The organism is Roseicella aerolata (genome assembly GCF_020523605.1).
Lineage (GTDB): Bacteria > Pseudomonadota > Alphaproteobacteria > Acetobacterales > Acetobacteraceae > Paracraurococcus > Paracraurococcus aerolatus.
Genome location: NZ_JAJAQI010000024.1, coordinates 1 through 89536, shown reverse-complemented (window position 1 = coordinate 89536; position 89536 = coordinate 1). Strand labels below are relative to the sequence as shown.

At 71.9% G+C, this 89536-nt stretch carries 76 protein-coding genes and 2 pseudogenes; 40 read left to right on the top strand and 38 right to left on the bottom strand.

Going from position 1 to position 89536, the window contains the following annotated elements:
• The first annotated feature begins 550 nt into the window (after window positions 1-550).
• From LHA35_RS16315 to LHA35_RS16295, 5 genes are all read left to right on the top strand, one after another.
• Window positions 551-1117, top strand: coding sequence for a CarD family transcriptional regulator (locus LHA35_RS16315; protein WP_226609825.1), 567 nt, complete (start codon window positions 551-553; stop codon window positions 1115-1117).
• Window positions 1118-1405: 288 nt separating this feature from the next.
• Window positions 1406-3130: a 30S ribosomal protein S1 gene (gene rpsA / locus LHA35_RS16310; RefSeq protein WP_226609824.1), complete on the top strand. Its 1725-nt coding sequence runs from the start codon at window positions 1406-1408 to the stop codon at window positions 3128-3130.
• Window positions 3131-3516: 386 nt separating this feature from the next.
• On the top strand, window positions 3517-4164 hold the full coding sequence (locus LHA35_RS16305; RefSeq protein ID WP_226609821.1) for a CarD family transcriptional regulator: 648 nt from the start codon (window positions 3517-3519) through the stop codon (window positions 4162-4164).
• 63 nt (window positions 4165-4227) lie between these two features.
• Complete coding sequence (locus LHA35_RS16300; RefSeq protein WP_226609819.1) at window positions 4228-4731, top strand: hypothetical protein; 504 nt, start codon at window positions 4228-4230, stop codon at window positions 4729-4731.
• Between the two features lie 711 nt (window positions 4732-5442).
• A complete protein-coding gene (locus tag LHA35_RS16295; protein WP_226609818.1) occupies window positions 5443-7731 on the top strand; it encodes a response regulator in 2289 nt (762 codons plus the stop codon).
• A gap of 4 nt (window positions 7732-7735) precedes the next feature.
• On the opposite strand, the gene mscL is transcribed toward LHA35_RS16295, so the two are convergent.
• On the bottom strand, window positions 7736-8218 hold the full coding sequence (mscL, locus tag LHA35_RS16290) for a large conductance mechanosensitive channel protein MscL (protein WP_226609816.1): 483 nt from the start codon (window positions 8216-8218) through the stop codon (window positions 7736-7738).
• A gap of 219 nt (window positions 8219-8437) precedes the next feature.
• Between mscL and LHA35_RS16285 the strand changes: the two genes are divergently transcribed.
• The gene (locus LHA35_RS16285; RefSeq protein WP_226609814.1) at window positions 8438-10693 is read left to right on the top strand and encodes a DNA topoisomerase; all 2256 of its coding nucleotides are present in this window, start codon (window positions 8438-8440) and stop codon (window positions 10691-10693) included.
• 109 nt (window positions 10694-10802) lie between these two features.
• On the opposite strand, the gene ade is transcribed toward LHA35_RS16285, so the two are convergent.
• Together ade and pdxR are read right to left on the bottom strand one after the other, a co-directional pair.
• A complete protein-coding gene (gene ade / locus LHA35_RS16280) occupies window positions 10803-12509 on the bottom strand; it encodes an adenine deaminase (protein ID WP_226609812.1) in 1707 nt (568 codons plus the stop codon).
• Between the two features lie 656 nt (window positions 12510-13165).
• Window positions 13166-14632 carry a MocR-like pyridoxine biosynthesis transcription factor PdxR gene (gene pdxR / locus LHA35_RS16270; protein ID WP_226609809.1) on the bottom strand — a complete coding sequence of 489 codons (1467 nt, stop codon included), beginning with the start codon at window positions 14630-14632 and terminating at the stop codon, window positions 13166-13168.
• Window positions 14633-14730: 98 nt separating this feature from the next.
• Between pdxR and LHA35_RS16265 the strand changes: the two genes are divergently transcribed.
• The 6 genes from LHA35_RS16265 (at window position 14731) to LHA35_RS16240 (ending at window position 20214) form a co-directional block, all read left to right on the top strand.
• Window positions 14731-15459, top strand: coding sequence for a pyridoxamine 5'-phosphate oxidase family protein (locus LHA35_RS16265; RefSeq protein ID WP_226609806.1), 729 nt, complete (start codon window positions 14731-14733; stop codon window positions 15457-15459).
• Window positions 15460-15510: 51 nt separating this feature from the next.
• Window positions 15511-16917, top strand: coding sequence for an amidase family protein (locus LHA35_RS16260; protein ID WP_226609804.1), 1407 nt, complete (start codon window positions 15511-15513; stop codon window positions 16915-16917).
• 47 nt (window positions 16918-16964) lie between these two features.
• Window positions 16965-18089, top strand: coding sequence for an MBL fold metallo-hydrolase (locus LHA35_RS16255; protein WP_226609802.1), 1125 nt, complete (start codon window positions 16965-16967; stop codon window positions 18087-18089).
• 134 nt (window positions 18090-18223) lie between these two features.
• Complete coding sequence (locus LHA35_RS16250) at window positions 18224-18376, top strand: hypothetical protein (protein ID WP_226609801.1); 153 nt, start codon at window positions 18224-18226, stop codon at window positions 18374-18376.
• A gap of 157 nt (window positions 18377-18533) precedes the next feature.
• A complete protein-coding gene (locus LHA35_RS16245; RefSeq protein ID WP_226609799.1) occupies window positions 18534-18755 on the top strand; it encodes a hypothetical protein in 222 nt (73 codons plus the stop codon).
• A 226-nt stretch (window positions 18756-18981) separates the two neighbouring features.
• Complete coding sequence (locus LHA35_RS16240) at window positions 18982-20214, top strand: FG-GAP repeat domain-containing protein (protein WP_226609797.1); 1233 nt, start codon at window positions 18982-18984, stop codon at window positions 20212-20214.
• Window positions 20215-20669: 455 nt separating this feature from the next.
• Here LHA35_RS16240 and LHA35_RS16235 read toward each other — a convergent pair whose 3' ends face one another.
• Together LHA35_RS16235 and LHA35_RS16230 are read right to left on the bottom strand one after the other, a co-directional pair.
• Entirely contained in the window at window positions 20670-21530 is an 861-nt protein-coding gene (locus LHA35_RS16235; protein WP_226609795.1) for a TIGR01459 family HAD-type hydrolase, read from the bottom strand.
• Between the two features lie 41 nt (window positions 21531-21571).
• A complete protein-coding gene (locus LHA35_RS16230; RefSeq protein ID WP_226609792.1) occupies window positions 21572-22651 on the bottom strand; it encodes a quinone-dependent dihydroorotate dehydrogenase in 1080 nt (359 codons plus the stop codon).
• A 103-nt stretch (window positions 22652-22754) separates the two neighbouring features.
• Between LHA35_RS16230 and LHA35_RS16225 the strand changes: the two genes are divergently transcribed.
• Window positions 22755-23642, top strand: coding sequence for a DMT family transporter (locus LHA35_RS16225; protein WP_226609789.1), 888 nt, complete (start codon window positions 22755-22757; stop codon window positions 23640-23642).
• Window positions 23643-23829: 187 nt separating this feature from the next.
• Window positions 23830-25941, top strand: a complete 2112-nt coding sequence (locus LHA35_RS16220) for a putative bifunctional diguanylate cyclase/phosphodiesterase (RefSeq protein ID WP_226609787.1) — start codon at window positions 23830-23832, stop codon at window positions 25939-25941.
• A gap of 177 nt (window positions 25942-26118) precedes the next feature.
• On the opposite strand, the gene LHA35_RS16215 is transcribed toward LHA35_RS16220, so the two are convergent.
• From LHA35_RS16215 to LHA35_RS16205, 3 genes are all read right to left on the bottom strand, one after another.
• Window positions 26119-26496, bottom strand: coding sequence for a DUF952 domain-containing protein (locus LHA35_RS16215; protein ID WP_456316084.1), 378 nt, complete (start codon window positions 26494-26496; stop codon window positions 26119-26121).
• Between the two features lie 161 nt (window positions 26497-26657).
• Window positions 26658-27194, bottom strand: coding sequence for a cell wall hydrolase (locus LHA35_RS16210; RefSeq protein WP_226609784.1), 537 nt, complete (start codon window positions 27192-27194; stop codon window positions 26658-26660).
• Window positions 27191-27523, bottom strand: a complete 333-nt coding sequence (locus tag LHA35_RS16205) for a hypothetical protein (protein ID WP_226609782.1) — start codon at window positions 27521-27523, stop codon at window positions 27191-27193. Before LHA35_RS16205 ends, LHA35_RS16210 begins: the two co-directional genes overlap by 4 nt.
• A 76-nt stretch (window positions 27524-27599) precedes the next feature.
• Between LHA35_RS16205 and LHA35_RS16200 the strand changes: the two genes are divergently transcribed.
• Window positions 27600-27818 (top strand): hypothetical protein, encoded by a 219-nt coding sequence (locus LHA35_RS16200; protein ID WP_226609833.1) that lies wholly within the window; start codon window positions 27600-27602, stop codon window positions 27816-27818.
• A 162-nt stretch (window positions 27819-27980) separates the two neighbouring features.
• Here the strand turns inward: LHA35_RS16200 and terL are convergent, their stop codons facing one another.
• The 12 genes from terL to LHA35_RS16140 form a co-directional block, all read right to left on the bottom strand.
• Window positions 27981-29423 carry a phage terminase large subunit gene (gene terL, locus LHA35_RS16195; protein ID WP_226609780.1) on the bottom strand — a complete coding sequence of 481 codons (1443 nt, stop codon included), beginning with the start codon at window positions 29421-29423 and terminating at the stop codon, window positions 27981-27983.
• Entirely contained in the window at window positions 29398-29718 is a 321-nt protein-coding gene (locus LHA35_RS16190) for a hypothetical protein (protein WP_226609778.1), read from the bottom strand. Before LHA35_RS16190 ends, terL begins: the two co-directional genes overlap by 26 nt.
• Before the next feature lie 5 nt (window positions 29719-29723).
• Window positions 29724-32042, bottom strand: coding sequence for a glycosyl hydrolase family 28-related protein (locus LHA35_RS16185; protein ID WP_226609776.1), 2319 nt, complete (start codon window positions 32040-32042; stop codon window positions 29724-29726).
• 92 nt (window positions 32043-32134) lie between these two features.
• Complete coding sequence (locus tag LHA35_RS16180) at window positions 32135-32575, bottom strand: hypothetical protein (RefSeq protein ID WP_226609775.1); 441 nt, start codon at window positions 32573-32575, stop codon at window positions 32135-32137.
• Window positions 32575-34461 (bottom strand): hypothetical protein, encoded by a 1887-nt coding sequence (locus LHA35_RS16175; protein WP_226609773.1) that lies wholly within the window; start codon window positions 34459-34461, stop codon window positions 32575-32577. The genes LHA35_RS16180 and LHA35_RS16175 overlap by 1 nt, the downstream gene beginning before the upstream one ends.
• Window positions 34462-34463: 2 nt before the next feature.
• Window positions 34464-35033 carry a hypothetical protein gene (locus tag LHA35_RS16170; RefSeq protein WP_226609770.1) on the bottom strand — a complete coding sequence of 190 codons (570 nt, stop codon included), beginning with the start codon at window positions 35031-35033 and terminating at the stop codon, window positions 34464-34466.
• A 94-nt stretch (window positions 35034-35127) separates the two neighbouring features.
• Window positions 35128-35961: a phage capsid protein gene (locus tag LHA35_RS16165; protein ID WP_226609768.1), complete on the bottom strand. Its 834-nt coding sequence runs from the start codon at window positions 35959-35961 to the stop codon at window positions 35128-35130.
• Between the two features lie 284 nt (window positions 35962-36245).
• On the bottom strand, window positions 36246-36989 hold the full coding sequence (locus LHA35_RS16160) for a capsid assembly protein (RefSeq protein WP_226609766.1): 744 nt from the start codon (window positions 36987-36989) through the stop codon (window positions 36246-36248).
• Window positions 36990-36994: 5 nt separating this feature from the next.
• The gene (locus LHA35_RS16155; protein WP_226609763.1) at window positions 36995-38401 is read right to left on the bottom strand and encodes a portal protein; all 1407 of its coding nucleotides are present in this window, start codon (window positions 38399-38401) and stop codon (window positions 36995-36997) included.
• A gap of 5 nt (window positions 38402-38406) precedes the next feature.
• Entirely contained in the window at window positions 38407-38688 is a 282-nt protein-coding gene (locus LHA35_RS16150; protein ID WP_226609761.1) for a hypothetical protein, read from the bottom strand.
• A 117-nt stretch (window positions 38689-38805) separates the two neighbouring features.
• Window positions 38806-39309: a hypothetical protein gene (locus LHA35_RS16145; RefSeq protein WP_226609758.1), complete on the bottom strand. Its 504-nt coding sequence runs from the start codon at window positions 39307-39309 to the stop codon at window positions 38806-38808.
• Window positions 39306-39740 (bottom strand): hypothetical protein, encoded by a 435-nt coding sequence (locus LHA35_RS16140; RefSeq protein ID WP_226609756.1) that lies wholly within the window; start codon window positions 39738-39740, stop codon window positions 39306-39308. The genes LHA35_RS16145 and LHA35_RS16140 overlap by 4 nt, the downstream gene beginning before the upstream one ends.
• Window positions 39741-39918: 178 nt before the next feature.
• On the opposite strand from LHA35_RS16140, the gene LHA35_RS16135 reads away from it, so the two are divergent.
• Window positions 39919-40566, top strand: a complete 648-nt coding sequence (locus LHA35_RS16135) for a S24 family peptidase (RefSeq protein WP_226609831.1) — start codon at window positions 39919-39921, stop codon at window positions 40564-40566.
• Window positions 40567-40715: 149 nt separating this feature from the next.
• On the opposite strand, the gene LHA35_RS16130 is transcribed toward LHA35_RS16135, so the two are convergent.
• Together LHA35_RS16130 and LHA35_RS16125 are read right to left on the bottom strand one after the other, a co-directional pair.
• Entirely contained in the window at window positions 40716-42689 is a 1974-nt protein-coding gene (locus tag LHA35_RS16130; protein ID WP_226609753.1) for a phosphatidylglycerol lysyltransferase domain-containing protein, read from the bottom strand.
• Complete coding sequence (locus LHA35_RS16125; protein WP_226609751.1) at window positions 42686-44257, bottom strand: lysine--tRNA ligase; 1572 nt, start codon at window positions 44255-44257, stop codon at window positions 42686-42688. Before LHA35_RS16125 ends, LHA35_RS16130 begins: the two co-directional genes overlap by 4 nt.
• 128 nt (window positions 44258-44385) lie before the next feature.
• Between LHA35_RS16125 and LHA35_RS16120 the strand changes: the two genes are divergently transcribed.
• Complete coding sequence (locus LHA35_RS16120; RefSeq protein WP_226609748.1) at window positions 44386-45384, top strand: aspartate-semialdehyde dehydrogenase; 999 nt, start codon at window positions 44386-44388, stop codon at window positions 45382-45384.
• 204 nt (window positions 45385-45588) lie between these two features.
• Window positions 45589-46605: a D-cysteate sulfo-lyase gene (cuyA, locus tag LHA35_RS16115; RefSeq protein ID WP_226609746.1), complete on the top strand. Its 1017-nt coding sequence runs from the start codon at window positions 45589-45591 to the stop codon at window positions 46603-46605.
• A gap of 16 nt (window positions 46606-46621) precedes the next feature.
• Here cuyA and LHA35_RS29060 read toward each other — a convergent pair.
• A pseudogene (locus LHA35_RS29060) lies at window positions 46622-47275 on the bottom strand (YbaY family lipoprotein); the annotation flags it as partial.
• A gap of 423 nt (window positions 47276-47698) precedes the next feature.
• On the opposite strand from LHA35_RS29060, the gene LHA35_RS16105 reads away from it, so the two are divergent.
• Window positions 47699-49201, top strand: coding sequence for a flavin-containing monooxygenase (locus LHA35_RS16105; protein ID WP_226609743.1), 1503 nt, complete (start codon window positions 47699-47701; stop codon window positions 49199-49201).
• 130 nt (window positions 49202-49331) lie between these two features.
• Here the strand turns inward: LHA35_RS16105 and LHA35_RS16100 are convergent, their stop codons facing one another.
• Window positions 49332-49850, bottom strand: a complete 519-nt coding sequence (locus LHA35_RS16100) for a hypothetical protein (RefSeq protein ID WP_226609741.1) — start codon at window positions 49848-49850, stop codon at window positions 49332-49334.
• Window positions 49851-50023: 173 nt separating this feature from the next.
• On the opposite strand from LHA35_RS16100, the gene LHA35_RS16095 reads away from it, so the two are divergent.
• The 3 genes from LHA35_RS16095 (at window position 50024) to LHA35_RS16085 (ending at window position 55168) form a co-directional block, all read left to right on the top strand.
• Complete coding sequence (locus LHA35_RS16095) at window positions 50024-52879, top strand: ATP-dependent DNA helicase (protein ID WP_226609739.1); 2856 nt, start codon at window positions 50024-50026, stop codon at window positions 52877-52879.
• A 120-nt stretch (window positions 52880-52999) separates the two neighbouring features.
• The gene (locus LHA35_RS16090) at window positions 53000-53416 is read left to right on the top strand and encodes a tellurite resistance TerB family protein (RefSeq protein ID WP_226609736.1); all 417 of its coding nucleotides are present in this window, start codon (window positions 53000-53002) and stop codon (window positions 53414-53416) included.
• Between the two features lie 222 nt (window positions 53417-53638).
• On the top strand, window positions 53639-55168 hold the full coding sequence (locus LHA35_RS16085; RefSeq protein ID WP_226609734.1) for an oligosaccharide flippase family protein: 1530 nt from the start codon (window positions 53639-53641) through the stop codon (window positions 55166-55168).
• A gap of 230 nt (window positions 55169-55398) precedes the next feature.
• On the opposite strand, the gene LHA35_RS16080 is transcribed toward LHA35_RS16085, so the two are convergent.
• From LHA35_RS16080 to LHA35_RS16055, 6 genes are all read right to left on the bottom strand, one after another.
• Window positions 55399-55947, bottom strand: coding sequence for a cyclase dehydrase (locus LHA35_RS16080; RefSeq protein ID WP_226609732.1), 549 nt, complete (start codon window positions 55945-55947; stop codon window positions 55399-55401).
• Entirely contained in the window at window positions 55944-57113 is a 1170-nt protein-coding gene (locus tag LHA35_RS16075) for a zinc-dependent alcohol dehydrogenase (protein ID WP_226609729.1), read from the bottom strand. Before LHA35_RS16075 ends, LHA35_RS16080 begins: the two co-directional genes overlap by 4 nt.
• A 90-nt stretch (window positions 57114-57203) precedes the next feature.
• The gene (locus tag LHA35_RS16070; RefSeq protein WP_226609727.1) at window positions 57204-58175 is read right to left on the bottom strand and encodes a cation diffusion facilitator family transporter; all 972 of its coding nucleotides are present in this window, start codon (window positions 58173-58175) and stop codon (window positions 57204-57206) included.
• Between the two features lie 316 nt (window positions 58176-58491).
• A complete protein-coding gene (locus LHA35_RS16065; RefSeq protein WP_408902334.1) occupies window positions 58492-59283 on the bottom strand; it encodes a Bax inhibitor-1/YccA family protein in 792 nt (263 codons plus the stop codon).
• 210 nt (window positions 59284-59493) lie between these two features.
• Window positions 59494-62022 carry an ABC transporter permease gene (locus tag LHA35_RS16060; protein ID WP_226609722.1) on the bottom strand — a complete coding sequence of 843 codons (2529 nt, stop codon included), beginning with the start codon at window positions 62020-62022 and terminating at the stop codon, window positions 59494-59496.
• Between the two features lie 214 nt (window positions 62023-62236).
• Complete coding sequence (locus LHA35_RS16055) at window positions 62237-63001, bottom strand: SDR family NAD(P)-dependent oxidoreductase (protein ID WP_338050897.1); 765 nt, start codon at window positions 62999-63001, stop codon at window positions 62237-62239.
• A 141-nt stretch (window positions 63002-63142) separates the two neighbouring features.
• Between LHA35_RS16055 and LHA35_RS16050 the strand changes: the two genes are divergently transcribed.
• The 3 genes from LHA35_RS16050 to LHA35_RS28975 are packed head-to-tail and all read left to right on the top strand — an operon-like array spanning window position 63143 to window position 65592.
• Entirely contained in the window at window positions 63143-64042 is a 900-nt protein-coding gene (locus LHA35_RS16050; protein WP_226609719.1) for a YicC/YloC family endoribonuclease, read from the top strand.
• Window positions 64032-64667, top strand: a complete 636-nt coding sequence (gene gmk / locus LHA35_RS16045; protein WP_226609717.1) for a guanylate kinase — start codon at window positions 64032-64034, stop codon at window positions 64665-64667. The genes LHA35_RS16050 and gmk overlap by 11 nt, the downstream gene beginning before the upstream one ends.
• Window positions 64668-64671: 4 nt before the next feature.
• Window positions 64672-65592, top strand: coding sequence for an AEC family transporter (locus LHA35_RS28975; protein WP_226609715.1), 921 nt, complete (start codon window positions 64672-64674; stop codon window positions 65590-65592).
• A 126-nt stretch (window positions 65593-65718) separates the two neighbouring features.
• On the opposite strand, the gene LHA35_RS16035 is transcribed toward LHA35_RS28975, so the two are convergent.
• A complete protein-coding gene (locus tag LHA35_RS16035) occupies window positions 65719-66240 on the bottom strand; it encodes a DUF4142 domain-containing protein (RefSeq protein WP_226609712.1) in 522 nt (173 codons plus the stop codon).
• Window positions 66241-66364: 124 nt separating this feature from the next.
• Between LHA35_RS16035 and LHA35_RS16030 the strand changes: the two genes are divergently transcribed.
• The 4 genes from LHA35_RS16030 (at window position 66365) to LHA35_RS16015 (ending at window position 70180) form a co-directional block, all read left to right on the top strand.
• Complete coding sequence (locus LHA35_RS16030) at window positions 66365-66754, top strand: DUF4267 domain-containing protein (protein WP_226609710.1); 390 nt, start codon at window positions 66365-66367, stop codon at window positions 66752-66754.
• Between the two features lie 74 nt (window positions 66755-66828).
• A complete protein-coding gene (locus tag LHA35_RS16025) occupies window positions 66829-67779 on the top strand; it encodes an NAD(P)/FAD-dependent oxidoreductase (RefSeq protein ID WP_226609707.1) in 951 nt (316 codons plus the stop codon).
• A gap of 173 nt (window positions 67780-67952) precedes the next feature.
• On the top strand, window positions 67953-68609 hold the full coding sequence (locus LHA35_RS16020) for an HAD family hydrolase (protein ID WP_226609704.1): 657 nt from the start codon (window positions 67953-67955) through the stop codon (window positions 68607-68609).
• A 5-nt stretch (window positions 68610-68614) separates the two neighbouring features.
• Entirely contained in the window at window positions 68615-70180 is a 1566-nt protein-coding gene (locus tag LHA35_RS16015) for an alpha-amylase family glycosyl hydrolase (protein ID WP_226609702.1), read from the top strand.
• An 87-nt stretch (window positions 70181-70267) separates the two neighbouring features.
• On the opposite strand, the gene LHA35_RS16010 is transcribed toward LHA35_RS16015, so the two are convergent.
• Window positions 70268-70858, bottom strand: a complete 591-nt coding sequence (locus LHA35_RS16010; RefSeq protein WP_226609698.1) for an NUDIX domain-containing protein — start codon at window positions 70856-70858, stop codon at window positions 70268-70270.
• A gap of 80 nt (window positions 70859-70938) precedes the next feature.
• On the opposite strand from LHA35_RS16010, the gene LHA35_RS16005 reads away from it, so the two are divergent.
• The 3 genes from LHA35_RS16005 (at window position 70939) to LHA35_RS28890 (ending at window position 75523) form a co-directional block, all read left to right on the top strand.
• Entirely contained in the window at window positions 70939-71301 is a 363-nt protein-coding gene (locus tag LHA35_RS16005) for an HPF/RaiA family ribosome-associated protein (protein WP_226609696.1), read from the top strand.
• Window positions 71302-71516: 215 nt separating this feature from the next.
• Window positions 71517-73409 (top strand): PHA/PHB synthase family protein, encoded by a 1893-nt coding sequence (locus LHA35_RS16000; RefSeq protein ID WP_226609694.1) that lies wholly within the window; start codon window positions 71517-71519, stop codon window positions 73407-73409.
• Window positions 73410-73555: 146 nt separating this feature from the next.
• Window positions 73556-75523, top strand: a complete 1968-nt coding sequence (locus tag LHA35_RS28890) for a hypothetical protein (protein WP_274707809.1) — start codon at window positions 73556-73558, stop codon at window positions 75521-75523.
• Between the two features lie 114 nt (window positions 75524-75637).
• Here LHA35_RS28890 and LHA35_RS15990 read toward each other — a convergent pair whose 3' ends face one another.
• Entirely contained in the window at window positions 75638-75877 is a 240-nt protein-coding gene (locus LHA35_RS15990; protein WP_226609692.1) for a hypothetical protein, read from the bottom strand.
• Between LHA35_RS15990 and wecB the strand changes: the two genes are divergently transcribed.
• The 3 genes from wecB to LHA35_RS15975 are packed head-to-tail and all read left to right on the top strand — an operon-like array spanning window position 75864 to window position 78954.
• Window positions 75864-77060 carry a non-hydrolyzing UDP-N-acetylglucosamine 2-epimerase gene (wecB, locus tag LHA35_RS15985; protein WP_226609689.1) on the top strand — a complete coding sequence of 399 codons (1197 nt, stop codon included), beginning with the start codon at window positions 75864-75866 and terminating at the stop codon, window positions 77058-77060. The two genes, LHA35_RS15990 and wecB, sit on opposite strands and share 14 nt — an antisense overlap.
• Entirely contained in the window at window positions 77057-78163 is a 1107-nt protein-coding gene (locus tag LHA35_RS15980; RefSeq protein WP_226609687.1) for a hypothetical protein, read from the top strand. The genes wecB and LHA35_RS15980 overlap by 4 nt, the downstream gene beginning before the upstream one ends.
• A gap of 11 nt (window positions 78164-78174) precedes the next feature.
• Entirely contained in the window at window positions 78175-78954 is a 780-nt protein-coding gene (locus tag LHA35_RS15975) for a WecB/TagA/CpsF family glycosyltransferase (RefSeq protein ID WP_226609685.1), read from the top strand.
• A gap of 232 nt (window positions 78955-79186) precedes the next feature.
• Here the strand turns inward: LHA35_RS15975 and LHA35_RS15970 are convergent, their stop codons facing one another.
• From LHA35_RS15970 to LHA35_RS15960, 3 genes are all read right to left on the bottom strand, one after another.
• Window positions 79187-79627 carry a hypothetical protein gene (locus tag LHA35_RS15970; RefSeq protein ID WP_226609683.1) on the bottom strand — a complete coding sequence of 147 codons (441 nt, stop codon included), beginning with the start codon at window positions 79625-79627 and terminating at the stop codon, window positions 79187-79189.
• Window positions 79628-79892: 265 nt separating this feature from the next.
• Window positions 79893-80873, bottom strand: coding sequence for a tripartite tricarboxylate transporter substrate-binding protein (locus LHA35_RS15965; protein ID WP_226609681.1), 981 nt, complete (start codon window positions 80871-80873; stop codon window positions 79893-79895).
• 144 nt (window positions 80874-81017) lie between these two features.
• A complete protein-coding gene (locus LHA35_RS15960) occupies window positions 81018-82082 on the bottom strand; it encodes a ketopantoate reductase family protein (protein WP_226609679.1) in 1065 nt (354 codons plus the stop codon).
• 118 nt (window positions 82083-82200) lie between these two features.
• Between LHA35_RS15960 and LHA35_RS15955 the strand changes: the two genes are divergently transcribed.
• Window positions 82201-83457: a putative DNA modification/repair radical SAM protein gene (locus LHA35_RS15955; protein WP_226609676.1), complete on the top strand. Its 1257-nt coding sequence runs from the start codon at window positions 82201-82203 to the stop codon at window positions 83455-83457.
• Window positions 83458-83486: 29 nt separating this feature from the next.
• Entirely contained in the window at window positions 83487-84980 is a 1494-nt protein-coding gene (locus tag LHA35_RS15950; protein WP_226609674.1) for a UdgX family uracil-DNA binding protein, read from the top strand.
• Window positions 84981-85085: 105 nt separating this feature from the next.
• Here the strand turns inward: LHA35_RS15950 and LHA35_RS15945 are convergent, their stop codons facing one another.
• A complete protein-coding gene (locus LHA35_RS15945; RefSeq protein WP_226609672.1) occupies window positions 85086-86024 on the bottom strand; it encodes a dihydrodipicolinate synthase family protein in 939 nt (312 codons plus the stop codon).
• A 412-nt stretch (window positions 86025-86436) separates the two neighbouring features.
• Here LHA35_RS15945 and LHA35_RS15940 point away from each other — a divergent pair, with 412 nt between their 5' ends.
• Genes LHA35_RS15940 through LHA35_RS15930 form a run of 3 tightly spaced genes read left to right on the top strand, consistent with a single transcriptional unit; the run spans window position 86437 to window position 89343 of the window.
• Window positions 86437-86820, top strand: a complete 384-nt coding sequence (locus tag LHA35_RS15940) for a hypothetical protein (protein WP_226609670.1) — start codon at window positions 86437-86439, stop codon at window positions 86818-86820.
• Window positions 86821-86849: 29 nt separating this feature from the next.
• Window positions 86850-87887 (top strand): patatin-like phospholipase family protein, encoded by a 1038-nt coding sequence (locus tag LHA35_RS15935; protein ID WP_226609669.1) that lies wholly within the window; start codon window positions 86850-86852, stop codon window positions 87885-87887.
• Complete coding sequence (locus tag LHA35_RS15930; protein WP_338050896.1) at window positions 87880-89343, top strand: GntP family permease; 1464 nt, start codon at window positions 87880-87882, stop codon at window positions 89341-89343. Before LHA35_RS15935 ends, LHA35_RS15930 begins: the two co-directional genes overlap by 8 nt.
• A gap of 16 nt (window positions 89344-89359) precedes the next feature.
• Here the strand turns inward: LHA35_RS15930 and LHA35_RS15925 are convergent.
• Window positions 89360-89536: pseudogene (locus LHA35_RS15925) on the bottom strand (IS110 family transposase); the annotation flags it as partial.

Sequence of the window (89536 nt, the reverse complement as noted above, 5' to 3'; positions counted from 1 at the left end):
TAGAAATAGGTACCGCCCCGCGACATTGCCGGGCGGATCGAACATCGAGGGGAGACGGACACCGGGCTCGGCGCTCGATCACGAGCTATGGAGAGCAGGCCGAACCAAACGAGGCTGACGGATGTAACATGGGGTATCGCCGCACATGCTGCAACCCAATTCGGGAAGTTACGGCATCGGGCGGGCCGGGGCTAACCTGCCGGACCTGTTTCTCACCTGCCGGGATGGGCAGGGCATGAGTGCCGGAGGACAGCGGGCGGGATGACCTCAGCGCTGCGGCAGGCGAACCGCCAGCGGCCGGGATCTCCGGCGATCCATCGGATATCCCCATGGAGTCCGAGGCTGGGCCGGCGGCATCGAGCGCCTATGGCCCGCTTCGCACAAGGCGGCAATCCGCAATGGACCATTGAACCAAAGGCAAGGATGCAATCTGCCCTTCCCTATACCATATTCCCGGCAGGGAGTCCGGCGGCGTCCTGGTCGCGCCGGGCAAGGACCCACGCGCGGCGAGCCCGCTGCTGGCGGGACCTCATGGTGGGAGTTGCTCGGCATGAAGACGACGGCGATGGCCAACAGGCACGTTCCTGGCGGGACACCACGCGAGTGGACGGCGGAGGTGGCTGGCGAGGTACTGGACACCGGTGACCGGGTGATGCATCCCGCGCATGGTGTCGGGTACGTCGCGCGCATCGCGGTCGAGGAGGTCTCCGGATTCAGCCTGGAATTCGTCCATGTCGCCTTCGATGAGGTGCAGCTGACGCTCCGCGTGCCGTCCAACAAGGTCCGCAGCATCGGTCTTCGGCGCATCGCCTCCCGGGCGCTCATCGACGAGGCGCTGGCCGTCCTGCAGGGTCGCGCGAGGTCGGCGAAGGTCGTCTGGGCAAGGCGGGCCCAGGAGTACCAGGCGAAGATCAACAGCGGCGACCCGCGCGTCGTCGCCGAGGTCGTCCGCGATCTCGGGCGCAACGCGATCGCGGGCCTGCAGAGCTATTCCGAGCGTGCCATCTACGAGACGGCGCTTGATCGCCTCGCCTGTGAGATCGCGGCCGTCGAGGGGACGGACAAGGTGGCCGCGATTGCCAGGATCAACGAGCAGCTGGCACTGGCGACAGCCTGAGCCGCATCGGCGCGCCACGCCCTCACGCGCCTTCCGTTTGACCCGGGACCGACATGCGCGTACGGGCATGCGTGGCCATCCGCCGGCACTGACCTGGGCTCCACCCCCCGTGGACCTTGGCTCGAAGGCAGGCTGGCCTGGGGTGGATCGGACCTCCACGTCACACTGCAACAGGACGCCGCGGCTGAATCGTCCACGCTGCGTCCAAGCCGTACCCGCGGGACCTGCCCGCCGATGCGCATGCCGGGGCCAGCGGACGTTCCGCCTGGCCCTCCGGGAAACACACCGATGACTGCCCCCAGCGCCAATCCTGCATCTCCGACGGGAGGCGAGGATTTCGCCGCCCTGCTCGATACCTATCTGGGGGCGGACACCGCCTTCGCCGGATCGATCATCAGCGGCCTTGTCCTGCGCGTCGAAGGCGATGTCGCCGTCGTCGATGTCGGCCTGAAGAGCGAAGGCCGCATCCCCCTCAAGGAATTCGCGCCGGCGGGCGAGGCCACCGAACTGCAGGCCGGCGATCGGGTCGATATCTTCGTCGAGCGCTACGAGGACCGCGATGGCTCGATCAGGCTGAGCCGGGAGAAGGCGCGCCGGGAGGAGGCCTGGGTTGTCCTGGAGAAGTCCTATGCGGCCAACCAGCGGGTCACCGGCGCGATCTTCGGCCGGGTGAAGGGCGGCTTCACCGTGGATCTCGGCGGCGCCGTGGCTTTCCTTCCCGGCTCCCAGGTGGATACGCGGCCGATGCGCGACGTCACACCGTTGATGGGCAGTCCGCAGCCCTTCCAGATCCTCAAGATGGACCGCGGCCGCGGTAACATCGTCGTCTCCCGCCGCGCGGTGCTCGAGGAGTCCCGCGCCGAGCAGCGCGGAGAGCTGATCCGCCAGCTCAAGGAGGGCGCGGTCCTCGACGGCGTCGTGAAGAACCTTACGGACTACGGCGCCTTCGTGGATCTCGGCGGCGTCGATGGCCTGCTGCATGTCACCGACATCGCCTGGCGCCGGGTCAACCATCCCTCCGAGGTGCTGACCGTCGGGCAGCAGCTCAAGGTGCAGGTCATCCGCTTCAACACGGAGACCCAGCGCATCAGCCTCGGCCTCAAGCAGCTCGAGACCAACCCCTGGGAAGGCGCGGCGCTGAAGTACCCCGTCGGCGCACGCTTCCGCGGCCGGGTCGCCAACCTCACGGATTATGGCGCCTTCGTGGAGCTGGAGCCGGGGGTCGAGGGCCTGGTCCATGTCTCCGAGATGAGCTGGACCAAGACCAATGTGCACCCGGGCAAGATCGTCGCCACCACCGAGGAGGTGGATGTCATGGTGCTCGATGTGGACGAGGCGAAGCGCCGCATCTCGCTCGGCATGAAGCAGGCCCAGGGCAACCCCTGGGAGCTGTTCCTCGAGGCGCACCCGCCCGGCACCGAGATCGAGGGCGAGATCCGCAACATTACCGAATTCGGCCTTTTCATCGCGCTTCCGGCCGGTGGACTCGACGGCCTCGTGCATCTCTCCGATCTGTCCTGGGACCAGGCGGGGGAGGAGGCGGTCGCCGCCTTCCACAAGGGCGAGGTGGTCAGGGCGAAGGTGCTGGATGTGGATGTTGCGAAGCAGCGCGTCTCGCTCGGCATCAAGCAGCTTCAGACCGACCCCGCCGCCGATGTCCTCGACCGCGTGCGCAAGGGCGACATCGTCATCTGCGTCGTCACCCAGGTGCAGGCCAATGGCATCGAAGTGAAGGTCGAGGATGTGCTGACCGGCTTCATCCGCCGGGCCGAGCTGGCGCGCGACCGCGAGGAGCAGCGCCCGGATCGGTTCTCCGTGGGGCAGAAGGTCGATGCCAGGGTTGTGGCAATCGACCGTGCCGGTCGCCGCCTCTCCCTGACCATCAAGGGCAAGGAGGTCGAGGAGGACCGTCACGCGATTGCCGAGTATGGCAGTTCGGACAGCGGCGCCTCGCTCGGTGATATCCTCGGCGCAGCGATCCGCCGCCGGAACCAGGCCGCTTCGGAAGGCTGAGGACAAGGATGGCCGCAGGAGTGCCTCCCCTGCGGCCATCCTGACATTCCGGATGCGCCCGGAAGCGGGTGCTTGTTGCCGGTGCGCGTGCGACCGGGATCAGGCCGGGGCAGTGTGCTGCTGCCTGTGTCGCGCGGTTGCAGCGCCTCCGCCGGCGTCATGCCGGGCTCCGTCGCGTAGGCTGGCCTAGAGCGGATCGCGGAGGGGCGTGAACGCCCCACAGCGTGAATCTGCCCTGCAAACAGCGGTCTACAGCGGATTGGCGTTCAGTCTTGAACGCAATCCGCTGTAGGGCCGAGCCCTCGGCCCGGGCGGGACATGCCCGAAGGCAACAGGGATTTTTAAACCAGCAACAGGTTGCGCTTATCGGGGGCGGAGCCCCGGGCGTGCACGGTTCGACCCGTCCCGCGGGCCGGTTGGGGAAGCGGGTGGCAGACATGAAGGTCGAACACCTCGGAAGGGAAGGTCGGGACGCCAACCTCGCCATGGCTTTCGCACCAGGTGAACCGGTGGTGCATCCGGTGCATGGGGTCGGCCGGGTCGAGGGGTTGCATGAGGAGGCGATCGGGAGCGAGCGGCTGGTCCTGATCTGCCTCTCCTTCGAGGCGGCACGGTTGCGGCTCAAGGTGCCGCGGGACAAGGCGGCCCGTGTGGGGCTGCGGCCGCTCTCGACGCCGCAGGTCATGGAGCAGGTCATGGCCGTGCTCCGGGGACGTCCCAGGGCGTCCCGGGGGGCCTGGATCAGGCGGGGCCCGGAATACGAAGCCAAGGTCACCAGCGGGGACCCGCGCCTCGTCGCCGAGGTGTTGCGCGACCTGGGTGCCGCCCTGATGGGACCGGAGTCGAGCTTCAGCGAGCAGAAGATAGCGAAGGCCGCGCTCGACCAGCTTGCCGGTGAGTTGGCCGCGCTGACCGGGTCGGACCGCGCCGCTGCGGTTGCCAGCATCCTTGCTGTGCTGGCCGAAGCAAAGGCGGGCCCTGACAGAAGCGGCGGTGGCAGCACCGGGGCTCGTGGCGCGGCGATCGTCGCCTGATCTCATCCATGACAGCGCAGCGCTCCTCGCCGTCGGGGCATGCCGTGCCCGGCGGGCGCGACCGTGGCTGATCCGCTCTGGGCCTTGGCAGGTCTTGGTGCGGCCTCGGCGCCGCTCGCCGCCTGCCTTGTCGCCGCCCTGGCCCGGCGCCGGCGGCGCGCAGCGCGTGCCGCGCTCATGATCGGCAGCGGAACCCCGCCCCAGGCATACCACCTCCCGCCCACGATCGAGGCGGCAGAACGCGAGATGGCGGTGCTGCTCCGCCGCCTGCGGGCCCATCTGCGTGACCCCTACGACTTCCCCGCCTCGCGGATCACCAGCGAGACCGCCTTCGAGGAGTGCCTTGAGCGCGCCACGGCCCTCGGAGCCCGGATTGCCGAGCTGGGTGGCGCCGCGCCGGTCGGCCCGGCCGAGCGCGAGCGCATGCGCGGGCTGATCCTGGAGGGCCTGATGGCCAGCCAGCGGATGGCTGCCGAGAAGGCAACGCCGTCGCCGCAGATCGGAAGGCGCGGCGGCGCTGCGGCGCACGCAGCAGGGCCGACGCGCCGGCCTGGACGCGCTTCATAGCCGGCGGCTCCCGGAACCCGGGGAAAAGGGCGAGCCCTTGTGTCAGGCCCGCCCCTCCCACGCACATCCCTTCGCTGCAGGCTGCTGACGAGACGGGATCCCCGCAGCGCCGCCATCAGGACACGCTTCCAGCAACACGGTCCAGCAACCATGCCATGAACAGCAACTCCATGAACGCAATCAGGACAGTTCATCGCGGGTTTGAGTCAGGCGATGCTGACAGCGCCGGGGGCAGGCTCCGCCGCCCCATGGTGGCGCCGGGAAGGATGCCGCCTGAACGCGGTTGCATGGTCTGAAGCGGATTGCGTTCATAGCTGAACGCCCATCCGCTGGTGCTCCTTGTTTTTCGAGCAGTTCCACGCTCCCGGGCGTTCACGCCCCTCCGCGATCTGCTCCAGCCGCTCCTCCGGACTCCCAGATCCGCAGCGCGCCGCTGCCGGCGCGCGGCGCCTTCGCCACGGCCGCGTCCTTGGTCGGAGCGCCCAGGACTTCCCCACCGGCGGGGAGGCCCAGGAGCCCCGCTGCGGTTGGCGCGCACAGGGGCGTCGGTATGGGCCTTCCCAGTCAGGGGCGGCACAACCACCGCGCGCATCTGCCCGGTGCGAACAGCGCAAGTATCCACCGCTCCGGAAATATTACCGAAACGTGAAGCTCGCAGGTTTGAAGCTGCAGCATGTTTTGCGTATTGAAAGGCGAAGAGGTGCTGTCGCCATGAACCATTTGGTTTTGCCGCGAAGCGGCAGAGAGGCCAGAAGCTCACAAATAACAGAGCCGACAGGCAGGCCCCATATCCTCCAGTATTGGCCGCTCGCGCTCGGTGTCTGGTTCCTGGTTTCTGCCATGGGCCTCTGGCTGGTGACGGCGCGCGCCGATCGTCTGCAACGCCAGGCCGAGGACAGCGTGCTCAGGCGCGCGGAGGCCGCGGCCGAGGCGATCGAGCAGAACCTCGCGCATATGCTGCAGGGCGTCGGCAGCCTGCACGACCTGGCGCAGACCCGCCAAGGACGCCTGGATGCAGGCGATCAGGGTGGTGCTCAGGCCATCGAGGCACACCTCGCCGATATCGCCCGGCACGGCCGGTTCGGCGTGCTCCAGGTTGATATCGTCGGACAGGACGGCTGGCTGGCGTGGTCGTCGAAGCCCGGCTGGCAGCCGGCCTATCTGTGGGACCCGGACCATCTTCAGGACCACCGCGACGGCGGCCATGGCCTGCTCGTGAACGAGCCCCTGCCTGATCACTCTTCGGGCCAGCGAGGCGTGGAGTTCACGCGCCGGATCCAGGACCTCTCGGGCGCCGTCAGCGGGATGGCGGTCGTCTCGATTGATCCCGCCGCACTGTCACGCGGCCTGACCCGTTTGCAGCCTGGTGAGGACAGCACCGCGATCGTCCTGCGCCGGGACGGTGTCATCCTCGCCCGCAGCCGCCCGGAGGAGGATGGGCTGCAGCCAGCCCTCCCGGCGGCCGATCCCCTGACTGCTGCGCTCCCGGCCTCAATCTCTGGACAGCTGCGGGTGCCGCAAGACCAGGGCGGCCGGGATCCGACGCTGGTCGGCTACCGCGTGGTGTCTGAGACGCCACTTGCTGTCGCCGTCACCGTTCGTGCCGCGCAGGAGCTGGGCTGGGCAGCCTTCCTGCGCCATGCGTTTCAGGCCACGATCGTCTCGATCTCGCTGCTTGCCCTGGCCATCATGGCTCTGGCGCTGCTGTGGCTGGAGCGCCGGCGGACCCAGTCGGACCTCGACCTGGCCCGGCGAGAGCGCGAGGCGGCGCTGGAGGGGCTGGCGCACACCCAGCGGATGGAGGCGCTGGGGCGGCTCGCGGGCGGCGTGGCGCACGACTTCAACAACGTCCTGCAGGCTGTCCTCGGCGGCGCGAAGCTGATCGCGCGTCGGCCCGAGGATGCCGCAGCGGTGCGCCGCTTCGCCAGCATGATCTCCGAGGCGGCGGACAGAGGGGCTTCCGTCACGCGCCGGCTGCTCGCCTTCGCCCGCCGAGGCGAACTCCGCGCCGAGATCGTCGATGTCGTCGCGCTGCTCGCCGGGGTCCGGGAGGTGCTCGCCCATACCCTCGGCGCCGAGATCCAGGTCCGCCTCGAGGCTGATGGCCTGCTGCCTCCTGTGCTCGCAGACCGTGGGCAGCTTGAGACGGTGCTGGTGAATCTCGCGGTCAACGGCCGCGACGCGATGGCGTCACGGGGTGGCGGGACGCTCACCCTCTCCGCGGATCCGGAGGAAATCCCTGTCGGCAAGGAGCACGCGGCGAATCTCAAGCCCGGTCGCTACCTCCGCCTTTCGGTCCGGGATACGGGGGCGGGCATGGATCCCGCAACACTCGCGCGGGCGGCGGAGCCGTTTTTCACAACCAAGCCCAAGAGCAAGGGAACGGGGCTCGGTCTCGCCATGGCCAAGGGCTTTGCCGAGCAGTCCGGCGGGGCTTTCCGGATCGAGAGCGCACTGGGCCGCGGCACCATCGTGACACTCTGGCTGCCGCGCGCTGTCTCCGGTGCGAAACCGGCCGTTCCCAAGGAGACGGAAGCTGCCCCGCCCGCGGATACCGCTCTGCCCGCCACGGGTGGCATCCGGGTCCTGCTGGTGGACGATGAGGCCTTGGTCCGGACCACCCTGGCGGAAAATCTGGCGACCCATGGCTGGATCATCAGTGAAGCGGAAAGCGGTGCGGCGGCGCTGGCCTGGCTGGACGGCGGCGAGGCCTTTGACCTGCTGGTGACCGACCTGGCCATGCCCGGCATGGACGGGCTGGCGGTGATCCGGGAGGCGCGCCGTCGCCGGCCGGGCATGCCGGCCCTCCTGGTGACCGGACATGCCGGGGATGCGCAGGTCGGGCTGCTTGCGGCCGCGGCAGCGGGTGGCCCCTTCGCGCTCCTGCGCAAGCCCGTTGCCGCGGATGAACTCCGCAGCCGTGCCGAGGTGCTGCTGCAGAGCGGCCAGGTCTCGGCCCCCGTCGAGGACGAGCAGGAACCGACCCTAATGACGGCATAGCCGATCAGCCTGGAGCCTTGAGCTCAGGCGGCGATGCGCTCGACCGCTGGGCGCGCAGCTCATCGCGGATCTCGGCCAGCAGCTTTTCCGTGGGAGTGGTGGTCGGCGGCGCCTTGCCGATCTCATGCAGCCGGAGCCGCGCCAATGCCTTCACAACCCAGAAGATGGCGAAGGAGACGATGACGAATTTGAGGATGGTGTTGAAGAACTTGCCGATGGCGAGCACCACTGCGCCAGCTTCACGCGTGGCTTCCAGCGAAGCGCGACGCTCCCCGCTCAGCACCAGGAAGATGTTGGAGAAATCGACCCCGCCCACCATCAAACCGATGAGCGGGTTGATCAGGTCCTCCACCAGGGATGTAACGATGGTGGTGAAGGCGGCGCCGACGACCAGGCCCACCGCCAGTTCGACCACGCTGCCGCGCATGAGAAAGGCTTTGAATTCGCGCAACCATGCAGGTTCGCGGATCTGGATGGTGGCGGACATGCGGCAACTCTCCTCCACGACGTTGCGGGGCCAGCAGGACCAGGCACCATCCGGCCCCTGCCGACCTTCGCCGGTTGCGGGGCGCTGTTCCAGATGGCCAAGGCGTAGGACGGGCCATCCCAGCCGCGGCGCCGTGACGGTGCCGGGCGGCCGGCATCGTCATGTTTGCAATTTGTTCTCAAGGGCTCTTTGCTGGGGTAGCATGGCTGGCAAATCTCCATGGCCATCCCCCACATGCCCTCCGACCTCGTCATCACGGAGAAGACCAGCCAGGCGAAGGACGTCCGCGCCGCCGTGGGCGGGCGCTACGGCGCCGTCCTGCCGGCCGAGGGGCACCTGCTGACCCTGCGCGAGCCGGAGGAGGTCGATCCCGCCTGGAAGCGCTGGTCGCCCGTCCTGCTGCGCCCGGACGGGCTCTACGGCACCAAGCCGGCCTCGGGCGGCAACAAGCCGGTCAAGCTCCAGGCGATCCGGGCGGCGCTGAAGACCGCCCGGCGGGTCTGGATCGCCACCGACTGCGACCGCGAGGGCCAGCTGATCGGCCAGGAGATCCTGGAGCACTGCCGCTACCGCGGCGAGGTCATGCGGGTGATGTTCACCGCGCAGGACCCGCAGACCATCCGGGACGCCTTCGCCCGGGCCAGGCCGAACAGCGAGTATGGCAGGCTCTACGGCGCCGCGGTCGCCCGGCAGCAGGCCGACCAGATCTACAACCTCACCCTGACCCGTACCGCGACGGTCACCCTCGGCCGCGGCGAGCGGGCGGTGATCGGTGTCGGCCGGGTGAAGACCCCGACGCTGGCCATCGTCTGCCGGCGCGAGCTCGAGATCCGCGCCTTCGTGCCGCAAACCTATTACGAGGTGGTGGCGACCGCCCAGGTCGAGGCCGGCTGCTTCGAGATGCGGCACGCGCCGAAGGAGCGGATCCTGCAGCGCGAGGAGGCCGAGGCGATCGCCGCGAAGGCCGATGGCTTCGCAGGGCCGCTCGCGGTCAGGGTGGAGGAGAAGCGGCAGGCCCCGCCCCGGCTGCACGACCTGCCCTCGCTGCAGAAGCTCTGCGGCTCGCGCTTCGGCTGGTCGGCGGAGAAGACGCTCGCCGTTGCGCAGGAGCTGTATGACGGCGAGGGCAAGAAGGTCATCACCTATCCCCGCGCGGAAACCCGCTACCTGCCGGAGAGCCTGATCCCGGACGTGCCCCGCATCGTGGCCGGGTTGATGGCGGGGCAGACCTTCCGCGCCATCCCGGTGCCGGACCAGCCCATCATCCGCCGCGGCAAGGCGGGCCACTTCTGGGACAAGGGGCTGGAGGGCGCCTCGCACCACGCCGTCATCCCCAACGTCAACACCATCCGCGACCTGCCCGGCATCTGGCCCCGCCTCTCGCCCGACGAACGCCGGCTCTTCCTGGTGATCGCCCGTTCCACCCTCGCCGCGCTGATGCCGGACTTCCGCTACCGCCAGACCACGGCCCTGCTCGATGTCGCGGGCCATCCCTTCCGCGCCGTCGGGCGGCAGCCGATCGAGCTCGGCTGGCGGGCGGCCTTCGGCGAGGAGGACGAGGACAAGCCGGAGGAGGGCAGCCAGCTGCTGCCGCCGCTCCGGGACGGCGACCCGGCGCGGCTGACCGGGCCGAAGGTGGAGGCGAAGGAGCCCAAGCCGCCGCCGCGCTACAACGAGGGCACGCTGGTCGAGGCCATGCAGAATGCCTGGCGCTTCGTCGAGGACCCGGCGCTGCAGGAGCGGCTGAAGGAGGCGAAGGGCATCGGCACGCCGGCGACCCGGGCGGAGATCATCAAGGGCCTCAAGCACCAGGATTTCCTCACGACCCAGGGCAAGCACATCGTCCCGACCGAGCGCGGCCTGGCGCTGTTCGGCATCCTGGAGCGGGCCGACCCGGCGCTGGTGGATCCCGGCGTGACGGCGCAGTTCGAGGTCCTGCTCGACGAGATCCTGGTCGGCAGGCAGCAGGTCGAGGGCGCAATCGACGCGATCTGCCGGCAGGCCGCGCGCATCCTCGATCGGCTTGTGGGAAGCGCCGGATCGATCGCCGGGGCGGGTCCCGGGGCGACGGCGCCTGCGGATGCGCCATCCCTGCCTCGCCCTGCCCGGCCGCCCAGTCCGGCCATGCGGAAATTCGTCGAGGGCCTGGCCGCGCGCCTGAAGCTGAAGCCGCCGCGCGGCTACACGAAGTCGGCCGAGCTCTGCCGCCAGTTCCTCGACCGGCACGCGCCGAAGCGCCCCGAAGGATCCGACACCGGCGGCTCGGCAGCCCCGGGCCCCAGCGCGGCGCAGCAGGCCTTCGCCGAAAGGATCGCGCGGGACAGGGGCATTACCGTCCCGGAGGAGGCCAGGGCCAGCGCGCGCAGCCTCTCCGCCTGGATCGACGCGAACAAGGCAAGGGTGGGCCGGCAGCCCGCAACGCGCAAAGGTCGGTTCAGCAGGCCCGAGAGGCAGAGCAAGGCACCCGTCCCATGATCGGCAAGGATCGCGCCCTGAACTGAAGATCCCCTTCGGCAACAAGGAGGCCGCGTTGGGCGGGCAGCGGTCCTGCAGCCATGAGCCGGCCTGACCAGGAGGGTGCGGGTCAGGCGATCACGACGAAGCGGTCCACATCCACCATGCCGCGATCGGTGATCTTCAGGTGCGGGATCACGGGCAGGGCCAGGAAGGCCAGCTGCAGGAAGGGCTCTTCCAGCGTCACCCCGAGCGAATACGCGGCGGCGCGCAGGGCGGAGAGCTCCTCCCTGACGGCCTCGAAGGGCTTGAGGCTCATCAGCCCGGCGATGGGCAGGGCAACCTCCGCCAGCACCCGGCCGCCGGCGGCGACCACGAAGCCGCCCTCGATCGCACCCAGGCGGTTGCAGGCCAGCGCCATGTCGGAATCGCTGGTGCCGACCACCGCGATGTTGTGGTGATCGTGGCAGACGGTGGAGGCGATGGCGCCGCGCTGCAGGCCGAAGCCCTTCACGAAGCCGACCGCACGGTTGCCGTTCACCCCGTGCCGCTCGACGATGGCGATCTTCACGAGATCGGCGGCGAGGTCGGGAACCGAGACACCATCCTCCACGGGCAATGTCGCCTCCAGCCGCTCGGTGATGATGCGGCCGGGGAGGATGCCGATCACCGGGCTCGGCCCGCCGGGCGCGGGGCGGCGGAAATCGGCGGCGGAAACCTGTGGCGCGCGCACGCTGTGGCGGGCGATGGGCGGGATCATTTGGCGCCGGGCAAAGGCATCCTCGTCCGCCACCACGCCGCCACAGAGCACCAGCCGGGCCCGGCAGCTCTCCAGCGCGTCGAGGGCGACAATGTCGGCGCGCCAGCCCGGGGCGATCAGGCCGCGGTCGGCCAGCCCGAAGATCCGTGCGGCGGAGTGGCTGGCGGCCCGGTACACGGCCAGCGGATCCGCGCCCAAGGCGATGGCCGTGCGGATCATGTGGTCCAGATGCCCGTGTTCGGCGATGTCGAGCGGGTTGCGGTCGTCGGTGCAGAAGGCGAGGAAGGGCGAGTGCCGCTCCGTGATGATCGCCGCCAGCGCCTGCAGATCCCTGGAGACCGATCCCTCCCGCACCAGGACCGCCATGCCTTTGGACAGCTTCTCCAGCGCCTCCGCGGCACTCGTCGTCTCGTGGTCGGTCCGGATGCCTGCGGCGAGATAGCCGTTGAGGTCCATGCCCCGCAGCAGCGGCGCATGGCCGTCGATGTGCCGCCCCTGGAAGGCACGCAGCTTGGCCAGGCAGCCAGGGTCGCGGCGCAGCACCCCGGGATAGTCCATGAACTCGGCCAGGCCGATCACCTTCGGATGCTGCGCCAGCGGCAACAGGTCCGCCGCATCCAGCCGCGCGCCGGACGTCTCCATCCCGGTCGCCGGCACGCAGCTGGAAAGCTGGACGCGCAGGTCCATCACGGTGCGCTCGGCCGCTTGCAGGAAATAGCGGATGCCCTCGATACCGGCGACATTGGCGATCTCGTGCGGGTCGCAAATGGCCGTCGTGACGCCGCGCGGAGCAACGCAGCGGTCGAACTCGAAAGGCGTGACCAGCGAGGATTCGATGTGCAGATGCGTGTCGATGAAGCCGGGCACCAGCACCAGTCCGGAGACGTCGATCTCATGCCGGCCGCGATAGTCCCCATGCGTGCCGACAATCCGGTCGGCACAGACCGCGACATCGGTCTCCACCAGCGCACCGGTGACCAGGTTGAAAACGCGCCCGCCTTTCAGCACCAGATCGGCGGGCGTGGCGCCCCGCCCCTGGTCAATGGCTGCGGCGAGATCGGCTGCTGGCCTTTCCATGGCGGCTTCCTTCCCAAGGCCAGCCGGCGCGGCATTGGCCGGATGGCGCCAGTGCCTCCTTATGCGGACGGGCACCGGGATGGGGCAACGGGTATCTGCGCGCGCCCCGCCGGTCCGCCACAGCCTCGCCGATGGCAGCAACCGCGATCGAGACCTCGGTCGCGATCGAGCGGCAGCGCCAGGGCCATCGAGGTCGCCTTCGGAACCGCCAGGAGCGAACTCGGCCCCGACCACGAGGAGACTAGGGCGCCGGCACGGCCGGCACCGCCACGTCGCGCTGGCCGTGCTGGCCTTCGCCATGCTGGCGACGATCCGCCACAAGGCCCACGCGCCGCGGCCCGAGGAAACACCGGGCAGGGCAGCCGCGCGACGCCGCGCCTCATCCGCTGCCACTCCGGGAGATCCGGCGCGTTGCCAGCCGCCTCGCGCAGCGGCGCATCCGGGCAGCCCATGTCATCGCCTGGTCACGCTGGCCATGCGCACGTCAGGCAGCCGCACGACGCGCCCACCTGAAACGGACAGCGTCGCTGCGGCGCTGCAGCGGATTGCGTTCGCACCTGAACGCCCGCCCGCGATCCGCTCCGGCCGGGCTTTGCGGAGCAGATCGCCCGGCGCTGCAGGGGCGGTTGATGCGGCACCCTCAACGCCGCCGGGCATTAGCCGCCGATCGCCGCCACCAGCCCCCGTGCCGCGCGGCGCAGCGCCGCCGGCTCATGCCCCGAGAAGCCGAGCATCAGCGCCTGCACCGGCGGCGCCGCCAGGAACATCGGGCTGACCGGCCGCGCCACCACGCCGCGCCGCGCCGCGGCCTCCGCCACCGCGACATCGCTGCGCCCGCCCCTGAGCCGGGCCAGCAGCTTCAGCCCCTGGTCGGGCGGCTCCACCGCCACGGCCTCCGGCCCATGCTCCCGCAGCGCCGCCACCAGCGCGTCCCGCGCCGCGCGGTACTGCAGCCGCATCCGCCGCAGGTGCTGGGCGAAATGCCCCTCCGCCAGGAAATCCGTCACCACCCCCTCGGCCAGCGTGGCGGGGTGCCAGTCCGTCAGCAGCCGCACCGCCCGCACGGGTTCCAGCAGGGCCGGCGGCAGCACGCAGTAGCCCAGGCGCAGCCCGGGGAAGATCACCTTGCTGAAGGTGCCGACATAGATGACGCGCCCCGCGTCATCGATCCCCTGCAGGGAGGCCAGCGGGCGCCCGGCATAGCGGAACTCGCTGTCATAGTCGTCCTCCAGCAGCCAGGCGCCGGCGCGCCGCGCCCAGGCCAGCAGTTCCAGCCTTCTCGCCATGGAGAGCACGACGCCCATCGGGTATTGCGAGGACGGCGTGACATAGGCGAGCCGCGCCTCGGGCGCCGCGGCGATGCCGGCCGCGACCTCCATCCCCTGCGCGTCCACCGGCACGGGGACGATGCGCGCCCCCGCGGCGGCCAGCGCCGCGCGGAGCGCGGGGTAGCACGGGTCCTCCACCCAGACCGGGTCGCCCGGCCGCAGCAGCACGCGCAGCACCAGGTCGATCGCCTGCTGCGCGCCAGCCGTCACCACCACCTGGTCCGGATCGCAGCGCACGGCGCGGGCGGCGCGGAGGTAGCGCGCGATCGCCTCCCTGAGCGCGCGGCTGCCCTGCGGGTCGCCATAGCCGAACATGGAGGGGTCCGGCGCCGAGAGCCGCCGCAGGGTCAGGCTGCGCCAGATGCGCCGGGACCGGTCGTCCCAGCCGGTGCGGCCGGTGTTGAAGGGCCGGGCCGAAAGCTCATCGACCGCGGGGCCCTCCGGGGCGGAGCGCCGCGCGACGGGCGGCGGGGCCGGCGCCACTTCGGCCGGCGGCGGGGCGGAAGGCGCCTCCAGCCCCTCCGGCAATTCGCGGGAGACGAAGCTGCCGGCGCCGACCCGGCCCTCGATGAAGCCCTCGGCGAGCAATTGCTCATAGGCCGCGACCACGGTGTTGCGGGCGAGGCTCATCTGCGCCGCCAGCGCGCGGGTGGGCGGCAGCCGCGCGCCCGGCGGCAGGACGCCGGCGAGAATCGCCCCGCGCAGCGCCAGGTAGAGCTGCCGCAGCACCGGCACGGGGCTGGCGCGGTCGGGGGCGGGCAGCATCAGCTCGATGGGACCGGCGTCCCGGGGCATGGCGGATTGGACCAGTGCGACCGGCCTGGATTGGCCCTCGCGCCGGTCCAATCTTGCGGCTTTCATGGCCGCCTGTCCAACCCGCACCGAGTGCCCCGATGCCCGATTCCGTGACCCCGCCCGATGCCTATCCCGTCTCCGAGCGGAACAAGGTCCGCCGCCTGCATGAGCGGGGGCGCTACGACAAGGAATCGGTGCACGCCATCCTGGATGCGGCGATGGTCTGCCACATCGCCTATGTCATCGACGGCCAGCCCTACTGCACGCCGACCGCCTTCTGGCGGGAGGGGGAGCATCTCTACTGGCACGGCTCCTCCGCCAGCCGGATGCTGCGCAGCCAGAAGGGCGGCGTGCCGGTCTGCCTGACGGTGACGCATCTCGACAGCCTCGTCCTCGCCCGCTGCGGCTTCAACCATTCGGTCGACTACCGCTCCGCCATGTGCTTCGGCACCGCGCGGGTCGTGGACGACCCGGCGGCGAAGAGCCGCGCGCTGGATGCCATGATCGACCGCTTCTATCCCGGCCGGAATGCCGAGCTGCGCCCGAGCACGGCGCAGGAGCTGAAGGCGACCACCGTCATCGGCATGGAGATCGAGCAGGCCAGCGGCAAGATCCGCAGCAAGGGCGTGGCGGATGAGGAGGAGGACTATGCACTGCCGATCTATGCCACGCGCTTCCCGGTCACCCAGGTGATCGGCGCCGCCGAGCCCTGCCCGCGCATGCCGGAGGGCGTGCCCTTCCCGGAAGGTCTTGCCGGCTTCACCCCCGGCCGGCGGCTGGATGAGCTGATGCTGGAGAGCTACCGGACGACCTACGGGAAGGAGTAGCGGCCACCACGCCGGCTGGACGCCGTTCGGCCGGCGCGCGATGCTCGGCGCATGCAGACGACCGACCTCGCCACTGCCTCCGCCACTGAGCTTGCCGCCCTGGTCCGCGCGAAGCGCGCCTCGCCCGTCGAGGTGACGGAGGCGGTGCTGGCGCGCATCGCCGCCTGCGAACCGAAGCTGAACGCCTTCGTGGTGCTGGACGAGGCGCGCGCCCGTGCGGCCGCCCGCGCCGCGGAAGCCGCGCTGATGCGCGGCGAGGCGCCCGGCCCGCTGCATGGCGTGCCGGTCACCATCAAGGACATCCAGGCGGTGGAGGGCCTGCCGACCCGGCGCGGCTCCCGCCTCTCGGACGCGGCGCCGGCCAGGGCCGACGCGCCGCTGGTTGCCCGGCTGCGGGCAGCGGGCGCCATCATCCTCGGCAAGACCACCAGCACGGAGCATGGCTGGACCGCGGTCAGCCACAACCCGCTGACCGGCGCCACGCACAACCCGTGGAAGCACGGGACGACCTCGGGCGGGTCGTCCTCGGGGGCCGCGGCGCTGGCCGGGGCAGGATGCGGGCCGCTGCATCTCGGCACGGATGGGGCGGGGTCCATCCGCCTGCCCGCGCATTTCTGCGGCGCGGTCGGCTTCAAGCCGACCTATGGCCGGGTGCCCTATGCGCCGGTGCCGAACAACGGCGCCCTCTCCCATGCCGGGCCGATCACCCGCAGCGTCGCCGATGCGGCGCTGATGTTCTCGGTGATGGCCGGGCCGCATCCGCTGGACCACACCACGCTCGGCGAGACCTTCCCGCCGGAGGTCCCGCCGGGCGGCGTCCATGGCCTGCGCATCGCCTACAGCCCCGATCTCGGCCATGCGCGGGTGGACCCCGAGGTCGCGGCATTGGTCGCGGCCGCGGTGAAGGCGCTGGAAGCCGCGGGCGCGACCGTCGAACAGGTGACGCCGCCCTGGGGCCCCACCGGCCCGGCGCTGGAGCGTGACCTCTGGGGCGGCGCCATGCGGCCCTTCCTGCCGAAGGATGCGGCGGAGGCGGCGCAGATCGACCCCGGCCTCCTCGCCTGCACCGAGGCATACCGCGATTTCTCCTTCATGCAGGGCCATGCCGCGCAGGGCCGCCGCTTCGCCTATGCCGCGGCGGTCAATGCCTGGTTCGCCGAGGCGGGCTTCGACCTGCTGGCGACGCCCGCCGCCTCGGTCGCCGCCTTCCCGGTCGGGCTGCAGCGCCCGCCGCACTGGGACCCGCACCCCTGGGACTGGCTGGTCTGGGCGGAATTCTCCTACCCCTTCAACCTCTCGCACGGGCCGGCCATCTCGGTGCCCTGCGGCCTGACGCCGGCCGGCCTGCCGGTCGGGCTGCAACTCGCCGGGCCGCGGCTGGCGGACAGCCTGGTGCTGCGCGCCGCGGCGGGGTTCCTGGCGGCGCAGCCCTTCGCGCCGGGTTTCGCGACACCGTAGAGGCCGGCGCATGGCGCATCCTTCCCTGCCGGGAGAAGGACGCCGCCATGAACCGCATATCCCGCCGCGCCCTACTGCAGGGCACAGCCGCCACCCTCGCCTGCACCGGCTTCGTCGCCGGCCCCGCCGGCGCCGCGACCCCGCGCATCGAGGCGCCGGTGGTGGACAGCCTCTCCATCCAGGTCGTCACCGACGGCAACCACGACATCTTCATCAGCGGCGCCCAGGTGCCCGGCGTGCGCGTGGAGCGGGTGCGCGGCTTCCGCGGCGCGCAGGAGCGGCGCGTGCTGCGCAGCGAATGGGGCCTCTCGCTCTGGCTGACCTCGGCGAAGGGCGCGGAGGAGAAGCGCCTGCTGCTCGATTTCGGCTGGACCGGGGAGACGCTGAACAACAACCTCGAGTTGCTCGGCCTCGACCCCGCGACGCTCGACGCGCTGGTGGTCAGCCATGGGCATCTCGACCATCTCGGCGGGCTGGACGACTTCCTGGCGCGGCACCGGGCGCGGATGAAGGAGGATCTCCGCCTCTATCTCGGCGGGGAGGATGCCTTCTGCCAACGCCTCTCGCCGGCCGGCAACGGCGCCTTCGCCAGCTTCGGGCGACTGGACCGCACGATGCTCGCGGAGGCGCGCATCCGGCCCGTGCTGTCCGAGGACCCGCTGGTGATCGAGGGGCATGCCTTCACCACCGGCGCGGTGCCGCGGGTGACGCAGGAGCGCGTGCTGCCCAACACCTATGTCGTCTTCGGCCAGCAGGACGGCGCCGGCTGCGAGGTGGCGAAATACGCCTCCCACCACTTCACGCCCGCCGAGCTGGCCGGCCAGCCGGTGCCCGACCAGCACCTGCATGAGCACGCCACCTGCTACCACGTGAAGGGGCGCGGCCTGGTGGTCATCACCTCCTGCGGCCATGCCGGCATCCTGAACACGGTGCGCCGGGCGCGGGAGGTGACGGGGGTGGAGAAGGTGCATGCGCTGGTCGGCGGCTTCCACCTGGCGCCGGCGCCGGCGGACTACCTGAACCGCATTATGGCGGAGCTGAAGGCGCAGGATATCGACTTCGTCTTCCCCATGCATTGCAGCGGGGCGAATTTCCTGGAAGCCGCGAAGCGCGACATGCCGCAGGCGCTGGTCCTCTGCACCACCGGTAGCCGCTTCACCTTCACGGCGTGAGGCGCAGCAAGGCAGACCATTTCGGCCGCCGCGCAATCCTGCCGCGTCCATGATGCCCGGGAACATGGCGGGACCGGCGGCAGTCCCGCCCACGCCGCCATGCCGGGAGGCAGGACACGTCCATGATCAGGAGCATGACCGACCCTGCCGGCAGCAATCTCCGGCTCTGGACCGCGATCGGCCTGGCTGTCGCGGTCCTGGCGGCCATCGGCGAGGGCTGGCCGGGCCGCGGATACGACCTCGCCGGAATCATGACGCGGGGCGCATCTTCGCCGGGATGCTGCTGATCATGATCAGCCGGCAGGGGATGCCCACCGCCGCGACGCCGAAGGAGCGGGAGGCCTGATCCGCAGGCCGCTCCCGCCGAATTGAGCGGCCGTGTGTCAGCGCGCACCTGGTTGGTCCGTTGGGGGCGTCGTCAGGGTCAAGGAAGGACGCCCCGCCATGCCACGCCGCCTGAAAGCCCGCATCGCCGACAATCTCTGGCTCTGGACCGGCATCATGGCCGCCATCGCCGCCCTCGCCTTCTACGGGCGCAGCCGGATCGGCACCGGCTACCATCTCGGCGATGTTGCTGCCCTTGCGCTCATGGTCGCCGGGACCTGCCTGATCCTGATCAGCCAGCGGCACGGGCCGCCCGCCGCCGAGGAACCGGCGGAGGGCTGAGCGCAGCCGGCGGGTCGCGGCAGACCCGGAAGGCCGGGCACGTCGCGGAGACGCCGCGACCTTCGGGTGGCAGGCATCCCGATGCATATGCGAAGGCATGCATTTGTGACGGCATCATGGAATAGTTAGGGATCAAAACTTCCCCTTCGGCGTTCCCAATCCGCGGCGCCGCCGGCAACGGCGCGCGCCGCCAGTTCGGAACGAGCCATCCAGGAGGGGGACGCACATGGCATACATCGTCGGCACCGCGTTGCGGGATACGCTGGCAGGCTCGGCCGGTGGCGATGTCATCGTCGGCGGCGGCGGTGATGACTTCCTGGTCAGCGGTCCGGCCGCCGACATCTTCGCCTTCGAGCGCGGCGACGGGCAGAACTGGGTCCAGGACTTCCAGCCGGGCACGGACAAGCTGCAATTCGGCGACGGCATCACGGCGGGCAACCTCACCTTCACGCCCGCCAATGTCGCGGGCGTGCCCGGCCTCGCCATCTTCTACAATCCCGGCACCTTCGAGAGCGTCTTCCTTCCCAACGTCAACGCGCTGCAGCCGGGCGACATCGTCTTCCAGGCCCTGCCGCCGGTCTATCTCGGCCGCACCGCGGTGGACTACAACGGCGACAAGCTGGCCGACCTGCTCTGGCGCAACAATGACGGCAGCATCGCCCAGTGGCAGATGAACGGCCCGAACATCCTGGCCGGCCCCATCCTCGGCAATCCCGGCCCGACCTGGTCGGTCGCCGGCACCGGCGATTTCAATGCCGACCAGCGCGGCGACATCCTGCTGCGCAACAACGATGGCGCCATCGCCCTGTGGCAGATGGACGGCGCCAACATCGTGGCGCAGACCACCATCGGCACTCCGGGCACGGACTGGACCGTGCAGGGCGTGAACGATTTCGACGGCGATGGCCGGTCCGACATCCTGCTCCGCAACATCGATGGCGGCGTCACGCTCTGGCAGATGAACGGGGCGACGATCACGGCCTCCACCCCCCTGCCCAACCCCGGCAATGAGTGGAGCCTGGCGGGGACCGGCGACCTCGATGGCGACAACAGGGCCGATATCCTCTGGCGCGGCGCGGATGGCTCGGTCGTCGCCTGGCTTATGAACGGACCTTCCGTCGTCGCCTCCCCCACCCTCGGCAATCCCGGGAAGGCCTGGACCCTGGTCGGCGTCGCCGACTTCAACGCGGACAACCGCGACGACCTGCTCTGGCAGAATGACGACGGCACGGTCGCGCTCTGGCAGATGAACGGCGCCACCATCGCGGCCGCCGCCACCGTCGCCAATCCCGGCGCCAACTGGTCGGTGCGGGCCATTGGCGACCTCACCGGCGATGGCCGCGCTGACATCGTCTGGCGGAGCGTCGACGGCTCGGTCGCCGAATGGACGATGGACGGCGCGACGGTGACGAGCAGCGCGCCGGTCACCAATCCCGGCCCCGACTGGCAACTGACCTGATCGGCGCCGGGCGGGCCGGCGCCGGCCCGCCCCCTGCAGCGGATTGCATCCGCAACCGAAGGGCAATCCGCCGCAGTGCTTTGTTCCCCGGGCGAGTTCAGGCGGCCGGGCGTCCATGCCCATCCGCGCCCCGCTCCGGCCGAGGGCGCCGGGGGGCGGCAGCAGGATCCTGCCAGGCCTGACCGCGCCTGCGGGCCGGGCACGCGAAGGCGCGCCGCGGCATGTGCCGCAACGCCAGGGCCCGGAGGGTCGCCGGCGTTCAGGGCATGACAGGCATCACCTGTCATGCCGATCGGCATAACTCCTGACCTGCAGCCGCCATCGGCGGCTGAGGCCGCGAAGGCGGCCCGCGGCCTATGCCGCGGTGCCAAGCCGCCGCAGGCAGCGCCGGCGACTGAGGCCGCAGAAATGGGTCACCATTTATGCGGGACAGTATCATGCGCCGGGTACCAGCCCTACCAGCGCAGCGCGCGCACCGCGGCGATCGGATCGACGCCCTCGGTCAGCGCCACCTGGCGCAGCACCTCCGGGTCCGGGTCCTCGCCATGCGCATGCGCGGCGAGGCCCGTGAGCGCCCAGAGCGCGTCCAGCCCCGCCGCCTGCGCGCCGGCGAGATCGGTATGCGGGCTGTCGCCGATCGCCAGCACGCGCTTGCGGTCGCTGATGCCGAGCAGCTCCAGCACCGGGTCATAGACCGCGGGGTCGGGCTTGCCGACCTCGAAGATGTCGCCGCAGAGCGGCTTGTAGAGATCGGCCAGCGCCCCGGCGCAGATCAGCCGCTCACCCCCCACCATCACATGCCGGTCCGGATTGACGCAGAGCATGGGCAGGCGGTGCCTCGCCGCCGCCTGCAGCGCGGGCAGGTAGGCCGAGGCTTCATGCGAGCCGCGATCCGGGTCCGGCCCGGTGTTCAGCAGGAAATCGGCCTGCGCCGCATCCGCCACCAGCTCGGCCGCGCCCTCCTCCACCACCGAGAGGTCGCGCTCCGGCCCGATATGGAAGGCGCGCGGGCCGAGGCGGGCGAACCAGGGGTGGTCCTTCGCCTTCAGCATCCGCCAGGCGACCTCGCCCGAGGAGATGATGCCGTCATAGAGCGCGCGGTCGAGCCCCATGCGGTCCAGCATCCCCTCGACGAACCAGGCGCGGCGTGGCGCATTGGTCAGGAAGACGATGCGCTTGCCGCGGCGCTTCAACTCGGCCAGCGCCTCCGGCACGCCGGGATAGGGGCGCTTGCCGTCATGCACCACGCCCCAGAGGTCGAGGACGTAGCCGTCATAGCGCTCGGCGACCGGCGCGATGCCGTCCAGGATGTCCATGGCTGTTCCTTTCGTGCTGGCCGCGTGGGGTCGCAGGTGGGTCACCCGGCCATGGACCGGGCGGGGGCGGCGGCATCCGCGCCGACCGCCGCGGCGACCGAGGCGAAGCCGTCCCGCTTCAGCAGCGCGGCGAGTTCCGCCTTGAGGCGGGGGATGAGCGCCGGCCCGTCATAGGCGAAGCCGGCATAGAGCTGCACCAGCGCCGCGCCGGCCCGGATCTTGGCATAGGCATCCGCCCCGCTCGACACGCCGCCCACGCCGATCAGCGTCAGCCGGCCCTGCGACAGGCGATGGGCCTGCCGCAGCATCTCGGTCGAGCGGGCGAAGAGCGGCGGGCCGGAGAGGCCGCCCGCCTCCGCGCGGTGGCGGCTGCGCAGCCTGTCCGGCCGGGCGATGGTGGTGTTGGAGATGATGAGGCCGGCGACGCCCCGCGCCGCGCAGGCCTCCACCACCGGGCCGAGCGCCTCATCCGCGAGGTCGGGCGCGATCTTGACCAGCAGCGGCGGGTGGCCCGGCCGGCGCACCGCGGCGATGGCATCGAGGATCTCGGCCAGCCGCTCCTCCCCCTGCAGGTCCCGGAGGCCCGGCGTGTTGGGGGAGGAGACATTGACCACGATGTAGTCGGTGACGGGGGCGAGGGCGGCGTAGAGCGCCGGGTAGTCCCGCCGCGGCTCCGCCCCGTCCTTGTTCACCCCGATATTGCCGCCGAGCACCGCGGGCAGCGGGCGGGGCAGGGCAGCGAGGCGCGCCCGGTAGGCCTCCAGCCCGGCATTGTTGAAGCCCATGCGGTTGATCACCGCGCGGTCTTCCTCCAGCCGGAACAGCCGCGGGCGCGGGTTGCCCTGCTGCGGCCGCGGCGTGACCGTGCCCGTTTCGACGAAGCCGAAGCCGAGCCGCATCAGCGCCTCCACCGCCTCGGCATTCTTGTCGAAGCCGGCGGCGAGGCCGATGGGATTGCGGAACCGCAGGCCGAAGGCGGTGGTGGCCAGCACCGGGTCGTCCGGGCTGCGGTCGGCGCCGGCGAGGCCGGCGCGGAGTGCCCGGAGCGCGAGGCCATGCGCCGTCTCGGCATCGAGGGCGCGGAACAGGGGCATGAGGGCGGAGGCGAGCCATGGTGTCATCGCGGCGGTGAATGCCTGACCCGCGCCGTCAAGGGAAGCCGCGCGGTTGACGCTGGCGGCCCCGGCCCCGACAAGCGGCGGCGAAGACCGGGAGGGGTTCCGCGTGAAAGGTCCGGCGCTGGCGCTGGCCGGCATCGTCCTGTTCAGCCTGCTGGATGCGAACAGCAAGCTGCTGTCCGGCCAGTACGGCGTCGGGCAGGTGGTCTTCCTGCGCTATGCGGTGCTGGTGCCGCTCTTCCTGCTGGCGCGCGCCGCCCGGCCCGGCTTCGGCGGCCCGCTGCGGACCAGCCGGCCGGGGCTGCACGCCATCCGCGTGGCCTGCATGATGATCTCGGCGGCCAGCTTCTTCCTCGCCTTCCGGCAATTGCCCCTGGCCGAGGGCTACCTGGTCTTCTTCACCTCGCCCTTCATGACCCTGGCGCTGGCGGCGCTGCTGCTGCGGGAAGCGGTGCCGCGCGCCGCCTGGTTCTGGTGCCTGGTGGGGTTCGGCGGGGTGCTGCTGGCCGTCGCACCCAAGCTCGGCGGCGGAGGCGGGCCGCTGTCGGGCTATCTCTGGGTCTTCCTCGGCACCCTCGCCTTCTCCGTCACCCAGACCGTGAACCGCCGGCTGCGGGCGGAGCCGGGGCTGGTCGGCGTGATCCTCTGGCCCGGCCTGGTCGGGCTGCTGGTCTTCGGGCCACTGGCCTGGCGGGACTGGATGCCGGCGCCGCCGCTCGACCTGTTCCAATTGGCGCTGAACGGGCTGATCGCCGGCGCGGCGGTGGTGCTGACGGCGGCGGCCTATCGCCATGCCGATGCCGCCCGGCTCGGCCCCTATGGCTTCGCCGCCCTGCCCGTCTCGGTCGCGCTCGACCTCGCCCTCTGGGGTCTCTGGCCAGATGCGGCGACGCTGGCCGGGGGGGCTGTGGTGGTCTTCGCCTGCGTGATGAGCGAGCGGGCAAGACGGGCCGGGGAGGCACCGGTGGCGGCACGGGCCGCCGCACGGCCATGATGCAACCGGGATGCCGCTCCATTGGGAGTCGATTTCATTTGAAAAGGTATTTTAGAGGTAAAATCTGATTTACTGCACTTCGTGAAGCGACCCATGGGGCCGGGCAGAGGAGCGAGCCGGCATGGCCTCGCGCAAGGCGATGGCCACCACCGCTCCACCCTGCCGTTCCGGCACAGATGAGGCGTGCGTGAACAAGACCCTGTCGCCCGCCACCCTCGCCGCCATCGAGACCGGACTGCCGCCCTGCCCCGGCGAGGCCTGCGCCATCGTCGCCCGGCGCGAGCGCACGCTGATCCAGGCGCTCGGCGCTGCCGTCTACACCACCGATGCCGAGGGGCGGCTCACCTTCTACAACGCCGCCGCGGCGGCGCTCTGGGGCTGGTCGCCGCCGCTGGGCGAGCAGCGCTGGACCGGCAGCTGGAAGCTGGTCTCGATGGACGGCACGCCCCTGCCGCATGACCAGTCCCCCATGGCGATCTGCCTGAAGGAGAACCGGCCTGTCCGCGGCGTCTGGGCCTATGCCGAGCGGCCGGACGGCAGCCGCGTGCCCTTCGCGCCCTTCCCGACCCCGCTGCACGATGCCGCGGGGCGGCTGGCCGGCGCGGTGAATGTCCTGGTCGATCTCTCCGGCCTGCATGCCGCCGAGGCGGCGCGGGCCATGAGCGAGGCGCGCTTCCACGCCGCGCAGGAAGCCTCGACGGAGGGCTTCCTGGTGGCCCGGCCCCTGCACGGGCCCGACGGGACGGTGGCGGATTTCGTCATCGACTATGCGAATCCGGCCGCCGCCCGGCTCTTCGGGCTGGAACGTCCGCGCCTCGAGGGCGCGGCGCTGGGCACCCTGCTCTCCGGCTATCCGCGGGCCTGCGAGCTGATCCGCGCCTATGCCGGGGTGCTCGCCAGCGGCGAGCCACTGCTGCGCGAGGCGGCCTACCGGGTCGCCGGCCGCAGGCTGTGGGTGCGCAGCCGCATCACCCGCCTCGGCGATGGCATCGCCATCGCCTGCGAGGACATCACCGCAAGGCGGGAGGCAGAGGCCCGCATCCGCCACCTGGCGCTGCATGATGCGCTGACCGGGCTGCCGAACCGCGCCGCCTTCCAGCAGCGCCTGGCGGCGGCGGCGCGGACCGGCGCCGCCGTGCTCGCGCTCGACCTCGAGGGTTTCCGGGTGGTCAATGACGCGCTGGGCCACTGCGTCGGCGATGCGCTGCTGCGCGGCGTCGCCGAGCGGCTGCGCGAATGCCTGCGGCCGGGCGACCTGGTCGCCCGCCTCGGCGGCGACGAATTCGCCGTGCTGCTGACCGGGGAGGAGCTGCGCAGCCGCGCCATTGCCATGGCACGGCGAATCCGGGAGGCGCTGGGCAGGCCCTTCCTGCTGGGCGACTACCGCGCCAGCATCGGCGTCTCGACCGGCATCGCCGCGGCGGCGGCCGGGGAGGCGCAGCCGGAGGACCTGCTCCGCCAGGCCAATCTGGCGCTGGTGCGCACCCGGGCGGAGGCCCGCGGCCGCTGGCGCTTCTTCGCCGCGCCCATGGCGGCCGAGCTGGAGCGGCGCGTCGCCCTGCAGGCCGACCTGCGGGAGGCGCTGGCGACCGGCGCGGTCGAGCTGCACTACCAGCCGATCTTCGACCTGCGGCAGAACCGGCCGAGCGGCTTCGAGGCGCTGATGCGCTGGCGGCATCCGCGCCGTGGCCTGATTCCCCCGGCCGAATTCGTACCCGTCGCGGAGGAGACCGGGCTGATCCTGCCGCTCGGCGAATGGGCGCTGCGGCGGGCCTGCGCCGATGCGGCGACCTGGCCGGCGGGGATGAAGGTTTCGGTCAACCTCTCCCCCGTGCAGTTCGTGGGCGGGGAGGTGGCGCAGATGGTGCGTGCCGCGCTGGAGGCGGCCGGGCTGGCGCCGGAGCGGCTGGAGCTGGAAATCACCGAATCCGTCCTGCTGCACCACAACGAGGCGGTGCTGGCCAGCCTGCAGGCGCTGCGCGCCATGGGCGTGCGCATCGCGCTGGATGATTTCGGGACCGGCTATGCCTCGCTCAGCTATCTGCGGGCCTTTCCCTTCGACAAGATCAAGATCGACCAGTCCTTCGTGCGGGATGCGGTGGCGCGGCCGGACTGCCTGGCGATCGTCCGCTCCGTCGCCGGCCTTGCCGCCGAGCTCGGCATCACGGCGACGGCAGAGGGGGTGGAGGGGCCGGAGCACATGGCGATGGTGCACGGCGCCGGCTGCACCGAGGCCCAGGGCTACCATCTGGGCCGCCCGGCGCCGCTGGCGGAGCTGGGGCGCCTGACCGGCGCCTGAAGCCGGTCCCGCGGGCATGCCGACGCATGTCCTGCCCCGAACGCCGGCGGCCCTCCGGGCCTTGGCTTCGCGGCATGGGCCGCGGCGCGCCTTCGCGCGCCCGGCCCGCTCCGTGGGCCGCAGGTCGGGACGTCATGAGCCAGGTATCGGGCAGGCCGGCAGGAGGGGCCGCCCGTCTCAGGGAATCTCCGGCGGGAAGACATGCGCGCCGTCCGCGCCCAGCGGCAGCGGCGCCACCGACCGCACCGCCGGGAGCGGCAGCGCGCCGTAGAGATGCGGGAAGAGGCCGGGGCGTCGGCCGCCGCTGGCCGGTTCCCAGACCAGCGCCTCGCCCAGCGCCGCGGCCTCGACCGCGACCAGCAGCAGGTCCGCCTCCCCCGCACGGTGCCTGGCGGCGCTGGCGCGGAGCTGCGCGGCCGCGGAGAAGTGCAGGAAGCCGTCGCGCCTGTCATCGGCGCTGCCGCGGTATTCACCGAGCGCCTCCGCCTCCCGCCAGTCGGCGGCGCGGACCATGGTGTAGATCACGTCGTCCATGGCGCGGATGTAGGCCTGCACGGCCGCTGGCGGAACACCGCCCGCTCCGGCCAGGATGCCGCCGCCGGCCGCCGGGCCCTGCGCTTCTCGCCGGTCTCGGCGCGGCCGCGGGATCGCGGAAGGGCGGGGCGTCCCCCCCCCCCGGCCAGGGTGGCAGGCCGGGCGACCCGGCCCCGCTGCCATCAGGCGTGCCGTGCGACAGCGACGCTGCGCGGGGCAGGCGGGACGTCGGTGACGGACCGGGCCGGCGCGCCCGCCTCGCGCTCCGGCGCTGCCTCCAGCCGGTAGAAGACCAGCCCGCCGATCTCCGCCATCGGCACCTGGCCGAGCGCCCAGCCGGGCAGCAGCTCCGCCGCATGCCAGTGCGTCGCACCGCCGGTCGGGTCCGGCAGGGCGCCGGCCACCGCGCGCGCCGCGACGCGGCGGCAGATGGCGAGCGCCGGGTCCGCCGCCCGCGCCGCCTCCAGCAGCGCCGCGCGGCGCGGGTGCCGGGGCTGCCAGCAGCCGAACAGGAAGGGTGCCCGGCAGGCCCGCGCCAGCAGCACCGGCCAGGGCTGGCCCGGCGCCGCGCCCGGGGCGAAGCGGGCACACGCGGCCTCCCCGGCCATCGCCCGGCGCGCGCGGTTCACCACCAGCGCGGCCAGTGCCTCGATGGCGCGCACCGGCCGCTCCCCCGCCTCGGCGCGCAGCGTCAGCGCCAGCAGCTCGGCCGCCGTCACGACACGTCCTCCCCCACCACGCCGCGGCTCCGTGGGGGCAGCAGCCCGCCGCGCTTCACCTCCTCCAGCTTCTCCTCGATGCGCAGCAGATGCTGCGACAGGCGCCGGTCCACGTCGCGGATCAGCGACAGCGGCACATAGGCGCGCGCCACCTCCAGCTTGAACTCGGCCAGCTCGTCCCGCGTGCGGGTGACCGCGTCGCTCTCGCGCTGGTCGGCACGGTCGATGCGGTCGTGCAGGTCACGCCGCAGGCCGTGGATCATGTAGAAGAGGGCGGCGACGATCGGCGCCTCCACCGCAGTGATCCACCAGGTCGCCTCGATCTGCATGGCGGGTCTCCTTGAAGCGTGAGGCCGGCGCGACCACCCTCCGGGCAGCGCGACCGGGACGACGAACTCCGTGACGATGTGGAACGAGCCCTATCTCGAGACCTGCTGCCGCTCCGCCCTGCACCGGCTGACGCTGGTGGGCGACCCCGGCCGGCCCGACGGGCTGAAGGACGGGCCATGCCTGGCGCGGCTGCGCGAGATGGGCCTGGCCCGGCTGCGCCAGGACGGACGCTACGAGCCGACGGCCGAGGGGCTCGGGCGGCATGCGCGGGAGGTGCTGCGGCGCTGCGCGTGACGCAGGGGGCTCTGCCCCCTGCACCCCCGCCGGGGACCGGACCGGTCCCCGGACCCCTGTATGGGATCATCGACCAAGGGCCTTGGTCGATGACTCAAGGGTTCCAAGGGCCCTTCGGCCCTTGGCGGGAGGGGTGCGGGGAGGGCAGCGCCCTCCCTGCGGTCACACGCCCCGCCACGACATCCCGCGCACCGCCGGCGTGACCTGCGGCAGCCGCACCGGCTCGTTCAGCAGGCAGCCCGAGACGGCGTCCAGCGCGTCGTCGCGGGCCGCGGCGGCTTCCGGGCGCCAGGCAGCCATCTCGGCCGCGAAGGGCGTGCGGAAGACGCTGTCATGCGCGTGCAGCTTGCGGCCGGCCAGCGCCGGGTCGAAGGCCGAGAGGATGCGGTCCGCCTTGGCGCGGCGGCTTGCATGCTCGATCACCGCGCAGGGCGCGTGGGCGCGGGCCAGTTCCCGCCGCAGCAGCGCCGGCAGGAAGCGGCCGAGGCCGTTGGTCTCGACGCGCACCGCCGGCAGCAGCAGGTCCCGCGCGATGGCGGCGACGGCGCGGCACTGCTGCGTCGCCGGGTCCACCGGGCTGTCCGGGTCGTGGGTGATGTAGGCCAGGCGGTGCAGGTAGTGGTTCGCCTCCCCGTCCACATAGGTGGCGGCGAGGACGCTGGCATCGCCGGTGCCGGGCCGGCCATAGGCCGGGTCCCAGAAGGCCCCGCCCGAGAGCAGCCTCCGCCCGAGCAGCGAGAGCTGCGCGCGGCCATGCGCCTCCCGGTATTCCGGCTCCTCCGCGTAGCGGATGATGAGCGCGGGATCGAGCCGCAGCGCGGCTTCGGCCACCGGCTGCAGCAGCATCTGCCGCGCGAAGGCCAGGGGGCCGACGCGGCTGCGCAGCGCCTCGATCCCCGGTGGCGTGAAGCGTTCCGGCCAGGCGCTTTCGCCATTCGAATCCAGCAGCGGCAGGACCAGGCGCCGGTAGCCACGGAGGAAGGCATCCGGCTGCGCCGACGGCGCGTAGATGGTCTCGGCGGTGTGCGGCGTGCCGACGAACAGCAGGGTGCCGCCGGGCACCAGGATGAACTCGCATTCCGCAAGGCGGGTGCGCAGCTCCTCCCGCTTCGTCGGCGTGTCGCAATTGCCGGCGACCTCCACATCGTCGCAGATGATGAGGTCGGCGCGGGCGCCGGTGATGTTGCCGGTGATGCCCTGCGCCAGCATGGAAGGGTCGCGCAGCACCGCGTCGCGCGCCACGGTGAAGCGGTCCATCGCCCAGCTCTCCGGGCTCTCCGGCAGCAGCTTCCGGCAGAGCGGGTGGCGTTCCAGGATGCGCCGCACCTGCGCCACCATCTTCACCGCCAGCGCCTGGTCGGCGGCCAGCACCAGGATGCGCGTCTCCGGCGCGCGCAGCAGGCGCCAGGCGCAGAACAGGCCGACCAGGGTGGATTTGCCGCAGCCGCGGAAGGCCATCAGCAGCAGGCGGTGGTCGCCGGCATCCCACCGCCCCTGCAGCCAGCGGGCGATGCGGCGGTGCGGCGCCGGCGTCGGCTGGCCCTGGACATGGTTCCAGATCCAGGCGAATTCGAGGAAGTCAGGCGTCTCCTCCGGCTTCGCCATCCAGGTCATCCTTCTCCTCGGTTGGAACGACGGCGAGGTGCCGGCGGGCCTCGGCGAGGATGTCGCTGACGGCCTGCTGCTGTGCCTCGTCGCAATTGCGCTCCGCCAGCTTCTCCAGCTGCTCGAGATGCGCGAGGGCGGAGCGGGCCGCGGCATGGCGGGCGGCGAAGGCCTTGCTGTCGCCCTTCTCCTCCTCCGGCACCGGCCGGCCGAGGAAGTCGAGATAGCTGGCGAGCACGAGCCTTGCCGCAGCCGCGACATCGATCTCGATCGGCAGCCTGCGCTTCGTGGCCATGCGCGTCAGGCCCGCGGCTTCACGGCGCGGACGGAGAGCGTGCCGGCGGCGAGGTCGATGGCCAGCGTGGGATGCCGGTTGGTCGCCCGCGCCGTCACCGTGCCGGCGGCGCCGCCGGTGGTGACGGCCGCCGTCCATTCGATGAAGGCGGAGGCCTGGCCACCGAAGCCGGCCTGCACGAAATCCCCGGCCTGCACATGGGGCAGCGTCACCGCCTGGGTGGCAGTGGCGCCGGCGGCGAGGCTCGGCGGGTCATAGGCGAGGGAGGCGGCAAGCTCCCGCGTGCCCCAGGCCCGGCCGGCACCCGCCAGTACCATCGGCGCCTCCGTCGCCGGCGCGTAGAGGCGCAGCGACTTCAGCACCGACCCGGCATGGCCGCCGCGCACGCCGATGACGGCGAAGGCCGCGCCGGGCGCCAGCGTCACCCGCTGCAGGCGGTTCAGCGCAAGCCCGCCCACCAGGCTGTCGAGATCCGCATTGCCCTCCCACCAGCAGGAGGGCGCGCCCTGCCAGACGGCGTTCATGTTGGACCAGAGCAGCGGCGCGGCGCCGTCCAGGACGGCCTCCGCCGCGTCGAACTGCATGGCCATCGGGCGCAGCGCCGTGCCCTCGGCCGCCAGGAAGAATTCCTTGCAGCTCGAGCAATCCACCACGAAGGCGATCGCCCGACTGGTCGGCAGCGTCACCGTGTCCGCGTTCAGGGTGATGGAGGACAGGCCCGGAAAGCAGAAGCCGTTGAGGGTGGCGGGCGGCCCGGCCGGGTTGCCGGACAGCACGGCCAGCCCCTCGAACCCCGTTGCCGTCGCATCCCAGCGGAAAGCCCGGGCGCGGATGTTCGAAGCCTCCGCCACCAGCCGCGGCGTGCCGAGCGCCGCTGCCGCCTGGTGCAGCGGCAGCACCGTGCCGCCGGCGCGCGTCGCCCCGGCATAGTCCACCGCGCAGCCGGTGAAGCCGTAGGTGCCGACGAAGGCGACCTCATAGACCGCGTCGTTGAAGGCCGCGGTGTGGCGCGCGACGAAGGGCGAGCAGGCCTCCATCCGCACGCCCCGCGCGGTGAGGCCGCGGCCATCCACCTCCAGCAGGAAGGGGATGGCATCCACCGTGCCCGGCGTGCCCTGGCGCTGCAGCTCGAAGGCCGGGCCCAGGAACAGGTGGGCGTTGTGCAGGCGGTAGGCGCCCGGCGCCGCGGAGAGCCGCACGCCGAAGCGGCCGATCGCCGGGTTGGTCGCGCTGGAACAGGCGAAATGCCCGCCATGGTGGCGCAGCGCGTTCATCCAGCCGCTGGCGGTCAGCGTCCGCAGATCGAGGCCGATCCGGTTGTCGATGATCCGGCCGTAATGGATGTCGCTGTCCTCGCAGCCGCGGGCATCGCCCACCAGCTGCACGCCGATGGTGAAGCGCTCCGCCCGGCGGATCTCGACGCGGGAGGCATCGATGTTGCGGATGCGGATGCCGATATCCGCCTCGTCGATCCAGTCGCTCTGGATCGCCCGCACCACGCCGAGGCCGGTATAGGCCTTGCGCTGATTGTTGGCGCTGCCGCCATCGCCCAGCGTCAGCGCCGCCTGTCCCGGCGGGCCGGAATAGAGGATGGTCCCGCGCATGGCGAGGCCGGCCGCCGCGCCCGGCAGCAGCAGCGGCATGGTGGTGCGGAAGGTGCCTTCGCCGATCTCGAGGAACTTGCCGCTGGCCGCGGCGGCGTTCATCGCCGCCTGCAGCGCCGGGCCGTCATCCGTCGCGCCGTCGCCGGTTGCGCCGAAATCGCGGGCCGAGAGGCGCTCGGCCAGCTTGTCCTCCACCGTGCGGGGGATGCCGCCGGGGAAGGGAACTGTCATCGTGCCCTCGCCGCGGTCGAAGACCGTGACGGCGCCGGTGCTGTCGAAGCCGAGCAGGCGGTTGGCGCGCGCCTCCCGCAGCGGCAGGGCCGGCGCGCCGCCGACCTCGGAGGGATCGAGGCGAAGCGCGCTGCCGAGCTCCTCCTTCACCTCCTGCAGGGCGGCGACCTGGTAGTCCAGCTCGTCATTCAGGGTGCGGGCGCGGAGGATGCCATTGGCCTGGAAGTCGCTGGTGCGCGCGACCGTCAGGCTGCGGCGCAGCGTGACGCGGCGGCCGCGGGCGGGCGGCGCATCGAAGGCCACGCTGCCGCCTTCCGAGGTGCCGGCACCCAGCACGGTGTAGCCGGAGGCCAGCACGAGGCCGTCGAGGCGCACCTCGAGATCCGCGGCCTCGAAGATCGGGAAGGGATAGGTGAAGCTGGCCTGAAGGCCATCGGCCAGGTACTGCACGCGCGGCGCGACATCGCCGATCCTGATGTGCTCGTCCATCGGGCGAACTGGCTCCTGAAGGGGGGTAGGGGGGACGTGTCCCCCCTTCGGCCACGCAACGGGGTTGGCGTGGCGGCTGGTTCCGGGATCGGCTAATCCAGCAGGCTGCGTGCCGCGAAGCCGAAGGTCCGGCCGCTCTGCAGCAGCGCGGCGAAGGTGCCGTCCGGGTTCAGCAGGCTGACGCGACCCTGGGCCAGCCGCGCGCGCAGCGTCGCGTCATCCGCGTCCTGCGCCGCCGCGGCCTCCTGCGTCAGCCCCGCGGTCAGCGCGCCGGCCGAGCCGCCATCGGGCGAGAGGCCGGAGGCGGCGAGGCGCGCGCGCGTGGTGGCGATGGTGCGCGCCAGCGTCCGCTGCCGCGCCTCGGCATCGGCCGCCTGCTGGACGCGCAGCGCCTCCTGCCGCGCTGCCTCCTGCTGCTGCGAGATCTGCACCTGCGCCCGGTTCAGCGCATTCTGCTGCTGCGCCTGGCGGACGGAGCCATAGACGGAAGCGCCCGCCCCGACGACGGTGGCAAGCGAGGCGAGTGCGGCCATCAGTCGGTGATCCTCGTCTCGGTGGTGACGGAAAGCAGGGTCATCGGCAGCGGCGTGTCGTCCGCGATGCGCCAGAGCGGCGCCAGCGCATCCCGCTGCCAGCCGATGGCGCGCAGGCGCACATCGCCGGTGAAGGCCGGCGGCGCCGCATCCAGCAGCGCGGTGCCGAGGCGCCGGAAGGTGACCGGCTGCGGCCCGCGGCCGAGATCGACCGCGAGCGCCCTCGTCTCCAGCAGCCGGAAGGTGACGCTGACCAGCCGGAGCGGCGCGGCGCGCACGCCGAGCGCGGAGGTGAGGTCGGGCGGCAGCGGCTCGATCTCATGCGCGAAGGGCAGGCCCACCTGCACCTCCCGCGCCGGCGGGTCGAGCGTGACGGCGCCATCGGCGACCAGCGCGCCGCCGCGCGGCGCGCCATCCGCCACCACGCCGACGCCGCGGCCATTGAGGTGGCCGAGGCCGGTCCAGCGATCCTGCGGCGCGGCCGCGCTGCCGGTCAGCGCGGCATCCAGCGCCAGCGCCTCGTCGAAGCGCTCCAGCCGCATCGTGCCGGCGCGCTCCACCACCGCCCAGACCATGCCTTCGATATCGGCGAGCGAGCGGATGGCGCCCGCCGTCTCCTGCCGCGTCCAGGCGGTCACCTGCTCGGCGCGGTAGAGCGTCAGCGTCGCCAGCGTGCCGTCCGCCATGGCCACATGCAGCAGGCGGCGGCGCTGGTCGTAGGTCATCGCCACCGGGTCCCGCACCAGATGCTGGGAGACCAGGGCGAGGTCGTTCGCCTGGTAGCTCTGCTGCACCTCGGTATAGGCGAATTCGAAGACGCCGCGCCCGCTGCGGGCGGCGAAGATGGTGGCGCCGTCCACATCCACCGGCGGCACCATCCGCGCGACGGGCGAGCCGACGCGGGTCTGGCGGTGGAGCTGGATGCTGCCGGGCGTCAGCGGCGTGCCGGTCACCATCCATTCGGCGCCCGAGGTGAAGACCTGCAGGTGCTGGCCGGAGAAGAGACCGCGGATGGCATTCACCTGGTCCGACATCAACCCGAACTCGATCGCCTGGTCGTCGAGGCCGGTGCCGAGGTCGAAATTGAACAGGTCGCCGGAGCGCGACAGCCAGAGCCGGTTCGGCAACTCGCGCGAGCCGCCGAGCACCAGGCGGTCCTGGTGGAAGCAGAGCGTGACCGGCCAGCCGCGCACGGGTGAGAAGGCGGCCTCCTCCCAGTCGGTCGTGGCCTCGGTCCCGGGCAGCGTCTCCTCGACCATGGCCGTCGCCTGCGTCGCGCTGCCGACGGCCGTGACCAGCACCCGCTGGCCGCCGATGCGGAAGCGAACCCCAGCATGGCCGGGCTGGAACACCGGCGCGGAGGCGGCGAGCGCCACCGTGCCGGTGGTGGCGGAAGCGGAGGCGGTCAGTGTCACCGCCGGGTCGGCGAAGCGGTGGAAGGGCTCGCCGGTGAAGCGCCAGGGCGTGACCGTCCAGCTCGCATGGCCGCTGCGCGTCACGCGCTGCGGGACCATGTCCGGGTGGCAGAGCAGCAGCGTATCGGCGCTCTGGGTGAAGGCGAGCTGCGGCAGCATCGCTTCCGTCCAGGGGCCGGCGAGCTGCGCCACCTGCGCATCGCCAATGAAGACGTGCAGCGCGCCCCCGGTCAGCGCCAGCAGGTAGGTCTGCTCGGTATTGAACTCGAAGGCGATCAGCCTGGCGGGTCCGGGCAGGGCCGCGACATGGCGCAGGCCGGGGCGGCGGGTGACGCCGCCCGTGGGCTGGATGAAGACGTTGCGCAGGCGCCGCGCGCCATTCGCATGGGCGCGGAGGTCCGGGCGGCCGAGCAGCTCCGGCGCCAGCTCCCCTGCGGTGAAGCTGGTCTTCAGCATGCGGGACTGCGCCATGCTCAGCCCCTGACGCTGATCAACGGGAAGTCCTCGATCGCGCGCGGCGTCGCCTGCTGGCTGTCGGCGCGGCGGGCGGCGCGGAACTCCGCCTCCGCTTGGCTGGCGAGGAGCTGGGCGCGGGAGGTGTTCTCGGTCAGCGGGATGCAGAACTCGGCGGCCAGGCGGTCCACCAGCGCGGCGGCGAAATGCGGCGGGAAGGCGCCCTCCTCCGGGCGGAAGATGTAGGTCAGCACCACCTGGTCCGCATCGCAGTGCAGCCGGTCCTCCTGGATGCGGTAGGCCAGGCCGCGGCCGCGCCGGGGCGAGCCGGCCGAGAGGGCGCGCAGGAAGCCGGCGGGAAGCTGGAAGGCATGGGCGAAATCGGCCACGGGCCTCGCCGCCAGCCGCGGCAGGGTCGCCTGCCCCGTTGCGAAGCTCCAGGGGTGCGCGGCCAGCAGCGCGTCGCGCAGGCCGGGATAGAGGTTGGCCGCGACCTCGGCCTCGGCGGTCCCTTCGTCGAGCGAGGCGATGGGCTGCGCGCCGATCTTCAGCAGCGCGCGCGCGCAGAGCGCGAGGGCGGAGAGGGCCATCGGGAAACTCCGGAAGGGATGCGGGAGAAGGATGGCCCCGCCCGTGACGGGCGGGGCCGCGCAGCAGGCCTTATTCCTTGCAGCGCATCCGCGCCTATTCTTTCGCGCGCATCCGCACGACGCCGATGTCGTTCACCAGCACCGCGCCCTGGCTCATCATGGTGTTGACGAAATGCGCGGCGCGGTCGCCGTGCCAGGTGATGTCGGTGCTGATCTCGGCGCCGGAGGCATGGCCGATCGCGGTCTTGTGGTAGAAGTAGCAGTAGCGCAGCGCGCCGTTCTTCGTCAGGCCGCTGTGCGGGATCCAGGTGGCGCCCAGCCAGCGCTTGGCCTGCGTGCCCTTCCAGGGCAGCTCGCCATCGCCGATATACTGGGCATTGGCGAATTCCTGGATGGTCAGCAGCTCGCTCCACTGCTTCCAGCCGACCACGGCATAGCGCTGGCCGTCATCCGGCACATCGGCATTGCCGAGCATCTGGAAGGCCAGCAGCACCTTGGCGCGGGTCAGGCCGTCATTGTCGGTCTCGCCGCTGCCGGTGCCGATCGCCTCCTGCGTGGCGCTGTCCATCGCGGCGATGATCAGCTCGTCGGTCTTGCGGCCCAGCGCATAGGCGCCGGCATTGGCGGCCACCACGCGCTCGTCGATGTTGGTCTTCAGCTCGTCCAGCCGGTCCACCCAGTCGCCGGCATAGTAGTCCTGCAGGAAGCACTCGACATTGGAGTAGTCGAGGTTCATCACCGGCACGACGCCGTTGCGCGCCTTGGCGGCGGCGGTACCGGCGCCGACCTTCTGGAAGATGGTGGAGGCGCCGCGCACCTCCGACTTGCTGCGCACGGTCGGGCGCAGCTTGGAGCCCTGGCGCTGATAGGCCTCCTGCACCTCGGCCTGGTACTGCTTGATGAAGGCCTGGTCGATGGTGGCGGACATGGCTTCGTCCTTCTGTTCGTGGCGGGGATGCGCGCCGCACCGGTTGGCCGCCCGATGGGCCGGCGCGGCGCGCGCGGCCGCACGCCCGCGAAGGCGGGTTGGGCGCGGCCGGGCATGGGAAAGGGGGGCGGGGCCCCCGCGCTACAGGCGGCGCGGGGGCCCCGAAGCGGCAGGGCGAGCCGCCGGGGGGCGCGGCTCAAGCCCTGCCGTGTTCAGCCCGGATCGGCGCGCGCCAGGCCCTGCGGCAGCGCCGGAGGGCCGGTGGCGTCATGCCGATCCGCGGCTCAGCTCCCGACGAGGCGGCGGAAGCCCTCGGTGACGCGCTGGATGAACTGCGGATCGCGGGAGCGCCAGTAGCGCGGGTCGCGCATCATGGCGCGCAGCTCGGCCTCGCTCGCGGCGGCCGGCGGCTCCGCCTCGCGCGCCAGGCCAGGCTCCTGCCCGCGCATCATCTGCTCCAGCGCCAGCACGCCCTCGGCGGTCGCGGCCAGGGCCGCATAGACCGCGGGCGGCAGCTTCGCCTGGCCCCAGGCGGAGAGCTGCGCGGCCATGCGGCGGAAGGCCTCCTCGCTGCCATAGTGCTGGATCAGGATCGCGCGCTGCCGGTCGGCCTCGTACTGCGCCGCCGCCTCGGCGATCAGCGGCAGCAATCGCTCGGCCGCCAGGTCGTAGACCAGCTGCGCCTGCTCATTGGTAAAATGCGCGGCGTGCAGGCGGTGGTTCACTTCCGCATCGGCGCAGCAGAGGTCGTGCGGCGCGGTGATGGCATAGCCCTCCGCGCTGTCGGGGATGCCCATCATCTGGCGGAAGCGCGCCAGATCCTCCGGCGCCGCCTCCGGCCCGGGGCGGCCGGCGCGCTGGGACAGGCGGCGCTCCAGCTCCAGATAGGATTTCAGCAGCGCCTCGACGCGCAGCGTGCCGGTCGCGGCGTCCCAGAATTTCTCCGGGATCTCGGCCGGGCGCGGGGCGGGCTTGCCGGCATCGGGCTTTGCCGCCTCTTCCGGCGGCTGCAGCAGGTCCTCGGGCATGCGGGTCACTCCCGGATGGGGTTGGAGGGGATCAGCACCTCGGCCGGCGCGCCGAGCGTCCTGGCCAGCCAGCGCGTCGCGGCCGCGGCGTCGATCTGCGCCGCGGCCTCGCCGCCGAGCGAGGCGGCCGATTGCAGGAAGAGCAGCGTGTTCGCCGCATCCGCGCGGCCCTGCACGCGGGCCAGCGGGCTCTCGTAGCGCAGCGCCACGTCGCGGCCGTCGAGCAGCAGCGACGGGATCTCGCCGCGCCGGCGCAGGATGGCGAGGCAGCGGGTGACGAGCGGCGTCAGCAGCTCCGCCTGCAGCCGGCCATAGCTGGCGCCGAGCAGCCGCGCAGTCTGCGCGCTGCGCTCCAGCACCTCGGTCGCGGTCATCCGCGCCTCCTGCGGCGGGCCGAACCGGTCGGCGAGCAGCGCGGTGCGGATGCGCGCGCGCAGTTCCTGCAAGACGAGCTGGGAGACGTCGAAATTGCCGGGCGCCGCGAGCGGCGTGAGGCCGGCGCTGCCCGGCGCCTTCGGGATGATGGCGCCGGGGACGAGCTTCACCGTATCCGGGTTCAGCACGCCGTCATCCTCGGCCTGCCAGATGCCGGTGACGGCGATGGAGGCGTTCTTGAGGACGAGCTCGACCACCTTGTTGGCGGTGCGGATGTCCGGCAGCGCCTTCATGACCGGGCCGCGGCCATAGGTCTCGCCCGGCACCTTCAGCCAGCGGAAGGCGATGCAGGGTGTCTCCGCGAAGCGGCCCTCGGCCAGCAGCAGCGGCTGGGCGGCATCGGCGAGCAAGGCGGCGTAGCGCGTCGTGCCGCGCTCGGGCCAGACCGCCTCGAGCACCGGGTGCTGCGCCGGGTCGTCCCCGGCCGCGGCGCGGGCGAGGTCGGGCGGCAGCGTCGCGGCGGAGAAGCGGGTGCGGAGCTGCCCCGCGGTCAGCCGCATCTGGCGGAAGACGGTGGAGAGGCGGCCATCCGGTCCTTCCTCCAGCACCGCACTCCGGATCGGCACGGCGGTGAAGCGGAAGGCGGAGGGCTCGCCGAGCGGCGCCTCCTCCACCAGCAGCAGGCCGGTGCCGGCGACGACGAGGTCGAGGAAGGCCTGGTGCATCTCGACGACGAAATTGGAGCGGTCGAAATGCCCCTGCAGCATGGCCGCCGCCTCCTCCAGCGCCGCCGCCGCATGATCCCCGAGGGAACGGGCCGGGGAGAGGCCGAACCAGCGGGACCATGGCGGCGTCAGCTCGGCCAGCAGGGAGGCGGCGAGCTGTTCCGCCGCATCGGCCGCGGTCGCGTCGAACAGGGTGGCGCCGCCGGCGGGCCCGGGCAGGACATGGTCGTAGCAGGCCTGCCAGAGCGGCTCGAGCGGCCGGCGCCGGTCCAGCGCGCGGCCGAAGCGGGCGAGGAGATCGGAGGGTTCCATCCGCCTCACTCCCCGAGCAGCGATTTGCGCGGCGCCGCCGGCAGCGGCTCCAGCACGCCGCGGGCGGAGGTCGCGATGGTGCCGGCGAGGCCGCGGCCGGCGCGCGCCCGGGCCTCGGCGCGGGCCTCCTGGCCCTGTTGCCCCGGCGCCGGGGCGGCGGCGATTGGCTCGGGCGCCGGGGGCGCCGGAACGACGACCGGCTTCGGGGCACGGAACAGGCCACCCATGCGCATCACCTCATCCTGTTCGGGAAGGCAGATCGCCGGCGGGCCGAGGGGCCCGACCATGCATCTGCGCTCAAGACAAAAGGCCCGGCCGATCGCGCAGCCCGAAAGGCCCGCGGGCCCGCCCCCGGTGAGGGAGGCGGGCCCGCGGCAGGTCCGGGGAGGGATCGGGAGGATGCCTCAGGGCGCAGTTCGCCCGTTGGCGGGTTGGCTTTTAGTACGGTGTTCAGGGTACGTCAAGTATTTTTTCCTATTTCCTGAAAGTGCCCGGAACAGCCCCCAGGGCGTCAGCGCGAAGGGTGCGCCGGCGCCCAGCACGGCGCGGCAGAGCGCGACGCAGGTGAAGGGGGCGAGCGGCGGCAGCAGCCGCCAGCGTGGCTGCCCCGGCACGAAGGGCCCCGCCACGGCGAAGCCGGCGCGGCGGTAGAAGCCCGGCAGGTCGAAGGCCGGCGGCACCTCCAGCCGCGCCACCACCAGCCGGCCCGTGAGCGGGTCGAGCACGGTCCAGCCCCTCGCATCCGCGATGGCCGCGAAGCAGTGGCGGAACCCGGGCCGCAGCAGGTGGAGCCAGGGCTGGTCGGCCTCCCCGCCGAAGACGATGAAGGCGCGCTGGCCGGCCTCGGCCGCGCGCCGGTGGGTCGCCCGCCCTGGCGCGGCGCCGGAGGCGCGGGCTGCGGCGGTCACGGCGCGGCGCCCGGAAAGAGAAGGATTTCAGCGCCTTCCGCGCCGGGCAGCGGCGGGCCGGCGACGATGCCCTTCACGCGCAGCGGCCAGTCGAGCCGCGTCATCACCTCCCGCCACAGCCGCCAGTCGCCCCGCTCGCGCGGGTAGCGCGGATCGGGCACCTGCTGCCGCTCCCCCCAGATCCGCAGGATGCGTACATGCTGCAATTCGATCCGCCGCTGGCGGTAGAGGCGGTCGAGGCACTTCACCACATCGTCCGGCTCGCAGGGGCGGGCGACGAGGGCGGCGCCGGAGACGATGCGGGCGCCGTCCCGCCGGGCGATCAGGCAGGCCATGGTCCAGAACCAGGCCTCCTCGGCGGTGCGGAAGGGTTCCGTCGGCGTGAGGCCACGCGGGGCGGGGGCGTGGTCGGGGCGGGGGGCTGCGGTCATTGGGGGGAGTCTCCTCTCGCCGTGCGGGAACATTTTGTGAACTTATGCGCGCGAGAGTGATGAAGGCAAGAGGAAACAAGGAATATTAGCCTATTGATCTCCGACACCATCCCTAGGATGTTATGCCCATGAAGCGACCCATGATCTGGTGGGCGGTGAGCCTTGCGAGGGCCGTGCCGTGACGCATGAGGATATCTGGCGCGCGCTGGACGCGCTGGCGGCGGAGAGCGGGCTCTCCGCCTCCGGCCTGGCGCGCAAGGCCGGGCTGGACGCGACCGCCTTCAACCCCTCGAAGCGCATCGGCGCGGATGGCCGCGCGCGCTGGCCCTCGACCGAGAGCGTGGCCAAGGTGCTGGCCGCGACCGGTGCCGGCTTCGCCGAATTCGCCGCGCTGGTCACCGGTGCGCCGGCGCTGCCGCGCGGCGGCCGGATGGCGGTGGGGCGGCGCATCCCGCTGATCGGCCTCGCCCAGGCGGGCGGCGAGGGGTATTTCGACGATGGCGGCTATCCCGTCGGCGGCGGCTGGGACGAGATCTCGGTGCCGGAAATCGCCGACCCGAATGCCTATGCGCTCGAGATCTCGGGCGAGAGCATGGAGCCGGTCTTCCGTGATGGCGATGTCGTCATCGTCTCCCCCGGCGCGCCGGTCCGGCGCGGCGACCGCGTGGTGGTGCGGACGCTGAAGGGCGAGGTGATGGCGAAGGAGCTGAAGCGGCAATCCGCCAAGCGGATCGAGCTGCGCAGCCTGAACACGGCGCATCCGGACTACAGCTTCGAACTGCCGGAGATCGCCTGGATGCACCGGATCGTCTGGGCGACGCAGTAGGCCGGAACAGCCTTACCGGCCACGCCCCGGGGAGCATGGCGAAGGGCGTCCCGGCCATGCGCCGGATGCTGTGCGGATGGCGCCGTGCCAGGGTCGATGCCGGCGCGTGCCAGGCGGCAGGCGGCAGGACGGGGCGCAGGCCCGGCCGCCTATGCCGCCCGGCTCCGCTCCTCCTCCGATGTCGGCCGCATCTCCGGCGGCAGCAGCGGGCTCAGGCTTTCGAAATCCCGCTCCGCCCGCAGCGCGAGGTAGCTGGGCCGGCCTTCCTCCCGCGGCCGGAGCGGCACCGCGTTCAGCCCGATATCGGCATAGATCCGCAGATAGTCCGGCCCGACGCGCCAGAAGGCCGGATCCACCCCCGCCCGCTCGCACAGGTCGCGGAAGCGCCAGATGGCGGAGATCGCATCCCGCCGCTCCCCCGCCGGGTCGCCGAGCGCGAGCCAGACCCCGTCCCGCTTCAGGAAGGCGAAGCCGGCCCGCTCCCCCTCCCCGAACACCGCGCCATCCGCCTCCATCGGCGCCAGCGCGCCGAGCGCCCCGAGCCGCGCCCGCGTCGCCCTGTCCCATTCCAGCGCCCGGAAGCGTGCCGGCCGCAGCAGCCGCACCATGCCGACCAGCAGCAGCACGGCGGTGAGGCCGACGGTGAAGCGCAGGCTGTCCGGCGCCAGCTCGCTGAACACCACCTCCCACCAGGACTCCTCGGAAACGCGGCCGCCATAGGCGACCAGCGCAAGGGTGATGCCGCAGGCCGCGACCGCCGTGAGCGGCACCACCGCCTCGGGCGAGAGCGGCTCCCGCATCAGCCGGCTGTCCCGGTAGAAGGCGCCGCGCAGCCCGGCGACCAGCCCGGCGAGCAGCAGGAAGGCGCCCCAGAGCCACCAGGCTTCCCCCCGCACCCAGGCGATGGCGGCACCGTTCACCAGCAGGAACAGGGTGAAGCCCCAGGCGATGGTCAGCCGCCGCATCAGCCCATAGGCCATGACCAGCAGCAGGGAGCCGACGACGGAGGCCGCGAAGTGGGAGGCAAGGGCGGCCAGGCGGCCCGCCCAGGCCTCGATGATCGTGTCCTTCACCGGCAGCGCGCCCATGAAGATCAGCAGCGCGCCGGCCAGCGCGACCAGCGAGGCGATTGCCGGCACCTCCAGCGTCTCGCTCCCCCGCCCGAGCGCGGTGACCCGCTGCAGCACGGCGCGGCGCTGGCCGAGTTCGAAGCCGACGAACAGCGTGCCGGAGATGAAGAGCGGGATGATGTAGTAGTACAGCCGGAAGACCAGCAGCGCGCCGATCACCTCGGGCGCCGGCAGGTAGGGCTGCAGGCCGATCAGAATGGCGCCGTCGAAGACGCCGAGGCCCCCCGGGACATGCGCCGCGATGCCGGCGGCATAGGCGGCCAGGTAGATGCCGAGGAAGCGCAGGAAGGTCAGCCCCTCCGCTGCGGGCAGCAGGGCGTAGAAGATTGCCGCCGTCACCGCGACATCCACCGTCGCCAGCGCGGTCTGGGTCAGCGCCATGCGGGGGCCGGGCAGGTCGATCTCGTGCCGGAAGATGCGCACATGCCGCTTGAAGCGGCTGAGCACGACATAGGCGGCGACGATGCCCCAGAGCGGGACGGCCATGGCCTGCAGCGCCCAGTGCGGCACATGGGCGCCGAACCAGGGCACCACCTCCGGCTCCACCACCAGGACGAGCCCGCCGAGCGCCATGCCGCCGAGCCCGAAGGTGAGGCTGGTGAAGCCGACCACCTTGGCGATCTCGAGCGGCGTCAGCCCCCAGGCGGAGTAGAGCCGGTAGCGCACCGCGGCGCCCGAGACGGCGGCGAAGCCGAGATTGTGCGCGAGGGAATAGCCGCAGAAGGAGGCCAGGAAGCTCTTCGGCCAGGAGACCGGCCGCCCGGCATAGATCGAGCCAAGCTTGTCGTAGATGGCGAGGACGAGATAGGCGAGCACGGTCCAGCCCCCGGCGATCCAGAGCGCGGAGGACGGGATGGCGGCCATGGCCTTCTGGATGTCGGCGACCGAAAGGCTGCGGAATTCCCGCTGCACCACCCAGATCGCGCCGGCCAGCAGCGCGATGCCGAAGACCGCGGGCCCGTTCCGCCGCAGCCAGGCCATGCGGGGGCTCACTCCGCCGCCACCTCGCGCGCCAGCGCCGTCTCGATCAGCCCGATGGTGCCGGGGATGCCGTAGAGCGCGACGAAGCCGCCGAAGCGCGGGCCCTCCTGCTGGCCGAGCAGGACCTGGTAGAGGCAGGAGAACCAGTCGCGCAGACTGGCGAAGGCGTGCCGCTTGCCGACCTCATAGAGCAGCGTCTGGATCGCCTCGGCATCGCTGTCCTCCGGCAGGCTGCGCAGGACATGCAGCAGGTCCTCCAGCGCGCCGCGCTCGATCTCGTTCGGCGCACGGAATGTCTTCGTGGGCGCGACGAAGTCGCGGTAGTAGGCCACCGCGTACTCGGCCAGGCGCGCCAGCATCGGGTGGCTCTCCGGCGTCACATCGGGCGCGTAGCGGCGGATGAAGCCCCACAGGATCTGGGGATCGTCCGCATTCACCACGCTGGCGAGGTTCAGCAGCATGGCGAAGGAGATGGGCGAGCCGGGGTCGTTGCTGCTGCCGTTGTGGATGTGGAAGGCGGGGTTGGTACCCTCGGGCTGGGCCTTCAGCTTCTCCAGATTGCCGAGATACTCGTCCACCGCGCGGGGGATGACGTCGAAGAACAGCCGCTTCGCCCGCTGCGGCGCCTGGTACATGAACTGGGCCAGGCTCTCGGGCGGGGCGTAGCGCAGCCATTCCTCGATGGTGAGGCCGTTGCCCTTGGACTTGCTGATCTTCTGCCCGTGCTCGTCCAGGAAGAGCTCATAGGTGAAGCCGACGGGCGGCGTGCCGCCGAGGATGCGGCAGATGGCGCCGGAGAGCTTCACGGAATCGATCAGGTCCTTGCCCGACATCTCGTAATCGACGCCCAGCGCATACCAGCGCAGCGCCCAGTCGGCTTTCCACTGCGCCTTGCAATGGCCGCCGGTGATGCGCGTGCCGTGGCGCTTGCCGGTTTCCGGATCGACCCAGACCAGCAGGTCGTCCTCTGGCCGCACTTCCTCCATCGGCACCTGCATGACCACGCCCGTCTCCGGATGGATGGGGAGGAAAGGCGAATAGGTGGCCCTTCGTTCCGGGCCGAGGGTGGGGAGGATGACCTTCCTCACCGCCTCGTGCCGTTCCGCCATGCGCAGCAGCGCCGCGTCGAACCGCCCGCCCTTGTAGTAGTCGGTGGAGGAGGCGAACTCGTATTCGAACCCGAAGGCGTCCAGGAAGGCCTGCAGCCGGGCGTTGTTGTGCGCGCCGAAGCTCGGATGCGTTCCGAAGGGATCGGGGATGGCGGTCAGCGGCCGGCCCAGATGCTGCGCCAGCAGATCCTTGTTCGGGACATTGTCCGGGACCTTCCGCAACCCGTCCATGTCGTCCGAGAAGGCGACGAGGCGGGCGGGCAGGCCCGTCATCCGCTCGAAGGCGCGGCGGACCCAGGTGGTGCGCGCCACTTCCCCGAAGGTACCGATATGCGGCAGGCCCGAGGGGCCATAGCCGGTCTCGAAGAGGGCCCCCGCGGGTTTCGGGCTGGCGGCCAGCCGGTCCGCGAGTTTGGCGGCTTCCTCGAAGGGCCAGGCCTTGACGTTGCGGAGGGAGGGATCGGCGCTCATGCGGGGCAGATGGCAGGGGTCGGCGGCGGGGTCAACGCGCCATGGGCAGGGCAGCCATCGGGACTTGACAGTGGCGGCGGCGGGGCCGGCGCGCTAAACGGCCCATTCTTCGTGAAGGAAAGGGTGCCATGCGGGTCGGCGTGATCGGTGCCACGGGCGCGGTCGGCAAGGAGTTGGTGGAGGTTCTGGGCAAGCGGCGCTTCCCGGTGACCGAGTTGAAGCTGTTCGCCTCCGCCCGCAGCGCCGGCACCAAACAGCAGACCCCCTGGGGCGAGGTCACCATCGAGGAGTTCTCCCCCGCCGCCGCCAAGGGCCTCGATCTGGCGCTGCTCGCCGTCTCGGGCGACTTCGCCAAGGCGCATGCACGGGCGCTCGCGGCCGAGGGTGTCGCGGTGGTGGACAACTCCTCCGCCCTGCGGCTGGAGGCTGATGTCCCCCTAGTGGTGCCGGAGGTGAATGCGGACGCCATCGGCAACCACAAGCTGATCGCCAACCCGAACTGCACCACCGCCATCCTGGTGGTGGCGCTGGAGCCGCTGCGCCGGGAATTCGGCCTGAAGCGGGTGATCGTCTCCACCTACCAGGCCGCCAGCGGCGCCGGCGCCGAGGGTATGCAGGAGCTGGAGCAGGAGACCCGCCGGGTGCTGCTGGAAGGCGGCAAGCCGGGCCACTCGGTCTTCGCCCATCCGCTGCCCTTCAACGTCATCCCGCAGATCGATAGCTTCCAGCCAAACGGCTACACGCGGGAGGAGATGAAGGTCGCCTGGGAGAGCCGGAAGATCATGGGGATGCCCGATCTTCTCGTCTCCTGCACCGCGGTCCGCATCCCGACCTTCCGGGTGCATGCCGAGGCCGTGACGATCGAGACCGAACGGCCGGTGACGCCGGAGGCGGCGCGCGCCGTGCTGGCCAGGGCGGCCGGCGTGAAGCTGGTGGATGACCCGGCGAACAAGCTCTACCCGATGCCGCTGACCGCGACCGGGCAGGATGATGTCGAGGCGGGGCGGATCCGCGCCAACCCGGTCTTCGGCGATTGCGGCCTCGATGTCTTTCTCTGCGGCGACCAGCTTCTGAAGGGCGCGGCGCTGAACGCGGTGCAGATCGCGGAGCGGATGAAGCTGGGCTGAGGCCCGGCCGACGGGCGCCGTCCAGGCGCCTGATCCCGCGATGCATCGTCATGGCCGGACATTGCTCCGGCCATGCCTTCTTCCGGCCCGCGGCGCCGCCTTGCCGCCTGGGGACCGCGAGCAGGGCGCGGCCCACCCTCGCCCCCGCCACTGATCGCCGCTAGCCTCCCCGGCCAGACTCGCCGCCGGAGGAAACCCGCCGCCATGAACCTCGCCCGCTTCCCGCGCGTCCGGCTCGGCCACATGCCGACCCCGCTCGAGCCCATGGAGCGCCTGTCGAAGCATCTCGGCGGGCCGAAGCTCTGGATCAAGCGGGATGACTGCACCGGCCTCTCGACCGGCGGCAACAAGACCCGCAAGCTGGAATACCTGTGCGCGGACGCGCTCGCGCAGGGTGCCGACATCGTCATCACCCAGGGCGCCACCCAGTCCAACCACGCAAGGCAGACCGCCGCTGCCTGCGCCAGACTCGGCCTCGCCTGCCACATCCTGCTGGAGGACCGGACCGGCTACACCGACCCGGCCTATACCCGTTCCGGCAACGTGCTCATGGACAAGCTGCATGGCGCCACCATCTCCCGCCGCCCCGGCGGGGCCGACATGCAGGCGGAGATGGAAGCGGTGGCGGAGGAGATGCGGAGCACCGGCCGCAAGCCCTATGTCATCCCCGGCGGCGGGTCCAACCCCATCGGGGCGCTGGGCTATGTCAACGCGGCACAGGAATTGGTGACCCAGGCCTCCGACATGGGCCTCAGGATCGACCATCTGGTGCACGCCACGGGCAGCGCCGGCACCCAGGCCGGGCTGGTTGCGGGCCTCGTCGCGCTCAACAGCGGCATCCCCGTGCTCGGCATCGGCGTCCGCGCCCCGAAGCCGAAGCAGGAGGCGAATGTCCTCGCGCTGGCCGAGCGCACCATCGCCCATCTCGGCCTGCCGCCCCTGGTCAGGCCGGAGCATGTGGTCGCCAATTGCGACTATGTCGGCCAGGGCTACGGCATCCCGACCCAGGGGATGGTCGAGGCCGTCCGGCTGGTGGCGGAGCAGGAGGGCATCCTGCTCGACCCCGTCTATTCCGGGAAGGGCATGGCCGGGCTGATCGACCTGATCGGCAAGGGGAGGTTCGGGAAGGACGAGAATGTCGTCTTCCTGCATACCGGCGGCCAGGTCGGCCTGTTCGGCTACCCCGACGCCTTCGGCCTTCCGGCCGACACGGCGCGCTGAGCGCCCCCGCCCCGTCCAGCAGCAGCAGCCTCCCCTCCGGCGTGATCCGCCAGCGCCTGGCTTCGCCGAGGGCGCGGAGGAACCGCCCCTCCTGCTCCGCCACCGCGGGGACGCAGGCCATCCTGGTTGCGGCCATCCGGGTGAAGGTGATCCCCTCGCCCGAGAGGCTGTAGCCGCCGGCCAGCCGGTTGCAGCCGCCAGAGCCCGCGACCATCCCCTCCGCCGTGAAGGCGAGGCTGGGGGCCACACCATCCAGCACGCCCCGGTCGCCGATCTCCTCCGCCACCCAGTCCGGCCCGACCAGCGCCGGGACCTCGGCCGCCGGCGGGGCGGCCGCGCGGATCAGGCGCAGCGCCACCGCCTCGCCCGCCCCCCGGGTCAGCACGGGATGGATGGTATCGGTGCGGAGGGCGGCCCTGCCCTCGATCTCGATCACGCCCCGCACGGCATAGCTGTGGTGCGGCAGGATCCGCGCCGGATCGTAGGCCAGGGTGAAGGCGAGCGGGATCTGGCCCTGGATGGGGATGCGTGCCTCCGCCAGCCGCACGGCCGGCATATCGGCCCGCGAGATGTCGATCAGTTCCACCACCAGCACCGCCCCCGGTGGCAGGGCCATGCGCTCGCGGTAGCTGGCCGTGCCGCGGATCGCCGCGGGCTGGGCAGCGGCCATGCCGGCCAATGCCGCACCGGCCGCGAGCGCCATGATGCCACGTCGATCCATTCCGCTGCATCCCCTGGCCGCGCCTCGCCAAGTCCGGGCCGGCCTTCCCGAACCCTACGGAACCAGCCCGTTGCGGGCTGCGCAAGGCCGGGTGCCCTTCCCGGTGCGGCGCGCAAACGGGCGTGAATGCCGGAGGCGCGGCCATGCTCCGCGGTGGGGAGGGTGCCCGAAGCCGGGCGCCGGTCCGCCATCCGCGGAACGGTCATTCGACCGACTTGATCCCGATCAAGGCGAGCGCCTATCTGCACTGCGACAGATCGGGCCAGGAGCGTGCGCCCGCCGCCGGGCTGTTCCGGCCGCCGCCGGCATGCTGCAATGCCCGCAACCGCGGCCAGGGCGCCGCCAACCAATCTCCACGGAGGACCAAGACGAATGTCCGAGGCAGCAACCCTCGAACGGCCCAAGGCGCGGCCCGCCGAGCATTTCGACGTCCTGATCGTGGGCGCCGGCATCTCCGGCGTCGGCGGCGCCTATCACCTGACGACGCAATGCCCGGACACCAGCTTCGTCGTGCTGGAGAGCCAGGAGACCTTCGGCGGCACCTGGTGGACGCATAAATATCCCGGCATCCGCTCGGACAGCGACCTGCACACCTTCGGCTACCGCTTCAAGCCCTGGACCGGCACGCCGATCGCGACCGCCGAGGAGATCCGGAAATACATGGGCGAGGTGATCGAGGAGAACGACCTCGGCCGCCACATCCGCTACAACCACAAGATCAGCAGCGCGAGCTGGTCCTCCGCCGAGAACCGCTGGACCGTCGAGGCGACGCGGACCGATACCGGCGAGCCGGTGGTGATCACCGCCAATTTCCTCTGGATGTGCCAGGGCTACTACCGGCACTCGGAAGGCTACACGCCGGAATGGCCGGGCATGGCGCGGTTCAAGGGCACCATCGTCCACCCGCAGACCTGGCCGGAGGATCTCGACTACACGGGCAAGCGCGTGGTGGTCATCGGCTCCGGCGCCTCGGCCGCGACCATCGTCCCGGCCATGGCCGGCAAGGCCGCGCATGTGGTGATGCTGCAGCGCTCGCCCACCTATTTCCGCACCGGCCGCAACGCGATCGAGATCGCCGAGGAGCTGCGCGCGCTGGGCATCGAAGAGACCTGGATCCACGAGATCACGCGGCGCAAGATCCTGCATGAGCAGGCGCTGTTCACCGACCGGTGCTTCAAGGAGCCCGAGAAGGTGAAGCAGGAGATGCTGGCGAACCTGCGCAGCATCCTCGGCCCCGATTACGACATCGACACGCATTTCACCCCGAGCTACCGGCCCTGGCGGCAGCGCATCGCCTTCGTCCCCGATGCCGACCTGTTCCAGGCGGTGGCGCGCGGGGAGGCCTCGGTCGTCACCGACGAGATCGAGAGCTTCGACGAGACCGGCATCCAGTTGAAGTCCGGCAAGCACCTGGAGGCGGACATCATCGTCACCGCCACCGGCTTCCACCTGAACGTGCTGGGCGACATCGAATTCGCGATCGACGGCAAGCCGCTGGCCTTCCACGACACCGTGACCTATCGCGGGATGATGTTCACCGGCGTGCCGAACATGGTCTGGGTCTTCGGCTATTTCCGCGCGAGCTGGACGCTGCGGGCCGATCTTGTGGGTGATTTCGTCTGCCGCCTGCTAAAGCACATGCAGGCCAAGGGCGCGAAGCGGGTGGAGGTCGCGCTGCGGCCCGAGGACAAGGACATGCCGATCCTGCCCTGGATCGACCCGGAGAATTTCAACCCGGGCTACCTGATGCGCGGCATGCACCTGCTGCCCAAGCGCGGCGACAAGCCGGAATGGCAGCACACCCAGGACTACTGGATGGAGAAGGACGCGATCCCGGCCACCGATCTGGATGGGGCGGAGTTCGTTTATCGCTGAGCCCGGAACGTCGTCACCCCGGCTGCGCGGGGTGACGGCGCTGTATGGCCCTGTGTGAGCAGATCCACGCCTCCGGGCGCTTCCGCCCCGCGGCGATCTGCCCTGGCCGCGCCTTCCGCCCGGTGCGCCGCTACATCGGGCGGAAGGACAGCGACATGGTCGTCACCGCATCCTCCAGGCAGGGGCGCAGCGCGCGCGGGAATTCCAGCCAGAGCGTTGCCAGGGTTCCATCGGCTGCGAGGAAGGTGCGCCGGTAGAAGATGCGGTCGAGGATATAGCCGCTGAGGACGAACCAGTTGTCGCGGCGGCGCCGGTAGGTGACCTCGCCGCGGCTGTTGCGCAGGATGTCCTCCTCGGCTTCGGCGAGGAAATGGCCGAGTTCCCGGCCCTCCTTGCTCCGCGATGCGTTCACCACCGCGGTCGCCCGGCGGTCCGCCGTCCAGAAGCGGGCGCTGTCGCCATTCTCGGGAACGCTGTCGGGGTCGAGCGCGAAGACCGAGGGGTAGCGCATGAGGATGCCGAAGCGCTCGTTCCGGTAGGTCCGCTGCCGGCCATCGCCCGCGGCGGGGCAGGCCTCCGGCATCGCCTCCCGCGGCACGGCGGCGGCCAGCAGGACCAGGGCCAGGGCGCCAAGTCGCCGGCGGTGCATCGGGCCTCCTCGTCATGCCGCAGCAGCAGGGAGCGACAACGCAGCCCGGCCGCCGGTGATGCGCGGGGACGTCATCGGCGATACGCCCGGGCATGGCCGTCCGCCACCGCATGGCTGGGCACCGCCACGCCGCCCGCGACCGATCCCTCCGGTTGCGCTAGTCTGGGCCACCCATGGCCCTCCCTCCCCGCCTGCTGCTCCCCGATGCCCCGGCGCTCGTCGCGGGTCATGGCCGCGCCACGCTGCTGACCCCCGATGGGGAGCTGCAGGAACTGTCCGCCGCCGAGCTGCATCGCACCCTCGCCGGGCAGCCCCCGCCGCTCCTCGTCCATGGCCCCGCCACCGCCCGGCGGCTCGACCTGCCGCGCTTCGACGCCTGCTTCGACCTGCTGGAGCTCTTCGCCTTCTGCCTGCCGGCCCGCCCCGCGGCCCCGACGCCGCGCGGCCTCGCCATGGCGCTCGACCTCGACCTGCCGAAGGACGATGCCGCCGCTGCCGCCCTGCTGCCGGAGATGGCGACGATCCTGCTCCGCCGCCTTGCCGCCGGGCGCGGCCTGCCGATGAACCGCGATGCCGGCATCCTGGCCGCGCAGCTCAGGAAGGCTGCCGCCTGGCCCTGGGCCGAGTCGGTGCTGGCCGCCCTGGGCGCCGGCGAGGAAAAGCCCACGCTCGACCCCTACAAGGTCTGGCGCCGACTGCCGGACTGGGAGGATCCAGGCCCGCCCCAGCCGCCGGCCAGCTTCGACGTCTCCCCGACCGAGGCGCGCACCCGCCTCGGCCAGATCCTGGGAGAGGGGGCGGAGCAGCGGCCGCAACAGGCCGACTATGCCTCCGCCGCCTCCGGCGCCTTCGCCCCGCGCGCCGACCAGGGCGCCCCGCATGTCGTGCTGGCCGAGGCCGGCACCGGCACCGGCAAGACGCTGGGCTACATCGCCCCTGCCTCCCTCTGGGCGGAGCGCAACGGCGCCCCCGTCTGGATCTCCACCTTCACCCGCAACCTGCAGCGCCAGATCGACCAGGAGCTGGGGCGGCTCTACCCCGAGCCGGAGGAGCGCCGCCGCCGCGTCGTCGTCCGCAAGGGGCGGGAGAACTACCTCTGCCTGCTCAACATGGAGGAGATGCTGGGCCAGGCCGGCCATCCCGACATGGCCGTGCCCCTCGGCCTGGTCGCCCGCTGGGCCCTGGCGACGCGGGACGGCGACCTGATGGGCGGCGACTTCCCCGGCTGGATCGTGGAATTGCACGGGCCGGCCGCCATCTGGCCGCTGGCCGACCGGCGGGGCGAATGCATCCGCTCCGCCTGCCCCCGCTACAAGCAGTGCTTCGTCGAGCACTCCATCCGCCGCGCCCGGACTGCGTCACTGGTCGTCGCCAACCATGCGCTGGTGATGGTGCAGGCGGCGCTGGGCGGCGGGGAGGACAGCCGGCCCCTGCGCTACGTCTTCGACGAGGGCCACCACCTGTTCGACGCGGCGGATGCCGCCTTCAGCGCCGCCATTACCGGCGCCGAGACGGCGGAGCTGCGCCGCTGGCTGCTGGGCGCCGAGGGCGGCCGCAGCCGCGCCCGCGGCCTGAGGCGCCGGATCGAGGAGCTGGCCGGCGACATCCCCGAACTGCTGGCGCCGATGGAGGCGGCGCTGCAGGCGGCCCGCGCCCTGCCCGGCCTCGGCTGGGTGACGCGCCTGTCGGAGGAGCCGCGCCCGCCGCGGCACGACCCCGTCCATGCCCTGCCGGACGAGGCGGAGGCGGCGGCGGAGCGCCCCGTGCTCTCCGCCGCCGCGGCCGAACGCCTGGCGAACCCGACCGAGATGTTCCTCCGCGCCGTCCGCCGCCAGGTGCTGGCCCGCGCGGCGGAGGAGGACGGGCTCTACGATGCCGAATGCGACCTGCACCCGCTGGGGGGGGATGTGCCGGACGCCGCCGAGGCGCTGGAGCGCGCCCTCAAGCGCCTGGAGGAGCCGCTGGTCCTGCTGCGGGACCGGCTCATGGCCCGGCTCGAGGATGAGGTGGAGGAGCTGGAAACCGGCGACCGCATCCGCATTGAGACCGCCGCCAAGGGGATCGAGCGCCGCGCCCTGATCCCGCTGCGGGCCTGGCAGGCCATGCTCCGCGCCCTGCGCGAGCCGCCCCCCACCCCCGGCGAGCGCCGCGACTTCGTGGACTGGCTCGTGCTCACCCGCCGCGAGGGGCGGGAGGTGGATGCCGGCATGCACCGGCACTGGTTGGACCCGACCACGCCCTTCGCCCTTTCCGTCGCCGCGCCGGCGCATGGCATGCTGATCACCAGCGCGACGCTGCGCGATGCGGGCCTCTCGGAGGAGCCGGAGGCCAGCTGGACCGCGGCCGAGGCCCGCACCGGCACCTGCCACCTGCCGGCTCCCGCCATCCGCGCCGCCGTGCCCAGCCCCTTCGACTACGCCGCCCGCACCCGCGCCTTCGTGGTGACCGATGTGGACAAGCTGCGCGGCGGCCAGGTCGCGGCGGCGATGCAGGCGCTGTTCCTCGCCTCGGGCGGCGGCGCGCTCGGCCTCTTCACCGCCATCCGGCGGCTGCGGGAGAGCTTCCACCGCATGGCTCCGGCGCTGGAGGCGGCGGGCATCCCGCTCTACGCCCAGCATGTGGACGCGATGGACAACGCCACGTTGGTGGACGTCTTCCGGGCGGAGGAGGATGCCTGCCTGCTCGGCACCGATGCCATGCGGGACGGCGTGGACGTGCCGGGCCGGTCGCTTCGCCTGCTGGTCTTCGACCGGGTGCCCTGGCCGCGCCCCTCCATCCTGCATCGCGAGAGGCGCATCCACCTCTCGGGCGGCTCGCCCTCCGCCTATGACGACGCGCTCGCCCGCCACCGGCTGCGTCAGGCCTTCGGAAGGCTGATCCGCCGCGCCGATGACCGCGGGGTTTTCGTGCTGCTCGACCGCTCCTGCCCCAGCCGCCTGCTGGCCGGCCTGCCGGAGGGGGTGCCGGTGCGCCGGCTCGGCCTCAGCGCCGTGGTGGCGGAAACGCGCGAATTCCTGAATCAGCCGTGAGCTTTGTTACAAGACTAATCATTGACGTGAGCACGGCGCGGCGCGACGAGGGGTGACCAGCGGGCCGGTCCAGGCTGCGGCACCGCCGCGGCGACCGGACCGCGGCAGGAGCGAGGCCCCATGCCGAACACCCGTTTCAACCCGCAGGAGGCGCTGGTCTGCGCCATGGTGCTCATGGCGGCCTCGGACCGGAACATGACCGATGCCGAGGTCGGCATGATGTCCCGCCTGGTGCAGGAATTGCCGGTTTTCAGCGATTTCCACCCGGCCGGCATCGCCAGCGTGACCGAGACCTGCCTGAGCCTGCTGGGGCGCGAGGACGGGCTCGACCGGGCCATGGGCCTGATCCGCGATGCCCTGCCGCAGCGCCTGCGGGAGACCGCCTATCTGCTGGCCTGCGAGGTGGCGGCGGCGGATGGCGAGGCTTCCCAGGGAGAGCTGCATTTCCTGCAGGATTTCCGCATCGCACTGGACCTCGACCGCCTGATCGCAGGTGCCATCGAGCGCGCGGCCAAGGCCCGGTACCAGGTGATCTGATGGATTGATCGCGATGGTTGCGCCTTCACCATCTGTCCATTCGACGCACGCCGGATTGGTGATTAGGTGGAGGCCATGTCCGACGTAACCGGCGTGATGCCGCCCTGATCCCGTGAACCGGGCCGGCCCTCCCCGTCGGCCTGTCACCTCCTCGCTTCCCTCCGGGGAACCCGGGCCTTCGGCGTCTCGCGTCAGGGCGATGCCCCACGATTGGATATTGCCGTGCAGCTCCGCCTACCCTCGGCCCATGCGCCCATCTGGGTCCTCGCCGAAAGCGTGGCCGCCGCCGGCTTCTCGCTGGTGTCCATGCTGGCGATCGGCCGGGTCATCGGCCCGCATGAGGCCGGCATCGGCACGGTCGCCATCGCCGCCTTCCTGATCGCGGAAGTGCTGGTCGGCGCCCTCTTCCCCGATGCGCTGGTCCGCCTGATCCGGCTGGAACGGCGCCATGCCGAGAGCGCCGTGACCGCCGCCGTCCTTCTCGGGCTCGTGCTCGGGGCGTTGCTCGCCCTGCTCGGCCCGGTGCTGGCGCGGCAGGCGGGTGAACCGGTGATCGCCTGGCTGATGCTCGCCCTCGCGCCGCTGCTGCCGCTCGCGGCCTTCTCCGGCACCGCCTCGGGCCTCTACCTGCGCGACCAGCGCTTCCGGCTGCTCTCGACGCGGCTGCTGCTCGGCCAGCCCCTGGCCCTGGGGACGGGCCTGGCGCTCGCCTGGTCCGGGCAGGGCGCCTGGGCGATGATCGCGGCGCAGACCGTGGCGACGCTCGTCACCTTCACCCTGATGCTGCGCGGTGGGCTGGGCGGTGTAGGCCGCGGCTTCCGGCCACGCCTCGATCTCGGCGCGCTTCGGGCGCTCTGGCCGGTGGCCCTGCCGCAGCTCGGCGGGGCCGCCGTGCTCAGCGGCAAGTACCGCATCTTCCTGATGGCGCTCAGCCTTATCGTGGCGCCGAGCGTGCTCGCCATCTCCCACTTCGCCTTCCGCCTGGTGGATGCGGCGGTCGCGATCGTCTGGCAGACGGTGACCCGCATCGCGATGCCGCGGCTCTGCGCCCTGCAGGCCGACCGCCCCGCGATGGCGACGACCTATGGCGACCTCGCCCAGCTCCAGGCGCTGCTCGGCCTGCCGATCTGCCTCGGCCTGGTGCTGGTGGCGCCGGACCTCGTCGCGCTGCTGCTCGGGCCGCGCTGGGCGGACATGGCCATCGCCGCGCAGATCGTCGCGGCCGGGGCGGCGCTGACCTTCCTCTATGGCGACACCACCAGCCTCTTCGTCGCCCTCGGCAAGGCCAGGCGGAACCTCCAGCTTGCCCTCGTCACGCTGGCTCTGCCGCTCGCCGTGCTGACGCTGACCCGGCCGCAGACGGCGGAAGGCGCGGCGCTGGCCTGGGTGGTGCCCTCGCTCGCGCTGCCGCCGGTGCTGGCAACGATCGTGCTGCGGGAACTGGGCCGCTCGCCGCTCTGGCTGCTTGGCCGGATCGCGCCCGGCCTGCTGGCCGCGGCAACGATGGTCGGGACGGTGCTGGCGATCCAGCACGGCACAGGGCTGGCGGGCTGGCCGAGGCTGGCCGCCGCAGTGGCCGCGGGCGGCCTTTCCTATGGCGTCGTGGCCTGGCTGGCCCTCGGCCGGCGCTGGCCGCGGGCCCTGGAGACGGAGCGGCCGCAGCCGGCCGACCCGGGGCCGAGCGACGCCGACGCGGTCCCACATGCTCCGGCACGGCCGAGGCCGGAGCCGGCGACGAGCACCCTGCCATAGTCATCGAAACTGCCGCCCGCTTGCGCCGGTCATCCCTGCGAGGGCCTGGTCGGGGACCGTGACGCCGGGCAGGCTGGCTTTGCTCGGTAAAGTCTGCGGGGCGCTCCGTTCACGCCCGCCGCGCTCTGCTCTATGGCGGATTGCGTTCAGACCTGAACGCAATCCGATGCAGGTCGTTGATTACAAAGGGGATCTGCGCCCCCGGGCATTCACGCCCGTCCGCAATCCGCTCAGGCCGCGCTGGTCCAGGGCCTGAGCGCCTCCGGCGTGCGGAAGTCGCGCGGTATCTCGAAATCCCGCGCGGCGCCGCGCATCGCCTCGGGCGGCTGCGGCATGCCGCGGCGGTCGCTGTAGTCCCGGTGCCGCGCGAGGCGCCGCCCGCTGCGCCGCGCGCTCAGCGCCCGTCCGCAGAGCAGGTCCAGCAGCGTGACGCCGGCCACCGCCGCCAGCGCCAGGCCGACCTTCTCCCGCTGCCGGTTGCGCCCGTCGAGGCCGGTCGCCAGCGTCCCGAGATCGAGCGCATCCCCCGCGACCCGGCCCCAGATCCAGGGTGTGGGATCGCGGGCGGTAAGGATGCCGATCCCGGTCGCGATCTCCCGCGCACCATAGCTGGCGATCAGCCGCTCATGGCCGCGCATGCCGAGGCCGCGCGCCAGCGCCTGCGGCGCCAGCACCTCCACCAGCCCGAGGCCGATGCTGAACCAGCCGAGGCCCTGCGCGACCGCGAGGGTGCTGTCCGTCCGGCGGCCGCGCCGCCGCTGCGTGCCGCGCCCGCTCATGGCCGGATCACCACCTTGATGCAGCTGTCCTGCTTGTCGCGGAAGGTCTTGTACATCTCCGGCCCCTGCTCCAGCCCGATGCGGTGGGTGATGACGAAGGAGGGGTCGATCTGCCCCTGCTCGATCCGCCGCAGCAGGTCATCGGTCCAGCGGTTCACATGGGTCTGGCCCATGCGGAAGGTCAGGCCCTTGTTCATGGCCATCCCGAAGGGGATCTTGTCCAGCAGACCGCCATAGACCCCGGGGATGGAGAGCGTGCCGGCGGGGCGGCAGACATACATCATCTCCCGCAGCACATGCGGCCGGTCGGTCTCCAGCATCACCGCCTGCTTGGCGCGGTCATACATGGAATCGAGCGTCGCGGTCGCATGCGCCTCAAGCCCGACGGCGTCGATGCACTTCTCCGGGCCCTTGCCGTGCGTCAGCTCGTTCAGCCGCTCGACGACGCTCTCCTCCTCGAAATTGATCGTGATGGCGCCGCCGGCCTTCGCCATGGAGAGCCGCTCCGGTACCCGGTCGATCGCGATCACCTGGCGGGCGCCGAGGAGGATGGCGCTGCGGATCGCCATCTGCCCCACCGGGCCGCAACCCCAGATCGCCACCGTGTCCGTCGGCTCGATGTCGCACTGCACCGCGGCCTGCCAGCCCGTCGGGAAGATGTCGGAGAGGAACAGCACCTGCTCATCCGTCAGGCTGTCCGGCACCTTGATGTGGGTACGGTCGGCGAAGGGCACGCGCAGGTATTCCGCCTGCCCGCCGGGATAGCCGCCGGTCAGGTGCGTGTAGCCGAAGAGGCCCGCGGTGGCGTGGCCGAAGATCTTGTCGGCGATGTCCTTGTTGCGGTTGGACCGTTCGCAGACGCTGAAATTGCCGCGCTTGCACTGGTCGCATTCGCCGCAGAGGATGGTGAAGGGGATGACCACCCGGTCGCCCTTCTTCAGGTTGCGGCATTCGGGCCCGACTTCCTCGACGATGCCCATGGTCTCATGGCCCATGATGTCGCCGTTCTTCATGCCGGGCATGAAGTTGTCGTAGAGGTGCAGGTCGGAGCCGCAGATGGCGCAGGAGGTGACGCGGATGATGGCGTCCCGCGGCTCCTCGATCCGCGGATCGGGGACGCTGTCGCAGCGTATGTCATGCTTGCCGTGCCAGACCAGTGCGCGCATGCCGGGGCTCCTCCTGCGGCCCCCGCCGGGGGGCGTCCACCGCGGAACGCAGGCGGAGGGGCCGGGTTGTCGCCCTGGCGAAAAGGCCGCTTACAACCGGTCCGCTGGCGCCAGGAGGCAGGGATGCGCGGGATCGCCCGTCTCCACCTGCAAGGTGGCGTGGCCGATGCCGAAGCGTGCCCGCAACTCCCGACCCAGAGTGGCGAGGAAGGCGTCGTCGGTCCCGGCCCCTGGCCGGACCAGATGCGCGGTCAGCGCCGTCTCGGTGGTGGACAGCGCCCAGATATGCAGGTCGTGCACCTCCGCAACCCCTGGCTGGACGGCGAGGAATTCCCGCACCGCCTCGGGGTCGATGCCCCGCGGCACCGCATCCATGGCGAGGTCCACGGAGTCCCGCAGCAGGCCCCAGGTCCCGGCCAGGATGACGCCGGCAATGAGCAGGCCGAGCACCGGGTCCACCCACAGCCAGCCGGTCGCCTGGATGAGCAGGGCGCCGGCCACCACCCCGGCCGAGACGCCGGCATCGGCCACCATGTGCAGATAGGCGCCGCGGCGGTTCAGGTCGGCCTCCCGCCCGCGGGCGAAGAGCAGGGCGGTGCCGGCATTCACCACGATGCCGGCAGCGGCAACCCAGAGCATGAGGCCGGCCGCGACGGGCTCCGGCTCCACCAGGCGCCGGACGGATTCGAGCATGATGGCCCCGACCGCCACCAGCAGCAGCATGGCATTGCCGAGCGCGGCCAGGATGGTGCCGCGGTGGAAGCCATAGGTCCGCCGGCCGGAGGGCAGGCGCCGCGCCAGCCGCACCGCGCCCCAGGCCAGCAGCAGGCCGAGCACGTCCGAGAGGTTGTGGCCGGCATCCGCCAGCAGGGCGAGCGAGCCGCCGATGATCCCGGCCGCCGCTTCCAGCCCGACGAAGCCGAGATTGAGGGCGATGGCGGGAACGAAGCCGCGCTCCCCGGGGACCGGGCCGTGATGGTGCGGGTGGCCGTGGTCATGCCCATGCGCCGCGCCATGGCCGTAGTGGTCATGGCCGTGGTCATGGTGGTGGTCGTGGCTCATGCCGGCGGCACCTCCGTGGCGGCGCGGCGGCGTGGGGACCACCGGCCGGACGGCCCCCTTGTCCCGTATGCGGCGGGCCGGCGCCAGAGCAGATCGAAGACGGGGATGAACAGGGCACCGGCTGGCTTTGCGGAGCAACGTCAGCGGAGCCCTTGCCGCCCGGGAGCAAGACCCTGCCCTGCCATCAATGGCCGACAGCGGATGGCGTGCAATCCGCAGCGCAATCCGCTGCCGGGGCGGCGCGCGTTTGGTTGGCGCATGAAAAAAGGCCCCGGGGTTTCCCCCGGGGCCCGATCCAGGGCGTGTCGCCGCCGGACTACTCGCTCTGCCGGACCCCCGTCAGATGCAGCAGCATCTGGAAGAGGTTGATGAAGTTCAGGTAGAGGCCGAGCGCATCCATCACGCTGCGCTTGCCGGCCTCCTCCGTGCCCTCGGCATAGGCGTGCTCGATATAGTCCGCCTTGATGCGCTGGGTGTCATAGGCGGTGAGGCCGACGAAGACCACCACGCCGATGACGCTGATGGCGAACTGCAGGGCCGAGCTCTGCATGAACATGTTCACCAGGCCGGCGATGATCAGGCCGATCAGGCCCATCATCATGAAGCTGCCCATCTTCGTCAGGTCGGTCTTGGTGGTGTAGCCATACAGGCTCACCGACGCATACATGGCCGCCGTGATGAAGAAGGTGGTGGCGATGCTGGCGCCGGTGTAGCGGAAGGCCAGGTTGCTCAGGCTCGCGCCCATGCAGACGCAGAACACCCAGAACAGCGCCTGCGCCGTGGTCTTGCTCAGCCGGTTGTAGCCGAAGCTCAGCACCAGGATGAAGGCGAGCGGCGAGAGCGCGGCGACCCAGAACAGGATCGTCGGCTGCATCACCACGCGCCCGCTAGCCAGCGGCACGGCCTGGTAGAACAGCGCCTGGAGCGCCGGCACGCTCACCACGGCAAGCGCCACGATTCCGGTGAGCAGCAGCCCCGAGGCCATCCAGTTGTAGACCCGGAGCATGTACGCCCGGAGCCCGGCATCGACGGCGGCCGCGTCGGCGGTCGCCATGCGACCCCAGCCTGGCGCACCCGTCTGGTATCGATAGTCGGGTTGAAGGGCCATAGGTGTCTCGAACCTCCGAAAAGGGGGCAATCCCCGCTGCCCTCTATTATGGAGAAGCTGTAACCCGATTCAACGGGATTCCGTGTGACCGGGCAGCACTCCGGACCGGCGCGCGGGGATCGCCGGCAGGCGTGATATGGGTATGCCTTGCCCGTTCTTCATGTCACGAAGCGTGACGCCGGGCGAGCCCCCCTTCAGCGAATCGCCGGCCTATTCGTTCCGCAGCAGCGGCCCAGGCCGCGCCCTGAGCGCCAGGGCGGTGCCGATCTGCCCGCAGGCGAGGGTCAGGGCCGCGCAGCCCAGCACCGTCGCGGCCAGCATCCCCGGCAGCAGCACCCATTCGGCCCGCATCACAAAGGTCACCACCGCCCAGGACGCCGCGCTACCGATCAGCGCCGCCAGCAGCCCGGCCACCAGCCCGATCAGCATGTATTCCACCATCCAGGCGGCGCGGATCTGGGACCGGGTGGCGCCGATCGTCTTCAGCACCACGGCATCCCGGACGCGCTGCCGCTGCCCGGCCGCGACCGCGCCGGCCAGCACCAGCGCGCCGGCCAGCAGGGTGACGCTGCCAGTGGCGGTCAGCGCGGTGCCCACCCGCCCCAGGATGCCCGCCACCGCCTCCAGCGCGTCCCGCACCCGGATGCCGGAGATGTTGGGGAAGGTGTCGGTCAGCGCCCGCAGCACCGCGGCATCCTGCGCCGCATCCCCGCGCACGGTCGCGATATGGGTGTGCGGCGCCGCCTCCAGCAGGCCGGGGGAGGCGACCAGGGTGAAGTTCATCCCGAGGCCGCGCCAGTCCACCGCCCGCAGGTTGGCGATCCTCAGGTCGATGTCGCGGCCCAGGACGTTGACGGTGATGACATCGCCGACCCCCACTCCCCAGCCGCGGGCGACATTGGCATCGAAGGAGAGCAGCGGCTCCCCCCGGTAGTCCGGCGCCCACCACGCCCCGGCGACGATCTTCGTCCCCTCCGGCGGGTGGGCGGCATAGGTGAGGCCCCGGTCACCCCGTAGCGCCCAGGCAGTCTCCTCCGAGACCTCTGCCCGCTCGGCCGGCACGCCCTTCACCGCGACCACCCGGGCGCGCAGGCTCGGCACCCGCTTCACCTCGTCAACCCCCGGCAGGCCGAGCGCCACCGCATCGAAGCGCTGCGCCTGGTCGGACTGGATGTCGATGAAGAAGAAATTCGGGGCGCGGGCCGGCATCTCGGCCGCCAGTTGCCGGCGGAGATTGCCCTCGATCTGCGCGATGGTGGCGAGCGTGGTGAGACCGATGCCGAGCGAGACGACCAGCAGCGCGGTCGGCGCCCCCGGCCGGTGCAGGTTGGCGAGGCCGAGCCGCAGCGCCGGCCGGCGCAGATGCGCGAGCCGCCGGGCGAGGGCAGCCAAGGCCCAGGCGCCGCCGCGGAAGACCAGCAGCGCGGCGATGGCGGCGCCGCAGAAGCCGAGCGCGAAGCGCCGGTCGCCCGCGGTCAGCACGATAAGGGCGATGAGCGCCCCGGCCGCCGCCAGGTTCAGCGCCAGCACCGGCCAGGCCGGCCAGGCGCCGGCCGGCTGCAGCGCATCCCGGAACAGCGCGGCGCCCGGGATGCGCGCGGCCCGGCCGAGCGGCCAGAGGGCGAAGGCCAGCGCCGTCAGCAGCCCATAGAGGGCGGCGAGCGCCAGCGGCGCCGGATAGGGAGCCAGGCGCGGCGGCACCGGGAGCGAGCCGGAGAGGGCCTGCGCCGCCACCCAGGTCAGCCCGTAGCCGCCCGCGAGGCCGATGGCGATGCCGAGCGCGGCCAGGGCCAGCACCTGGATCAGATAGGTCAAGAAAATGATGGCGGCCGGCGCGCCCAGGCAGCGCAGGGTGGCGATGGAGCGCGCCCGCGCGTCCAGCCAGCCGCGCACCCCGGTGGCGACGCCGATGCCGCCGACCAGCAGGGCCGTGAGGCCGGCCAGGGTCAGGAAGGAGGCGGCCCGGTCAAGGAAGCGGTTCACCCCCGGCTCCGCCTGGTCGGCCGTGCGAACCCGCCAGCCCTCGGCCGCGAAGGCGCTGCGCAACTCGTTGGCGAAGCGGGCGCGGTCCGTACCCTCCGGCAGGCGGATGCGCAGGTCGTGCTGCACCAGGGCGCCGGGCTGGAGGAGCTGCGTGCGGTCCAGCATCGCCCGGGTGATCAGGGCGCGCGGGCCGAACAGGGCGGGGCTGGTGGCCTTGTCCGGCTCCCCCTGCACCAGGGCGGCGAAGCGGAATTCCGCCTCGCCGATCCGGACCCGGTCCTGGATGGACAGGCCCAGCCGCTCCGCCACCAGCGGATCGAGCGCCACCTGGGCCCCGGCGGCGGCGCCCTCCGCGCCGAAGCCGGGGAGGGGCGGGTCGAGGTCCAGCGCGCCGTAAAGGGGATAGGCGGTGTCCACCGCCTTCACCTCGACCAGCATCCGCTCGCCCGAAGGGGCGACCAGCATGGAGCGGAGCGCCACCACCTCCGATACCTGCCCGCCGTGCGCCTCGATCCAGGCGCGGGCCGCGGGCGTTGCCGGGCGGTTGCCGCTGCGCAGCTCGACATCCCCGCCGAGGATGCGGGCGCCATCGGCGGCCAGGCCGGCATCGATGGCGGCCCGCAGCGTGCCGACCGCCGCGATGGCGGCGACGCCGAGGGCGAGGCAGGCCAGCACGATGCGCAGGGAGCGGATGCCCCCGCGCAGCTCGCGCCGCGCGAGGCGAAGGCCGAGGAGGAACTGGCCGGCAAGGCCCAAGGCGGGGAACTCCGACAGACAACCTGGCCCAGTTGGGGCCGATCGGGCCTGATCCAAGCCCGGCCGGCAACACAGGCCGTGACGAAGCGTTACGGCGCCACAGGCCAGGGGCCGGGCCGGCCATCGCGGCCCCGCATCCGGGACGCGCAGCCACCGGGCGCCCGGAAGCCGGCGCGCCCGGGGCGGCCCGTGCTGCAGCTTACCCCGCTGCGGCCTACCCCACTCGCGGCAGCGGCCCCTTCGAGGGCGCTGCGGCGAAGAGCGCGGCGCGCAGGCCGGGCGGCAGCGCGCCGGCGATCCGGGCGGCGCAATAGACCGGGAAGGGATAGGCGATGCGGATCCGCCCGGCGGCGATGCCCCGCAGGGTCCGCCGCGCCGCCTCCTCGGCCTCCATCAGCATGGGCATGGGAAACTGGTTCGCCGCCGTCATCGGCGTGCGGATATAGCCGGGGCAGACCGCATGCAGCCGGATGCCGCGCCGCCGCTCGGTCGCGTCCAGCGCCTCCGCCCAGCGCTGCACCGCCGATTTGCTGGCGCAATAGGCCGGGGCGCCGGGGACGGCGACGAAGGCGGCGATGGAGGCGATGACGGCGATGCGGCCGCGCAGCCCCTCCGGGCCGGGGGGCTGCGCCGCCATGGCCGCCAGCGCCGGCAGGGCGGTGTTCAGCACGCCGGTGACATTGGTCTCGAAGATCGCGCGGGCCTGCTCGGCCGGCTCCGTCCTGCCGCCGGTGCCGGCGGAGATGCCGGCATTGGCGATGACGAGGTCGAGCGGCCCGGCGCCGGCGATCCAGGCCGCCATGGCGTCCCGGTCCCGCACATCCACGCTCTGCGGCCGGGCGGCGGCGCCGGCCGCGGTGCAGGCGGCCGCCGTCTCCGCCAGCCGCTCCGCGTTCCGCCCCCCGAGATGCAGCACCACCCCCGGCCCGGCGCAGGCGATGGCAATTGCCCGCCCGATGCCGGAGGAAGCCCCTGTCACCAGCACATGTCGCCAGGGGTAGGTTTGTCCGGGTTTCAGATTCACGCCTCCGGTGCCCGGCGGCGCCTCTGCCCTCCGGCGATCCGAATCCTGCTGTCCCATCGCTTGCATCCGATCCGCTGAGGCGGGAGAACCCGGCCGATGGGCACCCTTATGAGCATGACCGGCTTCGCGCGCGAGAGCGGAACGCTGCCGGATGGCACCGCCTTCGCCTGGGAACTCCGCAGCGTGAATGGCCGCGGCCTCGACCTCCGCCTGCGCCTGCCGAACGGCCAGGACGCGCTGGAACCCGCGCTGCGGGAGGCAACGGGCAAGCGCCTCCGGCGCGGCAACGTCTCCGCGACGCTGACCCTGAAGCGGGAGGAGCGACCGAAGCTTTCGGTCGATCCGGCGGCGCTGGAGCAGGCGCTGCAACTGGCCCTCGCCCTCGCCGACCGCATCCGCGGCAGCGAGGCGCCGCGGGCCGAGGCGCTGCTGGCCCTTCCCGGCGTGCTGCGGGCCGAGCAGGCCGAGCCGGACGAGGCGCAGGAGGCGGCGAAGCGCGCCGCCCTGGCGACGGCCTATGAGAAGGCGCTGGCCGGCCTCGCCGCCGCCCGGCAGGCGGAGGGGGCCAAGCTGCACGCCATCCTCTCCGGCCTGCTGGACGAGATCGCGGCGCTGCGCGAGGCCGCCGCCGCCGAGGCCGCCGGCCAGCCCGAGGCGCAGCGGGCCCGGCTGCTGGACCAGCTGGCCGCCCTGCTGGGCGAGAACGGCCATGCCCGCATCCCGCCGGAGCGCCTGGCGCAGGAGGTCGCGCTGCTCGCCCAGAAATCCGATGTGCGGGAGGAGCTGGACCGGCTGGCCGCCCATATCGAGGCGGCGCGGGCGCTGCTGGCGGCGGGCGAGGGGGCCGGCCGCAAGCTTGATTTCCTGACGCAGGAATTCGTGCGGGAGGCCAATACGCTCTGCTCCAAATCGGCCTCCGTGCCGCTGACGCGCATCGGCCTCGACCTCAAGGCGGCGATCGAGCGGCTGCGGGAGCAGGCGGCGAATGTCGAATAGCCGGCCGTCGCGGCGGGGCATCTGCCTCGTCCTCGCCGCCGCGCCGGGCGGCGGCAAGACCAGCATCTCCCGCGCCCTGCTGGAGACCGAGCCGGAACTCTCCCTCTCGGTCAGCGCCACCACCCGCGCGCCGAGGCCGGGCGAGCAGGAAGGCGTGCACTACTTCTTCCGCACACCGGCGCAATTCGCCGCCGGCGTCGCGGCGGGCGAGTTCCTGGAGCATGCCGGCTTCCTCGGCCGGTCCTATGGCACGCCGCGCGCCCCGGTGGAGCAGGCGCTGGAGAACGGGCGGGACGTGCTGTTCGACATCGAATGGCAGGGCCACCGCCAGCTCAGGCAGAGCATGCCGGCCGATGTGGTCGGCATCTTCCTCCTCCCGCCGAGCCTCAGGGAGCTGGAGCGCCGCATGCGCGGCCGTGGCCAGGATCCCGAGGAGGAGATCGCCAAGCGCATGGAGGCGGCGCGGACCGAGATGCAGCACTGGGACGAGTTCGACCATGTGCTGGTGAACGACGACTTCGCCACGACCGTCGCCGCGGTGCGCGCCATCCTGCACGCCGCCCGCACCCACCGCACGCGCCAGCCCTGGCTGGCGGGGTTCGTCGCCGGCCTGCTGCAAGGTTGAGGGGGTGCAGGCCGTCATCGGGGTGGTCGGCCCGGTCTTCGCCATCATCGGGCTCGGCTGGCTTTCGGCCTGGCGGCGGCTGATCGACCCGCCGGGCTTCGCCGGCATCAACCGCTTCGTCTTCACCTTCTGCGCGCCCGCGCTGCTGTTCCTCGGCGGCACCTCCGGCGGCGTCGCCGGCGGCCGGGCGGCGCTGGCCTTCTTCCTCGGCGCCTTCGTCATCTATGGCGGCGTGCTGCTGGCGGCCGCCTGGCGGCGCCTGCCGCTCGCCGATGCCGGGATGCTCGCCCTCGACGCCTCCTTCGGCAACACGCTGATGATGGGCCTGCCGCTCATCCTGGCGGCCTATGGGCAGGAGGGGCTGTCGGTCCTGCTCGGCATCCTCGTGCTGCATTCCATGGTGCTGCTCGGCCTCGCCACCGTGGTGGCGGAGATCGCGCTGCATGCGAAGGCGCCCTGGCGGCGGGTGCTGCGCTCAACCCTCACGGGCATGGCGCGGAACCCGATCGTGGTCGCGGTCTTCGCCGCGCTGGTCTGGCGGCTGCTCGGCCTGCCGGCGCCGTCCGGCATAGCGCGGCGGGTGATGGAGATGCTGGGCGCGGTGGCGCCCGCGGCGGCGCTGTTCTGCCTGGGCGGCAGCCTCGCCGGTTTCGATGCGCGCGCCACCTGGCGCAGCACGCTGGCGGCGACCCTGGTGAAGCTGCTGGTCATGCCGGCGGTGGTCTGGGGCATGTGCCTGGCCTTCGCGCTCCCGCCGCTCGAGACGGCGGTGGCGGTGCTGGCCGCGGCGCTGCCGACCGGCGCCAATGCCTTCCTGCTGGCGCAGCGCTACCGCCTGCGGCCGGAGAGGTCCGGCGCCACGGTGCTGGTCGGCACCGCGGCCTCCGTCCTCACCCTGGCCGTGCTGGTCACCTGGCTGGGATAGAGCGGATCGCCGGCAGGCATGAACGAACGGACGCGTCGATCTGCCTGTAAAACGAGGAGCCAGGGCGGATCGGCGCTCAGCCTTGGACGCGATCCGCCGTAGCCCAGGTGGCCGCCGGCGCGTGCATCACCCCAGCATCTGCTGGATTTCCTGCAGCATCACCAGGTGCTGCTGGATGGACATGCGGGCCAGCACGGCAATGTTCTGCGTATCCGTGCTGCGGTTGGTGTTGTCCAGATAGCCCTGCTGCGCCAGGAGCAGCGCCTGGTGCACCTGCAGCTGGCTGAGGATGTAGGCGCGGTCGAAGCCCGGGCCGGTCTGCGCCTGCAGCGTCCGCAGCACCGCCTGATGGTCGGCATCCAGCGGCACCGGCGGCGGGTCGGCAGTGTTGGTCAGCACCTGCGCCAGCGCGGTCTGCTCGGCAATCTCGAAGCCGGCGAATTGCTTCACCTTCGGATGCTGCCCGCGCTCCAGCGCGAGCTGGCTGGTCTGCTTCGCCAGCGTGCCGCCCATCAGCGTCTTCGCGATGTACTCGCTGCCCGAGAGCCAGTGGGCGGTGCCGCCCTGGGCCAGCACCATCCCTGGCGAGAGGCTGAGCGAAAGGGCCGCGAGCCCGGCCGTGCCGAGCAGGATGCCACGTCGATCCATGGTCTGGTTCCTTCCATGCGGGATTTGCCCTGGCGAGTTGCCCGGGCGCCACGCGGCACAACGGCGGCGGCGCGCGCGGGTTCAGCCGCGGTCGCGCGGCCCGCACCGGCGTTGGGAGCGGCGCATGCTCCACCTTCCCTGCCTGCGGGACCCGACGACCTGGCCGGCGCTTGCGCTCGCGCTTGGCCTTGCCGCTCTTGGCCTGCTCTTCCTGGCCTTGCCGCGCTGGGGGGCCGCGATCTTCGGCCTGCCGCCGCCGGAGGGCGAGGCGCTGGCCTATGTCGCCGTCATCGGCCTGCGTGACCTGGCCTTCGGCTTCTATCTGCTCGGCCTGCTCTGGCGCGGGGATCGCGCCGGGGCGGCGCTGGTGCTGGCGGTGACGCTGCTGATCCCGCTCGGGGACATGGCCATCCTGCTGGCCGTGCGCGGCATGGCGGCCGGCTGGCACCTGCTGCCGCATGCGGCCAGCGCCGCCGCCGTCGCCATCGCCTGGCGCATCCTGCGGCGCGGATAAACCTGCGCGGCGCGGCCCGTCCTTTGCATGGCTGCCGCGTTGCCGTGGCTCGAAAGCCGGGAAGGTTCGTGACCATGCCACAGCCGGATGCAGCGCCGCTCGACTGCCTGATCATCGGCGGCGGGCCGGCCGGCCTGACCGCCGCCGTCTATCTCGCGCGCTTCCGCCGCCGCGTGCTGGTGGTGGACAGCGGCGCGCCCCGCGCCGCCTGGATCCCGACGAGCCACAACATCCCCTTCTTCGCCGAGGGCATCGGCGGCCCCGAGATCCTGCGGCGGGACCGGGAGACGGTGGAGCGCTACGGCGTGCGGATCGAGGCCGGCACGGTCGCGCGGCTGGAGCGCGGGAAGGAGGGCTTCACCGCGGCGGTCCATGACGCCGCGGGGGGCAACCGCCTGATCCATGCGCGGCGCGTGCTGCTGGCGACCGGCGCGGTGGATGTGGAGCCGGACCTGCCGGACCTGCCGGATGCCGTCCGCCGCGGCCTGGTGCGCTACTGCCCGATCTGCGACGGCTACGAATCGCGGGAGCAGCGCATCGCCGTCATCGGCCATGGCGAACGCGGGCTGGGCGAGGCGATCTTCATCGCCCGCACCTATTCGGACGATGTCACGCTGCTGACGCTCGGCTGTCCCATGGCGCTGGACGAGGCGCAGCGCGCCTCGGTCGCCGAGCACCGGGTGAAGGTGGTGGAGCAGCCGGTGGAGGGCCTGGACGTCCGGGAAGGCCGCATCGCCGCCCTGCGGGAGGGCGGGCGGGAGCACCGTTTTGACGTGCTCTATTCCGCGCTCGGCCTTCATTACCGTTCGGAACTCGCGGTGGCGCTGGGGGCGGATCATGACGGGCGCGGCGCGCTCCGCGTGGATTCCCACAACCAGACCACGGTGAGGGGGCTCTACGCCGCCGGCGACATCGTGCGCGGGCTCGACCAGATCGTGGTGGCCATGGCGCATGCCGCGACGGCGGCGACCCACATCCACAACCGCTGCGAATTGCCGACGGAGGACGAGGCCGACAATGGCTGAGCGCCCCCGATGGCCGGAGCGCCGCAAGGCGCGGAGGACTGAATCGGCGGCGCCAACTCGCAGGCGCCCCCGATGGCCGGAGCGCCGCGGAGGGCTGGACCGGCGGCGCCGATTTGCAAGGGAACCCGGCGCCGGTCGGCCGGTTGCGCTGCGGTCCTGCCGGAGGGTGCGCGGTGAAGGCCGTTCTGTTCGATGTCGATGGCACGCTGGTCGATACGGTCGACCTGCATGCCGAGAGCTGGGTGCGGACCTTCCGCCATATCGGCCATGAGGTGCCCTTCGAGGCGGTGCGCGCCCAGATCGGCAAGGGCGGCGACCAGCTCATGCCGGTCTTCCTGCCGGAGGATGTCGTGGACAGGCGGGGCAAGGAGATGGAGGCCTTCCGCAAGGGCCTCTACATGGGCGAGCTGATCCACCGCGCCCGCCCCTTTCCCGGCGTCGCCGCGCTGTTCCGCCGCCTCCGCGCGGATGGACGGCGCATCATCCTCGCCTCCTCCGGCAAGCCGGAGGAGCTGGACCACTACAAAACACTTCTGGGCATCGAGGGGCTGGTGGATGCCGCCACCACCTCGGAGGACGCCGAACGGTCGAAGCCCTTCCCCGACATCTTCCTCGCCGCGCTGGACGGGCTGCCGGCGGACCAGGCGATCGTCGTTGGTGATTCGCCCTATGACGCGGAGGCGGCGGGCAAGGCGGGGCTGCGGACCATCGGCCTGCTCTGCGGCGGCTTCCCGGAGCAGGACCTTCGCGCCGCCGGCTGCGTCGCGCTCTACCGCGACCCGGCGGAGCTGCTGGAGCGCTACGGTGACTCACCCCTGGCGCGGGGCTGAGCGCCATGGCGGCGTGGTGGCAGGGCGCGGTGATCTACCAGGTCTATCCGCGCTCTTTCCAGGACAGCGACGGCGACGGCGTGGGCGACCTGCCCGGGATCACCGCGCGGCTCGACCACCTCGTCCATCTCGGCGTGGATGCCCTCTGGATCTCGCCCTTCTACCCCTCCCCCATGGCCGATTTCGGCTATGACGTCGCCGACCACTGCGATGTCGATCCCGTCTTCGGCAGGCTGGCGGATTTCGACCGGCTGGTCGCCGCGGCGCATGACCGGGGGCTGCGCGTCATCCTCGACTACGTGCCGAACCACACGGCGGATACGCATCCCTGGTTCGTCGCAAGCCGCGCCTCCCGCACCGGCCCGAAGCGCGACTGGTATGTCTGGCGCGACCCGGCGCCGGATGGCGGGCCGCCGAACAACTGGCTGAGCGAGTTCGGCGGCAGCGCCTGGACGCTGGATGCGGCGACCGGCCAGTATTTCTACCATGCCTACCTGCCGCAGCAGCCGGACCTGAACTGGCGCAACCCGGACGTGCAGGCAGCCATGCTGGACGTGCTCCGCTTCTGGCTGGAGCGGGGCGTGGACGGCTTCCGGGTGGATGCCATCCACCATCTGATCGAGGATGCGGCGTTCCGCGACAACCCGCCCAACCCGGACTGGCGGCCCGGCCAGTCCCCTGCCCGCCGGCTGATCCGCGCCCGCACCATGGACCAGCCGGAATTGCAGCCCGCCATCGCCGCGATGCGGCGCGTGACCGATGCCTGGCCCGGTGAGCGCCTGCTGATCGGCGAGGCCTGGCTGCCGATCGACCGGCTGATGGTCTATTACGGGGAGGGCGGCACGGGCTTCCACCTGCCCTTCAACTTCCACCTGATCACGACGCCCTGGCAGGCGGGGGCGATCGCCGAACTGATCTGCCGCTACGAGGCGGCGCTGCCCGAGGGCGCCTGGCCGAACTGGGTGCTCGGCAACCACGACCGCAGCCGCATCGTCAGCCGCATCGGGCCGGAGCAGGCCCGCATCGCCGCCATGCTGCTGCTGACGCTGCGCGGCACGCCGACACTTTATCAGGGCGAGGAGCTCGGCCTGACCGATGTGCCGATCCCGCCCGCGCTGGTGCAGGATCCCTGGGAGAAGCGCGTGCCCGGCCTTGGCCTGGGGCGGGACCCGGTGCGCACGCCCATGCCCTGGCAGGATGCGCCGCAGGCCGGCTTCACCACCGGCACGCCCTGGCTGCCGCTGGGGGAGGACCATGCCGCGCTGTCCGTCGCGGCGCAGGCGCATGACCCGCGGTCGATGCTGTCGCTCCACCGCGATCTGCTGATGCTGCGGCGGCGGGAGGGGGCGCTCTCGCTCGGGCCCATCATGGCAGTCAGGGCGGCAGGCGATGTGCTGCGCTATGAGCGGCAGGATCCGCAGGATGGCCGCCGCCTGCTGGTCGCGCTCAACCTCGGCGGCACGGCGCAGCCGCTGGAGGCGCGCGGCGCGCCGTTGCTCTCGACGCATGGCGATTACGGCAGCCCGAGCCGGCTGCGGCCGCATGAGGGGCTGGTGATCGAACTGGATTGACGCCGGCGGCGCGGATGCGTGGCCGCAGCCGGGCCAGGAGCGCCGCGCTTGCGGCCTCGGCGCGGGCCGGCGCCCGCGCTGCCGGGGTCAAGGATCGGGGCCGTTGGTACAGCCCTGGAGCTTCAGATGCTGCAGCAGCAGCACCGTCTTCGCATCCATGATCTCCCGCCGCTCCACCATCGCCCAGGCCTCGGCGAGCGGTAGTTCCAGCACCTCGATCTCCTCGCCCTCCTCCGGCAGGCCGCCGCCGGGGCCGTGGCGGCGGGAAGGATCATAGACGGCGGTGAAGAGGTGCACCTTTTCCGCCACCACACCCGGGCTGGAATAGACCACCATCACCTCCCGCAGCGCGTCCAGGCCGCAGCCCAGTTCCTGCTCCGCCTCCTCGCGGATCGTGGTCGCGGCATCCTTGCCGTTCTCGACCAGGCCGGCGCAGGCCTCGACCAGCCTGGGCCCGTCGCCGCTCAGCAGCGCCGGCAGGCGGAACTGCCGGATCAGCAGCACCGTGCCGCGATGCGGGTCGTGGGGCAGCACCGCCGCGGCCGGGCCCATGGCATAGACCTCCCGCACCAGGCTCTGCCGCCGGCCATCCTTCCGCATCTGCCGCAGCCGGTACTGCCGGAGCGGCCGCCAGCCCTCGGACAGGGTCTCCACCGCCTCGATCTCGACCTCGCTCATCGCTGCCCCTCCGCCCGTGCTGCAACGGCGCCGTCGGGCCGGCGTTCGCCCCCCGTCACACCAGTAAGGAGAGACGCGGCATGGAGCCTCGCCAGGAGACCGACGACACGGCCTCGCGCATCATCGTCTCCGGCCACCAGGTGGATGTGGGTGAAGCATTGCGCGGTCACGCGACCGAGCAGCTTGACGCGCTCGCGCAGAAATATTTCGGCGGGGCGGAGGACATCACCTGCACCTTCTCCCGCACCGGCAATGGCGGCTTCGGCTGCGCCATCCGCGTGCATAGCGGCCGCGGCCTGTATTTCGACGGAGAGGCGGAGCATGCCGTGGCGCAGGCGGCCTTCAGCCTGGCGCTGGAGCGGGTGGCGAAGCAGCTCCGCCGCCGCAAGCGGGAGCTGCGGGAGGACAAGCCGGTGAACCCGACACGGGACGGGGTGCTGTAGCGGCCCTTCTGCGCCGGCGCGCCTGGCGCCGGATCATGGCCGCTTCGCCCCGACCGGATCATGCGCCATGCTGCGGACGGATGCGCGGTCGCATCGGGCCGGCAGGCACCGGCGGAGGCGGGGCCGTCCTGCCCTGACCCGCCCAACCCCGGCCGCAGCCCGGCGTTGGCGTGCCGCGGGCAGGATACGTGCCGCCAAACAGGGGAGGGACGAGGATGGCCGACCAGCAGCATACCGGAAACGGGCAGCCGCCGGGCTTTGCCGGCCTGCCGGGGGCGGAGGCGATGCTCGCCTCCCTCGCCTCCTGGACCGCGGCGATGCCGGCGGCGCCCGCTGCGATGGCCTGGAGCGACGCGACGGTGGCCGAGACGCTGCGCCAAGCCAAGGCGCTGATCGACCGCGACCCGCTGCTGAAGGCGGTCGATTCCATGTGGAACGCCAACCCACTGCGGGAGGTGATTCCGGTGGACTGGGCGGAGGTGGCGCGCGCGCTGCGCATCGTCTGGATGCAGTCGCTGGCCGACCCCGCCGCCACCATTGCCTCCGCCACCGCGCTCGGCGCCAATGTCTGGCGGGCCGCGCTCGATGCCTGGTCCGAGGCCGGCAAGCGGTGGCTGGGCGAGGCGGCGGGGGACGGCAAGCCCGCCGCCGACAAGCGCTTCGCCGCGCCGGAATGGCAGGCAAACCCGGTGTTCCGCACCTTGAAGGAGGCCTATCTGCTCGCCTCCGACTGGTTGCTGCAGCGCGGCAAGTCGGCGCATGGGCTGGAGCCGGCCGAGCGGCAGCGGCTGGAATTCCACCTGCGGCAATTCGTCGATGCGATGAGCCCGACCCTGCTGCTGGCCAGCAACCCCGTCGCGCTGAAGCGCGCCATGGAGACGGGCGGCGCCAGCCTCGCCAGCGGCGCGCGCAACCTGGTGGAGGACCTGCAGGCCGGGCGCCTGTCCATGGTGGATGCCAATGCCTTCGCGCCCGGCCGCAACCTGGCGCTGACGCCCGGCAAGGTGGTGCACCGCAACAAGCTGGTCGAGCTGATCCAGTACAGCCCGCAGACGGAGACGGTGCATGCCCGCCCGCTGCTGATCCTGCCGCCCTGGATCAACAAGTTCTACATCATGGACATGCAGCCGAAGAACAGCCTGATCGGCTTCCTGGTGAAGCAGGGCTTCACCGTCTTCGTCGTGTCCTGGCGCAACCCCGATGCCTCGATGGAGGAGACCAGCATCGAGGACTACATGGAGCTCGGCGTGCTCGAGCCGAGCGACGTGGTGCGGGAGATCACGGGCAGCAACACGCTGAACGTCATGGGCTACTGCATCGGCGGCACGCTGCTGGCGATGGTGCTGGCCTGGCTGGCCGCCGAGGGCGACAAGCGGTTCAACGCCGTGACCTTCATGGTTTCCCTGCAGGACTTCTCGCGCGTCGGCGACACCGCGGTCTTCCTCGGCGAGGGCGCGATCGACGCGATCGAGGCGCAGATGATGCAGCGCGGCTACCTCGACAGCCGCGAGATGTCGAACATGTTCAACCTGCTGCGCTCGAACGACCTGATCTGGGCGAATGTCGTCAACAACTACCTGCTGGGCGAGAAGCCGCCGGCCTTCGACCTGCTCTACTGGAACAGCGACGGGACGCGGATGGCACGCGCGGCGCATGCCTGGTACCTGCGCAACACCTATGTCGAGAACAACCTGATGAAGCCCGGCAAGATCACGCTGAAGGGCCAGCCTCTCGACCTCGGTGCCATCAAGCAGGACATCTATGCCGTGGGGGCGGAGAAGGACCACATCGTCCCCTGGGACGCGGCCTGGCAGATCACCCGCCTCGCCGGCGGCAAGGTGCGCTACATCCTCGGCTCCTCCGGCCATATCGCAGGGATCATCAACCCGCCGGGCGGCAAGGGCAGCTACTGGACCTCGGATGAGACCGGGGCGAAGACCGCGGAGCAGTGGCGGCGCGGCGCGCAGAAGCATGATGGCAGCTGGTGGACGGACTGGGCCGCCTGGCTGGCGGAGCGCGGCGGCAAGCGGGTGAAGCCGCCCTCCATGGGCAGCGCGAAGCATCCGCCGCTGGTGGACGCGCCCGGCACCTACGTGCTGCAGAAATAGGGGGGCGCCGCCGCGCCGCCGGCGCGGCGCAAGGCTGTGGCCCCCGCGCCATCATGGAGTTGTGACGGACGTCCGGCCGCCCATCCGCGGCCGGACGGGGGAAGCTGAAGGGCGGCAGATCGCTGTCGGCTTCCTCGGAGCACCGCATGCCCACCGGCCCATCCACCGCCACCTCGCCCTATCTCCTGCCCGGCAGGCCGGGCCTGTCCTTCACCTCCCTGCTCACCGCCGGGGATGCCGTCGGAACCAGGGCGGATGGCGTGACGCCCTGGCGCATGGTCGGCGTCCCGGACGGCCTCGGCGCCCTCGACAATGGCAACGGCACCGTCACGGTGCTGATGAACCACGAGATCACCCGCAGCAGCGGCATCACGCGTGAGCATGGCGCGAAGGGCGCCTTCGTCTCGAAGCTGGTGATCGACAAGGCGACGCTCGCCGTCATCGATGCCGGGGATCTGGCCAAGACGGTCTACCAGGACAGCGACGGCGATGGCGCCTGGACCCGGGCCACCACCGCCTGGCACAAGCTCTGCTCCGGCGACCTGGCGAAGACCTCCGCCTTCCACGATGCCGCGAGTGGGCTCGGCACGACCGCCCGCCTCTGGCTGACGGGGGAGGAGACCACCCCGAACGGCCGCGCCTTCGGCTTCGTCGTCACCGGCGCCGATGCGGGCAAGGCCTATGAGCTGCCGCGGCTCGGCAATCTGGGCTTCGAGAATCTCGTCGCCAACCCGACGACCGGGCGGAAGACGGTGGTGGCCGCGACGGAGGACAACACGGCCGGCCAGGTCTACATCTATGTCGGCGACAAGCAGGCGGCCGGCAGCGTGGTGGACAAGGCCGGCCTGACCAATGGCAGGCTCTACGGCATCGTGGCGCAGGGCATCGGCCATGGCGCCGATGGTGAGGGCGCCAGGAAGGGAAAGGTCCCGCTCTCCGGCAGCTTCTCCGTCGCCGAGATCCCCGACGCCGCGAGGAAATCGGGCAGCCGGATCGAGGCGGCCAGCGACCGGGCCGGTGTGACCGAGTGGTGGCGCCCGGAGGATGCCGCCTGGGACCGGCTGGATGGCAACCGCCTCTACTTCGCCACCTCCGCCAGCAATGCCGGCCCGTCGCGCCTCTGGGCGCTCGACTTCGTCGATGCCGCCAGGCCGCAGCTCGGCGGCCGCTTCACCGCGCTGCTCGACGGCAGCGAAGGGCAGCGAATGTTCGACAACATGACGGTCGATGCCCATGGCCGCGTCTGGCTGCAGGAGGATCCCGGCGCCAGCTCCCGGCTCGGCCGGATCTGGGTCTATGACCCGGGCTCCGACCGCGCCTTCGAGGTCGCGCGGCACGACCCGGCGCGCTTCGCCACCGGCGGGCGCGGCTTCCTGACGCAGGACGAGGAATCCTCCGGCATCATCGATGTCTCCGCGATCTTCGGGGGTGGCGGCACCCAGGCCTTCCTGCTCGACAGCCAGGCGCATGTCCGCTTCGGAAAGAGCGGCAGCGCGGCGCGGACGGAGGTGGTGGAGGGCGGCCAGCTCCTGCTCATGACGGTGCGGAACCGGGCAAGCAGCGGTGACGACCTGCGTCTCGGCGGCCCTGGTAGCGAGGTCCTGCAAGGGCTCGGCGGCCGCGACACGCTGGCCGGCGGGCCGGGGAGGGATACGCTCGATGGCGGCCCTGGGGATGACCTGCTGCTGGGCGGCGCCGGCGCGGATCACCTGCTCGGCGGCAAGGGGAATGACGTGCTGGAGGGCCATGCCGGCGCGGACCGGCTGGAGGGTGGCGAGGGCGATGACCGGCTGGTGGGGGGCGCCGGGGCGGACCGCATCACGGGCGGTGCGGGGCGCGACACCATCGTGATCCGCAAGTCGGATCTGGCCGGGCTCAAGCCGGGGGAGGTGGACCAGATCACCGGCTTCGAGGGCGCGGGCAATGGCGCGGCGGGCGGCGACGTGCTGCGCTTCGAGGGTTTTTCCGGCCATGCGACCTTCACGCATCTCCGCGAGATGGGCCCCGCAGGGGACCACCTCTACGAGCTGGTGGATGGGGCCATCTCGGCCAGGATCATCCTGCAGCATGCGGGCAGCGCGGCCCTTGTCGCGGGGGATTACGTCTTCTCCTGATGCATGCGGCGGGGCGCGGAGGCGCCGCGGCGGTCGGGCGGCTTGCCGGAAGCTTTGCTGGATTGTGCGACATTATTTCACATACACGTCATGCTGTGACCGAACACGCAACAGTTATGCTTTGCTGACAATCGCGCCCATTATTCTGCCTGCGTCAAGTTCGATCGGGTCCTGGGTCATGTCCTTGAAGTACATGGCAAATACAGCGTGAGCATATTTGCTGCAGGCACTGGTTCGAGGCGCCCCTGCCATTGGCACCATGGATGAAGACTTGGCGGCGCGGTCGTCTCCCGCGCGAGATTTCGAAGGATGGGCACCGAATTCGGGCAAGGAGGATTGCGTGACATCGTCCACGGTGCTCTGCGTCGTCGGGACGCGGCCGGAAGCCATCAAGATGGCGCCGATCGTGCACGCGCTCCGGCGCCGGCGGGGTCTGGAGGTGCGACTGCTGCTCACCGGCCAGCATCGCGACCTGCTCGACCAGGCGCTGGCCTCCTTCGGGCTGCGCGGCGATATCGACCTCGACCTGATGCGGGAGAACCAGAGCCTCTCCGGCCTGGTGGCGCGGATCCTGGACGGAATTGACCCTCTGCTGGAACGGTCGCCGCCGGCCCTGGTGCTGGCGCAGGGCGATACCAGCACGGTGATGGCCACCGCCATCGCCTGCTTCCACCGCCGTATCCCCTTCGGCCATGTCGAGGCCGGGCTGCGCACCGGCGACCTGCAGCACCCCTTCCCGGAGGAGTTCAACCGCATTGTCGCCGGCCGCGCCGCGACGCTGAATTTCGCCCCGACCGAGGGCGCGCGGCGTGCCCTGCTGCGGGAGGGCGTGGCGCCGGAGACCGTCCATGTCACCGGCAATACCGTGATCGACGCGCTGCTGGAGGTGGCGCGCGGCAGGCCGGCCCTGCCGCCCGGCCTGCCGCGCCAGGGCAGGCTGGTGCTGATGACGCTGCACCGGCGGGAGAGCTTCGGCCCGCCGGCCGAGCAGGTGCTCTCGGCCGTGCGCCGCCTCTGCGCCGCCTTCCCGGACCTGCATGTGCTCTACCCCGTGCATCCCAACCCGAATGTGCGGGACCTGGCACATGCCGTGCTCGGCGGCCATCCGCAGGTCACTCTGACCGAGCCGCTCGGCTACCCCGCGCTGGTCGCCGCCATGCAGCGCTGCACCCTGGTGCTGACCGACAGCGGCGGGCTGCAGGAGGAAGCGCCGGCGCTCGGCAAGCCCGTGCTGGTGCTGCGCGACGTCACCGAGCGGCCGGAGGCGGTCGAACTCGGCGTCGCCCGGCTGGTCGGCACCGACCCGGACCGCATCCTGGCGGAGGCTGGGACGCTGCTCACCTCCCCCGCCGCCTATGCCGCCATGGCCAAGGGTGTCTCCCCCTATGGGGATGGCCGTGCGTCGGAGCGGATCGCGACGCTGGTCGCCGCCGCCATCCGACCGCATCGCGCAACCCGCCGCCCGGCCGCGCCGCACGCTGCCCTGGCCCAGCCCCCGATGCCCCTGCCCCTTGCCGATGGAGCCCCCGCCCAATGAGCCAGGCCCTGGCCACCCGGTTCGACAACCTCCAGGACCTCTGCGTCGCCCGGCTGCGTGACTGCGTCGATCCGCGCACCGGCCGCTTCGGCCGGCAGATCCGGGATGGCGCCTGGGCCTCGACGCTCGGGACGGAAAGCCTCACCAGCTCCGCGATCTGCCTGATCGGGCTGAGCCGTGCCGGCATCCCGGCGCGCGCGGTGGTGGCCGACCCGGTCGCGCTGTGCCGCCACCTCGCCGCCCGGGTGCGGGAGGAGCGCTATCCCGGCGGCCTCGGCCTGGTGCTCTGGGCCAACAGCGCTCTGCGCGCCGCCCCGCCCCTTGCCCTGCTGGGGGAGGCAGGGTTCGACCCTGCCGAGCTGGCGCTGGTGGCGCGGAACCTGACCACCATGGAGGTGGCCTGGCTGGTCAGCGGCCTGCTGCATGCCGGCCTGCCCAGCCTGCGCCCCGCCTGCATCGCCGCGCTGCAGGAGCTGGAGAGCCGGCTGGACCGGAACACGCTGGTCTTCCGCCACGCCGGCCCTGCCGCACCCCCGCAGCACCGGATCCGGGCCCGCATCGCCAATTTCGCCGACCAGGTCTACCCGCTGCAGGCCCTCGCCTTCGCCGCCATCGCGCTGGGGGACGAGGCGCGGCGCGTGCTGGCCGATCGCTGCGGCACCCATCTGGTGGAGGCGCAGGGGCCGCTCGGCCAGTGGTGGTGGCACCACGACGCCCGGACCGGCAAGGTGGTGGAGGGCTACCCCGTCTATTCCGTGCACCAGCACAGCATGGCGCCGATGGCGCTGCGCGCCCTGGCCGTGGCCGGCGGGCGCAACCACGCCGCGGCGGCGGCCAGCAGCCGCGCCTGGTTGCAGGCGAATGAGCTGGGGATCGACATGGTGGAGCCGAGCTCCGGCATCATCTGGCGCAGCGTGGAGCGGGAGGAGGGTGCGCTTGCCCACCGCCTGCGGCATGCGCGCATGCTGCTCGGCCTGCCGGCCGCCGGGCCGTCGCAGCCGCGCTTCCGGCTGAACCGCGAGATCCGGCCCTATGAATGGGGCTGGCTGCTCTATGCCTCCGCCATCGAGGGCGGGCCCGCCCCCGCCGGGCATATCGTCTAGCGGCCGCCGCCATGCCGATGCCGGCCCGTCCCCCTGCCGTCCGCCTGCTGGATTGCGGCATCGACCCGATGTCCCAGCAGGAGGTTCTGCATTGGTGCCTGGAGAGCGCACGCAGCAGCCCGCGCGCGCGCATCCTGCTGACCGCCAATGCCTCCCACCTCGTCGCCATGCAGGACGACCCGGCGCTGCAGCAGGCGGCGGAGGCGGCCGATCTGGTGACGCCGGACGGCATGTCCCTGGTCTGGGCGGCGCGGCTGCTCGGCGCCCGGATGCCGGAACGGGTGACGGGTATCGACCTGCTGGAGGCGCTGCTGGAACGCGCGCCGGAGCAGGGGTTGCGCGTCTTCCTGCTGGGCGCGAAGCCGGCGGTGATCGAGACCTTCGTGGCGCAATGCCGGCAGCGCTATCCGGGGCTTGCGATTGCCGGCTGGCGGGACGGGTATTTCGGCCCGGAGCAGCATGAGGAGGTGGCGCGGCAGATCGCCGCATCGCGCGCCGACATGCTCTTCGTCGCCATGCCATCACCCTTCAAGGATATCTGGTGCGAGCGCTACCGCGACGCATTCGGGGTGAAGCTCATCATGGGCGTGGGCGGCGCCTTCGACGTGCTGGCGGGCATGGTGCCGCGCGCGCCGCGCTGGATGCAGGCGGCCGGGCTGGAATGGGCCTGGCGGCTGTGGCTGGAGCCGCGGCGGCTGTGGAAACGCTATCTGGTGGGGAACAGCCGCTTCCTGTGGCTGGTGGCGCGGGAGAGGCTGCGGCGGCAGCAGCAGCCGGTGGTGCAGGGATAGCGACAGCCGCTCTCCCGCCACCCACCTTGCTGGCGGAGGAGGTGCCGCGGCGGAACCGGCGCTGGCCGGCAGGCGCAGCGCGCGCGGCTTCTACACTTCCCGGGAGCGGGTGCGGGGCTGGGAGCCTCCGCCAGGGCGGAGCGGCATCCGCCCGCAATGACGGATCAGGGACGGGTCACGCTCCGCGCCATGCCTGAACCCTGCCATCGGGCCGGCCGGCCGTGCGGCAGCCTCAGCGTGATACCGCGCCGGTCTGGGCGTTCACCCGCACTTCCACCGGGGTGCCGCTCTGCTCGGCGCGCAGGCGGATCATGTCGCCCTCCCGGCCGAGTTCCTGCACCGAGGTGTAGCCGCGCTGCAGCAGCAGGCTCCGCGCCTGGCTTTCGGTCAGTGGCGGCTGCTCCCGCGGCAGGCCGGTCAGCGCGTCTAGGGTGATGTCCGGCACCTTCTCGCCATAGCGGATCGCGTCCGTCACCCTGTAGGTGTCGCCCTCACGCTCCAGCCCGCCCATCTCGGTATAGCCGCGGGCGCGCAGCACGGTACGCACCTGGTCGGGCGTGAGCCAGGCCGGGTCCGCGCGTTCCTGCTGCGGCTGCGCCTGGGTCTGTGCCGCGACCGGGCCGCCAAGCAGCGCGGCCAGCAGAAGGGTGGCAGTGATCTGGACAAGCGGCATGGCACGGCCCCTGAATCTCTCGCCGCCGGGCGGGCGATGCCGGGTTAACCGTGCCCGGCGGGGATGGTTCACCGGGCCAAGGGTAAGGGCTGCGCGGGCTGAGCGGCCGCACGAGTGCGTCAACCTCCGTGCGAGGCAAGATCATCCGCGCGGCGGGACACTGATCCGCCGCCGGCACGGCAGGCCGGGCGCCCCTGGGTGCCGCAGCGAAGCATCCATGCGGGAGAACCCGACGCCCGGGGCCGCATGGATGCGCGGTTTTCCATCAATCGGCATAGGCCCCGGCCGCCTGGATGATCGGGCGCCAGCGCGCCACCTCCTCCAGGATGAAGCGGCGGTGGAACCCGATGGTCTGACGCTCCTCGGAAGGCACCTCGGTCAGCAGGTCGGCATAGCGCTGGCGCAGCCGCTCCTCCTGCAGCGTCGCGCGGAGCGCGGCCGAGATCTTCTCCTGGATCGGCTCCGGCGTGCCGGCCGGGGCGTAGAGGCCGTGCCAGGTGCTCATCGCGATCGCGGGGAAGCCGGCCTCCGCCGTGGTCGGGACACTGGGCAGGCCGGGCAGCCTCTCCGGGCTGCTGACTCCCCAGGCCTCCACCCGCCGGTCGCGGATATAGGGGACGGTGTTGGTTGCCTGGTCGCAGAGGATGTCGATGCGCCCGGCCATCAGCTCCGTGATCGCCGGGGCGGTGCCGCGGAACACCACGATGGTGGCGCGGTTGCCGGCCGCCTGCTGCACCAGCAGGGCGCAGAGATTGGCGGCGGAGCCGAGGCCGGCGGTCGCCATGTTCAGCGCATCGCCCTGGGTCTTCAGCGCGCCCATGACGCCGGCCAGGTTCTCGGCCGGGAAGCCGGGGCGCGTGACGATCGTCATCGCCGCATCCGACACCAGGCCGAGCGGCGCGAAGCTGCCCGGCACGTCATAGGGCAGCTTGCGGTAGAGCGTGGCGCTGGCGGCCATGCCGATATTGTTGATCAGCAGCGTGTAGCCGTCCGGCCGCGCCTGCGCCACGCGCTGCGGCCCGACGAGGGAGCCGCCGATGCTCTCGACCACCACCGGCTGGCCCATATGCCGGCCCATATTGTCGGCGACGATGCGGGTGATGGTGTCGGTCGGCCCCCCCGCCGCGCCGGCGGCGATGATGGTGACGGGGCGGCTGGGATAGTCGCCGGCACCCTGGGCGCGCGCGATGGCAGGCGCGGCGAGGATGAGGGGGGCGGCGAGCAGATGGCGGCGCGTCGGGCGCATTCCTGGTTCCTCCCGTTCGGTTCGTTCTTTCCTGTCCGGCATCGGGGAGGCGCGGGCGCCCCCCGTCATGCCCGGGCTCCGGCCCGGGCCAGGCGCGGCACACGGCCGGTCCTGCGGCGGGGCGCCGGTCCGCGCCCCGGCGCCTCAGTTCAGCCGGAGATCCTTGATGTGCCGCGGGTCGGGCTGCAGCTCACCACGCTCCACCCGCTTCACGATCTCGGTCAGCGCGGCATTGGCGGGGGTGGCGAGGCCGATCTCCTTCGCCTTGTCCACGATGAAGCCATTGAGAAATTCGATTTCCGTGCGGCGGCCCTTCACCATGTCCTGGCCCATGGAGGGACGGTGCGCGCCGCCGCCGGGTTTGCTGGCCTCCTGGATGCGGTGCTCGTCATAGGCGCGCCTCGCCGCCGGGTCGCCCTCCCCGGCGCGGGCGATCAGCTCCGGGTCCATGTGGTGGATCTCTTCCAGGGCATAGCCGAGTGCCTGGCCGGTCCGGATGGCCTCGGACCCCAGCCGCGCGGTGAAGTGGCGCAGGGTGTCGTCCAGCAGGATCTCCCGGCTGATCAGCCCGGTGCTGGCGGACATGCCGTTGCCCATGGCGTTGATGACGAGCTTCGACCAGCGCTCGCCCCAGAGATTGCCGGTGGTCAGCGCGCTATCGGCCGTGCCCACCAGCCGCGTCACCTCCTTCGCCCGTTCGGTAGGGCGGCCATGCACCTCGCCGACCCGGAAGACGGTATGCGCCGCCCCGCCCTTGCCGGCATTGCGATGGACATGGCCCGGGGTCATCAGCTCGACCGTGATGGAGGAGGCGATGGCGCCCAGCGTCCGCCCCCAGCCGACGACGGAGGCGATGGTCTCCTCGTTCATGCAATTCTGCAGGGAGACACAGTAGCCGCCCGGCGCCAGATACTGCTTCACCATCATGGTGGCCCAGGCCGTGTCATAGGCCTTCACGCAGATGAAGGCGATGTCGAAGGGCTTCTCCTTCGAGACCTGCTGCAGCTCCGTCAGATGGATCGCCTTCGCCGGCACGGTGAATTCGGGCACGTCCTTCAGATGGGTGATGCGCAGGCCCTTCGTCCGCATGGCCTCGACATGCTCGGGCCACATATCGACGAAGGTCACATCCTCCCCGGCCCGGACCATATGTGCGCCGGCATAGCCGCCGACCGCGCCGGCGCCGATGATGGCGATGCGATTGCCCATCCCAGGCTCCCCCCTCTCCTGCTCGTTGCGGGCAGTCTGCGCCGGGCGGGCCGGGGGGCAAAGCCCCTTGCCGCACGCTCGTTACAGAACATATAGTGAACTCACCGGAAGCACACCCATGGAATTGCGCCGCAAGCTCGAAATCCTCGCCGATGCCGCGAAATACGACGCCTCCTGCGCCTCTTCCGGTACGGAGAAGCGGGACTCCCGGAAGGGCGGGATCGGCAGCACCGAGGGCATGGGGATCTGCCATGCCTATGCGCCGGATGGCCGCTGCATCTCCCTGCTGAAGGTGCTGCTAACCAATGCCTGCGTCTTCGACTGCGCCTATTGCATCAACCGCGCCAGTTCCAACGTGCCGCGGGCGCGGTTCACGGTGCAGGAGCTGGTGGACCTCACCCTGCATTTCTACCGGCGCAACTACATCGAGGGGCTGTTCCTCTCCTCCGGCATCATCCGCTCCCCCGACTACACCATGGAGCAGATCGTGGAGGTGGCCCGCCAGTTGCGGGAGGAGCACGGCTTCCAGGGCTATATCCACCTGAAGACCATCCCGGACGCGGCGCCGGAATTGCTGGCGACCGCCGGGCGGTATGCCGACCGGCTCTCGATCAATGTCGAGCTGCCGCAGGAGCAGAGCCTGAAGGCCCTGGCGCCGGAGAAGGACGCGCCCGGCATCCGCCGCGCCATGGCCCGCATGCGCGAACGCATCGACGCGGCGAAGGAGGCGAAGCGGGAGGAGCGCCGCGCCGCCGCGCCGCGCTTCGCGCCGGCGGGGCAGAGCACCCAGATGATCATCGGCGCCGACGCGGCGGATGACCGCGCGGTGCTCGGCACCACGGCCAATCTCTATGCCAGCTACGGGCTGCGGCGCGTCTACTACTCGGCCTATTCGCCCATTCCCGATGCGTCCTCCCTGCTGCCGCCGCAGGCGCCGCCGCTGGTGCGGGAGCACCGCCTGTACCAGGCCGACTGGCTGCTCCGGTTCTACGGCTTCGAGCTTGAGGAGATCCTGGCGGGCGGGGAGGGCGGCATGCTCGATCCCGGCATCGATCCCAAGCTGGCCTGGGCGCTGAAGCACCGGGAGCGCTTCCCGGTGGACGTCAACCGGGCGCCACGGGAGATGCTGCTGCGGGTGCCCGGGCTCGGGGCGAAGACGGTGGACCGGCTGCTCTCCGCTCGCCGGCACCGCAGCATCCGCAGCGACGACCTGGCGCGGCTGAGGCTGCCGCTGGCCAAGCTGCTGCCCTTCCTGGTGACGGCGGACCACCGGCCGCGCGGCGGCCTGCTCGACCGCAGCGACCTGCGCCGGATCATCGCACCGCAGACGGGCTTCGCCGCGCTGGCGAAGCCGCAGCAACTGGCGCTGCTGTGAGCGCTGCCGCAGGCGCAGGGGAGGCAGGGATGAGCGACGGCATCGGCATCCTCCTTCCCGGACCCGCGGATTTCGGCGCCTGGCGGCAGCAGGCACGGCGGCTGCTGGCGGCGGAAGTGCCGCCGGAGCATGTCGAGTGGCGCGTCGCGGGCGAGCTGCCCGGCCTCTTCGGCGGCGGCGCGCCACCGCCCGCCACTGCGGCGCCCGCCACGGCCAGCGTGCCGCGCGCCTTCCTGGAACTGGCGGAGATTGCCATCCGCCATCGGGGCCGGGAGCGCTTCGCCCTGCTCTACCGCCTGCTCTGGCGCCTCACGCATGGCGAAAACGGGCTGATGCAGATGGCGACCGATCCGGATGTCCTCCGCCTCCATGCCATGGCGAAGGCGGTGCGGCGGGATGCGCACAAGCTGCACGCCTTCCTGCGCTTCCGCTGCGTCGAGACCGATGACGGCCCACGCTACGTCGCCTGGTTCGAGCCGGAGCACCACATCCTGGAGGCCGAGACCGGCTTCTTCCTCCGCCGCTTCGCCGGGCTGCGCTGGTCCATCCTGACCCCGGAGGCGAGCGCGCATTGGGATGGCGAGAGCTTACGCATGGGCGCCGGTGGCACGCGCGCCGAGGCACCGCCCGAGGACGCGCATGAGGAACTCTGGCGCGCCTACTACCGCAGCATCTTCAACCCCGCCCGGCTGAAGCCGGCCGCGATGCGGGCCGAAATGCCGGTGAAATACTGGAAGAACCTGCCGGAGGCGCGGGAGATTCCCCGGCTGATGGCGGAGGCGCCGCGGCGCGTCGCCGAGATGGTGGAACGGGGTGCCACCCCTCCGGCGCCCCGCCGCCAGAGCAGCCTGCATGTCCCGGCGCAGCCGATCGCAGCTTCGGACGTTGCGGAGGGCATGCCCGCCGACCTGTTCAGCCAGACCGAAGACCGCCCCGCCGCCCTTGCCGCCCTGAAGGCCGAGCTGGCGCGGCGCAACGACCTGCCGCCCTGGACCGGGGCGGCGACCCAGATGGTCTTCGGCGAGGGGCCGCCCGGCGCGCCCCTGCTCTTCGTCGGCGAGCAGCCGGGGGATGAGGAGGATATCGCCGGCCGGCCCTTCGTCGGGCCGGCGGGGCGGCTGTTCGACCGCGCGGCGGTGGAGGCGGGGATCGACCGGCCGGCCACCTATGTCACCAATGCGGTGAAGCATTTCAAGTTCAAGCCGACCGGGCGGCGGCGGCTGCACCAGAGCCCGGATGCCGGCGACATCGCCTATTACCGCCCCTTCCTGAAGCGGGAGATCGAGATCGTCGCACCGCAGCTGGTGGTTTCGCTGGGGGCCACCGCGCTCAGGGCGCTGACGGGCAAGCCGCTGGCCATCACCAAGGTGCGGGGGGAGCTGATCGAGACGCCGGACGGGTTGCGGGTCTTCCCGACCGTCCACCCCTCCTACCTGCTGCGCCTGCCGGACCCCGAGAGCAAGGAGCGGGAATATGCCCGCTTCGTCGCCGACCTGAAGGCCGCGAAGCGCGAGGTGAGCTGACTCATATCTGAGGCATGTCATGCCTCGGACGCCGGCGGCCCTCCGGGCCTTGGCTTCGCGGCACTGCCGCCGGCGCAGGAGGGAGGCGGCGCCTCCCTCGCACGGTCAGAGCGGCGCGAGCCTCGCCCTGGGATCATGGCGGCCGACCCGCGCCAGCAGGTACTCCACTTCCTGGACGGCCTTCGCGCTCAGTGCGCTGCCCGGCTTGCGCTGCGCGTCGGAGGCGATGATGCCGCGCCGCCGGAGCACATGCTTGCGCACCGCAAGGCCGATGCCCGGCTGCAGTTCGTAGCGGATCAGCGGCAGGTGGGCGTCGAAGAGGTCATGCGCCGCATCGCGCTCACCGGCTGCCGAGAGCCGCACGAGATCCACCAGCATGTCCGGGAAGGCATAGCCGGTCATGGCGCCGTCGGCGCCGCGCTCCATCTCGAAATCCAGGAAGATGCCGCCATTGCCGCAGAGGATGCTGATGCGGCGCATCGAGCCCTCCGCCTGGAAGCCGCGCAGCGCCGAGATCTTCTCGAGGCCCGGCCAGTCCTCATGCTTCAGCATGACGCAGGACGGGCATTCGGCGATAATGCGGCGGATGATGCCGGGCGTCATCTGCACCTGGAAAAGCTGCGGGTAGTCCTGCAGCACCCAGGGGATGTCCTCCCCGATCGCCTCCACCGCCTGGCGAAAATAGGCGGCCACGGCATCATCGGTGCGGAGGCTGGGGGGCGGGGCGATCATCACGCCGGCCGCGCCGGCCTCCATCACGCCGCGCGCCAGCGCACGCATGGCGGCGAAGCCGGGGGCGGTGACACCGACGATGACGTTCGCCCTGGCGGCGCGGCGGATGATGCGCTTCGAGAGGTCGAGCGCCTCCGCCTGGTCGAGCTTCGGCGCCTCCCCCATCACGCCGAGGATGGTCATGCCGTCGCAGCCGGCCTCCAGGAAGGCGTCGGTCATGCGGTCGGTGCTGGCCTCGTCGATCCGGCCATCCGCGTGGAAGGGGGTGGGGGCGATGACATAGACGCCCCGGGCGGTTTCATCGAGCGGCATCGGCGTTCTCCCAAGGGAAGCGGCGGGCCGCGCCCGCGCCGCCTCGCCCCGCCGGCTAACACGGCCGGGGCGGTCGCGCCAGCGAGGCGGCGGCGCGCCATGGCCTGCGCCGCAGGGCCGCGACGGAGCGGAACTCCCTCATGGCTTCAGGTGTGGTCGCGCTGTCGGCCGCGATGATGGCCAGGGCGTCGGCCAAGGATACAGGGCGCGCCGGCGGCCGCGCCCATGGCTCCGGCCGGGATCGCCCGCCCGATCGGAACAGTCGGCATAGGCCGGGGATTCCTGGCGGGTGCTCCGGCTCCGCGCCCCGCCCTACCCTGCGCGGACCTTGGCGGCCGGTCCGGCCCGCCCGTCCTCCCGCTGCGGGTGACGGCGCGGCGGCGACCACCCGCCGCCCTTCGGAGGACACCGCATGCCCCTCGCCTGCCGCCCGGTGGAAGGACGCTGCGCGCGCCGCGACCGCGTGTGGGACCTGATGCGCAGGCACCGGCGCGCAATGCGCGGCAAGGCGGCGGGCGCCGCCACCCTGCTCCCGCCAGATGCCGATCATGGCCTGGCCGTGAAGAAGCAGGTCTTCGCCGGCGCGCTGAAACGGGCGAACGCATGGCTCGAGGCGCGGCGGGTCGCGGAGCGGAAGGCGAGCAACCCGGCGCACCTGCGGCAGGCGGCATCCCGGCGCCCCGATGCCGGCGCCCGCCCGCGGCCTGGCCCCAGGCCGCGCCCGGCCATCCACGGCGCCTGCACCGGCAGGGCCTCGCCGCCCGACCGCAATGCCCAGACCAGGCACGACGCATGAAGGGGCCCGGGACCAGGGAGCGCGGCCGGATGGCGAAGACATCCCCCGAACCGCGCGAGCGCGTGCTGGTCGACCTCGCGCTGCAGGGGGGCGGCGCACATGGCGCCTTCACCTGGGGCGTGCTCGATCGGCTGCTGGAGGAGGAGTGGCTGGAGGTCGAGGGCATCTCCGGCACCTCCGCCGGCGCGATGAACGCCGCGGTGATGGCCAGCGGCTATGCCAAGGGCGGCGCGCCGGCGGCGCGCGAGGCACTGGAGGCGTTCTGGAAGCGCGTCTCGGCCGCCGCCACCTTCAGCCCCTTCCAGCGCGGCCCGGTGGACCGCATGCTCGGTCGCTGGACGCTCGACAACTCGCCGGCCTTCCTGATGATGGACCTGCTGGCGCGCGTCATCTCGCCCTACGATGTACCGAGCTTCGGCGGCAACCCGCTCGAGCAGGTGCTGCGGGGGAGCGTGGACTTCGATGCGCTGGCCGAAGGGCCGATCAAGGTCTTCGTCACCGCGACCAATGTCCGCACCGGCCGCGGCCGCATCTTCCGCAAGGGCGACATCACGCCGGCGGCGCTGCTCGCCTCCGCCTGCCTGCCCCAGCTGTTCCAGGCGGTGGAGATCGACGGCGAACCCTACTGGGATGGCGGCTTCGCCGGCAACCCGACGCTGGTGCCACTGATCACCGAGCTGGTCTCGGACGACACCATCCTGGTTCCGATCAACCCGATCGAGCGGCTTGGCACGCCGCGCAGCGCGCGCGACATCCTCGACCGGGTGAACGAGATCTCCTTCAACGCCGTCGCGCTGAAGGAGCTGAAGATGCTTGCCCTGCTGCGCAAGGTCGCCGATCCCGGCAATACCGAGGGTGCGTCCTGGGCGCGCATGCGCATGCATGTCGTGCGCAACCAGGTCATGGTCGGCCTTGGCTACTCCTCCAAGCTGAATGCGGAATGGACCTTCCTCTCGATGCTGCGCGAGGAGGGGCGGCGCGCCGCGCAGGACTTCCTGGATGCGCACGGCGCGGACATAGGCCGCCGTTCCTCGCTCGACCTCGATCGCCTGCTGGAGGGTGTCTGAGGCCATGGGCCTGTTCGGCATCCTGCTCGGCCTCGGCCTGCTCGTCTGGCTGGCCTATCGCGGCTGGTCGGTGCTGCTGCTGGCGCCCGCCGCGGCGCTGGTCGCGGCCGGCCTCGCGGGGGAACCGCTGCTGGCGCACTGGACGCAGACCTTCATGGGCGCGGCGGCGCGCTTCGTCGCGCAGTTCTTCCCGCTCTTCCTGCTCGGCGCGCTGTTCGGCAAGCTGATGGAGGACAGCGGCGCGGTGGACGCGATCGCCGGCTTCATGACCGACCGGCTGGGGCCACAGCGCGCGGTGTTGGCCGTGGTGCTGGCCGGCGCCATCGTCACCTATGGCGGCGTCAGTCTCTTCGTCGCCTATTTCGTGCTGGCGCCCATGGCGATGGCGCTGTTCCGCGCGGCCGACATCCCCCGCCGGCTGATGCCGGCGGCGATCGCGGTGGGCAGTTCCACCTTCACCATGTCCGCCCTGCCGGGCACGCCTGCCATCCCCAACACCATCCCCATGCCCTTCTTCGGCACCACGCCCTTCGCCGCGCCGGGCCTCGGCATCGTCGCCTCAGCCGTCATGCTGGGGATCGGCCTGTGGTGGCTGCGGCGGGCGGAGGCACTGGCGCGGCGCCGCGGCGAGGGCTTCGGCGAGGACCGGCCCGGCGCCGCGCATGCCGCCGCGGACGACCCGCTGGTGCGCGAGCGCGCGGTGACGGCACGCGAGTTCGACCCGGCCGAGATTCATCGCAGCGAGTCTGCCCCGCCGCCGCCCATCGGCGCCGCCGCGCTGCCGCTGGCGGTGGTGGTGGCGGTGAACCTGCTGATGACCTTCGCCGTGCTGCCCGCGATGGATGCCGAATTCCTGGATGAGCCGCGCTGGGGCGGCATCACGCTCTCGGCCGTCGCAGGCGTCTGGGCGGTGGCAACGGCGCTGGCCGCCGCCACCCTGGTGCTGGTGGCGACCAACGGCCGCCGCCTGCCCTCGCTGCGCGCCTCCATGGATGCAGGCGCCAATGCCTCCGTCCTGCCGGTGTTCAGCGTCGCCAGCCTGGTCGGCTTCGGCGCCGTCGTCGCAGCCCTGCCAGCCTTCGCGGCGGTGCGCGACTGGGTGCTCGGCATCGGCGGCGGGCCGCTCGTCTCGCTCGCGGTGGCGACCAACATCCTCGCGGCGCTGACCGGCTCCGCCTCCGGCGGGCTGACCATCGCGCTGGAGGCGCTCGGGCCCACCTACATGGCGCTGGCGGCGGAGCAGGGCATCGATCCCGGGCTGCTGCACCGCATCGCGGTGATCGGCGCCGGCACGCTGGACATCCTGCCGCACAACGGCGCGGTGATCACGCTGCTGGCGGTCTGCGGCTGCACGCACAAGGAAAGCTATTTCGATATCGTCGTGGTGGCGATCGTCAGCTCCATCACGGCGCTGCTCACGATCATCCTGCTCGGCAGCCTGGTGGGGTCCTTCTGAGCGACCGTGTTGCGGGTCAAGCGGCACGCCATGGCTGTTGGGTCCTGACGATGGCGTTGAGGATGCCGAGCAGTTTTCGCATGCAGGCGACGAGGGCGACCTTCTTGGGTCGGCCTCGGGCGGTAAGTTGCTGGAAGTGGCGTTGGATGGTGGGGTTCCAGCGGGTGGCGGCCAGGGTTGCCATGAAGAGGAC

What these genes read in the sequence shown, in the direction of transcription:
- LHA35_RS16315 (WP_226609825.1), top strand. Translation starts at nt 551, where the DNA reads ATGAAGACGACGGCGATGGCCAACAGGCACGTTCCTGGCGGGACACCA.
- rpsA (WP_226609824.1), top strand. Translation starts at nt 1,406, where the DNA reads ATGACTGCCCCCAGCGCCAATCCTGCATCTCCGACGGGAGGCGAGGAT.
- LHA35_RS16295 (WP_226609818.1), top strand. Translation starts at nt 5,443, where the DNA reads ATGAACCATTTGGTTTTGCCGCGAAGCGGCAGAGAGGCCAGAAGCTCA.
- mscL (WP_226609816.1), bottom strand. Translation starts at nt 8,218, where the DNA reads ATGTCCGCCACCATCCAGATCCGCGAACCTGCATGGTTGCGCGAATTC.
- LHA35_RS16285 (WP_226609814.1), top strand. Translation starts at nt 8,438, where the DNA reads ATGGCCATCCCCCACATGCCCTCCGACCTCGTCATCACGGAGAAGACC.
- ade (WP_226609812.1), bottom strand. Translation starts at nt 12,509, where the DNA reads ATGGAAAGGCCAGCAGCCGATCTCGCCGCAGCCATTGACCAGGGGCGG.
- pdxR (WP_226609809.1), bottom strand. Translation starts at nt 14,632, where the DNA reads ATGCCCCGGGACGCCGGTCCCATCGAGCTGATGCTGCCCGCCCCCGAC.
- LHA35_RS16265 (WP_226609806.1), top strand. Translation starts at nt 14,731, where the DNA reads ATGCCCGATTCCGTGACCCCGCCCGATGCCTATCCCGTCTCCGAGCGG.
- LHA35_RS16260 (WP_226609804.1), top strand. Translation starts at nt 15,511, where the DNA reads ATGCAGACGACCGACCTCGCCACTGCCTCCGCCACTGAGCTTGCCGCC.
- LHA35_RS16255 (WP_226609802.1), top strand. Translation starts at nt 16,965, where the DNA reads ATGAACCGCATATCCCGCCGCGCCCTACTGCAGGGCACAGCCGCCACC.
- LHA35_RS16250 (WP_226609801.1), top strand. Translation starts at nt 18,224, where the DNA reads ATGACCGACCCTGCCGGCAGCAATCTCCGGCTCTGGACCGCGATCGGC.
- LHA35_RS16245 (WP_226609799.1), top strand. Translation starts at nt 18,534, where the DNA reads ATGCCACGCCGCCTGAAAGCCCGCATCGCCGACAATCTCTGGCTCTGG.
- LHA35_RS16240 (WP_226609797.1), top strand. Translation starts at nt 18,982, where the DNA reads ATGGCATACATCGTCGGCACCGCGTTGCGGGATACGCTGGCAGGCTCG.
- LHA35_RS16235 (WP_226609795.1), bottom strand. Translation starts at nt 21,530, where the DNA reads ATGGACATCCTGGACGGCATCGCGCCGGTCGCCGAGCGCTATGACGGC.
- LHA35_RS16230 (WP_226609792.1), bottom strand. Translation starts at nt 22,651, where the DNA reads ATGACACCATGGCTCGCCTCCGCCCTCATGCCCCTGTTCCGCGCCCTC.
- LHA35_RS16205 (WP_226609782.1), bottom strand. Translation starts at nt 27,523, where the DNA reads ATGCAGATCGAGGCGACCTGGTGGATCACTGCGGTGGAGGCGCCGATC.
- LHA35_RS16200 (WP_226609833.1), top strand. Translation starts at nt 27,600, where the DNA reads ATGTGGAACGAGCCCTATCTCGAGACCTGCTGCCGCTCCGCCCTGCAC.
- terL (WP_226609780.1), bottom strand. Translation starts at nt 29,423, where the DNA reads ATGGCGAAGCCGGAGGAGACGCCTGACTTCCTCGAATTCGCCTGGATC.
- LHA35_RS16190 (WP_226609778.1), bottom strand. Translation starts at nt 29,718, where the DNA reads ATGGCCACGAAGCGCAGGCTGCCGATCGAGATCGATGTCGCGGCTGCG.
- LHA35_RS16185 (WP_226609776.1), bottom strand. Translation starts at nt 32,042, where the DNA reads ATGGACGAGCACATCAGGATCGGCGATGTCGCGCCGCGCGTGCAGTAC.
- LHA35_RS16180 (WP_226609775.1), bottom strand. Translation starts at nt 32,575, where the DNA reads ATGGCCGCACTCGCCTCGCTTGCCACCGTCGTCGGGGCGGGCGCTTCC.
- LHA35_RS16175 (WP_226609773.1), bottom strand. Translation starts at nt 34,461, where the DNA reads ATGGCGCAGTCCCGCATGCTGAAGACCAGCTTCACCGCAGGGGAGCTG.
- LHA35_RS16170 (WP_226609770.1), bottom strand. Translation starts at nt 35,033, where the DNA reads ATGGCCCTCTCCGCCCTCGCGCTCTGCGCGCGCGCGCTGCTGAAGATC.
- LHA35_RS16165 (WP_226609768.1), bottom strand. Translation starts at nt 35,961, where the DNA reads ATGTCCGCCACCATCGACCAGGCCTTCATCAAGCAGTACCAGGCCGAG.
- LHA35_RS16160 (WP_226609766.1), bottom strand. Translation starts at nt 36,989, where the DNA reads ATGCCCGAGGACCTGCTGCAGCCGCCGGAAGAGGCGGCAAAGCCCGAT.
- LHA35_RS16155 (WP_226609763.1), bottom strand. Translation starts at nt 38,401, where the DNA reads ATGGAACCCTCCGATCTCCTCGCCCGCTTCGGCCGCGCGCTGGACCGG.
- LHA35_RS16150 (WP_226609761.1), bottom strand. Translation starts at nt 38,688, where the DNA reads ATGGTCGGGCCCCTCGGCCCGCCGGCGATCTGCCTTCCCGAACAGGAT.
- LHA35_RS16140 (WP_226609756.1), bottom strand. Translation starts at nt 39,740, where the DNA reads ATGACCGCAGCCCCCCGCCCCGACCACGCCCCCGCCCCGCGTGGCCTC.
- LHA35_RS16125 (WP_226609751.1), bottom strand. Translation starts at nt 44,257, where the DNA reads ATGAGCGCCGATCCCTCCCTCCGCAACGTCAAGGCCTGGCCCTTCGAG.
- LHA35_RS16120 (WP_226609748.1), top strand. Translation starts at nt 44,386, where the DNA reads ATGCGGGTCGGCGTGATCGGTGCCACGGGCGCGGTCGGCAAGGAGTTG.
- cuyA (WP_226609746.1), top strand. Translation starts at nt 45,589, where the DNA reads ATGAACCTCGCCCGCTTCCCGCGCGTCCGGCTCGGCCACATGCCGACC.
- LHA35_RS16105 (WP_226609743.1), top strand. Translation starts at nt 47,699, where the DNA reads ATGTCCGAGGCAGCAACCCTCGAACGGCCCAAGGCGCGGCCCGCCGAG.
- LHA35_RS16100 (WP_226609741.1), bottom strand. Translation starts at nt 49,850, where the DNA reads ATGCACCGCCGGCGACTTGGCGCCCTGGCCCTGGTCCTGCTGGCCGCC.
- LHA35_RS16095 (WP_226609739.1), top strand. Translation starts at nt 50,024, where the DNA reads ATGGCCCTCCCTCCCCGCCTGCTGCTCCCCGATGCCCCGGCGCTCGTC.
- LHA35_RS16090 (WP_226609736.1), top strand. Translation starts at nt 53,000, where the DNA reads ATGCCGAACACCCGTTTCAACCCGCAGGAGGCGCTGGTCTGCGCCATG.
- LHA35_RS16080 (WP_226609732.1), bottom strand. Translation starts at nt 55,947, where the DNA reads ATGAGCGGGCGCGGCACGCAGCGGCGGCGCGGCCGCCGGACGGACAGC.
- LHA35_RS16075 (WP_226609729.1), bottom strand. Translation starts at nt 57,113, where the DNA reads ATGCGCGCACTGGTCTGGCACGGCAAGCATGACATACGCTGCGACAGC.
- LHA35_RS16070 (WP_226609727.1), bottom strand. Translation starts at nt 58,175, where the DNA reads ATGAGCCACGACCACCACCATGACCACGGCCATGACCACTACGGCCAT.
- LHA35_RS16065 (WP_408902334.1), bottom strand. Translation starts at nt 59,283, where the DNA reads ATGGCCCTTCAACCCGACTATCGATACCAGACGGGTGCGCCAGGCTGG.
- LHA35_RS16050 (WP_226609719.1), top strand. Translation starts at nt 63,143, where the DNA reads ATGGGCACCCTTATGAGCATGACCGGCTTCGCGCGCGAGAGCGGAACG.
- gmk (WP_226609717.1), top strand. Translation starts at nt 64,032, where the DNA reads ATGTCGAATAGCCGGCCGTCGCGGCGGGGCATCTGCCTCGTCCTCGCC.
- LHA35_RS16035 (WP_226609712.1), bottom strand. Translation starts at nt 66,240, where the DNA reads ATGGATCGACGTGGCATCCTGCTCGGCACGGCCGGGCTCGCGGCCCTT.
- LHA35_RS16030 (WP_226609710.1), top strand. Translation starts at nt 66,365, where the DNA reads ATGCTCCACCTTCCCTGCCTGCGGGACCCGACGACCTGGCCGGCGCTT.
- LHA35_RS16025 (WP_226609707.1), top strand. Translation starts at nt 66,829, where the DNA reads ATGCCACAGCCGGATGCAGCGCCGCTCGACTGCCTGATCATCGGCGGC.
- LHA35_RS16015 (WP_226609702.1), top strand. Translation starts at nt 68,615, where the DNA reads ATGGCGGCGTGGTGGCAGGGCGCGGTGATCTACCAGGTCTATCCGCGC.
- LHA35_RS16010 (WP_226609698.1), bottom strand. Translation starts at nt 70,858, where the DNA reads ATGAGCGAGGTCGAGATCGAGGCGGTGGAGACCCTGTCCGAGGGCTGG.
- LHA35_RS16005 (WP_226609696.1), top strand. Translation starts at nt 70,939, where the DNA reads ATGGAGCCTCGCCAGGAGACCGACGACACGGCCTCGCGCATCATCGTC.
- LHA35_RS16000 (WP_226609694.1), top strand. Translation starts at nt 71,517, where the DNA reads ATGGCCGACCAGCAGCATACCGGAAACGGGCAGCCGCCGGGCTTTGCC.
- LHA35_RS28890 (WP_274707809.1), top strand. Translation starts at nt 73,556, where the DNA reads ATGCCCACCGGCCCATCCACCGCCACCTCGCCCTATCTCCTGCCCGGC.
- LHA35_RS15980 (WP_226609687.1), top strand. Translation starts at nt 77,057, where the DNA reads ATGAGCCAGGCCCTGGCCACCCGGTTCGACAACCTCCAGGACCTCTGC.
- LHA35_RS15975 (WP_226609685.1), top strand. Translation starts at nt 78,175, where the DNA reads ATGCCGATGCCGGCCCGTCCCCCTGCCGTCCGCCTGCTGGATTGCGGC.
- LHA35_RS15970 (WP_226609683.1), bottom strand. Translation starts at nt 79,627, where the DNA reads ATGCCGCTTGTCCAGATCACTGCCACCCTTCTGCTGGCCGCGCTGCTT.
- LHA35_RS15965 (WP_226609681.1), bottom strand. Translation starts at nt 80,873, where the DNA reads ATGCGCCCGACGCGCCGCCATCTGCTCGCCGCCCCCCTCATCCTCGCC.
- LHA35_RS15960 (WP_226609679.1), bottom strand. Translation starts at nt 82,082, where the DNA reads ATGGGCAATCGCATCGCCATCATCGGCGCCGGCGCGGTCGGCGGCTAT.
- LHA35_RS15955 (WP_226609676.1), top strand. Translation starts at nt 82,201, where the DNA reads ATGGAATTGCGCCGCAAGCTCGAAATCCTCGCCGATGCCGCGAAATAC.
- LHA35_RS15950 (WP_226609674.1), top strand. Translation starts at nt 83,487, where the DNA reads ATGAGCGACGGCATCGGCATCCTCCTTCCCGGACCCGCGGATTTCGGC.
- LHA35_RS15945 (WP_226609672.1), bottom strand. Translation starts at nt 86,024, where the DNA reads ATGCCGCTCGATGAAACCGCCCGGGGCGTCTATGTCATCGCCCCCACC.
- LHA35_RS15940 (WP_226609670.1), top strand. Translation starts at nt 86,437, where the DNA reads ATGCCCCTCGCCTGCCGCCCGGTGGAAGGACGCTGCGCGCGCCGCGAC.
- LHA35_RS15935 (WP_226609669.1), top strand. Translation starts at nt 86,850, where the DNA reads ATGGCGAAGACATCCCCCGAACCGCGCGAGCGCGTGCTGGTCGACCTC.